Below are 115,343 nucleotides of genomic sequence, written 5' to 3' on the forward strand. Positions count from 1 at the left end.
CCGGGCTATGCAAATTTCCCCTTATGTTTCAGCACTTTAGCTTCCAGGTAAAAAATGATCTCCTCGGCAATATTCTTTGCCTGGTCGCCAACGCGCTCAAGCTTCCGGATGATTGACAGCATCCACAGCGCCTGGGAGTAGTCCCCGGGATGATCTTTCAGGTGGTTTTCCAGCACTTTATGGGTGGACCTGTTGACATTATCCAGGAATTCGTCCTTTTTAAAGACGCTGCGCGCCAGGATGGTATCTTCCTTTTCGAAGGCGTCCTGCGTATCCACGAGCATATTGACGGCCTCTTCGTACATGGGCAGAATGCGGGTGATCCTGAGCATATCTTCGGAGAAAGGAACGTCTGCTTCCATGACGTATTTGGCGATGCCTTCCGCGATGTCGCCGATGCGTTCGAGATTGCTGTTGATCTTCAATACGGCCAGCAGGAAACGCAGGTCGATGGCCACGGGGCAGAAGAGGGCGAAGATATTCTCGCAGTCGCGGTCGATCTTAAGTTCGCTGCCGTTGACCCTTTTCTCCTTCAAAACGACTTCGCGGGCAAGATCTTTATCAAAAGTGAGGAAGGCCTGCCGCGCCTTGCTCAACTGCGAATTCACCAGGGTCCACATGTTGATGGCTTCCGCCTTCAGCATTTGTAATTCGGTTTCAATTTGTGCCATGACTTTAGATAAATGATAGATATATAAAGGTAATCAACTAAAGCGACCCGTGATATAGTTCTGGGTGCGATTGTCTTTGGGGTTGGTGAACATGATCTTTGTTTCGTCGTATTCCACCAGTTCGCCCATATAGAAAAAGGCCGTCTTGTCGCTGACGCGGGCCGCCTGCTGCATGTTGTGGGTGACGATGACGAGGGTATAGTTCGCCTTCAGCTCGTGGAACAGCTCTTCCACCGTCGAGGTGGAGATGGGGTCCAGGGCGGAAGTCGGCTCGTCGAAGAGGATCATCTCTGGCTCCATGGCCACGGTGCGGGCGATGCATAGCCGCTGTTGCTGGCCACCGGAGAGAAAGGAACCTTTTTTATTCAGTGAATCCTTTACTTCTTTCCACAAGGCAACCTTGGTGAGCGATCGCTCGACGATGCCGTCGCGTTCGCCCTTTGGCAGTTTGATACCATTGAGCTTATATCCGGCAATGACATTGTCATAGATGCTGAGGTTGGGAAAGGGATTGGGACGCTGGAACACCATACCGATCTTGAGGCGGACGAAGATGGGGTGCATCTGGTAAACGTCTTCGTCATTGAGCTTCATTTCCCCGTTGGAGGTGGCGCCGGGGATCAGTTCGTGCATGCGGTTGATGCAGCGCAGATAGGTCGTTTTCCCACAGCCGGAAGGGCCCATCACGGCAATGATGTGGTTGCGGGGGATATCGATATTAACATTCTTAACGACGTGATTGGTGCCAAACGAAGCGTTGAAGTTCCTGCTCTTTAGAATTGTACTTTCCATTTTCTTGTTATGACCTTGGTAAAGATGTTTAGGAATAAGACCCAGACCAGCAGGATCAGGGAAGCGCCCCACGCCAGATTAAGCCAGTCCTGGTAAGGGCTGGTGGCATAGTTGAAGATCAGCAACGGAAGGCTTTGCATGGGTTTGCCTATATTGACCGACAGATAGGGATTACCGAATGCGGTAAACAGCAGGGGGGCTGTTTCACCGGTGATGCGGGCGACAGAAAGCATGATGCCTGAGAGGATGCCGCTGATGCCCACCGGTATGATGACCTTGAACATGACCCGGTGGAAGGGCATGCCCAGCGCCAGCGCCGCTTCTCTCAGGGAATCCGGCAGGAGTTTGAGCGTCTCCTCCGTCGAGCGGACTATGATAGGTAACATCATGATGGCCAGGGCCACGCTGCCGGACAAGGCGGAGAATCCGCCTCTATGATGGATAAACCCTATATCCCAGGGTCGCACCAGCCAGAAATAAGCGACGATGCCGATGACGATGGAGGGTACGCCCTGCAAAATATCAGTTGATAACCGGCACCAGTAAGCCAGGCGGCCCTTACGGTGCTCGCTGAGATAGACGCCGGCCAGGATGCCGATGGGCACCGCGATGACCGCGGCGACGAGAATGATGATAATGCTTCCGACAAGCGCGTTGGCGATGCCGCCGCCGGATTCACCAACCGGTTTGGGTATATTCACCAGGAAGTGCCAGTTGATCTTGGTAATCCCCGCCCTGATGATATAAAAAAGAATAGCCAGCAGCGGGACGATACACGCGAAGGCCAGCAAATACACGAGGCTCTGGAAGCCATAGCTCTTACCCAACCGGTATTTTACATATTTTCCATCCATACATTAATCGTTGGTGAAGCGGTCGATAATTTTCTTTCCTATGAGGTTGATCACCACGGTGACCAGGAAGAGTACCAGGCCGAGTTCGATGAGCGCCGACAGATATACCGGTTTGTCCGCCTCCGTAAATTCGTTGGCGATGACGCTGGCCATGGTATTACCCGGGGCAAAAATGTTTTTGGGGATGAGGCTGGTGTTGCCGATGACCATGGTGACGGCCATCGTCTCGCCCAGGGCGCGGCCCAGGGAAAGGAGGATGCCTGCGAATAGCCCCGACTTGGTGTAGGGCAGAACAACTGTGCGGATCACTTCCCAGCGGGTGGCGCCAAGGGCATAGGCCGCTTCTTTCAAATGGGAGGGGACGAGGCTGATCATGCTACGGCCAAGGGAGGCGGCGTAGGGAATGATCATCACTGCGAGGATGAGCGATGAGCTGAAAATACCGACACCAACCGGTTCGACCCCGATGGCTGACTCGAACTTACGCACATAGGGCACCAATACTTCCAGGGCCCAGAAACCGTAAATAACCGACGGAACGGCGGCAATGAGCTCAACCGCATTCTTCAGGAAATCCGGGAGCCAGCCTTTGGGATGATATTCCCCCAAAAAGATGGCCACCGAAACGGAGAACGGGACAGAGATGATGAGTGCCAGGAAGGACGTAAGCAGGGTCCCAAGCAGGAAGGGCCAGGCGCCGTAAATGTCCTGAACAGGATCCCATACCTTGCTCCACAGATATTTGGGCCCCAGGGTCGAGATCGACAGCCTGGACTGCCAGGCAAGGGTCAACATGATGCCCAGCACCAGGATGACCATTATCAACCCCATGATCGTGAGAGTATGTCTAAAAACATTTTCCGTGCGAATCTGCCGGAAAGACCGCTTCGTCCGCTTTTTTGCTTTTAAGATCGCTTCGGGCGAAGAATTAATTACCCGCAGCGGTATATCGCTGCGGGTAATCATTCCATTGTCTACAGATGTATCCATAAATTCAATTCAATTCCCAATTGTTCTACACTACTGTAAGATCGGCTTGCCATCATAGGTGATGGACTTCAGCACTGCATCTCCGGCGCTGACAGCAGCAGGAGAAAGCGGAGCATAAGTGAGCGCGCTGCTGAATTGCTGACCGTCGTGGATCATCCACTGGAGCAGCTTTACGAGTTTGGTAGCGCGGTCAAGCGAACGATCGGCATATTTCTGGTCTTTGTAGAGGAGCACCCAGGAGAAGCTGGAGATGGGGTAGCCATCGGCTGCTTCCGTGTTGGTCAGGGAAACCTTTGTATCGGCAGGGATCTGGATGTTAGCGGCTGCGGTTACGCTGGCGATGCTGGGGGTGATAAAGTTACCCGCCTTGTTCTGCACCTTGGCGTAAGGCATGTTGTTCTGAACCGCGTAGGCCAATTCTATATAACCAATAGCACCGGGAGTTTGTTTGATCAAGCCGGCAACACCTTCGTTACCCTTGCCACCGAGACCGATGGGCCAATTGATGGAAGAGCCTTTGCCAGGCGATTTGCTCCAATCTTCGCTGACCTTGGAAAGGTAAGTGGTGAAGATATTGGTAGTACCGCTGCCATCGCTGCGGTGAGCGATAACGATGGGCGTAGCAGGCAGCTTGGCGCTCTTGTTAACGGCAGCGATCTTCGGGTCGTTCCATTTCGTGATCTTACCCAGGAAGATATCAGCCAGTACAGCGGGGGTCAGCAGCAGGGTGTCCTTTACTTCGGACAGGTTGTAGCTGAGCACCACTGCACCTTCCGTAACAGGGATGTGTACAACCGGAGCGCTGACAGCGGAATCCTGCTTGCTATTCATCGGGGCGTCGGAAGCGCCGAAGTCGACCGTCTTGGCAGTGAGCTGCGAGATACCCGCGCCGGAACCAACGGACTGATAGTTGATCTTCAGGTTGCCCGTCTTGCTGTACTCCGAGAATTGCTTGGAGAACAAGGGGTTATCGAAAGAACTTCCCGCACCGAGAAGGGTGTTGTCGTCGCTGGAGGCACTAGCCGTGCTGTCCTTGCCGCTGGTGCTGCCGCCATCGCCGCCGCAGGATACCAGGCTGATGCTGAAGAGGGCGAAAAAGGCGCCGGCGACCAGGGAACGCTTGATTTTAAAGGAATGTAATTTCATGGTTATATATCTTATGGAAGTTGAGATTACAACTGGGTATAGTTATTCTTGTAGTTCTTGCCGAATACAAAGAAGAAGGTAAGCCTGAAGACAACGTCTTGATCAGCCGATGTACCGGCGGCCTGCTGAGAGGAATAATGCACCAGCCAAACGTTCGGTTCGAAATGGATGTCTTTATAAGGCATGAAGTCCAGACCTGCCGTAAAGAACGTTTCCTTTGCGGTGTTATCGGTGGTGGCGGTAGCCGTGGTGGGGGCGCCGGTGCTCGGGCTGTAGGTCATGTGGTAGCCAGTCGACAAATAACCACTGGGAGAGTTGAGGCCACCATAAGTCGTATACTTGGTGTTGTCTATGTTCGTATTGGGGTTATAGAGATCGACCCGGGCAAACCAGCGGAGCTTGTTGGTGACGATATCGCCATGGGCGAAGAAGGCCAACCCTGTTGAATTGGTGGCAATGGTATCTGCGCCGCCGCCGATCTTGCTGGCCTTGGTATCAGCTGCCATATTGTTGATAAAGCCTTCAACACCAATCGTGATGGGTTGCGAGCTCCAGGCTGCGAAGGCCTTGAACATCTGCCGGTCGTGATGCCAGCCGGGCTGCCAGTTGAGTCTTTGATAGTCGGTGTAGAGATCGATGATGAGGTGCTTGTTGGCGAACATGCCCCAGATATCACCATACCACCATTTGAAGCTGTTGGTGGCCGGTTTGTCGCTGGTGCCGTTAGCCATCAATACATTGTAACCAAAGTTCTTTGTGGCGGGGTCGAATACGCCATTCAAACCGATGCCGAGATCGTAGGACGGGGTCCTGCGGATATCGGAAACGGTGCGCTCGATGGAACGGTAGTTCCAAACTTTTTCTGTCAGCATGGCGAAGGAAGGAGTAAACTGCTCACCCACGACGAGGTCCGTTCCTTTCCAGATGTTTTTCACCTTAACGTTCATCAGTTTGATAAAGAAGGTTTCTTTACCATTGCCCAGCAGATCGCCGCTGTTGCCGGTTGTAGTCGTACCGGGCGGGTTACCTGCGGGGAAGTTGTCCTCAGCGGCCAACAGTAATTCCGCGGAGAATTTCTTGTTGAAATTGTAATCATACCCGAGATAGATCCGGCGGAAAGCTAATTGATTTCTGCTTTGCGGAATACCGGTGTACTGGTTGGTACCGCCACGGTTGAGGGAATCACTGTGCGATTTATAATAATAATCGCCAAATGTATACCCCCACAGACGCCCAGCCTTGGGAGTTCCCGCGCTGAAAGCGGAATCATTGTTGACAAATACCTGGGCCTGGGAGGCGATGGTTAAAAAGAAGAAGACAACGATAAATAAGAGTTGTTTTGCGTTTCGTTTCATAAAAGTCTTGGTTCGTTAAGTATTGTTATGGCGTAGTAATTGGCACCATTAGAACTCGCTGCAAAACAATGCTTAAGCGATGACCCGAATGTTACGGGAATGTTACCTTAATGTTAACACTTTACAAAAAGCAATAAGGTCTACAAAAAAATGTCGTTTTGAAGGTTGTTTGTAAAGGGGTTACGAAGATAAATAAAATGTAATTCAAATTCTGAACGCATTTTTTTGCGAAGGGTTGGCTGGGGATCGAGGTGGCAATATTAAGAAATTATTACCAAACGGGATTCTTAGGGTAGCCGCTGACTTAAGGGCTAACTTGTCAGTCATTTTTTCATTTTATGAAGGGTTTCAACGCATTTGTTCAATTATTTCTACCCAAGGATAAGGTCTTTTACTCCCTTTTCGAGGAAGTGGCGGATAGTGTGGCAAAAATGGGGTCATTATTAAAGGAGGTGGTCGGCGAGCCGGATTTTGACAAGCGGGCAGCCCTTATTTCCCAGTTGGAAACGCAGGAACACGTGAACGATGACCTCACCCACCGCATCTTTACAGAATTGGGCCGTAATTTCATCACTCCTTTTGACCGGGAAGATATTCACTATTTAGCCAGCAGTCTCGACGACATCTGCGACTATATATATGCCGCGGCGAAGAAGATAAATTTTTACAAGGTGAACCCCAATGACCCGGGTATCCAGAAGATGGCCGATCTTATCGAACAGGGGTCCCGGCAGATCCGCAGCGCGGTGAAAGAGTTGCGGAATATGCGGGATATGCGGACCATTACGGATGCGCTGGTGCGGGTGAACAGTATCGAGAACCAGGCGGATGACATTTTCGACATGAGCATCGAGCGGCTGTTTGAAACAGAGCCCGATGCAAAAGAGGTGATAAAAAAGCGAGACATTTACCAGGTGATGGAGATCGTAACCGACAAATGCGAGGATGCGACCAATGTGATCGAATCTATTATTATTAAATACGCCTGACCCAAGGCGGAAGCCGTCCCTGGAAGCCCATAACCCATGATCCTTCTCTTTACTATCATCGCCCTTGCTCTGATTTTCGACTATATCAATGGTTTTCATGATGCCGCACTCTCGATTGCCACCATTGTTTCGACGAAGGTGCTGACGCCCTTCCAGGCGGTGTTATGGGCGGCGATCTTCAATTTTGCAGCCTATTTCCTTTTTTCAAATTTTATCGGGGAGTACAAGATCGCGGGGACGGTTGCGCATTTTGTCAACCGCGACTTTATTACGCTGCCGGTGATCCTCTCGGGGCTGATCGCCGCCATCACCTGGAATCTCTTCACCTGGTGGTTTGGTATTCCCTCCAGCTCTTCTCATACTCTCCTTGGTGGATTTGTAGGAGCGGCCCTGGCGCATGCGGGGGGATGGGCCGTTCATGGTGAGCATGTGATCGACTATGGCAGCGTCATCCCGACCTTCCTTTTTATCGTGTTTGCGCCGCTGATCGGGATGTTTGTTGCGCTTGTCATCACCATCCTGGTGATCAATCTTTTCCAGCGGAGTAATCCCTATAAGGCGGATGGCTGGTTCAGGCGGATGCAGCTGGTCTCTTCGGCGCTGCTCAGCCTCGGGCATGGCGGCAACGACGCACAAAAAGTGCTGGGGATCATTGCGGCGGCGATGGCAGCCCATGGCGATGTGGACAACATAAAACATATCCCTGACTGGGTGCCGGTGGCCTGTTTTTCGGTGATCGCCCTTGGCACAATGAGCGGGGGCTGGCGCATCGCAAAGACCATGGGCAAGAGGATCACCAAGACGAGTCCGATGGAAGGGGTCTGTGCCGAACTGGCGGGTGCTACCACCCTGGCGCTGACCCAATACTTAGGTATCCCGGTGAGCACGACGCATACGATCACCGGATCTATCGTCGGTGTCGGGGCGACGAAGCGGATGTCGGCCGTCCGCTGGGGAGTGACCATCAATCTCATCTGGGCCTGGGTGCTCACCATCCCCGTCAGCGCCCTGCTGGCCGCCCTGGTCTACTGGATCGTGCGACTCTTCCTCTGAGAGCGGCAGCTCCCATGAGGCCCGGAATTTTATCCATTCTTTAATGCAGGGAGGCGGGCAAACCCGGATTTTAGTAGTAGATTCGCACCTGCCTTATGTTACGGCGATTACATAAAATGCTGTTTTACACGACTATCTTAATCGTGTACGGCATTTTCTTTTCCGTGGAGTCCTTTTATAATTTCGAGGGACACTCCGATGCCAGGACTATTCTTGCTCATTCCCTCTTATCCCAGCAGCCCGCCGCCAGCCGGCAGGCAATGGCGGTGAGAACTTCGCCGCAGCCTTATCCTTTCTCTCATAATCTACGGCTTAACAAAAGATATCACGAAGAGAACTTTCCACCCTGTCCGGTATATCAGGTAGCTGCGCCGGTGTGTTATATCACGCCGCGAGCGCTTGGCAGTGATGTAGTCGCCCGGCTGCCTTTTATTACCCGCTTTCATTTCCAGCTTCGAGGCCCGCCCTTTGCCATTTGATCTTTCAATCACTATCTTTTTTCACTTATAATTCATTGTAACGTATGGCTACTTTCTGTATAGGAAAGTCCTGCGGGGCGCTCGGCCTGATCCTGCTGATGCCCACGCTTTCTTTATTTGCCCAACAAAAGTATACCCTTTCTCAATTTGCAGACAGTGCGCAAAAGCACCTGCCGGTGCTGATGCAGAAAAAGGCGCTGGTCGAATCGGCCAAGGCGGGCGTCACCGACGCAAGGCATGCTTTCCTGCCTACTTCGTATCTGGGTGATGAGCTGACGGCAGGCACCGACAATTCCATCCCCGGCTCTTACATTTCTTTCGGCATCATTCCTTCCAGCAGCAGCGGGGTGCGTTCTTCCAACATCTACCAGTCCGCCATCGGCAACATCGGGTTCTTCTACAACCAGTACGAGCTGCTGGATTTCGGGTTGAAAAAGGCCACCGTCCGGAATGCGGAGGCTTTTGCCCGGCTAAGCCAGGCAGACCTCGACCGGGAGACCTACCTGGTGAAATGGCAGGTGAGCAAACTGTATCTCGAGCTGCTAAAGGGGCTTTTCCAATTATCCATCGACCGGGAGAACGTCACCCGGTATGAGACGATCTATAAAGTGATCCAGGCGGTGACGCTCAGCGGTATCAAGCCCGGCGCGGATTCGGCGCTGGCGATGGCCGAGTTGTCCAAGACGCGGATCACGTTCAACCAGACGTTTGGCCAGGTGAGGGAGCTGCAACAGCAGATAAGTTTTCTCACGGGCATCACGGCCGACGCCGTCCGCATCGATACGTCGAAGACCACCAGCTATATGGCGGTGCTGGATGCCATCGGCAACCTAAGAGACAGCACCATGGCCCTTAATCCCCTGATCGATTATTTCAACAAGGAAAAGGACCTCTACGAGCAACGGGTAAATCTTGTCCGGAAGAGCTTTCTTCCGCGCGTGCTGCTCAACGGGGTCGGCTGGGCGAGGGGCTCGAGCATCGAGTATACCAACAATTACAAGTCTTCGGCCGTCTCAGGCCTGGGTTATCAGCGATTCAATTACCTGGCCGGTCTTACGCTGGAGTACGACCTGTTCAATATTGTTCACCGCAAGGACAAGGAGCGTATCGCCGCCGGCAATGCAGAGGCCAGCGCCTATGGCCTGCAGCAGGAACAACTGTCGCTGCAGAACGTAGACAACAAAGCCCTGGAAGGTATCCGTACCGCCACCGGCAACCTTGTCGAGATCCCGGTGCAGATCGGTGCCGCACAGGCGGCGTATGACCAGAAGACCGCGCAATACAAGGCGGGGATCATCAACCTGGTCGATCTCACGAATGCATCCTTTGTCCTCTACCGAAGCCAGTCGGATTATGTCCAGACCCTGAGTGACTGGTTGCTGGCCAACCTGGATAAATATTCGGCCGAGGGGCATCTGGATCAATTCATTCAATCTATTAAATAGTATTATAATGGTACGAACAGCTTTAAAAAGGCCAATCACCATCCTGGTTTTGTTCATGGGCCTTTTGTTGTTCTCTGTCCTGGCGGTCCGTACGATTCCTATAGATATCTTCCCCAAGCTGAACCTGCCCACCATCTATGTCATCGAGCAATATGGTGGGATGTCGGCGCAGCAGATGGAAGGTTTCTTCGCTACGCGGATGCAGGACCAATTCCTCTATGTCAACGGGATCAAGACCATCGAGAGCAAGAATATCCAGGGCCTTTCCCTCATCAAGCTCACCTTTTACGAGAACACGGATATGGCCGAGGCCTCGGCCCAGGTGGCCCTGCAGGTGAACCGCACCATGGCATTTTTTCCGCCGGGCGCCCTGCCGCCACAGGTGGTGCGTTTCGATGCCTCTTCCCTGCCGGTGGGAGAGCTCGTCTTCAGCAGCAAGACCAAGCCGCTGAAGGACATTTTCGACCTGGCCCTTACCCGGGTGCGGCCGCTGTTCGCAACGGTGCCGGGGTTGTCGGCTCCACCGCCCTTTGGTTCCAATGCCCGGTCGGTGCTGATCAATGTCGACCCCGCCAAACTGCGGATGTACAATCTCTCGGCGGACGAGGTGGTGGATGCCATTACCAAGAACAATGCGATAACTCCTTCCGGCAACTTGCGGGTGGACAGTACGATGTATGTCACTTCGATCAACTCCCTGGAAACAAAGGTGCAGCATTTTGAAGATATTCCTATAAGAAGCAACGGGACTTCCTCCGTCATATACGTCCGCGATGTGGCCTCGGTGGCCGACGGCGCCGACATCACAGTGGACTATGCGCTGGTGAACGGCAAGCGTAGCGTATATATCCCCGTGGTGAAAACGGCGGACGCCTCCACCTGGGAGGTGGTGCAGGCCCTGCGCAAACGCATCCCGGAAATGAAGAGCCTCCTGCCGGAAGACATCGATATCAGTTATGAGTTCGACCAGTCCGTCTTCGTTATCAATTCGGCGAAGAGCCTGATGACGGAAGGTATCCTGGGCGCCGTGTTGACGGGCCTCATGGTGTTGCTCTTCCTGCGCGACTGGCGAAGCAGCCTGGTGGTGATCATCACGATACCGGTGTCGGTGATGGGGGCAGTATTCTTCCTCAAACTGGCGGGTCAGACCGTCAATATCATGACCCTCAGCGGGCTGGCGCTGGCCATCGGCATCCTGGTCGACCAGGCGACGGTGACCATCGAGAATATCCACCAGCACCTCGAGATGGGCGTTGCCAAGAAGAAGGCCATTCTGGATGCGTGTTCGGAGATCTCTTTCCCCCTCCTGCTGATATTGCTCTGTATCCTGGCGGTGTTTGCCCCTGCCTTTGTCATGAACGGGGTGCCCAGGGCGATGTTCCTGCCGCTTTCGCTCTCCATCGCCTTTGCCATGATGGTCAGCTTTATTGCGGCCCAGACCCTTGTTCCCGTGGTCAGCGTCTGGCTGTTGAAGGCGGAAATGTTTCAGCGCCATCACCCGCACAAAGAGGAAAAAGGTTTCTTCCAGCGTATCAAGACCGGATTGTCCTCACGGTTGACGAAATGGATGCCCCGGCGAAAGCTGATCGTCCCTATCTATCTTGTCCTGGCTTTTGGCGCGGCGGGTGTTTGTTATACCATTATCGGGAAAGACTTGCTGCCCAAGACCAATAACGGCCAGCTGCAGTTGCGCGTCCGGGAGCCGGATGGCACGCGGCTGGAAGTGACCGAAAAAGTGACGCAAGGCGTCCTCAATATCATCGACTCCACCGTCGATCACCAGATAGCCATTTCTTCCGCTTACGTGGGACTGGTGCCCAGCAACTTTGGCACCAGCAATCTCTATATTTTCAATAGCGGTACGCACGAGTCGGTGATCCAGGTGAACCTGGATGAAAAGTATAAGGTGAAGATGGAAGACCTGAAGGAGACCCTGCGAAAGAACATCCTGCGAAACTATCCCGACGTCCGGCTTTCTTTCGAACCCATCGAACTGACGGAAAAGATCATGGCGCAGGGCGCATCTACACCCATCGAAGTGCGGGTAGCCGGGAAGAACATGGACGATATCGAGTCTTATGCGGCAAGGCTGGTGGATACGCTGAAGACCGTCTCTTTCCTGCGGGATGTCCAGATAGCGCAGCCACTTCATCTTCCCACGGTGAACATCAACGTGGACAGGAACAAATTAGCGCTGATGGGGCTGTCGATAGACAATATATCCAAGAGCATCACCGATGTGACGTCTTCGAGCCGATATACCAACAAGAACCTGTGGCTGGACGAACGGGCGGCCTATACCTACCAGAGCCAGGTGCAGGTTCCTGAATACATCATGAACTCCATGCAACAGCTGGCATCGGTATCCCTTGTTCCGGGACAGATGCGGCCAGTGCTGTCCGATGTGGCCGGCTTCCGCATCGACACGGTGCCGGGAGAATATGACCGGGCCGGTCCCCGCCGGTATGTGACCGTCAGCGCCAACATTTACAAGAAAGACCTGGGCGCTGCCACTGCCGCAGTGCAGAAGTCGATTAGGAAGCTCGGCGCCCCGCCGACCGGTCTTGTGGCCGAGATAAAGGGGATGTCCTCTTTGTTGACGGAGACGTTGGATTCGCTGCAGACGGGTCTGCTGGCGGCCATTGTCGTTATTCTTTTGCTGCTGGCGGCCAACTATCAATCTTTCGGCCTGTCCATTTCGGTGCTGGCGACGGTGCCGGCCGTGCTGCTTGGCGCAATGCTGCTGCTGCTGGCCACCGGAGCTACGCTGAACCTGCAATCCTATATGGGCATCATCATGTCCACGGGTGTATCGGTGGCCAATGCTATTCTTATCGTCACCAATGCGGAGAAGCTGCGGCTGGAATACCGGGACCCCTATAAAGCGGCGGTGATGGCGGCCAGTATCCGGCTCCGGCCGATACTCATGACCTCGCTGGCGATGATAGCCGGGATGATCCCCATGGCCAGCGGGCTGGGCGAAGCCGGCGACCAGTCGGCGCCCCTCGGGCGCGCCGTCATCGGCGGACTGGCTGCCTCGACTTTTGCCGCCCTGTACATGGTGCCGCTGGTATACGGCTGGATCCGCCAGAAGTCCTCCTTTGAAACTGTTTCCTTATTACCGGAAGATGCAACTCCCGGAGAAAACCCCGGACATTCTCCCGAACATTCTAAATAAAAACAACTTATGAATAAGGCGATCATTATAATCTCATTTCTCGCGACGCTGACTATCTATGGCTGCTCGGGCGATTCGGCTGCTGAAAAGAAGGATCCCCCTCTCCTTGTTGCGACCCATTACGAATTAGCGACGGCGGACCGGCAGAGCGTCGAACAGGTGTACAAATTGCCTGCGCAACTTGCCGCTTACCAGGAAGTAAGCATCTTCCCCAAAGTGAATGGTTATGTGAAGACCGTCCAGGTGGACATCGGCTCCCATGTGGCAGCGGGGCAACTTCTGATGGAGCTGGAAGCGCCCGAGCTAGAGCAGGCCACTGCGCAGGCGAAGGAGAAATACTTCCAGGCAACGGCGGACTATACCATCAGCCGGGAGAACTATGAGCGCCTGAAGCAAGCTGCCCAAACGCCCGGGGCCATTTCCCCGATGGACCTTGCTACGGCCAAATCGAAGACGGGAGCGGACAGCGCCCTCAGCAATGCGGCAAAGGCCAACTGGCAACAACAGCAGGTGATGATGGGCTACCTGAAGGTGATGGCGCCTTTCAAAGGGGTGATCACGCAGCGTAATGTGCATCCCGGCGCCCTGGTCAGCGCCGAAGCCAAGGATGGCAAACCGATGCTCGAGCTGAAGGAGGTAGATCATCTGCGGTTGCAGGTATCCATCCCCGAGACCATGGCCGGCACACTGCGGAACAACGACACCATTTCCTTCTATCTCAGCGCCTTCCCGGGCAAGCGTTTCTTTGGGCATATCGCCCGAAAATCCATGAACATCAATCTGCAATACCGGTCGGAGCCTGTTGAGCTGGACGTGTATAACCCCGATGAAGCGTTGACGCCGGGGATGTACGCCGATGTGCTGTTCGACAGCAAGGGGAATCCCCATGCGTTGTCCGTGCCTAAGACGGCGGTAGTAACGTCCACCGAAAGAAAGTATGTGATCGCTGTCCGCAACGGCAAGGCGGTACGGGTAGATGTGTCGACGGGTAATGAAAGCAGCAACCGGGTCGAGGTATTGGGCCAGCTGGCGGCGGGCGAACAGGTGGTCGCCAATGCGAATGACGAAATAAAAGAAGGCAGCACCCTAAAATAACCCTATTATGATAAGAGCAGCCTTAAAAAGGCCAATCACCGTACTGGTGCTGTTCATCGGGTTAATGCTGTTCTCGGTGATGGCCGTACGGAGCATATCTATCGATATTTTTCCGCGGCTGAACCTTCCTACCATCTATGTCATCGAGCAGTATGGAGGGATGTCGGCGCAGCAGATGGAGGGCTTCTTTGCGACGCGGATGCAGGACCAATTCCTCTATGTCAACGGGATCAAGACCATCGAGAGCCGGAATATCCAGGGCCTTTCCCTCATCAAATTGACGTTTTACGAGAATACGAACATGGCCGAAGCTTCGGCCCAGGTAGCGTTGCAGGTGAACCGCACCATGGCCTTCTTTCCGCCGGGCGCCCTGCCGCCCCAGGTGGTACGTTTCGATGCCTCTTCCCTGCCGGTGGGAGAGCTCGTCTTCAGTAGCAAGACGAGGCCGCTGAAGGACATTTTCGACCTGGCCATCACGCGGGTGCGGCCGTTGTTCGCAACGGTGCCGGGGTTGTCGGCCCCGCCGCCCTTTGGTTCCAATGCCCGGTCGGTGCTGATCAATGTCGATCCCGCCAAGCTGCGGATGTACAATCTGTCGGCGGACGAGGTGGTGGAGGCCATTACTAAAAACAATGCGATCACTCCATCGGGTAATATCCGCTTGGACAGCATGATGCTTGTGAGCAGTATCAATTCGCTGGAGGATAAAGTTCAACATTTCGGCGACATCCCTATCCGCAGCAACGGGGCAACGTCGATCTATATAAAAGACGTGGCTTCCGTAGCCGACGGCGCCGACATCACAGTGGACTATGCGCTGGTCAACGGCAAGCGTAGTGTATATATCCCCGTGGTGAAAACGGCGGATGCCTCCACGTGGGAGGTGGTGCAGGCCCTGCGCAAACGCATCCCGGAGATGAAGAGCCTGTTGCCGGAGGATGTGGATATCACCTATGCCTTTGACCAGTCGGTATTCGTTATCAATGCGGCAAAGAGCCTGATGTCGGAAGGCATCCTGGGTGCAGTGCTGACCGGATTGACGGTATTGCTCTTTCTGCGCGACTGGCGAAGCAGCCTGGTGGTGATCATCACGATACCGGTGTCGGTGTTGGGCGCGGTATTCTTCCTCAAACTGGCGGGTCAGACCATCAATATCATGACCCTTAGCGGGCTGGCGCTGGCCATCGGCATCCTGGTGGACGAGGCGACGGTGACTATCGAGAACATCCACCAGCACCTGGAGATGGGTGCCCCGAAGAAGAAGGCGATATTGGATGCCTGCAACGAGATCTCTTTTCCCAAGCTGTTGATACTGCTTTGTATCCTTGCGGTTTTTGCTCCTTCCTTTATCATGACGGGCGTGCCCAAGGCTATGTTCCTGCCGCTGTCGCTGGCTATCGCTTTTGCCATGATCTGTTCGTATACCTCGGCGCAGACCCTGGTTCCGGTGATATCCAACTGGATATTGAAGGCGGAGATGTATCAGCGGCATGGGGCGGCATCGGTGGCGGGGCATGGGGCGCCGGAGGATGGTCATAAGGAAGACGGGTTTTTCGCGGTGCTGAAGACCGGGTTGGTAAGCCGCCTGGAAAAGTCGATGCCGCGAAGACGGCGCATCGTGTCCATCTATCTGTTGCTGGCGCTGGGTGCGGCCATCACCTGCTTTATGATCATCGGTAAAGACCTTCTGCCCAGGACCAACAACGGCCAGCTGCAGTTGCGGCTGAGAGAACCCGATGGTACGCGGCTGGAGGTAACCGAGCGGATGACCAAGTCTGTGCTGAACCTTATCGACTCCGTCACCGGGGGGAAAGTAGCCATCTCTTCGGCCTTTGTGGGGCTGGTACCCAGCAGCTTTGGAACCAGCAATCTTTACATTTTCAACAGCGGGACGCATGAGTCGGTGATCCAGATAAACCTGGACGAGCACTACAAGGGGAGGATCGACGAGCTGAAAGAGAAGCTGCGCGGGGAGATCAAGCGGGAGTATCCCGAGCTGCAACTTTCCTTCGAACCGATAGAGCTGACGGAAAAGATCATGGCCCAGGGCGCCTCGACGCCTATCGAGGTGCGGGTGGCAGGAAAGAATATGGATGACATCAAGGCTTATGCGCAAAAGCTGGTGACCGCCCTGAAAGGTGTCTCCTTTCTACGGGACGTGCAGATCTCGCAGCCGCTGAACCTTCCCACCATCCTGATCTCTGTCGACCGCAACAAGCTTTCCCTGATGGGGCTTTCGATCAACAACGTCGCCAAGAGTATCACCGATGTGACATCCTCCAGCCGGTATACCAACAAAAACCTGTGGCTTGACGACAGGGTCGCTTATACTTACCAGACGCAGGTTCAGGTTCCGGAATACCTCATGAACACCGTGCATCAATTGCAGTCGGTGACCTTGGTGCATGGACAGGCCAGGCCGCTGCTGTCTGATGTGGCAAGCATCGCCATCGACACGCTTACGGGCGAATACGACAGGGCCGGTCCCCGCCGGTATGTGACCGTGAGCGCTAACATGTACAAGAAAGACCTGGGCGCGGCGACCCAGGCTGTCGAAAAGGCTATTTCGGAGTTGGGCGCAGTGCCGGGCGGGCCAGTGATCGAAGTAAAGGGTATGTCCTCGCTTCTCACGGAAACGCTGGATTCGCTGCAGAAGGGGCTGTTGGCGGCCATTGTGGTGATCTTGTTGTTGCTGGCGGCCAATTACCAGTCCTTCGGCCTGGCCATTTCCGTATTGGCAACGGTGCCGGCCGTTCTGCTGGGCGCCATGCTGATGCTGCTGGCTACGGGAGCGACACTCAACCTTCAGTCGTATATGGGAATTATCATGTCGACAGGTGTGTCGGTGGCCAATGCCCTGCTGATCGTCACCAATGCCGAAAAGCTGCGATTAGAAATGAAAGATCCCTTTAAGGCGGCGATCACCAGTGCGAGTATCCGGCTGCGGCCCATCATGATGACGAGTATCGCGATGATCGTCGGGATGATCCCCATGGCGAGCGGGCTGGGAGAGGCCGGTGATCAATCCGCACCGCTGGGGCGTGCCGTCATCGGCGGGCTTGCGGCATCGACGCTGGCCGCGCTGACGATCGTACCGCTGGTATATGGATGGATACAGCAAAAGCGGCATTTCCAGTCGGCTTCGCTGTTGCCGGAAGATGAATAAGATTATCTTTACGGCACCATGACTGTACTTGTCTTTAGCGGAATACTTTTCGCCGGGGCGCTGGCGGCGGGGCTGCTGGGTTCGCTGACCGGCCTTGGCGGAGGTGTCGTGCTCATCCCCTTGCTGACCCTGGTTTTTAAGGTGGACATCCATTATGCGATAGGAACCTCGCTGATCAGCGTGATCGCCACTTCTTCGGGTGCGGCGGCGGCTTATGTAAAGGAGGGGATCACCAATATCCGGCTGGGCATGTTTCTCGAGCTGGCCACTACTGCGGGCGCCATCGGGGGAGCCTTCCTGGCCGGTTATTTGCCGACATCCGTTATTGCGATCGTTTTCGGCGTCATCCTCATCCTTTCGGCATCGCTTTCCTTTGCCCGGCCGGCGGACCCTGTCACGACAGGGGAAGACAGCGTCCTGTCCCGTAAATTGCGGCTGAACAGCAGCTATCCGACACCGGAGGGAGAGAAACACTATTTCGTGAAGAATGTAGTGGGCGGGTTTGCCATGATGAATATAGCAGGCGTCATCTCCGGGTTGCTGGGCATCGGGTCGGGCGCGCTGAAGGTGATCGCCATGGACAATATCATGCGCATCCCCTTCAAAGTATCCACTACAACGAGCAACTTCATGATCGGGGTGACGGCAGCGGCCAGCGTCGGCATCTATCTGAAGCGGGGATATATCGATCCGGGTCTATCCATGCCCGTTATGCTGGGGGTGCTTGGCGGGGCTTTTCTCGGCTCGAGGATGCTGACGAGGGCGAAGACGGCGAGTCTGAAGATATTGTTTGCCTTTGTGATCCTGGTGCTGGCGGCGGAAATGATCTATAACGGAATCAACCATTCAATCTGAGATAATGCTGACGAAGGTACGCGATGCAGACCTGGAAAAAGTTATTGGGAATTTGTTACGGTATGGGGTACTTGCTTCGTCCGTTGTGGTGCTGGCCGGCGGCATCGTGTACCTTATCCGGCATGGCGGGCAGACGCCGCAATACCATGTGTTCAAGGGCGAGCCGGAGAAGATGCGTAATCCCGTGCTGATGTGGAAGGCGATGTTACATGGCGAGGGGAGGCCGCTGATACAGCTGGGGCTCCTCATCCTGGTGGCTACGCCCATTGCCCGCATCGCGTTCTCCGTCGTTGGTTACCTGTTGGAAAAAGATTACCTGTATGCCGTGTTAACGGTCATTGTATTGTTGGTGATCGTCCTCAACTTCTGATGACGGACGGGGCCGCCAGCGTCTCAGACGACTACTCTTCTTCGCCTTCTTCTTCGACGTATTCCTCCGTTTCGACAGTCTGTGCCTGGTAGAGGCTTTCCAATTGTTCGGCCGTCTCTTCGTCTACTTCTTCAACCAGTTTGAAAATGGGTTCGTCCTGGTATTTGAAGAAATCCTCTGCCGCTGGTAAATAGCTGCGCAGCAGGACTGTTTCTTTCGTCTGGAGGATCAAGGATACAAGTTCGATATCAGAATCGGCGTCCACTTGTATCAGATAATACGTGTTTGGCTTTAACTCTCCGAAGCTGGCCATAGTGATGAGATTTTGTCAGCAAGAGTAACAAAAAAACCGGCCGCTTGTTGCGGCCGGCCAGAAAAGAATGTTTATGCCAACATTATTTTTTTACAGTCGCTTTTGCGGCCTTCTTAGCCGGCTTTGCTGCTGTATCTTTTTGACGTTTTTGCTTTTTGTTCATTTTCCGCAGATCGCGGCTGATCAATTTGCTAACCTCCTTGACACGCGTTGCCAGTTTCTTTTCGCCTAATTCCTGTTTATAATCGGCCAGGGCACCTGCCAGCTTCTCCCCGATCTCCTTGCGAACCTGTTTTTTATTCGGGGTCGTAGGAGACACAGAATCTTGTTGAGTCATACGAATAATGTTTTTTGGTAATAATATGATAACATAAAATTAATATTAAAATGCGTATCGACAATGTTAAGTTTTTTCCGCCTTTCCTGACATCTCCTGACATAAGGCTGACACTGACCGGTGGTTACTTTGGTTAAAACTATTCTTTATGTCACCGATCAAATCACTGTTAAAAGAACTGGACCAGGAAGCCCAGACCACCCGCAAGATGCTCGAACGCGTGCCGACCGCCTATTTCAGCTGGAGGCCTCATCAAAAGAGCATGAGTATTAAACAGTTAGCTACACATATCGCCGAACTGCCAACCTGGGTGACGATGGCCGTGACCACGGATGGGCTTGATTTCGCCTGCAATCCTTACAAACAGGAAGAAGTGACCAATACGGAAGACCTGCTGGATTATTTTGAAAGAAGCCTGGAAGACGGCCGGGCACACCTGGCAGCCACCCGGCTAGAGACGCTGGACGAAACCTGGACACTGCGTAATGGCGACGATATCTATCATGTAGCCACAAAGGGCGAGATCGTCCGGTTGGCATATTGCCAGATAGTGCATCACCGGGCGCAGCTGGGTGTATTCCTCCGGCTGTTGGATATCCCTATTCCCGGCAGCTACGGGCCCAGTGCGGACGAGCATGAAGTCCAGGAAGCCGTTGCATAAGGTCGGGGAAGGCGCGGGCTTCGGAGGCAGGCTGGCGACGGTCTGCCTTCATCACCATCGCCTCACCTGCATCAGCGACCAGGGGGTGACGACCTGACTCCGCGTACGGTAGCTGATGAATTCCCCGGTGAGCTGGCTGATATGGAAATTGGGAAAGGAATGTATAGGCAGGACACGATATCCGCGGTGAGTGAGCGTGTCGGCAAAGGACGATGGGGCGAAGACGAGGGCGCTGTCGGGGGGGATGGCTCCGGGGCTTGCGGCGGGACTTGCGGCGATGGGGAGGCGGGAAGCCAGACTGTCGATGGGGATACGCTCGACGGGATGCGGGCAATCGAACTCGAAGGAATAGTCTACCGGGGCTTCCTGCAGCAGGTAGCAGGGCGTGGATCCCTGCACCGGCAGCGTCGCCGTATACTCACCCGCTACAGTGCCCGCCTGGTATTGGAGGATGGCGGGATAGAGAATAAAATTGATAAAGAAAAACACCAGCATAGCCATCGAGAAGCTGCGGGCGATGGGCCCAGGTAGCGACGGGCCGCGAAAGAACAGGAAGGTGAGAAAAGCGAGAACAACGATGATTCCCATCAGCAGGGGCCAGTATGGGAAATGAAAAAACCAGCACAGCAGCAGCAACAGCACAGGCAGCAGAACGGCTATGCTATTTTGGATGATACCGATGGTCTTTTGCGTCAAGCGGCGACGGATATTTTGCAGGTAGCCGGCGGTGAGGATAGCAAAGAAGGGGAATAGAATATTCAGGTAATGCGGAAGCTGGAAGCGGGACAGCGAGAAGACGATGAAGCTGCCGAGAGCTGCGCCGAGACAGATCATGTCCCCCGGGACACCGCGGCGGTGGAGTCCTGTGGCATCGACGCTGCGGCGGATCTTTTGTACAATAGCCGCATACAGCAGCAGGCTCCAGGGAAGAAAGGCCCACAAGAGCGTATGGAAATAAAAGAAGGGGTCGCCGGCGCCTTTGATGGGCCCTGTATTGAAGAAGCGGCCGAACTGGCTATCCCAGAAGAAGAAGCGAATGCCCGACACGCCGGTGCGACCGAATACGAGTTTTTCGGGATGGAGGTCGAATTGTACGTACAGGCAGTATAATTCGGGAAGGGTGAAGAGGGCGGTGAGGATAATGGCGATGTACCAGCGGGGATGACGAAACTGTCCCCATTCCTTACCCGCAATCCAGTCGAGGATGAAGCCCCCGCCGATGGTGATCACCACAAAGGGGCCCTTTGTCATACAGGCGCAGCCGGCCAACAGCGAGCCGGCGAGGAGATGGAGTCCGGGCTTTGCGCGGGAAGCCCGATAAAAATGATAGACCGAGCCGATGATCAGCCCCGTGAGATAGGGTTCGGCGCGGACATCGTTGTTGGAAATAACAAGGTGGGCGGCCGACACATAGATGAGTACGGACAATTGGGCGACGGTCTTCCCGTAGAGCGAGAGAGCCAGCTTCCAGGTATACCAGGCGCCCAGGGCCCAGAAGAGCAGCGCGGGAAATTTATAGGCAAAGGAATTCGTACCAAGCACCTTAAAGCTGATGGCCGCCATCCAGAAGGGAAAATGCGGTTTGTCCAGCCAGTCCCGCCCTTCGACGCGGAGGTTGACAAAGTCGCCGGTGCGGGCCATCGTCTTTGCTATAGTAGCGTACAACGAGCCGTCGGGTTCGAGGATGGGAATGATGAGACCGCCGGCATTTACGATGATGGCAAGGATTAAAAGCGGGATAAACCATTTTTGCAGCCAGGTCTCCCATTCGGCGTGATTGTGTTCTACTATCAAGTGGGTCGGTGCGATTTGCGCCAAATATAGGATGTTTTCTGCTGCCGCAGGAGGAAGGTAGCCCGGGCCGTTAGTGTATAGGGGCGATGGCGGAGATATAATATAATAATATTAATTAATAATGCGTTAATAAATCCGTAAACCTGCGATCATCCCCATAGCCTAATTTTGGCAAACCCATTAAAATGAAAGGTATCGTATCTTCCCTGGCAGCAGTGTTTCTATTCCTCTCTGCTGTGGCTCAGCCTCCTGCCCGGACAAAACACCTCTTTATCGTTACCATTGACGGATTCCGGTGGCAGGAAGTCTTTACGGGCGCGGATCCTTTGTTGGTGGCCAATCCCGAATATGTCCGGGATACCACGCTTACCAAGGAGATGTATTGGGACAGTACGGCTGAATTGCGCCGGCAGAAATTGTTGCCCTTCTTTTGGGGGGCCCTTGCGGCAAACGGGCGGCTATATGGCAACCGGCTTTGGGGCAATAAGGTGAATGTCCGCAACTTCTATAAGATCTCCTATCCCGGCTACAACGAGATCTTTACGGGTCATACAGATGCGATAGAAAGTCCCAACATCCCCATCAATAACAAGCACGTCAATGTGCTGGAATATCTCAACGGCAGCCCGGCCTTTCACGGGAAAGTCGCCGTCTTTACTTCCTGGAATGTGTTTCCCTTTATCCTTAACGAGGATCGTAGCCATCTGCCGGTGAACAGCGGGTACGAGCGGTTGAATGAAATTGCAGCCGGTGACAATGTAGCCGGGCTCATCGACAGTGTGCAATCGACCATGCCCCATAGCAAGACCCGGCACGATTATCTTACTTTTTGCACGGCCCGGGAATATATCCACCTCCACCACCCTTCCGTCCTCTTTTTGGGTTTTGGCGAGACGGACGAATGTGCGCACGCCGGCCGGTATGATCTCTATCTGCAACAGGCTGCCGACATCGACCGGATGATCGCCGACCTGTGGTATGAGATCCAGACCGATCCTTATTATAAGGACAGCACTACCCTTCTTATCACTACCGATCATGGCCGGGGCTGGAAGCCCAACAAGTGGACCACCCATGGTTTTTGGGCCGAGGGCTCAGGAGACATCTGGATGGCGGTGTTAGGGCCTGATATCCAGGCAGAAGGCGAGATCCGCAAGAGAGGGCAGGTGTATCAGAAGCAGCTGGCGGCCACCATGGCTTCGTTGTTGGGTGACCCTGTCGCTCCGGGCCATCCACCGGGTAAGGCCATCTTTATCCCTGCTGCGCGACCTGCGGCCGACCTGGCTGGTGCCCAAATACGATGATTTTGGTTGATTAGTGCTATTTTCGCCCAGTTTCAAAATCCTTCTTATCTTTCCAAGATTTTCAAAACCCGATAATAGCGCTATGAAAGGAATTATTCTCGCAGGAGGAAGTGGTACACGTCTACATCCGATTACCTATGCTATCAGTAAGCAGATCATGCCGGTGTATGATAAGCCGATGATCTATTACCCGCTGTCAACCTTGATGCTGGCGGGGATAAAGGATATCCTGATCATTTCCACGCCACACGATCTGCCCTTGTTTAAAAAACTTTTCGGGGACGGGTCGCAATTGGGATTGTCTTTCTCTTATGCGGAACAGCCCCTGCCCAATGGGCTGGCACAGGCTTTTGTCATCGGCCGCGACTTTATCGGCAAGGATTCTGTGGCGCTGGTGCTAGGTGATAATATCTTTTACGGGGCGGGGCTTGGCAAGCAGCTGGAGAAGAATACGCAGCCGGACGGTGGTATTGTCTATGCCTACCAGGTGAGTGATCCCGAGCGGTATGGGGTCGTGGAATTCGACGCCGACAACAAAGCCATTTCCATCGAAGAGAAGCCGGCGAAGCCCAAAAGCAACTACGCCGTACCGGGGCTCTATTTCTATGATAATTCCGTTGTAGATATTGCCGCCCAGCTGAAGCCTTCAGCCCGCGGAGAATATGAGATCACCGATGTGAACAAAGAGTACCTGCGCCGGCAAAAGCTCACCGTATCCATTCTCGACCGGGGGACGGCATGGCTGGATACGGGAACCTTCGATTCCCTGATGCAGGCATCGCAATTCGTACAGGTGATAGAACAACGGCAGGGCATCAAGATCGCCTGTATCGAGGAGATCGCTTACCGGAAAAAATTCATCACCAAGGAGCAGGTGGAGAAGATAGCCCAGCCCTTGCTGAAAAGCGGGTATGGCCAATACCTGATAAATGTTATTAATTCATAATTAAATAAACTAGTCTTTTTGCCATTATGGAGAAGATCCTTGTCACCGGCGGATGCGGCTACATAGGCTCACACACCATCGTAGACCTGCTAGCTAACGGATTCGAAGTAGTTTGTGTCGATAACAATGTACGTTCTTCCCCCCGCATACTCGAAGGGGTGGAAAAGATCTCGGGGAAGAAGGTGAAGAATTACAAGGTGGACCTTTGCAATTATGATGACACCTATGCGATCTTCCAGGAGAACGAGAATATCGCCGGGATCATTCATTTTGCCGCCTATAAGGCAGTGGGGGAATCCGTCGAGCAACCCCTGATGTATTTCGAGAACAACCTGCTCTCGCTGATCAACCTGCTGAAATGTGCGCAGGAGTTCGAGGTCCCGCATTTTGTCTTTTCTTCTTCCTGTACGGTATATGGCAACCCGGACGAGATACCGGTGACGGAGCAGACGCCGCCGAAGCCCGCCGAGTCGCCCTATGGCTATACCAAGCAGATGGGCGAGCAGATCATCAACGAGTTTTGCAAGTCCGCGCCAAAAACGCGCAGCATTCTCCTGCGGTATTTCAATCCCGTCGGCGCCCATCCGAGCATCCTCATCGGCGAGATGCCGATAGGCAGGCCTGCCAATCTTGTCCCCGCCATTACCCAAACGGCGATAGGGAAGCTGCCCCAGATGACGGTGTTCGGCGACGATTATCCGACACGGGACGGAAGCTGTATCCGCGACTTCATCCATGTCAGCGATATCGCTCATGCCCATACCCTGGCGTTGCAATACATGATCGATAAGAAGAACACGAAGCCTGCGGAGGTGTTCAATCTCGGCACTGGCAATGGGGTGACGGTGCTCGAGGCTATCAAGGCTTTTGAAAAAGTAAGCGGCGTCGCGTTAAACTACCAGATCGGTCCGCGCCGTCCCGGTGACGTGATTGCCATCTACGCCAATAATGATCTGGCACGGAAGCAATTGGGGTGGACGACGGAATACGATCTCGAGGATATGATGTCCACGGCCTGGAAATGGGAGCAGAAGCTAAAAACCGACGAGAAATTCTACAACGGGAAGTTTTCCAAGTTCAACTAGGGATACCTTGAAAACTGGAAGTTTCTCCTTTACTTTGTAAGGATTAAAATCAAACGAAGGACTTAAAAACAAACGACAATGTTGAAAGATATTCAAGTAACGGGACAGAAAGATACACGCAGCGGATTTGGAGATGGAATTGCAGAGGCGGCACGCAAAAACCCTAATATCGTAGCCCTCACCGCCGACCTGGCCGGCTCGATGAAGTTGCAGACCTTTATCAAGGAATTTCCGGAGCGTTTTGTACAATGCGGGATTGCAGAAGCCAATATGATCGGCATCGCCGCGGGATTGACCATCGGCGGCCATATACCTTATACGACCACTTTCGCCAACTTCTCCACCGGCCGGGTATACGACCAGATCCGTCAGTCGGTCGCCTATTCGGGGAAGAACGTAAAGATCTGCGCATCCCATGCGGGTGTGACGCTGGGTGAAGATGGCGCCACCCACCAGATTCTGGAAGATATCGGCCTGATGAAAATGTTACCCGGAATGACGGTGATCGTCCCCTGTGACTATGCACAGACAAAGGCAGCGACGATGGCGATCGCCGATTACCAGGGGCCTGTATACCTGCGTTTTGGCCGGCCTGTATGGCCGATCTTTACGACCGCGATGCCTTTTGAGATCGGCAAGGCCCAGGTTCTGTCCGAAGGGTCGGACGTCTCCATCTTTGCCTGTGGCCACCTGGTGTGGAAGGCGATCGAAGCCGGCAGGATACTGGAAGAAAAGGGCATCTCTGTGGAAGTGATCAACCTCCACACGATAAAGCCGCTGGATACGGCCGCTATCCTGAAGTCCGTACAAAAGACAAGGTGTGCAGTGACGGCCGAAGAACATAATATCATTGGAGGATTGGGTGACGCTGTCGCGCAGACCGTTGCCAAGAACTTCCCTACTCCCATCGAATACGTCGGAACGAAGGATACCTTCGGAGAAAGCGGTACACCAGAAGAATTGTTAAAGAAATATGGCCTGGATACGCCCGATATAGTCGCTGCTGCTGAAAAGGTAATTGCAAGAAAAAACAAATAGTATAGTGACCATCCAAGACACCGAGCTGCTTTTGCAATTCCGGGATCCTGAGACGAAAGAGCGGGCGTTTACCGCCATAATCAGGAAGTATCAGGAGAAGCTGTATTGGCATATCCGGCGGATGGTAGTGGAACATGAGGACGCGAACGACGTATTGCAAAATGTATTCATACGTGTTTGGAACGGCCTGGAGAACTTCCGGGAAGACAGTCAGCTATATACCTGGCTTTATCGGATAGCTACCAACGAATGCCTCAGCTATCTCGAACAGCAGAAGCGGAAGTCCGCTTTGTCCCTGGATGAGATGGAGGGTGGGCTGAGCAATAAGGTCGTCGCGGACAAGCATTTCGACCCTAACAAACTGGAGTGGAAACTGCAGTTGGCAATCCAGCAACTTCCTGAAAAACAAAGAGTTGTATTTACCTTACGATATTATGACGAGATGCCCTACGAGGAGATGAGCCGGGTTCTGGACACTTCCGAGGGGGCATTGAAGGCTTCCTATCATCATGCGGTCAAAAAAATAGAGGATTACATTCTTAATCATTAAACTTTGGTTAATAGAAGGGGTCTGAAAATAGATGAGTGGAATGAATGACATATCGAATGAATTGAGGTCGCTGAGTGAGCATGTCGCCTCCATCAGCCGCGAGACCCCTTACCGGGTTGCAGATGACTATTTTGCAGACTTTGCCGCCCGAGTGCTTATCCGGATCAAAACCCAACATAAACCAGTGACATTCAATGTCCCTGAAGGCTATTTCGAGGGATTTGCCCAGAGTGTCCTGGCCCGTATCAAGGCCGGGGCCGGCAAGGATTCGGGTAGTACTACTATCCCAGGGCGAGAGGATAGCCCGGCAGTGAGCGTGGAAGAAGAATTAGCGACCCTTTCCCCCCTTTTGGCGGGGGTACGGGGGATTCAGCCTTACCGTATCCCGGATGGGTATTTTCAGGAGCTTTCCCCCATTTTGACCGTAGCAAGAGATTTGAACCCCTATACTGTACCGGAGGAATATTTTCACCAGCTGCCGGCTGAAATAGAAGCGAAGCTGCCGGAGCCGCAGGTGAAAAAGAAGCAAGGGAAAGTCATTGCCCTTGGTGGCCGCAGGGCCAATTGGTTGAAATATTCGGTGGCTGCCGTCGTAGCAGGGCTGATCCTTACGGTCGGCTGGCTGCGTTTGCACGTCTCCGGGGGAACCGATAAAGGTGCTCCCGCCGACGTCGTCGCCGGTATGCTGCCAAAGGCCAGCGATGAGGAGCTTCAGCGTTACCTGGACGACCAGGATACTACGCTGGCGCAGCCTGTCAACAACCTGGCCACCGCAATGGATTTCAGCGAAGGTGATCTGAAGAATTTACTCGGGGATGTATCCGACGGAGAACTGAAGCAATATATGGAGGAGCATGGAGGGGCCAATGACCTTGCAACGAATTAGCAGTAACAATGAAAAAATTATTTTCCGTTTTGGTGATCCTCTGCTGGCTGACCCTACCGGCATTTTCTCAGGGCCAGCAGCAACAGCCCGGTCCTGGACCAGGGGTCCTCGAGACCATGAAGATCGGCTACATCACCCAACGGCTTAATCTTACCCCCCAGGAAGCGGAAAAATTCTGGCCCATCTATAGACAGTACTCTGCGGAAAAGCGGCAGGCTTACGCCCAATACCGCAATGATAACAATGAGATAGGGCTGGAAGAGAATTTACTTAATATCAAGAAAAAATACAGCGTGGAATTTGTCAAGGCGATCCCGCCGCCTAAGATCAACTCCTTCTGGCGCGTGGAGATCGACTTCAATGAGTTTGTGCGGAAAGAATGGCAGCGCAGGCAACAACAGCAGAAGCGCTTCCCGCCGCCGGGGAGATAAGCGGTGACGAGCGAAGTAGGGCAATAGACCCCAACATTTCCCTAATTCGCCGAAAATTATTTACCAAAGATGCTTGAATAACGATATTTGAACTTGGTGTTTTTCATAGGTTAGCAACGGCCGGCTCTTTCCAGGGCAGGCCTTTTTTTATGGGGCCCGGGCCCCAGGCTCAGAATGCCCGCCACGTCGGGGTTTTCACGTCATGATAAAACAGGAAGGTCCAGCCTTCCCGCTGTCCCTGGTCCCACCACTGTTGTCGCAGCTGCATCGCTTTCTTCCCGTCATAATCGTATTTCGCTACAAACCGGCTTTTCATTTGTTGCAACTGCGGGGCGACGTCGCCGCCGAAGAAGGCCGTTTCGCCGCCATCGACGATCCAGAAGACCTGGTGCCAGGGGCAGTGTGCGCCCGTTATCTCATATTTAATATAGCCGTCGATGATACCGTCGCCGTCGAGGAAGACGACGCGAGGGGAGTCTCTAAGGCATTCGAGCTCATCGGGGATATAAGACGTTGGACCCTTTTCAAAGGCATATTCTAATTCCCGGCGTTGAATATAATAAGTGGCGTTGGGAAAAGAGAGCGGGCGGATACCGCGACCGGTGCAGTCACCGCTGATGCCGCCGGCATGGTCTTTATGCAAATGGCTCATCAGCACCTTGGTCACACTGGCCGGGTCGATGCCGGCATTCCGCAGGTTGTAGTGCAATTGCAGCATACCGTCCTTTTCGAAGCCAAGTCCGGTGTCGAGAACCAGGATATCTTCGGTGGTGATGATGGCAAATGGCTGTACTTCTACAAGGAGGCTGCCAGTGGGCCGCTGCTGGAGATCGTCTTTCTCCAGGTCGAAGGGAACGAATTTTTTGGTCTTGTCTATGGTAAAGGCCCCTTCGGATAATGGAATGATCTGCATGGTGTGCAAAGATAGGGTCTTTGTAGCGATGATAGCCCTTTGTCGCGGGATGCGCCATCGCGGGGGCGGGGCTTAACGCAATACCATCTGGCGATCGGCATCGAGCCTCACCAGGATGAAGAGCATGATGCTGAACGTGATGAGGGAAGTACCGCCATAGCTGATAAAGGGCAGGGTGATGCCGATGACGGGAGCGAGTCCTATCGTCATACAGATATTGATAATGATGTGGAAGAAAAGCACGCTGGCTACGCCATAGGCATAACACCGGCTGAATACGCTTCGCTGTCGTTCGGCGATGGTGACGATGCGCATCAGCAACACAATATAGATGCCCAGGAAGAGGACGCTGCCGATGAAGCCAAAGCCTTCGCCGATGGTGCAGAAGATGAAATCCGTCTTCTGTTCGGGCACGAAGTCATAGCGCGTTTGCGTGCCCTTGAGCAGGCCCTTGCCGATGACGCCGCCGCTGCCGATGGCGATCTTGCTCTGCTTGACATTATAGTTGTCATTCCCTTTATGCGTGCTTTTCCGCTGCTCGTTCTCCAGTGCGGCTTCGGCGGCCTGGTCTTTGGGGACATAGTCCTTCCCGATGGCGTCATAGATGCGCTTCACCTGGTAGGGTTGAAAGACGTGGTCGAAGGCAAAGGGGACGACGAAGCGCTGCACGCCTACGCAGATGAACCAGATGCCGGCGATGAGGAAGAGGATACTGCGGTTGCGTTTGATGGCTTTGCGGAGGAAGAAGATCGCAGCAAGCGCGATACCGGTGAGGGTCAGCGCCAGGGTGTTAGGCTCTACCAGGAGAGTGGCGACGACAAGCACCGCAAAGGAAAAGCCGATGATGAGCACCGAAGGGGGAAGGCCTTCGCGGAACATGACGAGGAAGAAGGAAAAATACACCAGGGAGAGTCCCATTTCATGCTGCATGATGCTGAACATGGCGGGAACCAGGGCGATGACGGTGGCGATGAGTTGCGAGCGCGGCTTTGTAAAATTGGTCTCCACGCGTGAAAGGTATTTTGCCAGCGCCAGGTTTACAAACAGTTTACAAATGTCGGCCGGCTGTATCTGGAAGGCATTGCCAAACCGGATGATCGATTCAGTACCCTTAACGCGCGAGTGAAAAGGAAAGACCAGCAGCAACAGGAAAATGCCAAGGGCATAGCCCAGGTTGGCCGTCGCCGTAAAGAATTTGCTGTCGGTGAGCAGAATGAATATCCCGAGGATGCCGGACAGGATAAAGAACAGCAGCTGCCGGCTATAGTCGGTCTTTAGCGAGATAAAACCCTGCGCGACATTATCGCCGTCATGGTAGGAGGCGGCGAAGATGCTCGTGATGCCGATGGCACAGAGAGTGAACCAGATCCAGACCAGGGACCAGTCGACGCCTTTTGAGATGGTGGGATTGCGTTGGTTCAGTGCCATGAGCTTACAGGATTATGGAGTCGAGTCTTTTTGTTTTACGGAATCAGCGTTGCCGGCCGGTTTTCGGGCGGACAGGTTCACCCCGGAATCTTTCCGTGGTGTCCTTGGGGTATGCGGTTTTGCCGCGGGGTCTGTACTATCGCGTTTGGTTCTTGTATTGGCCGCTGCGGTCTTTATCGTCGAATCCAGGCCGATGGTAGCGGCTGCCATTTGCGCCTTTTGTTTGGCCAGCCGTTCGGCCAGGGCGCTCTTGTACGGCGATGGCTTTTGCAGCTGGAGCATCAGTGGGCTCCTGGACCCATCGGATGTATCCAGCATCATATAACGGAAGGATGGGGTCTGGTATTTGGTCCAGCGCGTGCTGTCACCGCTTTGGCGGGCCCAGTCGGCGGCACGCGAGGAATCGGCCTTAAACTGCAAGCGAACAAGATAGCGGGGCATGAGGTTGCGTTTGGTAATGTCATCCAGCAGTGCCAGCCGGGAAGTGGCGATGGTGTCGCGAAGGTATTTCTCCACGAGCAGGGAGGCGATGGGCGCTGCCTGGTCGCCGCCATAACCACCATTTTCGACAATGACGGCGACGGCGATCTTCGGGTTGTCGCGGGGTGCGAAACAGACAAACCAGGAGTGCGATTTGAGCTTGACGATCTTTCCGTCGATGACGCGCTTGTTCTCCGCCGTACCGGTCTTGGAACAAATGTCGATGCCCGGGATGCGCGCTGGCCGGCCCGTACCGATCTCCGTTACATCCTGCATCCCGCTATGTACCACTTCGTAGTCCGCGTCAGAGATATGAGAGACGGGTTCATGCTTCTGGTGAAAGCGACCGAGGAGCGTATCGTCTTCCGGGGCGCCTTCGATGCTCCGCACGAAGTGTGGAGTATAATAGTACCCCTTATTGGCGACAATGCACATCGCATTGGCCATCTGTAGCGGTGTCACCTCCAGTTTGTCCTGGCCGATGCCCATAGTGGCCATGCTACAGGAGTTCCACAGGTGATTGTATTCCTTGTCGTAGGCCGAGGTGTCGGGAATATTGCCACCGTCCTCGCTGGGGATGTCGACTCCCAACCGGTGGCCGAGGCCGAAGGCGTTGACATATTCCTTCCACTTCATCAGACCGCGGCGGACGCTATGGAATTCGGGGTCGTCCAATTCCAGGCGGAAGGTATTACAGAAAAAGGAGTTGCAGGAATGGGCGATGGCAAGGCGCAGATTGGCGGCATGGCCGGCCCAATGCTCCTCGCATTTGATGGGTTTGCTGCAGGCCAGGTATACGCCATGACAATCGTAGCCGCTGGCCGGGGTGATCACCCCTTCATCGAGGCCGATGAGCGCCCCGATGGGCTTATAGGTAGAACCGGACTGATACTGTCCTTTGATGGCGCGGTTGAAAAGCGGCCGGGACTCATCCAGTACGAGCCGGGCGTAGTTGTTTTGTTTATCGGGACCTGTCAGGGCATTGGGGTCATAACTCGGTCCCGAGACCATGGCCAGGATGCCGCCGGTGGAAGGTTCGATGGCGACAACGGCGCCGGTCTTGCCATAAAGGAGGCGTTCGGCCAGCTGCTGCAGCTCGATATCCAGGTAGGTATGCAGGTTCTTCCCGGCGACGGCGGGGGTATCGAGATTCTTATCCGCGTAGCGGCCCACGAGTCTGTTCTTGTTATCCTTTATCCAGAATTCGATGCCACGTTGGCCCATGAGCGCTTTCTCATAGTATTGTTCGAGGCCGCTACGACCAACATAGTCACCCAATTGGTAGAAGTTGTTGCTGCGGCGCAGGATAGCAGAGTCTACTTCCCCGACATAGCCCATAATATGCGCGGCGGCATTGTAAGGATAGACGCGGACGGGGCGCTCCTGCAGGTTGAAACCGGGGAATTTCCAGATGTTCTCTTCCATGCGCGCGTACATCTCGGGTGGCAGCAGGCCCTGGAAGGTAGTGGGTCGGAAGGGTCCGTTCTTCACCCGGGCGTCGACGATGCGGCGGTGAAATTCGGCGGTGTCGATGCCTACCAACTGACAGAAATAGGTGGTGTCGATGTTCTTTACCTGAGACGGGGTGACCATGAGGTCGTAAAGAATGGTATTGTTGAGGATGGCGCGGCCTTTCCGGTCGTAGATGATCCCACGGGTAGGATAAACGCTTTTCCGGAAAAGGGCGTTTTCCTGGGCCTGCTGTTTATATTTTTTGGAAACGATCTGCAGGTGGAACAACTGGGCGAAAATGATCAGGAACATTCCGGCGAAAATGAGCCGGATTATATTGCTACGCGATTGATTAAATACAGGCATATTGGTTTGCTACCCGAAGTTACGATATCCACAGGATTAACGCGAAAGAAACTCAGATCGTATTGGTCCGGAATTTTTGTTTCCGGAAGAACAACATTTCGGTGAGCAGAACCAATAACAGGCTGACGGCAGTGGATGCAAACACCTTGCCGATGAAGTACATCACGCTACCAAAGTTGAGCCATTCCAGCAGCACGAGATAGGTATGGTGTAACAGCGTCAGCACGATAACATAGGTGGCGTAGGGAGCCCAGCCCATACTTACGATGGAGGGAGAGATATAGTTCTTATCGGCGCCTTCCTGGGAGATGAGGACGCTGATGACAAAGGGCCGGACATATGCGATGAGCGTGCAGGCGGCGGCGTGGAGACCGGGCGTTTTTGTAAAGTAGTCGAGACAGAGGCCGAAAAAGAAACCAACGAAGGTGAGCGACATCCGCGACAAGCTAAACGGCAGCCAGAGGATATAGAGATAGTAGAGATAGGGGGTTACAAACCGGTGGAGGGGCGGCATCTTGAAAAGGATAAACACCTGTACCAGGATGAAGAGGATGAAGCGGATGGTATTTTTCAGCAGTTCGCTCATTGTATCTTTTTGCGGGTCGAATCTTCCAACATTTTTTGCTCCTCATATTGAAGGTTGTCAATGACATACACATATTCAATATTGCCGAAATTGGTAGCCGCCCTCACTTTCAGCGTATAGAAGCTGGACGAGTTGTCGGGTACGATCTCGGCGACGGTGCCGATCATCAGGTTTGCGGGAAAGGTGGATGTTAGCTGGGTGGTGAGGACCGTATCCCCTTTTTCGACTTTGGCGCTTTTGGGAATACCCTTCATGATGACGTAGAGGGGGCTGAGTCCATCCCATCCTATTGTCCCGGTTTCGTTGCTGTGTTTTAGTTTGGCCACATACTTGAACTGGTAGTGGAGCATACTCTGGACGGTGGCGAAGTTCTTGCTGACGTTGACGACGGACCCTACGATGCCCTGGGGACCGGTGACGCCCATATTGGGGCGGACGCCCTGATCAAAGCCGCGGTGGATGGTGAGGTAGTTGTCCTGCAGGGAAGTGGTGTTGCCGACGACTTTCGCCTCCATGATCTTATACTTGATGATGGAGGTGGAGTCTACCCTGATGGTATCGTGGATCAGCCGGGTTAACGAGTCGGGGGCCTCATAGTTCTCTTTCAACTGCTGGCGCAGCCGGGCGTTCTCCTGGACAAGGGATTCGTTGGTCTTCTTTAGCTGGAAATAATATTCGATGTTGTTGTAGCGCTCGTTGATGCGGCCGGTGATCTCGGTGCTGACGTTGAGGAAGGCGGCCTGGTGGAACTTATTGAAGCGAAAGAGAAAGGATAGGGCGATGATCTGCAACACCAGGAAGAAGAGGAAGTTGAAATGCCTTCTGATGAAGAGAAAAACGTTACGCATCGGTTCAAATCATTTATCTCATTACGAACGGATACCGATCATAATTCTTTAAGGCAATTCCAGTACCCCTTACCACGCTTTTCAATGGGTCGTCGGCTATATGCACGGGTAGTTTTATTTTTTGGCTAAGCCGTTTGTCCAATCCCCGCAGCAAGGCGCCCCCACCGGTGAGGTAAAGACCGCGGCGATAGATGTCGCCGGCCAGTTCGGGCGGGGTCGTTTCCAGGGCTTTGAGGATAGCCTCTTCGATCTTGAAGATACTCTTGTCGAGGGCTTCGGCTATTTCCTGATAGGAGACCATGATCTGTTTAGGGATACCGGTGACAAGGTCGCGGCCGTTGACCGGGATGTCGTCCGGGGGATTGTCGAGATCTTTCAAGGCGGCGCCGATCTGGATCTTTATCTGCTCTGCCGTACGCTCACCGATGAGCAGGGAGTGATACCGGCGGAGCGCTTCCATGATGTCGGCGGTAAATTCGTCACCTGCGATGCGGATGGACTGGTCACAGACGATGCCGGCGAGGGCGATGACGGTGATACCCGTGGTACCACCACCTATGTCGATGATCATGTTACCGACGGGTTCTTCGACATCGATGCCGATGCCGAGGGCGGCAGCCATGGGTTCGTGGATAAGATAGACCTCTTTCGCGCCCGCTTGTTCGGCGCTGTCGCGGACGGCTCTTTTCTCCACTTCCGTAATGCTGGAAGGGATACAGATCATCATCCGCCAACTTGGGGGAAAGAGGGGTTTCTTGGGATAGATCATTTTGATCATCTCCCGTATCATGAGTTCGGCCGCGTTGAAGTCGGCGATAACCCCGTCTTTGAGGGGACGAACTGTACGGATACTTTCGTGGGTTTTTTCGTGCATCATCAGGGCGCGTTTGCCTACGGCCAGCACGTTTTTAGGGTTATTTCGGTCGAGGGCAACGATACTCGGCTCATTCACCACTATTTCGTCGTTATGTATAATCAGGGTATTGGCGGTACCCAAGTCCATCGCTATTTCTTGTGTAAGGAAATTGAATAAACCCATTTTAAAAGGTCGAGATTTTTATGATATTAGGATATTGCCAGCAAAATTGAAGGAAATAATCTGAATCACCAAGGCGAAAGCCTTGATTCGATGGATTATTTTCCCCATATGTTGCGATTAATCCAGAAACGATAAAATCACCGGCATCGTATCCGCGAGGGGTATAAATTGTGTGTACATGCATTCTACGCTACGAGCCGCCTTCGGCGTCTCTAACCGGGGCTAATGTCTGGCCTTCGGCCGAGCCGCTTCCAGCGGCTCCGGTTGCGTGAGTAGGCCGGCTCCTTTTAAGCGCCAGCGAATCCGAGTTGCCGCTGCATGTCTGGCGGGAGTGTGGGTAGCCTTTTCCGTTGAAGCAGGAAGCTGGTGAGGGCGGCTATCTCCCGGAAGAGGTGATGGCGATCGAGGGCGGCGGACAGGTAGTCTTTGCCGGTGCTGCCTCCTGTGCCGATGCGGCTGCCGATGGTGCGATGGACCATGCTCATGTGACGATAGCGCCAGGTGCTGAGCTGTTCGTCTATCTCCAGCAGTTGATGCAACACCTGGAAGGGTAGTTGCAGCAAGGGATAGCCGCGATAAAGCATGATGAAGAGCGCCGAGCGGCAGGCGGCAGCGGAAAGGCTCCGGGCCGCATCCTGTTCAAAGAACACGGCGTCGAATTTTTGGAGGTTGCCTTTTTCGCCTTCCGCCAGGCTTGTCTCGTACCGGTGGCGATAGTCTGACCAGAAGTGATTGGCGGCTGCTTCATCAAAGAAGGGCATCCGCTCGAGCCAGGCGTCTACCAGTTGCAGCAGGGACGGGGCCTGTTCGGCTGCCAGTATCCTGTCCACCTCTTCGGGCCGAAGTTGGGAGAGGTAGTACTTCTGGCCATATCGGTGTTCGTATTTCAAGCCTAGTCTGGCTTCCAGGAGCTTGAACTGTACACTCTGGAAGCCGGAAGCCGGCCTCAGCAGGTCGCGGAAATCCTGGAAGTCCATAGGGTTCATGGTCTCCATGATATCGATCTGGTGTACCAGCACCTTGAGGATGGTCGCACAGCGGGAAAGTCGGTGGACGATGGTCTGGAGTTCGGGTGAATTATCGTTCAGCGCCGGCTGCCCGAAGATGCCGATGATGGAATCAGTTTCATAGAGCAGTTGGCGAAACCATAGTTCGTAGGCCTGATGAATGACGATGAAAAGCATTTCGTCATGGGCATGCATGCCCTGCCGGTCGCTTTCGAGTTGCTGAGCGTCGAGGATCTTGTCGAGTTGGAGGTAATCGCTATAATGCATGTTTCGCAATCGTTTTTTGGGTTGGCCGCGGCGGGGCTACAAGAATTCGTACCCTATATCCCGGCGATAATAGATGCCGTCGTAATAGATGTTTTCCAGTACATCCCTGGACTTGTCGACGGCTTCATAGACAGTTTCGGCAAAGGAGGTGATGCACAATACCCGGCCGCCATTGGTCAGGATCGCATCATTTTCGGTACGGGTGCCGGCATGAAAGACGAGGCTGTCGCCGTCCTCCGGGAGCAGCTGGTCGAGCCCGCTGATGGGCAGCCCCTTCTGGTAAGAACCGGGATAGCCACCGCTGACCGCTACGATGGTACAGGCCGTCCGTTCGTCCTGGCTGATGGTCAGCGTATCGAGGGTTTGCGACCCAACCGCCAGGAAGAGCTCTACGAGGTCGTTCTTTAGCCGGGGCATGACGACTTCTGTCTCGGGGTCGCCCATGCGGCAATTGTACTCGATGACATAAGGATCATCGCCAACCTTTATGACCCCGATGAAGATAAACCCCCTATAGTCGATGTTTTCTTCCGCCAGGCCTTTTATTGTCGGAATGATGATGCGGTCGGTTACTTTTCCCATGAACTCTTCGCCGGCAAAGGGTACGGGACTAACTGCGCCCATCCCGCCGGTGTTGGGGCCGGTATCCCCTTCCCCCACGCGCTTGTAATCCTTTGCTTCGGGCAGGGTGAGGAAATGTTTTCCATCCGTCAACACGAAGACCGAAAGCTCTATGCCCGAAAGGAATTCTTCCACCACCACTTTGTTACTGGCTTCCCCGAATTTGTTGCCCTGGAGCATGAGTTCGAATTCCGCCACGGCCTCGATGGTGCTCTGACAGATGACGACGCCTTTTCCTGCCGCCAGGCCGTCGGCCTTCAACACCACCGGGAGGGAATGCTGTTGCAGATAGGTGATGCCTTCGGCATAGTTGTCGACGCTGAATTCTCCGTAGGCGGCGGTCGGGATGCCATGTCTTGCCATGAATTTCTTGGAAAAAGCCTTGCTGCCTTCCAGTTGGGCGCCTTTGGCGGACGGACCGATCACCGGTATTTTCCGCAGGGCGGCATCGCCCGCAAAGAAGTCGACGATGCCCTTTACCAGCGGCTCTTCGGGGCCGACGACCACCATTCCGATGTCCTCGCGGAGGCAAAACTTCTTTATTCCTTCAAAATCCAGGGGGGAAAGGTCAATATTTATACCGCAGCGGGCAGTACCGGCATTGCCCGGCGCGACATAGAGGCGAGTGCATTGGCTACTTTGCACCAGTTTCCAGGCCAGCGCGTGTTCGCGGCCTCCAGAGCCTAATAATAATATATGCATAGCGGACCCGAAATTCGAATTTCGTGCGCATATTTCAGTACTTTAGGTGCTAATTTTTTAATTGCATGAGTTTAACAACCGCTCCCAAACCCAGACATCCGAAGGGCCTCTATGTACTTTTTTTGACGGAAATGTGGGAGCGTTTTGCCTACTATCTACTCGCGGGAATCCTCTTTCTTTACTTACTGGACAATAAAACGGGCGGCAAAGGCCTGGACGAGAAGCATGCCGCAGACATCACCGGGACTTTTCTTGCTCTCATCTGGCTGCCCATGTTCATCGGCGGGATGATCGCCGACCGCTATCTGGGCTATATCCGGTCGGTCTTTATCGGCGGGACCTTCCTGGCGGCGGGCTATTTCGGGCTGATCTTTCCCGGGGATGTCGCGCTGTATATCTCTCTGGGGCTGATCGTTATCGGCAACGGCTTCTTCAAACCCAACATCAGCACTCTGCTGGGCAATATCTATAATAAAGAGGAACTAAAACCGCTAAAGGACAACGCCTATAATATTTTCTACATGGGCATCAACACGGGCTCGCTGCTCTGCAATTTTGCCGCCGCCTACCTGCGCAACAAATACGGCTGGGGGTATGCTTTTGGCGCAGCCGGCGTCGGGATGGTGATCGGCCTGATAAACCTGGCCGCTAACCTAAAGCATGTCAAGGCAGGAGATGTCCGTAAACCGCCGCAGAAAGAGGATATGACGCTGGGCCAGATCTGCCTGTATGTATTTGTGCCCGGAATCGTCGCCGCCATCATCGGCTATACCCTTCCGGGCCTGCTGTTTCATACCACCCTGATGGGAACGCCGGCCAGCGATGCCTTTGTCTTTGCCTGTATCCCCATCATCGGGTTTTTTATTTCCATCTGGGTAAAGGCCAGAAAGGAGGACAAGCGGGGCATCGGCGCCCTGCTCTATATCTTCGCGGTGTCCGTCATCTTCTGGTCGTTATACTACCAAAACTTCACCGCCTACACCCTTTGGACCGAGCAGCATACCGACCGGACCATCACCTCCCCGGTGATGGAGAAGGGCGCCGACTGGATGGGGCTTTTGCAGCAGGTAAATACCACCCCCCGCCCCGTGGATTCCCTCGATGCCCATATGGTAGCCATCCGGGATGCGCATGGTGAAATAATAAAGACCCAGGGGCCCGACCCTTATTTTCATAATATTCCGCGGAGTGACTGGCCGCCATCCGGCCAGAACGTTAAACTAGCCAACGCCGAACTGTTCCAGTCCATCGGACCCTTTTTTATCGTGACCCTCACCCCCCTGCTGGTGGCCCTCTTTACTTTCCTGCGGCGACGGGGCAAGGAGCCGACAACCCCGGCCAAATTCGGCATCGCGCTATTCCTCTCAGGCCTTTCCTCCCTTGTGATGTTCTTTGCCGTGTTGTCGGTGGCTTCCATCTATCAACAGAAGGTATCCCCCGGCTGGCTTTGGGGAACGTATTTTGTCATCACCGCCGCGGAGGTCTTTTTGAGTCCCATGGGATTGTCGCTGGTGTCCAAATTAGCGCCGCACCGGCTTACCGCCTTGTTGATGGGCGGCTGGTTCCTTACCATGTCACTCGGCAGCAAGGTCGCGGGGCTGATGACCAGCAGCTGGGATAAATTCCCCGACAAAAGAGTGTTTTTCCTCATCTGGTTTGTAGCGGGTGTCGTCGGCTCGGTGCTGATCTTTAGCCGCATCCGGAGTCTGAATGGTATTGTCCGCGAGAAAACGGGGGAGGCCTGATCGCGGAAATCAACTAAACCAAAACCAACAGCATGTCTGAAAAGAAATTCAAGCCTTTTGTCAGCCCGGAGACGGAGATGAAAGAGTTTACGTTCAAGGCCTTGTTGATGGGCAGTGTCTTTGGCATCGCCTTTGGCGCCGCGACGGTCTATCTTGCGTTGAATGCCGGGCTCACCGTATCGGCTTCCATTCCCATCGCCGTAATGGCTATCACCATCGGCCGGCGGCTTTTCAAAACGACTATTCTCGAGAACAACATCATCCAGACGACGGGCAGCGCCAGCGAGAGCATCGCAGCTGGTGTAGTGTTTACCCTGCCGGGGTTCTTCTTCCTTTCTACAGCGGAGGCGGGCGACTTCTTTAATTACGGTGTCATTTTCATCCTGGCCATCTTCGGGGGCATGCTGGGCACCCTGCTGATGATCCCGCTGCGCCGCAGCCTCATCGTAAAAGAACATGAGACCCTGCCTTATCCGGAAGGTACGGCCTGCGCTTCGGTGCTGAAGGCGGGAGAAAAAGGCGGGGACTTTGCCCGGTCGGCTTTTCAGGGACTTGGCTTTGCCTTTGTCTATGCAGTGTTGCAGAAGATGTTTAAGGTAATCGCCGAAACACCGGTTTTCGACACGGTGAAAAGCAAGACCTATAATAAGATATTCCCTTCTGCCCAGATATCCGCCAACATCACCCCGGAATATATGGGTGTGGGTTATATCATCGGGCCGCGGATAGCCGGGGTGCTGTTTGCCGGCAGTGTATTGAGCTGGCTTGTCTTTCATCCGCTGGTTGCTTCGCTGATAGACCCCGCCACGATCGCCCAGCAGCAGGTGAAACTTGGCTTTCTTAAGAGTATGGATACAGCAGGCGGCTATGGCGGCTGGGACCCCGTAACCAAGACCTTTGCCGACCCGGCTTCGGCCATCTACCGGGCCTATGTGCGGCTCATCGGCGCCGGAGCGGTAGCCATGGGGGGGCTTATCACGCTGATAAAGACTATCCCGACGATCGTAGCTTCCTTCAGGGAAAGCATCGGTTCGGTAAAGAATGCAGGCCCGGATGGACGGCTTCGGACGGAGCGCGACCTGAGTCTCAAGGTAGTGGGGCTTGGCAGCCTGGGTCTTGTCGTCCTCATCGGCTGTCTGACGATTATTCCCGGTGATTCCTTTTTTCAACGGCTGCTCATCGGGGTGCTGATCCTGTTGTTCGGAGCCTTCTTCGTGACGGTAGCCTCCCGCATCGTAGGCCTCATCGGTTCTTCCAACAGCCCGGTGTCGGGCATGACCATCGCCACCGTAATGGGAACCTGTCTTATCTTTCTTGCCGTGGGCTGGAGTGGAAAGGTGTATGAACCAATGGCGCTGGTGGTCGGCGGCATGGTTTGTATCGCTGCCTCCAATGCCGGGGGCACCTCCCAGGACCTGAAAACGGGTTACCTGGTAGGGGCGACGCCAAGATATCAGCAGCTGGCGCTGTTCATCGGCGTCATCGTGTCTGCCCTTGCCGTTGGCTTTACTATCAAGATACTGGATATTCCCAGTCCCGAGTTGCTTGCCAAGGGTATTCATCATAAGATAGGCAGCGTATTCAATGCCCCGCAGGCTACGCTGATGGCCACGCTGATCAGGGGTATCTTATCCAAGAACCTGGACTGGAACTTCGTGCTGGCGGGCGCTGCACTGGCCCTTGTGATGGAGCTTTGCGGGGTTCGGGCGCTATCCTTTGCTATCGGCGTCTATCTGCCGTTCTCCACCACCTTTCCCATTTTCCTCGGGGGCATGATCCGCGGCCTTGTGGACAAGGTAAAGCAGAAAAGGGGCACGGTCATCAAGGGAGGGGAGGAAGACCTGGAAAAAGGGAATCTGTTTGCGACCGGATTGGTGGCGGGTGGCGCGCTGATGGGGGTGATCTTTGCCTTTCTGAGCGTACCGCAGTCAGTTGTTGCCTTTATGAGCAGGCTAAGCCTGGAAAAGGTGATGTCGGCGGGACTGGGAGTAACTGGTTATTACCTGCTGGGCTTCGCCTTCTTCGCGGTGATGGGCTTTGCGCTCTACCGCGCGGGTGTTTCGAAGCAAAAGATGGAATTATAGATCTCTGATAGAGACTACATAAACGACGCGGAAGCCGCCGCTGGCGAGATCACCCACGATCTGGCGTTTGCCGGTATCCACGAATTTAAGGCCGACCGCGGTATTGACGGTTGGCCGTTGATAAGAGGAGGGAAGGTTGAGGGGGATCACATTTTCTCCCGTGCCATCGACGTGGATGTAGTACCCGAGCCCGTCGACTTCGGGGCGGGCGCCGTATAGGACATGGGCCCTGGTCTCGCTGAGAGTGGTATCATTTGTCTTTTTACAGCCTGGCTGGAGGGCGATGAGGATGATCAGCAGGAGGGGAGGTAATTTTTTCATGGAAGTCAGTTGTGCTAACACCCCAATGACACAAAAAAGGAGACTACTGTTGCATAGAAAATGTTAAACCGTGGGAATCAGTTCATTTTAAAAGGCACGATCATCTCGAAGATGGGGATATTTACTTCGAAGGACTTTTTATTGTTGAGATTTTCCATGGTATACGAGCCGTACATTTTGCCCATTTCGGTGCGCAGGTTACAGCCGCTGACATATTGATACCGTTCGCCCGGCTGGAGGATGGGCTGAACGCCGACTACTCCTTCTCCTTCTACTTCCCGGTAGCTGCCGTTGCTGTCGAAGATGTGCCAATGGCGGCGGTGCAGTTTCACTGAGAAGTTATTATGGTTTTCGATGGTGATGCGATAGGCAAACATGTATTCGCCGGATATGGGGTTAGAGTAATCCGGCTGGTAAAAGGTCTCGACGCTCACTTCCATTCCTTCTGAGATCTTGTTTGCCATCAACCAAGTTTTTTCTAAAGTTAATCAAAATGGGGCAAAAACTAACCTAATTTTGCCGCTTGGCCGTCGGGCACCTTGGTCCGTTATTTTTTCGGGAGATGCACTGTCGGAAAAGTAGCGCATCTCCCGAAAATGGCTAATGTCTGGTCTTCGGCCAACGGACCCTTGGTCCGTTAAGGTGCCGGGGACCGCCGGTTAGAAAATACAAAAATTTGAAATATGAAGATCGCAGTCGCAAAAGGAGATGGAATAGGCCCGGAGATCATGGATGCCGTACTCCGGATTTTCGATGCCGCCAAGGTTCCGTTGGAATACACTTTCGTCGATATGGGTAAGTGGGTATTTGACAAAGGGTTTTCGAATGGTATGACCCCCGAAGCAAAACATACGATCGAAGATCTGGGTATTTTGTTCAAGGGTCCGATGGAGACCCCGAAAGGGAAGGGGGTAAAAAGTGTCAATGTAACGGCCCGCAAGACCTGGAATACCTATGCGAACAAACGGGTCTTCCAGACACTGCATGGGGTGGACACCGTGTTCTCCAAGGCGGGGATACCCATCGACATCACCATTGTCCGGGAGAATATCGAAGACACCTATGGCGGCATCGAACACATGCTGACACAGGATGTGGCGCTTAGCCGGCGTTTCATCACGCGTCCCGGCAGTCTGCAGGTGATCAAATACGCTTTTGAGATGGCGAAGAAGAATGGCGCCCGGCGCATCACCTGCGGTCACAAGGCAAATATCATGAAACTGACAGACGGGCTTTTCCTGGAATGCTTCCAGGAGGTGGCCAAAGAATACCCCGAGTTGCGGTCGGATGATATCATCGTCGACGACCTGGCGATGAAACTCGTTGTGCGGCCGCAGGATTTCGACGTAGTGGTCCTCACCAATCTGCAGGGAGATATCATCTCCGACCTTTGTGCGGGACTGGTCGGGGGGCTTGGATTTGCGCCCTCCGCCAATATCGGGGATCACATCGCGATCTTCGAGGCCGTGCACGGGACAGCCCCGGACATCGCCGGGAAGAATATCGCCAATCCTACGGCCCTGCTGCTTAGCGGGATCTCGATGCTGCGCCATTTAGGGCTGATGGAGAATGCCGCCATCGTCGAAAACGCCCTGCTATATACGCTCGAACAGGGTGTGCATACCGGTGACTTCGGTGATAAGAACACGCCGGCATTGAATACAACTGCTTTTGCCGAAGTGATCATCGGCAATTTTGGCAAGACCCCGGAGCATATGGCAAGGCCGCTGCTACCGAACGCCCCGGTGACCCAAACAGCCTTCAAGCTCTCCCGTAATGAGATGATGGTCTCAGAAGAGACGCAGCAGGAGATCATCGTCGGCGTCGATATGTTTATCGAGAGCAGCGGGCAGCCGGAGTTTATCGCAAAGAAGTGCCAGCGGCATGCCGGGGTGAAATTCAATCTCATCAACATCAGCAACCGAGGTACGCAGGTATGGCCTACGGGTTCGGTGTATACCAATCTTGTCAACCAGTACAATGTACGATTCGAGAGCATCGACGGAAGTCCGTTGACGCAACAGGATGTGCTTGGGCTGTATGTCAGCCTTAGCGGCGACTTCCGCATCTGTTCGTCCGAACTGCTGAATATGTGGGGGGAAAGGAAGGGCTATTCGCTGGCGCAGGGGCAATAGACGCCGCGGCTCCTGCCGCTTCGGGTAACTGTGGTGTTTATAGCTGCAGCCCGCTGTTGCCGCGGTTGGACAGGTGCACGAGGATGATGACGCCGAAGAGGACGAAGAGGGCAAGCGTGATAAAATGGGGCTGGTGGCGGATGCGGGACAACGTCAGATGCGCCGGGTTGCGGAATAGCCCTTTGCGATGAGCCATTGGGTTATCTTGTCGCGCTGATCGCCCTGGATGATGATCTCGCCATCTTTTACCGAGCCGCCGGTGCCGCAATGGGTCTTCAGCTGCCGGCCCAGGTCTTCCAGGTCTTCTGTTGCACCGACAAATCCTTCGATAAGGGTAACTGCTTTGCCGGCGCGCTGGCGGGTATCCAGTCTTACTTTCAGCTTTTGTTGTTTGGGCGCCAGGGTCTCCTGAGGGACGCTTTCTTCCTCCATCCGGAAATCCGGGTCGGTGGAGTAGACGATGCCGTTGCTGCCTGCTTTTTTCTTGCTCATGGTTGTAGGTTTTATGTTTTGCACCTGCGGGCCTTTTTTTTTGCGCCTCCGGGCTTTGGGGAAAAATAGCCCTCGGCGCAAAAAGTCTAATGATGGCCCTTCGGGCAAAAGCCCTCAGGGCTTTTTGGGGATTATGCCGGTACGGCTTTCAGACTCATGTCAAGGCTTTTGGCCTGGTGGATGAGGGCGCCGACGCTTACATAGTCAACCCCGGTGCGGGCATAATCTTCGATATTGTTGAGGTTGATGCCGCCGCTGGCTTCGGTTTCGAAGCGTTGGCCGATGAGGGAAAGCGCTTCCGATAGCTGCCGGGGAGTGAAGTTGTCGAGCATGATACGGTCGACCTTGCCTATGGCCAACACCCTTTTTACTTCATTGAGGTTTCTTGTTTCCACCTCTATCTTCAAATGGGGCTTGTGCGCCTGGCGGTAGGCGCTTGCTTTTTCGATGGCCGCTTCCAGACTGCCGGCGTAGTCGATATGATTGTCCTTTAGCAGGATCATGTCATAGAGGCCAAAGCGATGGTTGATGCCGCCGCCGATGCGGACGGCGTCTTTCTCCAGGAGCCGGAAGTTGGGGGTGGTCTTCCGGGTATCGAGGACGCGAGTCTTATACCGCTGGAGGCGATCGACGTATTGGCGGGTGAGGGTGGCGATGCCGCTCATCCGCTGCATGCAGTTGAGGATAAGGCGCTCGCATTGCAGGATGGTATGGACGGTGGCTTCGGCGACAAAGGCTTCTTCACCATCCCGCATTACTTCGCCGTCCTGTTTGAAGGCGGTGAATTTGGCCGTGGGCTCTTTGAATTTCAGGATCTTTTCGGCTATCTCCATGCCGGCAAGGATGCCATCCTGTTTGATGTGGAGGACGGCTTTGCCCCGGGCGTCGGGCGGGATGCAGGATAAAGTGGTGTGGTCGCCGTCACCGATGTCTTCTTTCAGGCCGTTGCTGATGATGAATTGCAGTTGGTCGTCAAAAAAATTGGACATGGGGCAAAAATACAAAAAAGGCCCACAGGGTCTTTGCCCGAAGGGCCATCATTAGCCCTTTTGCGCCGAGGGCTATTTTTCGCCAAGGCCCGCAGGCGCAAAAGAAGGCCGGAGCATTTGGGTGCTCTGGCCTTGTAAAATGCTGCGCGGGAAGGCTTATTGCGTCTGGAACCGTAGCTCCTGCAGCAATTGCCTGTCGCCTTTCTGTTTGACAAAGAGGGTGGTGCGATAGTCACCGTTGCGGGTCTGCAGAACCCCTACACAGAATTCTGTACCGCCGCCATTGGAACTCCGGTGTTTGATCAGGAAGTTCTGTACACCATTGGTAGCGAAGAAGTCCCGGATGATCATTTCCGCCTGTATCTTGCTATAGGTATCAGTCTTTTCGGGAAGGGAGATATCGACACGGCTATCCAGATAACGGGATAGTTCGGTAGCATTTCCTACCCGAATAGCATTAGTTATTTCGTCAACCGTATACAGAGGGGGGCGGAGAGAAACCAGGACGAACGAGACCGTAAGCACCACCAACCCAACTATACTTTTCATGTTAAGGAGTATTAGTCGGTGTGCTTAATCCCAAAAATATGCCAAACTGCCAGTTGTGTGCTAAAATACTCCAATTGGGGTAGGCCGGGTCGGCCAGGAGGGTAAAAGAACCGGTGGATGAGCGGCCCGAACCCCCTATATTTGCAGCTCGAAGCACGTCATTTTTATGTCTAATACAAAGAAAGTCATTCTTGTAATCATGGATGGATGGGGCCTGGGACAGCGGCCCAACGCGGACGCCATCCGCCATGCCCGGGTACCTTTTGTCAGCTCTTTATATCAGCAATACCCCAATACGACCCTGGTGACCTATGGCGAAGAAGTAGGATTGCCAGAGGGTCAGATGGGCAATTCCGAGGTTGGCCACCTGAACCTTGGGGCCGGCCGCATCGTCAACCAGGAATTACAACGGATCAATGTTGCCGTCCGGGACGGGTCTTTTGCTCATAACCCGGTGTTACTGGACGCTATCCGGGGGGCAAATGCGGCAGGAAAGCCCCTGCATCTCCTTGGGCTAGTGAGCGATGGGGGGGTGCACAGCCATATCCGGCATGTGATGGCCATCGTTGACACCTGTCAGAAAGAGGGACTTAAGGAAGTATATATCCATGCATTCACCGATGGCCGGGATACCGACCCCAAGAGCGGTCTGGGATTCATCCGGGAATTGCAAAAACACCTTACGGCAACCATCGGCAAAATAGCCACGGTGAGCGGCCGCTATTATGCCATGGACCGGGACAAGCGCTGGGAGCGGGTGAAACTGGCCTATGACGCCCTTGTCAGGGGTGTCGGGGAAAAGGCGACCGATGCCCTGGCAGCGGTTGAGCAGTCGTATGCCGCCGGCGTAACCGATGAATTTATCAAGCCCACCGTCATCGCCGGCAGCGACCAGCAGCCGCTTGCTACCATCAAGGACGGGGACTACGCGCTTTGCTTCAATTTCCGGACAGACAGGTGCCGGGAGATTACTGAGGTACTGACACAAAAGGATATGCCCGACCAGGGAATGAAAAAGCTGTCCTTGCACTATACCACGATGACCCAGTATGACCAGAAGTTTACCGGTGTCAACGTGATCTTCGAGAATGACGATCTGAAGAACACATTAGGGGAGATCATCGAGGCTAATGGACTGAAGCAGATACGCATTGCGGAGACGGAGAAATACCCCCATGTCAGCTTTTTCTTCAGCGGGGGCCGGGAGGTTCCCTTTGAAGGCGAGAACCGGATCCTCATCGCTTCGCCCAAGGTGGCTACCTATGACCTGAAACCGGAGATGAGTGCGGTAGAGGTCACGGATGCCATCGTTCCGGAGATTCGCAATAAGACGGCGGATTTCATCTGTCTCAACTATGCCAATACGGATATGGTGGGTCATACGGGTGTCTGGGAGGCGGCGATCAAGGCGGCGGAGACGGTAGACAAGTGCGTGGAAAGGGTGGTCTCGGCGGCCCTTGACAGCGGTTATACGGTTTTCCTGACGGCCGACCATGGTAATGCCGACTATATGGTTAACGATGACGGTAGTCCCAATACCGCACATACGATGAACCCGGTGCCTTTCTTTATCATCGACAAGAGCTGGAAGGGGGGCATCCGCCCGGGCAAACTTGGCGACCTGGCGCCTACCATCCTGACAATGATGGGGTTACCGATTCCGAGCGAGATGACGGGAAAAATATTGATCTGACGCGGCCTGCGCGCGCGTAGGCCGGACGGCCCGACATAAGCGAAAAAAATGAGGGCAGCCTTAATTTTCCCCGAAAAAGGCGCCCTCATTTTTTTGTTAGTGCGCAGCTTTACCTCATGAAAATTGTCTAAATTACAGGGCAACCAACTGCGGTTAGTATGACCGAAGAAGCCATCCTACAAGGCTGTTTAAAAAATGAGGCGGCTGCCCAGCGCGAACTGTACAATCGGTACAGCCCGAAGATGCTGGCCGTCTGTTACCGGTTCGCCCACAATAGGGAAGACGCTGAAGATATGTTGCAGGAGGGGTTCATAAAAGTCTTCTCACAAATGCACACCTTTCAAAACAAGGGTGCATTCGAGGGTTGGATCAGGCGCATCATCGTTCATACCTGTATCAACAACCTGAAAAAAAACAAGCGGTTCAATGAGAGCCTGGACATTGTCCACGCACACGGAGTACAAGTGCGGGAGGAAAGTGTCCCCTCGATCGTACAGGCCAAACAGATAGTAGAATGTATCCGTATCCTGCCGATAGGTTATCGTACGGTTCTCAATCTCTATGCGATTGAAGGTTATTCGCACAAGGAGATCGCCGATATGCTGGACATTGAAGAGAGCACAAGTCGTTCACAATATACGAGAGCAAAGCAAATGTTGGAAGAGATCCTGATCCGGAAGAAGATCCTGACAAAGCCGAAAGAGAAATCCGATTGGATGGTCGCTATCCACTAATAAAAATCCATACCTATCGAAAACATGTCTAAAACTGATTGACAAATGAAGGAGAGTAGCTTCTATAGTGACGATTTTGAGCAACTGATCCGCGAAAAGACAGAGCAATACAAAATGTACCCTTCCGAAAAAGTCTGGAAGGGGGTTCACAATTCATTACATACTAAGAGAAGGTGGTTTATCGGGAGTATGGCATTGCTGGTGACGGGTATCCTCTTTTTGGCCGGCCGGGAATTGATAGCACCTTCCAGTCATGCTATCGCACTTCGCAAAGCTGCCAAGGGTTCGACAGCCGATTTCGCCACAAAGCCACCACTTGCCGAGAATATCCCAAACGCTCCACTGACGGCCTACCATTCCCCTGCTGCTGCAGTTGCTAACGTCCGGCGCAATGCCGCCGCGGGCAGCACCATCCTGGAAGACCAGGACCTCGCTTACAGGGGCATTTCTATTACGCTTAGCAATCCCGTTATAAATCCCTCCGATCTTTCCGAATGGCTGAGCCGGGTTCAACTACCCGATAGAGCCCCCGACCTGGCCGTAATTGCAGCCAGGACGCCGGCAACCGATGCAGGCAAGACGCCGGAGGATGTAACAAAACCGGGAGCAAGAACGGGTGGAGAAACAGCTTCCTTACGGGAATCGGGTGATGAATCCCGTGAGTCAATAGATGAAACGGGAGCCGATGGGCTCACCGCCCACGGTGTGCTGGAGAGTCTGAGTGCGCGGGGGACGGAAAGGGCCCGGAACAATGTCCGGGGGCGTGGTCACCTGGCAAGCAACAAGACCAATGGGAATGAAGTGACGGCCGATGGACGGTTATCCGACGCAGGCGCCGCCAAGGCATCGGCCAGCGCTATCGCCGAAGCGGAAGATCGTCAAAGAGTGAACTGGCTGCAGGACTATGCCATGAATATCCTGCCGGCGCCCAGCCGCAGGGGAAGGACGTATTTCCAATTCTCGCTTGCCCCCACCATCAATTACCGCGTCCTTAGCGGATTGGACCCTTCCTTTGAGAAGTTTGGTCCGACGCCGAACGGCTTTACCGTACAACCTGGTGACAGGATAAATCACTCCGCGGCTTTTGGATTCGAGTTTGGCGGCAGCATCCTTTACCGCCTTACGCGTAACCTTTCCGTCAAAGGAGGATTGCAATTCAATTTTGCCCGGTACATGATAACCGCATACAATAATTCCCAACTGGGTACGACCTACTCCTACTATGGTTATATGATGGATTCGATGACAAGGAGCGCCACTACCCAACAGGCAAGCAGTGCCGGCGGTTTTGGCCCTGTGACACAAGAAACCCTGAAGAACGACTACTATCAATTGTCTGCGCCCATCGGCTTTGAATTAAGGGTGCTTGGCAACGAGCGGCTGCAGTTCAACCTGGGCGCTACGGTGCAACCCAGCTATCTTCTCGGTACGAGCTCTTATATGCTGAGCTCTAATAAGACGTCCTGGGACAAAGAGCCCGACTTGTACAGGAAATGGAATGTCAACGGCGCGGTGGAAGCCTTCCTCTCCTATCGGGTGGGTAATCTTCGCTGGCAGATCGGGCCGGAGTTTCGCTATCAATTCTTTTCCAGCTATACTTCCCAATCGCAGTTCGCCGAAAATCTGAAGTCCTACGGGATAAAGATCGGTATCACGAAGATGCTGCCTTAAAGCTGCCCAACATGCTGGCGCAAAAGTGTATTTTTACAGCATGAAATATCTCGCCCTTCTTTGCCTTGCCGGCGCGGCTTTGTTCATTGCGTGTTCAAATCCAAATCGACCCGTCCCTTCGTCCCAGGGCGATTCACTTTCGAACTCCAACGATTCCAATACCACTAAAAATTCTTTCTTTCCCGTGGCCGACTACCTGGAGGCAGAGATATTGCATGTGGACTCCTCGTTGCTGGCGCTTCACCAATACACAACCCGCAACGGCCATACCGACTCGGCCTTTATCCAGGTTCCGGAATTCAACCGGCTTGCCTTGCAGTTTGTGCCCAGGGAGCTCGCGGACAGCAGCTTTCAAAAATATTTTACGGAATCCTCCTTTGCGGACAGAGCCACTAATTCCATAACCTTTACCTATTCCACCACCAATAAGGACCTGGGCCTGCAGCGGGTGGATGTCATGACCGTTGCCGGCCCCCGGGCCCAGCAGGTGAAAAGCATATACCTGGAAAAAAGCCGGATTGCCGGCGACAGCGTGATCTTGCAAAAGCTGTTCTGGCAGGCACAGCGAAGCTGCGAGATCGCCACCCTTATCCGGGTGAAAGGGGCATCGGTAAGCGAAGAACAGGTGAGGGTGGTTTGGGACAGTGCCCGGGAGGAAGAATAAGCATACCATGACAGCCGAACAATTTAGCCAGATTGCCTCTACGATACCCCTGAATCCGGGTATCTATAAGTATTTCGATGAGAACGACGAGCTACTCTATGTAGGAAAGGCCAAGAGTCTGCGTAAAAGGGTCAGCTCTTACTTCACCAAGACCTTTACTACCTATAAGACCCACGAGCTGGTGCATCGCATCCGGCGCATAGAATTTACCATCGTCGGTTCGGAACAGGACGCTTTCCTGTTGGAGAACTCCCTTATCAAACAGTTTCAGCCGAAGTTCAATATCAACCTGAAGGATGACAAGTCCTATCCATACATCGTCATCAAGAACGAGCCCTTTCCCAGAGTATTCCTCACCCGGCGAAAGATCCCTGACGGATCGGAATACCTCGGTCCTTTTACTTCGGTGGGCAGGGTACGGGAGCTGCTCGACTTTGTGAAGAGCAATATCCAGCTGCGCACCTGCCAGCTGAACCTCTCCGACACGCAGATAAAAAAAGGCAAGTATAAAGTATGTCTTGAATACCATTTGGGCAACTGTAAGGGTCCTTGCGAAGGATTGCAGACTGCCGGGGATTATGCGGAGGGGCTTGTGCAGCTGAGGAATATCCTCAAGGGCAACCTGGGTCCACTGATACAGCAATTCAAACGGGAAATGCGTACCCTGGCCGAGAAGATGGATTTTGAAAAGGCGGAGATCATCCGCAAAAAGATCGAGCACCTGGAGAATTATGAAGCCCGGTCGGTGATCGTCAGCAAGCATCTCAGCAATGCCGATGTCTTTACGATCGCGCGGGACGGCGATCTTGCCTATATCAATTATCTCATGGTGGAAACAGGCACCATTGTACAGACGCACACGACGCAGGTAGAGACCCATCTGGAAGAGTCCGATGCCGAGGTGCTGGCCTTTACTATCGCGCAGTTGCGGGAAACCTTCAACAGCCTGGCCCATGAGCTTATCCTTCCCTTCCCCATCGAATACCCCGAGGAAGGGATCGTGCAGACCATCCCTAAAGGCGGCGACAAAAAGAAGCTGATCGAGCTCTCCGAGAAGAATGTCCACTATTTCCGGGAGGAGTTACGCCGGAAGCAGCTGTTGCAATTGCAGGGCAAGACCCCGGACGAGCGCCGCCAGGTGTTGGTGCAGCTGATGGAAGACCTGCAACTATCGGAACTACCAGTGCACATCGAATGCTTTGATAATTCCAATTTCCAGGGCAGCTATCCCGTGTCGGCGATGGTCTGTTTCCGCGACGGGGTAGAGAGCAAGAAGGATTACCGGCATTTCAATGTGAAGACGGTGCAGGGAATCAATGACTTTGCGACGATGAAAGAGGTGGTGCACCGGCGGTACAAACGGCTGATGGAAGAGAAGCAGTCGTTGCCGCAGCTGGTGATCATCGATGGTGGCAAGGGTCAGCTTGGTGCGGCGATGGAAAGCATTACAGAGTTGGGGCTGACCGGAATGATGACGGTGGTGGGGCTTGCCAAGAATGAGGAAGAGATCTTTTTTCCGGGCGACAGTGAGTCTATCAAGCTTCCTTATAATAGCGACAGCCTCCATCTGGTACGTCGCATCCGCGATGAAGTGCATCGGTTTGGCATCACTTTCCACCGCAAGCAACGAAGCAGGGGAACTTTCACCAACGAGCTGGAGCAGATAGAAGGTATTGGAAAAAAAACGGCCGACCTGCTGTTGAAACGTTTCCGATCGGTGAATAAGATCAGGCAATTGGGGGAGGATGAACTCGCGGAAGTGGTCGGTCCGGTGAAGGCAAGACTTGTCCGGGAGCATTTTGCGGAGCCAGGGACGGCGGGGTCCGGGCCGGGGGACCCGGGGGTTCCCCCAGCAGAGGAGGCCGGGAATGAGCCTGTAAAGCCCTCCTAAAACGACCGTAAAGGACTCTATTTACACTTATAAAAGGTGGGACAAAGAACCATAAAAGGCAGGTTATGAGCTGTTAATGGTCCGTTGGGGGCAGACATAAAAAACGGCCGTAGGCCTGCGAACCCCGGGTTCGCGCCCGAATGGGCCATAAATGAAAAAAGGGGCCCGGATAGACATCCAGCCCCGTTTTTAAAATCCAATATCCTATGAAAAACCGTTGTAAAAGTAGTAAAAGAATTCTATTCAGCAATACCCAAATTTGGGTATTTTTAAAAAAAATATTTTGAATTAACTAATTAATTTATAGTTACTTATTGAGGGAATGAGGGAATAAAAAAAGGGCGCTGCAACATAGCAGCGCCCTTCTTATAAAGTGATATTGAGGTTTAGTACGACCAGAGGTCCTGTTCGTAGTTAAAGATCTTTTCTTTGATCTTCTCCCCTTCGAGCAGTTTGAGGATATTGTCCTTAATATACCCTTCGATGTACTGGTCACCGGGGTTGTCGATGGTCGACTTCACGATGCGGCCAGCGAACATCCGGCTTTCGAAGAGTTCTTCCCAGCTCATGCGGGCGCCATAGTTTTTGCCGTTGTAGGCTTCAAACTTGGCGAGCATGGGGCGAAGATCGGGATAGTATACCCAGAATACGGGGGCCACGGCTCTGACAGACCCGTCCGGCTGGAGGATGTCCTTCATGGGAGAGACGCCCAGGATACGGACATGGAGGCGGGAAGACTCCTTGTCGAATACCCATTCTTCCTTGAGCTGGTACCTGCTGATAGCATCGGGGTTGAAGTCTTCCTGGATGAGCGTATCGCGCATCAGGCCCTTCGAACCATCCGGGTCTTTATCCAGATCGGGAACCTGGATGACGTGCGGCTTGGCGACGAGATTTTCTGCAATTTGTTGGAAGGTGATGGGAGTGGTGAACCGGTCGTCTTCAAAGGCCGTGATCTGGCCACTCTTGATACCCACGAGCAGGATATTGATAAGACGCTGATTACCATTATCTTCCGTTGCCTTATAAACAAAGGGCAGGTTCATCTTTTCGTGCACATCGATCTCTTCCCATACCCGCTGGCGGTAGACGGCGTCATCCTCGCGGATGTGCTCGTAAGGCAGGGGGGTCCTGTCCTTTACCAGATTACGCTCGATGATGGCGTCGTTGCGAAGGCTTCTGCGGGGGGTATCGAGTTTGATATCCGCTTGCAGGATGGCGACAGGTTTTGTCGTGTCCTTGGCAGGAGCCACGGTGGCATCGGCCGGCTTGTTCCTGGTGGCGACCGTCTTTTTGGCGGGCTTCTTCTTCACGGTGCGCTTTTTAGTTTGCGCATCCACGTTACCGACCACAAGGAGTACGGCCATCGCCAGCATGCATAATCTGATAAGATTCTTTTTCATCTCTCTTTGTTTGTACTTATAGTTATTTCAGGTTGAATACCATGGGTGGCAGCGCACGAACACGGCCGTCCTTACCCATTACCCGAATATCGTCAAAGAAAATATTCGTTCCCGGAGTCGCTCTGGCGACGATGGCTGCGGCCTGGCCGGTCCACCGGGGGCCATCGTTGCTGGCTTCGGTGTACTGGGAGATGTTACCGCCAATGGCTGCCAACTTGTAGCCCACCACCCTGAAGGGAGAGATGAACTCCGAGTTGTCCAGCACGGCGCGCAGACCGCCATTTGCCTTGAATTCAGCGGAAGACATGGAGCCGCCATTCTTGGTACCTACAAAACCCGTGGGGTTGGGCAGGTATTTTATCCGCATCTCGAATTCGGTTCTTTTCCCTTCGGCTTCGACGATGATCTTGCCCATACCGGGGGTGGTGGGAACGGCAATCCATTCGTCACCGTCACCGTGGTGGATCTCGCCATTGCTGAAGCTTACATGCACCTTTTCCCGGCCTACACTACCGCCGGAAATCTTCAACGGGTTATCTTCCTTTACATACAGCACGTTCATTTTCTCGAGGAAGACAGAGGCGCCGGAGGGCTGGCCTACAGTATATTTTACGTCGTTTTCCGAGACACCGACGCTTCCATCGGGCTTGGTATATTCTATCTTTACGTGTATGTTGCCGGTGCTGCTGACTTTGGTCTTCAATTCGGCAGTACCATCCGCATTGACGGGATATTCGGTGCCATTCATGTAGATCTTGGGCTTGGCTGCTGCGCTGAAGGCGCCGATGCCGGCCTTTACGGAAAGCTCATCGCCAGGCATCAGGTAGGTAGCACTGGGGGAGATGAGGGGCTTGAACTGGTCGAATACGACTTTTACTTCACCTATCTGTTTGAACAGATAGTCGACCACCTGGGACTCGGAGTTCTTTACATCACTCTGGAATTTAGAGAGGATGGTAAGTGCGGCGATGGTCGGGGTCATGTGGAAGTAACGAATCGTCCAGTTGTGGGCGCTGTCGCTGCCGATGGCGGTGTTGCCGGACTCGGACGGCGGGATATGCGTATCAAGGGGCAAACTATGAGCGAAGGTCGCTTGCTGGTTCTTCAGATCTTCCAGCACTTTTTGTCCTTCGTTGGGGTATTTCGCCGGATCGAGTTCAGCCAGCAGGTCGTTACGGAATTGTTTCAGCCGCTCGTACAGCTTGGGGCCTTCGCCGTTCTTGTCCATCACACGAGTGGCAGCGTCGAGGTTACCGTCGGCAAACTCTGTTACTTTGCCCTCAGCGTTCTTTTTGGGAGAAGACTCCTCGATCAGCCTTTGCTTCAGCTGTTCGATGGAGGCCGAAAGCGCTGCCGACAGTTTCTGTACCTCCTGAGCGTGAGGCGCCCAGGTTTGCGCTTTGGCCATCGTTTTCGGATCCTTCATGTCTTCATTGAAGGCATCGTAAGTCATCTGGTTCTTTTGGTCGATGACCGTATTGGATTTTATTATGCTATTATTTACGGTCTTGAAGGCGTTCAACACTTCCACCGATACGTTCAGCGCCAGGAGCGCTGTCAGCACCAGGTACATCATGTTGATCATCTTCTGCCTGGGTTCTTTAGGTAATGACATGGGTCAGTAAATTATTAATACTGGTTATAATAGTTTTTCATTAGGTTCATGCGGGCCGGAAAAAACGGGCTCAGGCACAAAGGCTTTATTAAGCCTGGCGTCCTTGCATGGCGCTCAGCATGTTCCCATAGACATGGTTGAGGTTACCCAAATTCTTTGCGAGCAGAGCAATCTGTTCCTGTGTCTTTTTGGCGTCGGCTACGCTGCCTTGCATCGTCTCAGAAGCTTTCACCAGGTTACCATAGAAGCTGTTCATAGCTTTCAGGTGGTTGTTGGTGTCCTGCAGTTCCAATTCGTAGATGGCATTCAGCGAACCGAGGTTCTTGGTGAGTACCTGTACCTGAGAATGGAATTGCTTGGTGCTGTCTGCAGCGGCATTGAAGCTGGTGATCGTATTGGCAGCACTCTGGTATGCGCCTTTCATGCTATCCAGGGCGACTGCGGCTTCTTTTGTCTTGTTCGTATAGTCCGTAGTAGCAGCCAGTGCGCCAGAGACGTCGCTGATCTTTTCTACCGTGGTTCCGAATTTCTTGAAGCCGTCGCTCAGCTTGCTAAGGTTAGCCGGGGTGATGTCGGCTTCCTGCAACATCTTGTCCATTTTATCCAGTGCAGGGTTGCCGGAAGTACCGGTTGCCAGCTTGGGCAGTGCTTCTACCAGGGCGTGCATTTCACCTCCGGGAGGCGGAAGGAAGGCATAAACCAGGAAGATGAGGGCTTCCGTCAGCAGACCTGCAGTCAGGAAGAAGTCGGCCAGGGCCGTATGCAGAATCTTCTGCAGGGCGCCAAAGATTACGACGGCTGCACCAACGCACACGATGATATTGATAAGTCTTTCGGTAGATTTTGAAACTCCAGCGCTCATAGTGATTAATTTTTAATTGTTTGTAAAGGATTTTAAAGGGTTATGGAAAAAGAGTTCCTGTTGATTTTTTGTTAACTCTTAAATCAAAAACGTTTATTCTACGGATAATATTTTAGGCACCCTGAAAGATATCTGTGGATATCTCTTGTCCTGGTCTATCGACGACCCGTGATGGTCGGGGACAGATCGATGACGCAACGGAAACCGATATAAGACTTGGATGTATCCTGGTACTCATACGTACGAGCGCTGGTCTGCAGATACATGCCGACGTCTTTCCAGCTACCGCCGCGGATGACCTTGCGTTTCATACGGGGGGGATCACTGTCCTTGGCATTCCAGCGGATGTCGGGGTTCATGTCATGCTGGAAGTTCATAGCTCCTTCATAATAGAAGGAAGAGGTCCACTCAGCTACGTTGCCGGCCATGCAATACAGACCGAAGTCGTTTGGCCAGTAAGCATCGGCCCGTACGGTGTAGAAGCCACCGTCTTCGGGGTAGTTGCCGCGACCCGGTTTGAAGTTGGCGAGCAAGCAGCCTCTTTTATTTCTAAGGTAGTAGTTACCCCAGGGATACATCGACTGAGAACGACCGCCGCGTGCGGCGTATTCCCATTCGGCTTCGGTAGGCAGCCGGAAGTTGGATTCGGTAGCCATTTTCTTAGCCTCGAGGTGGGCGTTGAGGTATTGTGTACGCCATTCGCAGAAGACGGTAGCCTGGTTCCAGTTGACGCCTACGACAGGGTAGTTGCCGAAAGCGGGGTGGGAATAGTACCGTTTGGTCATGGGTTCGTTGTAGGCATAGCTGAAGTCACGGATCCATACCAGGGTGTCCGGATAGACAGGCACATCATGCTTCATGATGAACTGGCTGCGGGGCTTGCCTTCGTTGCCTTTGGCAGCAGCCTCTTTCAGATCGAACACTTCGGAATGGTATTTCAGCTTGTTGGGGTCGATCTCGATCTTGCCGAAGATGCGGTTATCGGGCGTAACGATCATGGCATTGAGCTTTTCGATCGTTGCCTTGTCACCCCACTTGATGGTAGCAGCTTTCTTCCAATCGATCTGGAAACGGCCGTCCACGTCCTTGCCATATTGCAATTGGATCGCGGCGGTAGAATCCCTCACCCAATTGGTGAACTGGCGGTACTCGTTGTTGGTGATCTCGGTAGCATCCATCCAGAAACCGCTGATAGAAGTCTGCCTGTTGCGGGAAGTAAAGGCGTAATTCATATCCTCGTCGCTGGGTCCCATGTGGAACGTTCCAGGTGGGATATACACCATGCCCGGAGGCTTTTGAAGGTTGTATGCACTTGCGGGAGCAACGCCATGCAGCTGCCCGTCATCGGGTAATCCTTTGCCGGATTTACCTCCTCCTAATTTACAGCCCGCCATTAAAAAAAGGGCGAAAAAGGCCGTCAAAATGGAAAGGTTTTTCATTTTCATAATATTAAAGGGTATTGGGCAAAAAAAGACTTTTGACAACATCTCGCTACAAGTTTAAAATTATTTTTTCGAAAGTCAAAGCCCAGACTGCCCCTACCCGGTCAGAAATGCCCTTCTGTGACCGGATGGCAGCTTCGCTTTGGCCTGGTTTCCAGATGCTAAGGTAATAAACGCGACCGGGGCCGGATTATTGTACATCTACCCGCTATAACTTATACACATTTTCAACGAGACGGATTGCTGTAGCCACTTCATTTACAGGGAGTTGGCAAGTGTACTCTTGGCACACGTAGATCAGGGGATCCTGGCCTGATGGCTTGTCCCGCAACAAGGGGAATTGGGTATTTTCCTCATGCGAAGACTGGAAAACCCGGTAAGGAATAAAGTGCGCTAAAAACTCCTTCCGGGCATTTTCCGGCTGCTGGCCGGTGATAACTACCTCCGGAATAGTATACGTAAGGCTCTGAAAGATGGTTGCCCAAACGCCAAAAGACCCGGGATAGCTGGTGACGGGCCGGCTGAGGGCGGCTGCCATGCGGCTTGCACGCCCTATCCATTCCCTTTCATCAAACACAATGCCCAGGTATAACAAATTAGATGCCATCAAGGCGTTTCCCGACGGCGTTGCGCCGTCATAAATCTCTCTTTTTCTCAGAAGGATGTCTTTCTGCCCGTCATGAGTATAAAAGAAGAACCCTGACTCCGGTTCACTGAAATGATCGATGACGAAGCGGAGGATGTCCCGGGCTTCCGTCAGACAGCCGGCATTCCCGGTTATCTCCTGGAGATGAATAAGGGCACTGATAAGGGTGGCATAGTCGTCGAGAAAAGCCGGAACCCTGGCCTCGCCCTTATAGGCGTGATAGTAAAAATGAATGCCTTCGCCTTTGAACTTTGCCCGCAGAAACGCCATGTTTGCAATGGCCATCTCCCGGTAGCGTTCGTCGCCAAGGGCGGCAAAGGCCTTCGAACAGGCGATGTTCATAAGAGTATTCCACCCCAACAATATCTTATCATCCAGGCTCGGCGGGATCCGGCCGGCCCGGTGCTGGAGCAGCCGGAGGCGGGCAGCTTCTACCCTTTGCCGCTCGCCAGGAGTAAGCCCGGGGCCTTCGGGGCGGGTGAGGATATTTTCTTCTTCCCAGTTGCCCTCGGGGGTAACCCCGTAAAAAGTATTGAAGAGGGTGCTGTCCTCACCAAGAATGGCATCGATCTCCGCCTTATCCCATATATAATATTTACCTTCTATCCCTTCGCTGTCTGCGTCCAGGGAGGAATAAAAACCGCCTTCGGGGCTGGATAAATCTCTGTGCACAAAGGCGATGGTCTGCCGGATCGCCTCTTCGTACAAGGGTTTTTGCGTCAGCTGAAAAGCTTCTGAAAGGGTGCTGACCAGCAAGGCATTATCATATAGCATTTTTTCAAAATGGGGAACCAGCCATTCCCTGTCGGTCGAGTACCGGGCAAAGCCGCCCCCCAGCTGATCGTAGATGCCGCCGCGAATCATCTTATCCAGGCTGAGGCAGGCCTGGTCGAGGGCGGCAGTGTCCCGGGTAAAATAATAATGATAGAGAAGAAACCGGATGGAGAAGGTCTGGGGAAATTTCGGCGCCCCGCCAAAGCCGCCTTCCTCCTTGTCCGCCGAAGCCAGCAGCTGATCCCTGATCTGCCGGAGGGTTTCCGGCTGGAAGATGCCCTGCTGGTTCGTCGCGTTGCCCGTCCCGTCGCCCTGGCCGCTGCCGGTGGGTTCCTTTTTCGGGTCGCCGATGCCAAAACCGCCCGCGGTGGCGACATGCCTGGTAAGGTTCTCGGCCTGTTGCTCGATTTCCGCCCGCCGGTCGAGAAAGGCAGTAGATACGCCTACCAGCACGTCCCGCCAGGAGCTGCGGTTGTATACCGCACGGGGCGGGAAATAGGTTCCGCCGTAAAAGGGCTTACCCTCCGGGGTGAGAAAAACGTTTAACGGCCAGCCGCCACTGCCAGTCATGGCCTGCACCGCATCCATATAGATATGATCGAGGTCGGGTCTTTCTTCCCGGTCGATCTTGATGTTGACAAACAAATCGTTCATGAGCTGGGCAGTGCCGGCGTCTTCAAAGCTTTCCCGTTCCATCACATGACACCAATGGCAGGCCGCATAGCCGATGCTGACCAGGATGGGCTTGTCCTCCCGGCGGGCTGTTTGCAATGCTTCTTCACCCCAGGGATACCAGTCCACCGGGTTGTGGGCGTGCTGTAACAAGTAAGGACTTGTCTCTTTTGCGAGACGATTCGGGCGTTGGGTGCTCATACTTCCTTGCGGCTGCTTTTTTGGCGGCGACGTACTACCTCAAAGGTGCTGCAAACTTCGGACCCTGTGTATTATTTTTTCTTGACGGTGACAGAAAGATATTTTTCCAGGGCAGAGACCATGGAAGGGGCCTGCGGCTGAGGAGCCTTGATGTCGAGGGTGAGTCCGGCCTCTTCTACGGCGCGGGAAGTATTGCTGCCGAAGGCGCCGATCTTGGTGCCGTTTTGTTTAAACTTCGGAAGATTGTCGAATAGACTTCTTACACCGCTGGGAGTAAAGAAACAGATGATATCGTATTCGCTCTGGTTGAGGATATCCTTTACATCATTGCTGATGGTGCGGTACATAAACGGTGTGGCAAAACCACAATTATTGTGCTTAAGCCAATTGACGATCTCATTATCCTGCTGGTTCTCCGAACAGGGATACAGGAATTTCTCATTCTCCTTGTGCTTGTTGATCACGTCGAACATGCTCTTGTTGAGTCCGTCCGCGCCGTAGAATACTTTGCGCTTGCGATAGAGAATGAATTTTTGCAGGTATAGCGCCACGGCTTCCGTGATGCAGAAATATTTTGTGTCCTGGGAGATGCTGATCTTCATTTCCTCACAGATGCGGAAGAAATGGTCTATGGCGTTGCGACTTGTGAAGATGACTGCCGTGTACTGAACGATATCTATTTTCTGCTTGCGGAAATCCTTTGCAGGAATAGGTTCAAGGCGGATAAAAGGATGAAAGGCAAGCTCGACGTCGTATTTTTTTGCCAACTCGAAATACGGCGACTTGTCTGTTTCAGGTCTGGGTTGTGTGATTAAAATCTTCTTTTTATCCCCGTTTTTAATCATGAGTTTCCCCTCTGGATTAGCAAAATTAATACACTTTTTCCAAATATGTCAATAACACCTTGTAAATCAATAGAAGGGGTGCTACCTCGAAGGCGCAAAGGTACAGAAAAAAATAAAACGGCGCTAGTTTAATTTCGCTTCTCACCGGCCGGTAGCCCGCAAGGGCCCTGTACGCCCACATTACGAAGACCATTGCCAATGAGATAGTTATAAAAATTTCGCGGACTTCCGGGCCCGAAAAAGTGATCAGGATCAAAAAGGGCAGTAAAAAAATTCCCAGCATTTTATTCACCAAAAAGACGACGAAAATATAGATGTCGGTGGCCCGGGAAATGGAAAAGACCCAGCCCACGAATTTCAGGACGACGAATTTTACCAGGTAGATAGTGGCGAGCGCCGCCATACAATATAGGTATAGCATCCAGAAACCGATGCCCTCGCCGATGCGGGAGTAACGGACCAGGTAGCAGGCATAGAGACCACCGCTGATGATAAACAGGATATTGAGCAGCAGGGAGGGTAGCGGGGTTTGCAACACTTGTTCTCTTATCTGTTGCTGACGGAGCGAGACCCGGAAGAACAGCGTCATCAGGTTGTTGAAATATTTCTCGAAGGAGATGCGGATCAGCGCGAAGTAGAACAGGATGCCGACGAGCAGGTAAAAAAGGCTATCCTTTGAGTTGGAGTGATGAAGCTCGTATATATCCACCACTGGCATACCGGTGAAATTGAAGAAGGGGTTTCTCGTCAGCACTTTTTGCCAGAAGGAGAGTTCGGGTGGCCCTTCCCGAACGACGGGGGCCGGTGGCGGCGGAGCCGAAGGTTTTACTGCCGCGGGAGTTGCTGTGGCCGTTGGAGTGACGGCCTTTGCGAGGGAATCTTTTTGGGCCGCAGCGATGGCGGCCTTTGTCGCGGCGGCGTTTGACACCGAGTCTTTTTGTGCCACGGCGATAGAGTCCCTTTTAGCAGCCAGCCGCACCAGGCGAAGGGAGTCCCGCCGGGCCTTGCGCACCCGGGCGAGAGAGTCGCGTCGCAACGAGTCGGCGGGGGAAAGATGGCGAGCAGAATCTGGCTGCCCTGCCGGTGGCCGTGTGGTATCGGTCTGCGCATCTGCCCGGGTTAGCATCAGAAGGCAGAAGAGAAGGAGGGAGCAGAGTCTGATCATATGGTTGCAAAAATAGGGTCCTGATTTAGAAAAAACTTACATATCCCAGGTGAATTTTCGAGTCGTGAAAATTGAATTGGGTGTCATTCCGTTTTCCCAGCGCATAGGATATATTGAAGATGCCGGCCTTTGTTTCAAAGGCCATCCCAAGCCCCGAACCAATGAACGTATTGTTGAGATTGTAGCCGGGAACAGTGTTCTTCGCCCATCCTACATCGACAAAGGAAAAGAGAAAGGAATTAAGCCCTACCAGATACCGGTATTCCAGTGTCCCGACCCCATACTGGGAGGCGAGAATGCTCGCCTCATCAAATCCCCGTAGTAACCGGTAGCCACCGATGAGGAAGAGTTCGTTGCGATAGGTGTTGGGGCTGCTGAATACGCCACCGTTGAAACCGAGCTTAAGCGTGGATGCCCGGCTCAGCGGGAAATAATGCGCGGCCGAAAGCCGGAGCAGGAATTCATAGGAATGGCGCTTTACCGTGTCGTAGAGCGAAGCGAAATTGAAGCTGGAATCATTGGGGTCTTTCAACTGGGCGATCAGCGCATTCTCTTTCACCGTTTTTGTCCCGACCGACCCCAGGAAGTTCAGCTCATTACCCTTGCGGGGATTAAAGCGATAGTTGGTGTTGTTGAAATCATAGGTCATCCCAAGGCTGACGGCATTGATGTCCGCTATTCGGGGCAGCTGATGAGAAGCGATGATCTCCAGCGTATCCACATTCAACAGGCTGGAGCTTGCTTCCTGGATGAAGACGGTTCCATTCTGATTGGAAGAGAGCGTGTACTGGGCGCCTGCCATGAGGTTGACATTGATATAGGATGAGTCCTGTTTGTAGAGGTCGAAGGTGGCGTTGAGGCCAAAGGGGGAATGAAAGAGGTAGGGCTGGTTGAACAACAAGTTGAGCCGGGGTGATCCGGGCTGTAATTGCTGCCAGTTGAGCCCGATGGTTTCGCCATTGCCCAAGGTGTTCTTGAGATTGATGGTCGCTTCGCCGGTGACGACGATCTTGTTGCCCAGGGTGGGATCGCTGCTGGGGAGGAAGCCTACGAGGGCATCGATCTGGCTGCTCTTTTTGGGTTTAAGATAGAAATTGAGCACCGAGCCTTCGGCCAGCATGGTCAGGCTCCAGGGCTGGGATTGCTGTACATAGGGTAGTTCGAGCATCTTTCGGCTGATGGCCTCCAGCCGCTCCTTGCGGTAGATGCTGCCATTGGGGATATTGAGATAGCGTTGCAGAAATTCGGTGGAGATCTTCGCCGTGCCATAGATGCGGATGCTATCGATCTTGTAAAGAGGTCCCTTATCGACCTTGAGGACAGCCGACACGCCGCTCATGTCACTGGAGTCGCGGAGGGTAACGCTATCGAGGCTGACTTTCGCAAAAGGATAGCCGTTGTTCTCCATGTAATCGAGCATCAGCTGCTGACGCGTCTGAAACTGCCGGAAGTCCAGCAGGCGGTGGGAGAAGGTACGGGGATTCCAGGAGGCGGCGGCCAACAGCGCAGGGTCTACTCCCCGCGTGTCGATATTGGCCCATCGCCAGGCATTACCCACATAGAGGCGAAGGCTCGCCGAAGCCGCGCCATAGTCTACGCTGTCTATCGAAGCCGTAAAATATCCCTTCCCTTGTAAGAGGGGAAGGAGATTGTACACGTATTCCGAACAGGCGTCGCGCGACCGGAAGCTGGTGGTGAGCCCCAGCTTTCCGTGGATGAATGCGGAATCTTTATCGACGGGTTGGATGTGCAGGACATATTGCGCCCAGCCGGCGAACGGGCAAAGTAAGATGATGAGCCATAAAAAAGTACGCCTTACCTTTGTCATTGATGGCGGGTATCTATCTTCATATTCCTTTTTGCAGGCAGGCCTGTCACTACTGCAATTTCCACTTTTCCACGTCTTTGAATCGTAAGAACGATTTTATTTCCGCTTTATTGAAAGAAATGGAAGTGAGGAGGGATTATCTCGGGGGGGAAACAGTAGAGACGGTGTATTTCGGCGGCGGCACTCCTTCCCTTCTGGAGACGGAGGAACTGCAAGTGCTGCTGCACAGCCTGCGCGCTTTTTTTACCATAGCTCCGGGGGCTGAGATAACCCTGGAAGCGAATCCTGATGATATCGACATCGATATTACGGCAGCAAGCCGGCTGCGGGCCTGGCGAGAGGCGGGGATCAACCGGCTGAGCATCGGCGTGCAGTCTTTTTTCGAAGAAGACCTCCGTTGGATGAACCGGGCACATGATGCCAGGCAAGCAATAGCCTGTATCCGGATGGCGCAGGAAGAAGGTTTCGACAATATGAGCATCGATCTCATTTATGGGGGTCCGACCCTGCCCGACAGCCATTGGCGGGAGAATGTGGAGCGGGCCATCGGGATGGGGATACCTCACCTGTCCTGTTATGCGTTGACGGTGGAGCCAAAGACGGCTCTCGATACGATGATCCGGCGTCACCAGAAGGCCGATATCAGGCCCGAAGACCAGGCCCGGCAATTTCTCTTGTTGATGGATTGGGCGGCCACCGCCGGTTACGAACATTATGAGATCTCGAATTTTTCCCTGCCGGGCCACCGGAGCCGGCACAATTCCGCCTATTGGCAGGGCAAGAACTATTTGGGTCTTGGCCCTTCCGCACATTCGTACAATGGGGTGTCGAGGGAGTGGAATGTGGCGAATAATGCCCGGTATATCGAGGCGCCCGGCCTTGTCGTCGAAAAAGAGGTGTTGACGCCGGTGCAGCAGCTGAATGAATATATCATGATCTCGATGCGGACGATGGAGGGGATCGATCTTGGGGTGTTGGCAGAGCGGTTCGGGGCCGGGCAGGCTTCAGTGTTGCGGGAGCGGGCGGAAAAATATGTCCGGGCGGGAAAGCTGAAGCTGGCGGGGGAAAGGTTACAATTGACAAAAGAAGGTAAACTACTGGCAGACGGGATAGCAGCAGATCTTTTCTTCTAGTGGTGCCGGTGGCGGCTCTTCAGGTATTCGATGCCCTGGGCTGCCGACAGGATGAGCACCATCGCGAGGATGGCCATTGTTCCAAAACCTGTGAAGGAGAGAGGCATATAGTTCGTTTTACTACTTATTAGACAAGATACGACTCAATTTGTTTAAATCCACTACCGGCTTTCACATTTTCCCACAGGATGTGGTAGATCATCCCGGCGATGGGCATTTCTGCCTTTATATCCTTGTTGATCAAATAGATACACTTGCTGGCATTATATCCTTCCGCTACCATATTCAGTTCAAGCTGGGCCGTTTTGACGGAATAACCCTTGCCGATCATATTCCCGAACGTCCTGTTGCGGCTGTAGAGGGAATAGCAGGTGACCAGCAGGTCGCCCAGGTAGACCGAAGCCGCATAATTGGCCCGCCGCCGGTGCGACACGGGATCCTCTCCTTCATGTACCCCTACGGCAATGTTCCGAATGCCTACTTTCCGCAGAAATCCCGCCATTTCATCGGCGCAGTTGGCGATGAGCACGCTGAGAAAATTGTCGCCGTATTCCAATCCGTGCGCAATGCCGGCGCCAAGGGCGTAGATATTCTTCAGGATGGCAGCATACTGCACTCCATAGACATCCTGGTTGATGATCGTATTGAGGTAGTCCGTCGTAAAATAAGACGCCAGTTGCTGGGTTGAGGTTTCATTCTCACCGGAAAAAGTAAGATAGGAGAGCTTTTCCGCCGCCACTTCTTCTGCATGGCAGGGTCCCATCACCGTATAATAATCTGCCAGGGGGAAATCGAATTCACGGGCAAGATATTCGTTCAACAGCAGGTTCTGTTCGGGGAGTATCCCTTTTATCGCCGACAGGATCTTCTTTCCCCGCAAGGCTTTTCTGTCCAGCCCTTCGAGGGTGGCCGCGGTGTAGGCCGAGGGGACGGCCATGACCAGGCAGTCGGAAGCATCGACGATATCGGCCGGCTTATCGCTCAATGTCAGCAGGTTGGTATCAAAATAGACGGAGGGAAGATAGTGCGGATTATGATGCCGGGCCTGGATATGACGGATGCTGGCTTCTTTCCTTATATACCAGCCGACAGGCTGGCGATTGTCTGTAAGAATCTTGGTCAACGCTGTCGCCCAGCTGCCACTACCTATCACCCCGAATCTTATATCCATCAATTAATTTTTCTTTTCTTCGAACAGTTTCTCTTTTGGCACCACTTTTACCCTTGTCCCACCCTTCAGGCTCTTGCTGACGACGCTGTAAGGCCCGGTGATGACTTCGTCTCCTTCCTTCACCCCGTTGGTGACTTCGATATAGTTGATGTCCTGGATATCGGTGCGCACCTTTACTTTCCGGACGGTGTCGCCGGGCTGGCGGAGAAAGACCACCTCGTCGAGGTCGTCGGAGGCAACGGTGCGCGTTTCGCTCTTGTTATCACTACCCGACTCATCCGAATTACCCAATACGGCATTGTCTGTATTCTTTTCCCGGACAGCAACCGCATTTATCGGTACGGAGAGGGCGTTGACATGCGTATTCGTCTGGATATCCGCGCTGGCGCTCATGCCCGGGCGGAAAGGGAAGCTTTTGGGTCTTTTGGGATCGATGAGGTCTTTATAGGAATCCGGGAACAGCCGGATGTGAACCTTATAATTGGTGACATCATTTGTCGACACAGTGGTGGTGGATGTACCACTCGATGTGGTAACGCTGCTGGCTATCTGCGTGACGATGCCTTTGAACTTACGGTTGTTGTAGGCGTCTACAGTGATAAGCGCCGAGTCCCCCAGCCGAATCTTGGGGATGTCGTTCTCCCCTACGTCGACGATGGCCTCGATCTTACTCATGTCGGCCACGCGCATCATTTCGGTGCCGGCCATCATGGAGTTGCCCACGACCCTCTCCCCTTTCTTTATGCTCAGCAGGGAGACGACCCCATCGATAGGCGAGATCACCGTCGACCGGCTCAGGTTCTTGGCGGCGACATCCAGGTTGTACCGGGCGCTGGTGGCGCCGGCTGAGTTACCCCTCACGGTTTGCTGCGCGGCCTGATAATTGGCTTGCGCCGTACGGTAATTGTTCTGAGCCGTCTCAAATTCGGCTAGGGAGACGACTTTTTCGTCGAGCAGCTGCTTTGTACGATCGAGGGTTCTTTTGGCCGTCTCCATCGAGGCCTGCAATCCCGGCAGCTGCTCTTGCACATTAGAAACGAGCGCCTGTTGCTGGCTCACCTGCGCTGCAGCCTGATCCCGCTGGTTGGTAAGGATATCCGCATATACCTTGGCCAGCATCTGACCCTTGTGTACACTGTCCCCTTCCTGCGTGACCCCAAGCGCTACCACTTCCCCCGAAACATCGGGGCTGATCTTTACTTCTTTTTCGGGGTATATCTTACCGCTGGCCGGCACCACTTCCGTGATGTTGCGGCGGATCACTTTTTCGGAGGATACCCTTACTCCCTCTTCCTTTCCAAATGCCCCGGCCTGTTTTAGCACGACGAGCAGCACGATGACGAGGACAAGAATTATAATGATGCGCAGGAGTTGCTTATTCATGAGGTTATTTATTTTGACAGTTTTACACCCAACCCCTTGTAGAATTCCAGCACCTTCATTTTGAAGACGTAGTCGAACTGGCTGTTCAGGAGGTTGATGCGGGCGTTGAAAAAATTGTTTTGTTGGGTTAGCAGGTCTACGGTATTGAGCATGCCGATATTGTATCTTTTTTGCGCGTAGTCATAACTTTTTTGGGTGGCCGCTACGGTGATCTTGTTGGCTTCGAACTTCTGCAGGGACGAGATAGCGGCTGTATAGGCCTGGTAGATATTCTGTTTTAGGGTGAGGTTATCCTGGTCGCGCGTCAGCTGCAGGTTCAGCAGGTTGAGTTTGGATTTGTCGTAGGCAGTACGCAATGTCCTGTTGTTGAGGATGGGGATATTGACGCTTATTCCTATAAACTGGTTGAAGGTTTGGTGCAGCTGGGAGAAATAAGGTTTGTTCTTTGTCGTATAGGTTGGGACATCCTCAACAAAGACACCGTTGGATCCCACCTGCCGGAAGTTGTATAAGGTGTCGGTGGTGATAGAGGGGGGCTTCGACAGGTCGTTCTCCGGGAAAGGGCTGATCCAGCTGGCCCCCAGGGAGCCTACGATGGAAAAGGTGGGATACATCGCGCCCTTGCTGGCATCGCGGTTCATCCGGGCGGAGACAATGTTCAGGGAATCCATTTTTTGCAGCGGCTGGTGTACCAGGGCCATGGCATAGACGGCATCGGGCTGCAGGTCGGCAAGCGACTCGACCGGGATATCCTCTACCGGTGGAGTATAGACGTCGAAGGGGGTAGCGGCATCCAGGCCCATATAGGCTTTCAATGTCAGGATATCCAGTTGGATGGTGCCCTTGGTGCTGACATAGGTGGCGCTGTCCTGAGCGACCTGGGACTCCAGCTCGGCGGCATTGAGCTCGGGCAGGGCGCCGGCATTCACCTGTTTGCGGGTGAGTGCTAATTGGTTCTGCGAGAGGTGCAATTGCAATTCCGCGGCCTGGGATGTGCCGATGGCCAGCAATACCGACAGGTAGGCATTGGCGACATTGAGGGTGATATCGTTCTTTGTCTTTTCCGAATTAGCCAGGGCCGCCTGCCAGGAATAGCGGCTTGCTTCGATGGCCTTGCGGATGCTGGAAAAATTGAAAGCTGTGACGCTTGATTGTAATTGCCAGTTGTTGAGCGTATAGGTCTGCGTACTCAGGGTATACGTGTTGGGGTTTTGGGTGTTACCCGATTTCACGCCGAACTGGGTACCGAGGCTGAGTATAGGTATCTGATTCCACTGGCTTTGCTCGAGCGTCAGCTTTGATAGACGTGCCTGGACATCGGCCTGTTTTACGGAAATATTGTTGGCGACCGCGTAATCGACGCAGCGCCGCAGGTCCCATTTGTCCTGGGCATGGCCGGCGACAGGCGGGAAGAGGCTCGATAAGGATAAGAATAATAGCAGCAACTTTTGGATACTCATGGCGACAAATTTATGGATTTCCGTCCGGTCGGGCCGTCCGGTTTGGGCAAATTTTACCACGCTGCCTGGAAAGCTTGTTCCAGATCGCGGATGAGATAATCCGGGTCTTCCAGGCCGGTGTAGAGGCGGAGCATCCGGTGTTCTTTTATATTGGGGTCGAATTCCGCTGCCGTAAGAGAAGCGCATTTGGGCAGGATCAGCGATTCGTGGCCACCCCAGCTCACGGCCATCATAATATGCTTTAAGGATTCACAAAAGGTGACGATCTCATCGTGGGCCCTGGCCCGGACATAGAAGCTCAATAACCCGCAGGCGCCCTGCATCTGCTGGCGGGCGAGCGCATACTGGGGAAAGGATTCGTCAAATGGAAAAAGGATGCCTTCCACCAGGGGATGGGCTTTTATCCAGGCGGCTACGGCTTGGGTCGACCTGGAGATGCGTTCGAGCCGGGTGGGCAGGGTTCGCAGACCCCGAATGAGGAGCCAGGCATTGAAGGGCTGGATCCCGCTGCCGGTGTTGAGGAATTCGCTATCGAAGATCTTTTTCATCATGGCGGCTGTGCCGGAAAGCACCCCGCCTACCGTATCGCTATGACCGCCAATGTATTTTGTCGCGGTCTGCATGGAAAGATCGATACCGAATCCGATAGGCCGCTGGTAGAGGGGCGAACAATAGCTGTTGTCGATCATCGTCACGATGCCTTCACTCCGGGCCAGTTCGGCCACCTGCTTCAGTGGCTGAAGCTTATAATCCCAGGAATTGGGGGATTCCAGATAGATGAGGGTCGTATTGGGGAGAATGGCCCGTTCGAAATGTTCGATCCTGGTGCCGTCGATATAGGTGGTGGTCACGCCAAAGCGGGGAAGGATGACGTCGAACATGCGCTGGGCCCAGGTGTAGGGTTTTTCCACTGCCACGACATGATCGCCGGCTTTTACATTGGCCAGGATGCCGGCGAAGATGGCCGAAGCGCCGCTGTTGAAGACAAGGGTTTCTTCCGCCCCGTCGAGGGCAGCCAGCTTTTGGCGAAGGATCTCCACGGTGGGATTGAGGCCGCGGCTGTAGAGATAGCCGCTGTGCTCATCCTCGAAGAGGGCCTTGAGCTCGTCCACCCGTTGGACCCTGAAATTACTGGTCTGGATTATGGGCGGCGCAATAGCGTTGAAGTACTGCTCCCTGGTTTCGCCCAGTTCGTTTATGATGTACGAGATGTCCATAATTATATCTTATGTCTGGCCGCCTGCCGGAAGGCCTCGGGCTTTCCAGGACTTCAGGATGAAATATAAAACAAAAAAACAAAGGAAGATAAAGACACAATACAAGGCCGATTTGGGGTCGTTGATGGCGATGCTGATCGTAACGCTGATATAGGCCAGGATAAAGAAGGCCGGTATAAACGGATAACCCTTCATCCGGTAGATATCGCGATCTTCGCCCATGCGCCGCCGGCGCAGGATAAAAAGGGTGGACGCCGAGAAGACAAAGGCGATGCTATCCAGGAAGATAGTATAATCGATGATCTTCTCCACGGTGCTTGAAAAGACAAGGGTGAGCACGATCGTGGCCGAAAAGGCGGTGAGACTCCAGATGATAACGCCGTGTTTCGGCGTCGTCTTTTTGAAAACGGCCGGAAGGATACCTTCTCCGCTCATGGCAAACATCACCCGGGGGTTGCTCATTACGGCGACGTTGACATAGGCGAGGACGGAAAGGAACATCAGACAACGCAGGATGGTGTCGCCCACGGGACCAAAGAGGTGCAGCATGAGTTGGGCGGCAATAGAGTCGGCTGACCGCAAGTGCTCAAACCCGATGACCTTTACATAAACGAAGTTGAGCGATAGGTAAAGCGCGATAATGATGGCGATGCCGATGCTGATGCCTCGTGGAATGGTTCGGCCGGGAGTCTGCACCTCGCCCCCGAAATTGATGGTCTGCTGATATCCACCATAGCTAAAAGAGACGGCTACAAGGGCAAAGCCCAGCATTTTTAGAAAATCCTTCGGCTGGCCGGCATCGGCGGCAGACATCTTTGCCGCCACCGGCAGGGGGTGGGTACCAAATACCGAGGCCAGCAGCAGCACGATCAGCAGCAGCTTGATCATGGTGAGGACATTCTGTACGCGGCTGCTCATCTTGAGGCCCAGGAGGTTCACCACATAGAAAACGCCCACCGCGGCAGCCGTCACGCCACCCCGAAAGATGCCGGGCACCTCACCGGTATAAAAGAATTGACCGATATATTCCGCCCCTATCACACCCACTGCGGCGGTGGAGCCCGCATTGGAGACCAGTTCGATGGCGTTGATGGAAAAAGCCAGCGAAGGATGATAGCCCAGGGAGAATATCTTATAATAGCCGCCGGTGACGGGGTATCGGGAGCCGATCTCGGCATAGGTGAGCGCACCGCAAAGCGCGATGAGACCGCCCAGGCCCCAGACGAGGAAGAAGATGGTGGGAGTGCCGGCCCTTGCAGCTGCTACCGCAGGGGTGCGAAAGATGCCCATGCCGATGACCAGGCTGACCACGATCATGCTGAGATCGAAGAGGTTCAACTGCTTTTTACTCATAAGTGATTAGGGGAAGATAACGATTATAAACTAACTTTGCCCTACCGTAAATCCTCCGAATGAATAAAACCTACTGCCTCCTGCTTATCATTTGCTGCTTCGACCTTTCCTTATCAGCTCAACAGAGTTCCCCATCCGGCTTTTTGATCGATTCGTCCGATGTCCGCCCCCTCAGCCAGGTGGTGGTAAAAGCCTATGAACAAAACCGGAAACTAACGGAAGTAGGGGCACCAGTGAGCATCATCAGCAAGGCGGCCCTCAACCGCTTTGGCAATATCAGCATCCTGCCGGCGCTGAACACCGCCCCGGGTATCCGGATGGAAGAGCGGTCGCCCGGCAGCTACCGGCTCAACATCCGGGGAAGCAGTCTGCGTTCACCGTTTGGCGTCAGGGATGTCAAGATCTATTGGAATGAGATTCCGCTTACGGATCCTGGCGGCAATACCTATCTGAATCAGCTGAGCTTCTACAATATCCAGTCGATGGAGATCATCAAGGGTACGGCGGGAAGCCTTTATGGCGCGGGCATCGGCGGTGCGGCGCTGATCAGCAGTATGCCCCTGGTGTGGGAGAAGGGCGTCAGCGCTGATTATACGGCCGGCAACTATGCCTATGATTTCAAACACCTGGCGACCAACAGCTACAACATTGATCTCCGCACAGGTGACAACGAACACCGCAACAACTTCGCCTATACCCATCAGACCAGCGACGGCTATCGCCAGCAGACGCAGATGCGAAGGGACATCGCTTCCTGGGAGACCCTGTTGAAGGCCAACGACAAACAGACGATTCACGCCTATATCCTCTACGGTGACCTCTACTACCAGACACCGGGCGGGCTCACCCTGGCGGAGTATACGAAGAAAGCAAGGATGGCACGGCCACCGGCGGGTGTTCAACCCGGAGCGATTCAGGCGAAGGCCGCCATCTTTCAAAAGAACTTCACGGCAGGCTTTAGCAACGAATATCATTTCAATACCCATTGGCAGAATACCAGCTCCGTCTATGGCGCCTATACCGATTTTACCAACCCGGGCATTCGTGTCTATGAATACCGGCAGGAGCCGCATTTCGGTGGCAGAACGGCCTTCCAGTACAAGACCGACCTGAGCATCGGCAACCTGCAATTCAACTTTGGCGGCGAGGCTCAGAAGGGCTTTTTCGAGACCAGGGACTACACCAATAAGCTGGGCGTGCAGGATGCGCTGCAAACGGATGATAAGCTGAACAACTACACCTGGTTCACCTTTGCCCAGGGCGACCTCCGGATGCGCGGTGGCTGGACCTTGACGGCGGGAGCCAGTTTCAACAAAACAGCGGTGGACATCACCCGCGTCTCCGTGTTGCCACCCGTGAAGCATAGCCTCCGATTTGATAACAAACTAGCCCCTCGTATCGCGTTGTTGAAAAGGATAACACCGGATATCTCTGTTTATGCCAGTGCATCCCGCGGCTTTTCCACGCCAACTGTGTCGGAGCTGGAGAAGAGTAATGGCGTCGTAGGACCCTCTTTGCAACCAGAGGATGGTATCGATTATGAGGTCGGCACTCGCGGCAACCTTCTCAATGGAAAGCTCTTTTTTGACGTCGACGCTTTCTTCTTTCATATCCGCAACGCCATCGTCCAGCGGATCGACTCTTTTGGCGTGAGCTATTCCGTCAATGCGGGCAACACCGATCAGCACGGGATCGAGACCCTTCTCGCCTATGAAATTATCGACGAGCCCCGGCGCTTCTTTACACATGTTCGGGTGTTTGTCAGCGACACCTGGCACGACTTCCATTACAACAGCTTTATCCAGGACACCTCCAACTTTTCCGGCCACCGGCTGCCCAGTGTGCCGCCGCAGCTGGCCGTGGTGGGATTGGATGTCGTGTTACAGGCGGGCGTCTACCTGAATATGACCTATACCTACTCCGACAGGGTAGCGTTGAATGACGCGAACACGGCCTATGCCGGCTCCTATTCCCTGGTGGGCGGCCGCGTCGGCTACAGGCGGATCCTAGGGAAGCTGAAGCTCGATGTCTATACGGCAGTCGACAATGCGGGCGATGTGAAATACAGCCTGGGCAATGACTTCAATGCGGCTGCGGGCCGGTATTATAATGTAGCGCCGGGGCGAAACTATTTTGCGGGCGTGTCAGTAAACTACGCGTTGTAAGATCGCGGCCCGTCCTTTGTCGGGCCGTTACTTCTTCTCTTCGGTTACTTCTTCTCTTCGAAGGAGTCCACGACGAGTCTGAGCTTTTTATCCGGCATATCATCTGCTTCCGCCAGGAAGCTGATCTTGCCGCCTTTGCCAGCGATGGTGATGGTAAGGTCGTGCGATTCATGTTCATCGGCGAGGGTTACTTTCAGTACCGTCTTTCCTTCTTTAAAGGGAGTCTTCCAGTCGCAGGTGTAGGATTTTACCGTTCCGGTCATCTTATGCTCTTCGGCCCCATCCGACGTGATATTGACCGTGAAGTTCGTTTTGTCAAATTCCAGTACGGATTTTTCGTCCACCGACCGGTCGAGGGAGCTGTCGGCTTTGAGGTGTTCGGTTTTGGAGGCGGTAAGAACGACTTTTTTGTCGCACTGGGCTTTGGTTGACAGGGAGGCGGCGCATAGGAGGATGGCGGCCATCAGTGTTTTTGTCATGGTTATAGTGCTTTGATTGTTAGATAATTATATAAATATATAACATTGCAAATTACCATGCAATACATAGTACTATGAGCGGGCGGATTTTTATATGGACGGCGGGCGCGAGGTGGCGTTGCGGGCTTGATGGGATGGGTGGGGCCGCTGGCGGGATGGAAGGTTGGGATGGTGGGATGGGCGCGCGGGGGGCTGCGGGCGCGGCGGGGGTGGATGCCGGGGCGGGAGCGGCAGGGGGGACCGGCGGCTGCGGGCGCGGCGCGGGGGGGGCGGATACCGGGGCGGGGGCTCGGGCGCAGCGCGGAGGTCGCGCGTGGTGGGGGTGGCCGGCGACAGCGGGCGCGCGGCGGCGGGGGGTGGCGGGGCCGTTATTTGATGATGCGGATGGCCGTCTGGTAGAAGTTATTGACCGAGCCGACTACCTCGTATTTGATGTAATAGCTGCGCACAAAATCACTCCAGGCGGCGAACTCGTGATTGGGAATATTGAATTCGTCGAACAGGAGGATATCGCCATTGCGCAGGAAGGGGGCCATCATCGTAAGGGCGAACAAGGTGGAAGAATAAAGATCGGCATCCAGGTGCAGTACTCTTGTCGCATCGGGGTTGTCGATATTGCGGCGATAGTTGTCGAGGAAATTATACACGGTATCCTGGAAGAGGCCCTTGATGAACGTTCCGCGGGAATCGTCCATAAACGGGATATCGTAGCTAAACGCACCTTTTTTAAAGAAGTGCCAGTCTTCGGGAAGGCCTTCAAACGTATCAAAACCATAGAAACGGGAGTCGGGGTGCTGGTTGGCCTTTACCCACCAGACGAATGATGTGCCGCCCGCGACGCCGAATTCCAGGTAATGGATCGGTTTTTTATCCAGGCCCTGGCTGCTGATCACATATTCATGCAGCTTAACCCGGTTGGTATAGGTGCGGAAGGGTTTATAAAAATCCGAAAAGGGGATCTTCCCGCTTTGCTTATTGACCCAGGAAGACAGCATGGAGAAATTATAGAGAAACTTGAAAATGAAACGAAAGGGCTTGAAAAGAATACCAATCCGGGAAACCAACAATAAATCCTTTACAAATGAATTGGCTTTTCGAATGAAACTCATATGAAATATAAAATTACCTTAATATTAAGGGGCTAAAGATAAATGGAAAAACCGTAGAATGCTATTAGCTCCCGGATTCTTTTATTACTTTGCGGTCACTTTTAAACAAACTTATGAAATATCTTAAACTCCTGACCGTGCCAGTGGTTCTTATTGCCCTTTCCTATGGCTGTCAAAAAACGACTTATGTTCCGCCGCCGCCCGCTCCTAAAGTAAATGCCGGCGCTAATCAAACCATAACGCTGCCCGTTGACTCCGTCAAGCTAAGCGGCAGCGCTTACGCCCCCACCAGGATCACTGGTTATTTGTGGAGTGAGGTTTCCGGACCGAACACCCCCACCATCGCCGATAACGGCAATGCGACGACCGAAGTCAATGGACTGGTTGCCGGTATCTATGTCTTCCAGCTGGAAGCGACGGACAGCGCGGGTGAGACCGGTGTCAATAGCGTGACCATCACCGTGAACCCTATCTCCAAAATCGTGCATACCGATACGCTGCATACTTCGTTCTCAGGGATGACCTGGCCCTACGAACTCACCTTCCTCAGCAACCCCGCTTCTCCTGCGGGTAATAACCGGGATATCGAGCTGCTGGCTGAGACCTGGACGATCAATGGTATCGAGGTATGGGGCAGATCGTTTATGAAATTCGACGTTTCCAGCCTTCCTGCAGGCACCACCCTCAAGTCGGCTACGCTGTACCTGTTCTCCGATTCTGTTCCCCGCAACGGCGATCTTATACACGCCAACTATGGTACGAACAACGATTTCTATATTCAAAAGGTGACAAGCACCTGGAATCTTGATTCTACCACCTGGAACAACCTCCCGTCAACGGATACCACCGGGGAAGCTTATGTTCCGCAGACCAACCTGCCTTTCCTCGACATCCAGGTTGATGTGACGCAGATCGCCAACAGCTGGCTCACCAATGCCAACTATGGCCTGGTGATGCGGTTGAAGACCGAAGTAATATACAACTCCCGGATATTCTGTACCAGCAACTATTCGAATCCCGCGAAACATCCTTACCTGGTTGTGACGTATTAATAAATTCATTTTGCTTTTTGCACGAGGCCGCCTTAACAGGCGGCCTCTTTTTATTTGGTGCGCGTTGTGGAGGCGTGTAGCTTTGTGCCGATGCCGGTTCCGCCGCGGGCGGACTAAAAGGGAAGTCCGGTGAAAATCCGGTGCTATACCCGTAGCTGTAAGTGCCATTGGGTGATCCAGCCCCACTCCTGACCACTGTCCCGGAAGCAGCCGGGACGGGAAGGTACGCTGGATCAGGCACGAGCCAGAAGACCTGCCGGCATCATATCATTAGCACCCCTTGCTTTCGGGTGAAAAGCGGGGTGGGTCTCTTTATAAAAGCGATATATTCCTATGTACAGTCAATCAGGAGGTAAGGGCTTCCTTTTCATTTCCTTCGTGGCCATGTTCATGGCCAGCGGCTGCGGCCACTCCGGGCAGTCCGGTTCCGGCGCGGCGGCGACAGAGCAGGGCGCGGCGGGGACAGAGCAGGACACAGCTGGAGCAAGCCAGGCCGCCGGCGGCGCTGTTCGTCCGGGCCATACGATCTTAAAATACGCGCATGGCTTTCGCATCGACGATCATGGTTCATATAGAGAAGTAAGCATCGTGAACCACAGCGCCGGAAAGACCGACACCCTGCACTATCTGCTGGTGGAAGAAGGCAGCAAGCCGCCGGCCGGCCGGCCGGGCGTACCGGTGATCACTACCCCGGTGAAAACGATGGCGGTAAGCTCTTCGGTGCACATCGCGATGGCGCAATTCGTGGGGGTAGCGGACAGGATCACTGGCGTCGGCAATCTCAACTACCTCTATTCCCCCATCGTAAGGGAAGGCATCCGGACGGGCAAGGTAAAGCAGATTGGCATCGAATCCAGCATCAACTATGAGCTGCTGGTCGCGATGCACCCCGGCGTCTTTATCATCATGAGCAATCCCGACGCGGCATTTGGCCAATACAAGACCCTCACCGATGCAGGTATCCCCGTTATTCCCGGTGCGGATTGGCTGGAGACGACGCCGCTGGGCCGGGCTGAATGGGTAAAGCTGATTGGCGCCCTCGTCGGCAGGGAAGACAGCGTTGCAAAGAAATTCGACAGCGTAGAGCGGGCTTATCTCGCCCTGGCTGCCATCGGCAGCAGCGCGAAGGTGAAGCCTTCTGTCATTACCGGGATACCTTACAATGGCGTTTGGTATACCCCGGCAGGAGAGAGCTATGTGGCGAAATATCTCCACGATGCCGGCGCCGACTATCACTGGGCGGATACCAAAGGCATCGGGAGCCTGGGGCTGAATATAGAAAGCGTCGTTCCCATCGCCCTCAAAGCCGACTACTGGCTGCAACCAGGAGATGCGGGCAGCCTGAAAGATATAACGGACAAGGACAATCGTTTTGGCAGCTTTCACTCCTTCGCCACCGGAAATGTCTACAATGATAACCGGCGGGTGAACGACCTGGGTTCGAACGACTATTGGGAGTCCGGAGCCGTCAACCCTCACCTTATCCTGGGCGACCTGATCCGTATCCTGCATCCCGGCGCCCTGCCCCAGGACACACTGTATTACTTCAAACAACTCAAATGACCGAAGGCTTGCGCAAATGGCGTTTTGCGGGGCTGGTGCTGCTGCTGTTCCTGGCCCTGTTGCTCGACCTCTCGGCCGGCTCGGTACGCATACCCCTGCGCGAGATGGTCCGCATCTTTTTCTCTTCTTCGGGCGGAAACGATACGTGGCGGTTCATCGTCGAGCAGATACGATTACCCAAGGCTTGTGCGGCGGTGATGGCCGGTTGCGGACTTTCGGTAGGAGGGCTCCAGATGCAGACGCTGTTCCGCAATCCGCTGGCTGACCCCGGCATCCTGGGGATCACGGCCGGTGCGAGTCTTGGAGTGGCCGCAGTGATGCTGGCCGGCGGAAGCATAGCTACCATCTATGCCATAAAGGAGCTGGGTGTCACGGGGAGCTGGTTGATCACGGTTGCGGCCTGTACAGGGGCGGGGCTGGTGATGTTGTTGGTGCTGGCGCTTTCGGCAAGGCTCCGGGACAATGTCGTGATGCTGATCATCGGGTTGATGCTTGGGAGCGTTACCCTCGCCATCACCAGCATCTGGCAATATTTCAGCAACCCGCAAGATGTAAAGGAGTATCTGCTCTGGACCTTTGGGTCGCTTGGCGGGGTGACGGGAATGCAATTGTTCATCCTGGCGGTGATGGTCCTTATCGGGCTGGCCGCTGCCTTTCTTTCCTCCAAGATGCTGGACGCGCTGCTGCTGGGAGAGAACTATGCCCGCAGCATGGGGCTGACGGTGCGCCGGGCCCGGCTTGTCATCATCTGCAGCACGAGCCTGCTGGCCGGTAGCATCACCGCCTTCTGCGGACCCATCGGGTTCATCGGGCTGGCCGTTCCGCACCTGGCGCGGGGGTTCTTCAATACCGCCAGTCACCGGATACTGATGCCAGCCTGCTGTCTCATCGGAACAATATTGCTGCTGCTCTGCGACAGCATCGCGCAGTGGCCGGGAAGCCAGACTGTGCTGCCGATAAATATCGTCACTTCACTGGTGGGCGCTCCGACAGTGATCTTCCTGCTGCTTCGTAAAAAGAATATAAACGCTTACCGATGAATACCGGCTCTCCCTTACTGGTCACCAGGAATCTACAGACCGGCTACCGCAGCGGGGGTAGGAAAATATCGGTGTCTGCCGAACTTCCGGAGCTGTCGGTGAGGGCGGGACGGCTTATTTGTCTGCTGGGTCCCAACGGTTCGGGTAAGTCGACTCTCCTGCGCACACTGGCCGGTCTTCAGCCGGCCCTGAGCGGCATTGTAGAGATCGGGGGAAAGTGGGGTCTTTCTTCCCCAGAACTGGCCCGGCAGGTGAGTCTTGTACTGACCGACCGGGTCGGCGGGAGTAATCTCGATGTGCGGGATCTTGTCGCCCTGGGCCGTTATCCCTGGTCGGGCTGGCTGGGAGTATTGACTGCGACGGACAAGGCAGCCATCGGGCGGGCGATCGAGGCGGCGGATATCGCATCCCTGCTGGACAGAAAAGTACATACCCTCAGCGATGGCGAGAGTCAAAAGGTGATGTTGGCGCGCGCCCTGGCACAGGACACGCCGATATTGATGCTGGATGAACCGACGGCGCACCTCGACCTCCCGAGTCGTATCCGGCTGATGCGTCTCCTGCACCAACTGGCACGGGAAATGAACAAGGGTATCCTGCTTTCCACCCATGAGCTGGACCTGGCCTTACAGGTTGCCGATGAGGTCTGGCTGCTGCAGTCAGCCGGTCCGTTGCACAAGGGCGTTCCGGAAGACCTTGTCCTCGAAGGCGTATTCGAAGCGGCGTTTGCAAAGGAGGATGTCACCTTCGACCGGACGACGGGGGTGTTCCGCATCCATCCTGAAGGGGCGCGGGCCATCGGGCTGGCCGGCAGCGGCATCATCGCATTCTGGACCCGCCGGGCCTTGCAGCGCGAGGGGTTCACTGTTGTCACCGAAGAAGCCGCAGCCTCCGCAGGCGTAATAATAAAAATAGAGGAGCAACAGGGGGCGCCGGTCTGGGTGATGCAGGCCGGCGAACGATTAACATCCATTGCCCAACTGCTAGAGACCCTGAACCATCGCCACCTCTCTTAGTTTCTGTACATGCGTAGCATAATAATTGAGCATGTACCAGGCCGCGATCTCATCGCTGGTGGTTATCCAGATATCTTTTTGCCGGGAAATATAGGCTATCGCTTGTTCGAGGTATTTGAGCCGGAAGGGTTGCCCGGTGACAAAGGGATGGATGCCAATGGCCATGACACGGGCGGCTTTTCGCGCATCCCTGTGAAGTACCTCAAATTGATCGATGATCATCTGTCCGAACTCGGGACCGGTGAGTCCACGCTGGAGGAATAGAGGCAGATCGTTTATCTCGAGCGAATAAGGAACGGAAATGATCTCACCGGCCACGGTTTTTAACGGATAGGGCTGGTCATCATTTATCCAGTCCAGGACATAGGTGAGGCCTTCGTCCGCAAGCAGATCGATCGTCTCATAGGTTTCACTTAGTCCCAGGGGACCGAGCCAGCCTTTACAGGCCTTTCCGGTGGCCAGTTGTATCGTGGAGAGAACGTCCCGCAGATAGCCGCGCTCTTCTTCGGGCCTCAGCTGGGGTTGTTTGCTGCCGGCGAACATCGAATTGTTCTTGCCATGCGCCACCCAGTTCCAGTTGCGCCGGTTGCCCTCTTCGATGATGCGCGGGTAGTATTTGCAGACATCGGCATTTAACAACACACTCGGCCGCACCCCATATTTATCAAGGAGATCCATGATGCGCCAGATACCGACCCGGTTGCCGTATTCGCGCCAGCCTTCATTGAGGGGATCGGGATCCCTTCCCGCCGTTTTTTCCAGGATGCTGATGGAGGTTTTCCCGGATTCATAGTGTTCGATGTTGAGGCCAATGTAGACGGCCAATCGTTTGCCCCCGGGCCATTCAATATCGGGGCGATCGATGATCGGCCAGTACTCGTAGAAGTGGTCTTGTGTCATACTCCATTCTGTACCTCAATTTCCGTACCCGCCAACCGGCGAGCGATCGTTGTTTGGGCGGATAGGGTAAAACCCGTATTTTCGCGCCGTTCGTGGTTGACGCACTGCGTCATTAAAAGGGAAGTCCGGTGGAAATCCGGCGCTATCCCCGTAGCTGTAAATGTCCATTCGCCCGCCGGCGCCGGCGGGCTGCAACTTTCCAGGCATTCTTCAAACCACTGTCCGCATTCTGCGGACGGGAAGGTAGGCCGGAGAGGACATAAGCCAGAAGACCTGCCAACGAAGGATCAGTATTCATTCATGGCTTTCGGGTGAAAAGCGAGGATGGCAAAATGCCAAGGGGCAAATCATCTCTCCAATCGATTCTTTTTCCGAAGGCTCATTAAAAATTTTTGGTTAATGAGCAAGAAAAATCTTTTCTTTTTGGCGCTGCTGGCCGGCGGCCAGGCAGCATTCGCCCAAACGTCCCGGGACACTACCGGGAAACAATTAGACCAGGTAGTCGTGACGGCTACCAAATACCCCGTCAAACAGGCGCTCACCGGGAAGGTGCTGGATGTCATCACGCGGGAGCAACTGGAGAAAAGCGGTGGCAAGCAATTGACGGAGATCCTGAACACACAGGCGGGTGTCGTCGTCTTAGGCGCGCAGAACACGCCCGGCACGAACCAGGATATCTACCTGCAGGGCGCCGACGCCGGCAAGACGCTGATCCTGATCGACGGCATTCCGGCCTATGATCCTTCGGGGGTGACAACGGCATTCGACCTCAACCTGATCAATACTGACGAGGTTGAACGGATCGAGATCCTGAAAGGCAGCCAGTCCACGCTGTATGGCAGCGATGCCGTAGCCGGGGTCATCAACATCATTACCAAAAAGGGTGGCGGTAAGCCCATCAATGCATCGGTCAGCGGGGCCGGGGGCAGCTATGGCACGTTCAAAGGTTCGGGCGGCATCGATGGCCAACTGGGCAATACAGCTTACAATGTCCAGTATACCCATTTTCAGAGCAAAGGCGTTTCGGCAGCCTACGACACGACGGGCAAGGGCAATTTCGGCCGCAACGGCTTCAACGAGAACATCGTCCTTGCCAATATCAGCCAGCGGGTGAGCCGGAACTTCGGGCTTCGCGGCAATTTCCAGTACAGCCAATATACCAACAGCCTGGATTACGGCGCTTACACGGATGACAAGCACGACACCGGGCATAGCAAGAGCACCCAGGTGGGCATCGGCGGGGATTATGCGCTGGGGGCGGCTGTCCTGCATTTCAATTACAACTACAATACCGTCACCCGTAGCTACCTGGATGATTCTTCCATGCTGATCAGCCAGGGCGGATCGTATTCCTGGAGCCAGTTTACGGGCCGTTCGCATTACGCAGAACTGTACGGTAATCTCGCCGTATCCGATCACCTGGATGTCCTTGCGGGTGTCGATTATCGCAACCAGCGGCTAGACGAGTCGACCCTCTACATCTACCAGGACTATACCAACCCGGCATTGGAGGACGTCTCTGCGGGCAAACTAAGCCCCGACAGCTCGAAGGTGAGACAATTTGCCGCATATGCATCGCTGTTGTTGAAGAACCTGCGCGGCTTCAACCTGGACATCGGCGGCCGCTATAACAGTTTTTCGCGGTACGGGAATGTCTTCACCTACTCCATCAACCCTTCTTATGTGATCAACCGCCGGGTGAAGATCTTTGCCGATGTTTCCTCGGGCTTCTCGGCGCCCACACTCTATCAGCTATACTCGCCCTATCGCAACCCTTCCGGCAATCTCAACCCCGAGAAGACGGTAAGCGTCGAGAGCGGCATCCAGTATAGTGTTTCGCGGTTGAACCTGCGTGCGCTGTATTTCCGCCGCCATACAAAGGATAATATCGTCTTCTATACCGATGCCAGCTTCAACAGCTATTATATCAACCTCAACAAACAGGATGATCATGGTTTCGAGGTAGAGGCCAGCGGGAATGCAGGCCCATGGACATTTACAGCCAATTATACCTATACAGCGGGACAGGTCACAACGCCAGTGAACGGAAAGGACAGCACCTTTAATAACCTGTATCTGCGGCCCAAGAACCTTGTCAACGCCAGCATCGGATTCCATGCCACAAAACAATTGTATCTGTCCGCAGCCCTTCGGACGGTGGGCAGCCGGATAGCGGACATTTATTCCGGAACACGCGGGCAGCAGGATTCCTTTGCCTATTATACATTGGATGGCTATGCCGAATACCAGCTTTTCCGCTGGCTGAAGCTGTTTGGTGACGCGAAGAACATTACCGACCAGAAGTACTTCGATATCCCCGGCTATACGAGCCTTGGGTTTAATTTCATGGCGGGAATCAGCGTACATTTATAATATTATGTCAGAAGCTATCACGAAGAAGCGTGCAAAAATGATCTTTATCACCGGCGGGGCGCGTAGCGGCAAGAGCCGCTACGCGCAGGAGCTGGCGCTGCAGCAGAGCAATACCCCCATCTATGTCGCCACGGCACGCATCTGGGATGCCGACTTCCGGCAAAGGGTAGACCGTCACCGGCATGACCGGGATGAGCGTTGGTCCCTGCTGGAAGAAGAGAAATTCCTTTCCCGTCTCTCCCTCGCGGGAAAGACAGCGGTGATCGACTGTGTCACGCTATGGATCACGAATTTCTTTGCCGATCTGCGTGCCGACATCGACGCCTGCCTGGCCGCCTGTGAGCAGGAGATCGAAGGGCTGTTACAGCAGGACGCCGTGCTGTTGGTGATCAGCAACGAGATAGGCATGGGGATGCATGCGGATACGGAGGCAGGGAGGAAATTCACCGATCTGCAGGGTTGGGTAAATCAATCCCTTGCGGCGAAGGCGGATGAAGTTATCTTTATGGTCAGCGGGATACCGCTAAAGATAAAATAAGCAACAGTATGCCAACAGGAATACAGACGACGCTGGGTGAGCAGCTGCAACACCTCGTCGACAACAAAACAAAACCACTGGGTGCGCTGGGAAGGCTGGAAGAGATAGCTCTACGGATAGGGCTTATCCAAGGCACGACACATCCGCAGCTGAACCGGCCCTATATCGTCGTCTTTGCCGGCGATCATGGTATTGCCGCCACGGGGCTTGTGAATCCCTATCCCCAGTCCGTAACGGCGCAGATGGTGTTGAACTTCGTCACCGGCGGGGCGGCCATCAATGTCTTTTGCCGGCAGCATCACCTCGGGCTCGCCGTGGTTGATGCCGGGATCAACTTCGACTTCGAGACCGGGCTATTCCCCGGAAAACTCATCTCGCAGAAGATAGGGTATGGAACGCGCAATTATCTCGAGACCGAAGCGATGAGTGCCGATGAGCTGACAAGGGCCCTCGAAGCAGGCAAACAGGTGGTGACCGATCTGTATGCCGGGGGCACCAACTGCATCGGCTTTGGCGAGATGGGCATCGGCAATACGTCGTCCGCTGCGCTGATCATGAGCTATATCACCGGTATTCCCGTGGAAGATTGTGTGGGTCGGGGCACGGGTGTGAATGATGAGCAGCTGCAATTGAAAAAAGAGACGCTGCGGCGGGTGTACGACCGCTATTTGCCTGCTGTAACGGCGGCGGGTGGCGATGTTCGGGTCATCCTGCAGTGTGTCGGCGGGTTCGAGATCGCCATGATGACCGGCGCGTATCTGAAGGCGGCCGAATTAAAGATGATCATCCTTGTCGACGGCTTTATCACTACTGCCGCCCTGTTGCTGGCGAAGCAGCTCAATCCCGCCGTAGTGGACTGTTGTTTCTTTTCGCATACCAGCGGGGAGCATGGTCATGTCGCGATGCTGGACTACCTGGGCGCCCGGCCGTTGTTGAGCCTGGGGATGCGCCTTGGGGAAGGGACGGGCGCAGCGATGGCTTATCCGCTGTTGCAATCCGCTGTCCTGTTCCTGCGGGAGATGGCGTCTTTCGAATCGGCGGGAGTGAGTAAAGCGGAATAATGAGCAGGGAGTTTTGATCAATAAAAGGCGGACGGATGAACAAAGAATGGAAAGTATTTTTATCGGCCATCCAGTTTCTGACACGAATAAGAGTTCCGGCGGGTATCGACCACCGGGCGGAATATCTGCGGCAGGCGCCAAAGTATTTCCCGGTTGTCGGCTGGATCGTCGGGGCAGCCAGCGCCCTTTTCTTCCTGCTCTTTACCCGGTATATCTCGACAGATGCCGGCATCCTCGCCTCGATGGTCACCAGTCTGCTGGTGACGGGGGCCCTTCATGAGGATGGCTTTGCTGATGTCTGTGATGGATTTGGCGGAGGATGGACGAAGGAGAAGATCTTACAGATCATGAAGGACAGCCGCGTCGGCGCCTTTGGCGTCATCGGGCTGATCATGCTCTTTGGCAGCAAATATCTGTTGTTGAAAGAGCTGCCGGCCTTCCTCCCGGAGGCGGGGCAGACGTCGCGGCTTATCTTTTATCACTATCGTTATTTTATTCTTGCGCTTATTGCGGCACATAGCGTCAGCCGGCTGATGGCCGTGCTGGTGATGCAGGCGGGCACCTATGTTAGTGACCCCAGCCAAAGCAAGTCCATTTCGATGACGAGCCAGCGGCTTTCGGCCGGGAGCATAGGCCTTGCTATCCTGTTTGCGCTGGCGCCCTTTGCGCTTTTACCCTGGCCCTATCTGCTCACCGTCATACCCGCCCTTTATGTCACCAGTGCCTTGTACCAGTATTTCTATCGCTGGATCGGCGGATATACGGGGGATTGTCTTGGCGCCGTTCAACAGGTGACGGAAATCGTTATTTACCTCGGATTTGTGGTTGTTTGGCGGTATTTTTAGGGCGGCGGCCGCCGCCAAAGGAGGCCGCCAGACATCAGCGCTATGCGGGACATCTATCTAATACGACATACGACCCCCGACGTCGCCAAAGGCATTTGCTACGGCCAGACGGATCTCGGGGTAACTTCGAGCTTTGAGGAAGAGACGGAAGTTATCCGCGGATGCCTGCCGACGACCGTGAGTACCGTATATAGCAGTCCGTTACAGCGTTGTTCGCTATTGGCGGAGCGGCTTTTTCCCGGCGGCCAGTTGCTCTTGCGGGAGCATTTGATGGAGATCGATTGCGGCCAGTGGGAGATGAAGGCCTGGGATCAGCTGCCAAAGGAGGAGGTGGACCCGTGGATGGCGGATTTTGTGAACATCCGGATTCCCGGCGGGGAGAGTTATCTCGATCTGCATGGGCGGGTGGGCCGGTGTTGGGAAGAGATTGTAGCGGCGGCGCGTGTTTTGCCGGGCGGGCCGGAGGCTGGTGCGGGCGGACGCAGTGGGGCTATTGCCGTGGTGGCCCATGGCGGCGTGATCCGAAGTATTCTTGCGGGCATGACGGGCACGCCGCTGATCGACAGCTTTAAAGCATTCTCCTTACATTATGGATGCGTGATCAGGGTCCGGCGGGAAGAGGACGGCCTGGTGCATACCATCCTGTCGAACCCGGCTCCGGCGGAGAAAGAGCAGCACAAACCCAGCAGTTTTTATACAAGATCGAGCCTATGAAACTGAATTTCGACTTCAATCAATTGCTCACGGTGACCTTCACCTTATTTGCCGTCATCGATATCATCGGCAGTATTCCGCTGTTACATGCCTTGAAGAAGAAGCTCGGCGGGCTGCATGAAGGTAAGGCAACCCTAATATCGGGCGCTCTCATGGTGCTGTTTCTCTTCGGCGGGGAGCAGTTTCTGCGGATATTGGGTGTAGATCAACGGTCGTTTGCGGTAGGCGGCTCCATCGTGATCTTTATCCTTGGGCTGGAGATGGTGTTGGGAATAGAACTCTTTAAAAGCGAGCCGGATTCGAAGGCCAGTGTCGTCGTGCCGATAGCTTTCCCGCTGATAGCCGGGTCGGGTACGCTGACGACCATTATGTCGCTAAAGGCCAACTATGAGACGACGACGGTGTTGCTGGGGATCATCGTCAATCTGATCTTTATCTTCATTGTTCTCAAGTCGATGGACTTCATTGAAAGGATGCTTGGGCCCGCGGGAATGATCGCCATCCGAAAATTTTTTGGGGTGATCCTGCTGGCGATAGCGGTTAAGATATTCAGTACTAATCTGCGGGGATTGTTGAAATAATTGCATAATTTTGCCCTCCCTCGGCCGGTCCCCCCGGTTTTGGGGGATTGGTCCTGTAGTACAATGGATAGTATAAGGGTCTCCGAAGCCCTGGATTCCAGTTCGATTCTGGACGGGACCACACTAAAACTTCATAATTTATTGATTATGAGGTTTTTTATTATAGGGGTACAACAAAAGGGTACAACATTTTTGAAGCATTCTACCTTTGCCGAGTAAAAAAGGCCACTACGCAAATTTTGGGGTTTCATCTTCTTTGATTTGAAGCATTTTCTCAACGATGTCTGGCCCATAGGGGGACTGAACCGCTTCCTCTTTGATCAAATCTTTACCATTTTTAGAAACGGAATAAGTGTGTGTAAGTACATAATTCCCATTCATAAATTTCAATTCTGGGTACTGTGGTAATTCGATTCCACCTTTTGCATGAATCAGAATTGAGTTGATGTGGGTTTGAGATCCATCAAATTCAAGATTGAATTGAACTTCAATGCTACCTTCAGGATAATCAAGTTGTATTCTGCGATGACTCATAAAATTTTCTTTGTACTAAGTAAATATTCAAATTACTAATTGATTTTGTTCCAAGAATGAGTTCCTCCCGAAGGACAATTTAAGCTACTTGGGGTGGCTGAAGCTTTAACTAACGTCGAGCAGTTTTTACATTGATAGCTATGAGATCCTACTTGTCCTAAATTCGACCAACTATGAGTCCCTTTAGATGGACAATTCAAACTGCTTGGAGTCGAATTCCCTTGAACAAGCGTCTTACATTTTCTGCATTGGTAATTATTCATAATAATTGACTTTTATAATTTAATCTACTTCTTTTCGGGTTTAATTACGTTCAATTCGAATTTTTCTTTCGCCTAGGACGCTTGTAAATACTGGATTTTAAAAAAAGGCGCCAAGAAGACCAAAATATTTTTCGAAAGGACTTGCTCAAAATAAAAACGCGTATTACCTTTGCGTTGCCTTTGAAGGTAAACGATAAGGAACCGTTAGAAAGCCTTCTCCTTCTGCGAAGATACCGCATAACAAACTCCCCGTTTAACACTGCTAAGACGAGACTTTGCCAGGTCTTTTTCTAAAACTCACAATTACTTTTGTTATGAAAGCTATCAAATTAAAGAAAGATGGTACCCCCGATTTGCGTCAATTCCCTAAAGCTGTGAGGGACATGATCAAGGCTGAACAATCCAGAAAGGCAACGAATGAAATGGATCTTATTAGGCAAATATTAGAGAAGGACTCCATTACGATGGACGATCTGAATAGGATGAAGCAGGTCGGGACGCACTCCGTCTTCCAGGTAAAGGTTAATGCAGCTTAATTAGCTGACCCCTATATCATTAATGCCCCGACTATTTGTCGGGGTTTTTTACTTATATCCAATGGAATAGTTGAGCACTTGGGATAAACAAATTTTAGTAGCATTATCTGTAATACTCGTCTCTTATGCGGTATAGTCAACAACATTCCATAATAACCTTCCTAAGGCTATTTTTAAAAATGGCTGGAACAATAGCGCAAGCATAATAAATGTTATTCTCCCGATTTCTGAGCCTTTTTTGTATGCTTCAATTGCCAACAACGTAAAGCCCGCCAGGGCGAAAAAAGGAACTATCTGGTAAAATCCGTAGGGCATTTTTGCAAGACAAACAAAAAACAAAACAGAAAGCAAAAGTTTAATTGCCTTATAAATCATATCATTTTTAGTTTCTTTTTTCGTCAGGATCATTACAATTCTATCCAATCGAATACCCTAATAGTATCTCCATTGCCTTAAAAAAGAATTGTCTGTTACATAAGTTGAGTAAAGGTATTACGTCTTCGTTTCCCGATTTAAAGAAGAAAAGGGTCCTTTCAAAGTTCTTGTGTTGTATTCTTAATTCGTTACCCTTCGTGTACATTCTCTTTATCTCATTAAAATTATAAGTGAACTGTTCGCTTTTGCCTTTAATGAAAGTGATTTTGCCAATTCCTAGCTTGATGTATTCTTGGTATTTGTTTTTCTCATGGGAATATAAACTGAAAGTAATATACCCTTGCATTTGTAGCATTTGCTCTAGGCGATCTAACAAATATACAGTCCAATATTTTTCTGAGGTCCTATAGAAATTAAGTAGAGATGGTTGCAGCTTAACGTCAGTCTTTTTGTTGTACTGGCCATCCCCGGTGTAAATTACTTTTCCAGATCGTCTGTCTAGCCAAACGTAAAGATAGTCCGTATGTTGATACACGTAGTTTCGAAGATGATCGATTTGATAAACGTAAACGTCCGTTACATCGTTAAAATTTACTTCATACGATACGTCAATGTTTTCTCTTGAGTCTTCACAACCAAACTCAGCAAATCCATTAACACCAACAAACAAGTTTGAATGCTTAAACTTATTTCCTTTATCCTTAATCCAAATCATTAAAATAGAGGGTGCCGCAAACCAAATTCCGATCCAGATGGGGTCAGAAAGTCTACCAATGAAGAAAATGGCAGTGCCAATTAGTAGTCCATATGCAATGCCTACAAGAATACGTTTAGTTTTTTGAATGGTTGACAGGGGTTGGGTGCCCTTGATTAAATCAGAAAAGCCGCATATGAGTTTGCCGACTCTTTGCGGAAGTCTGAAAAACTCTAGTTGATCGGATAGTTTGTCTCCCCCAAAATTATATATCGGATTAAATTGCGGGGTCTCTTGCAATTCTCTGTCATAAGAGGAATAAAATTGCTTGTATGGATCATATCTGAATTTTTCCTCGTCTCGCCTCTCCTTTTCAGATTTTTGCTGATTCTCAGAGCGCTCATTTTTTTTGTTCTCTTGCTTCTTCTGCTCGGTATATTGGGTGTTATCGTTTGAGCCATTATTTCCGAATTGCTGTCGATAAATTGTATCGAATTGATCACGCTTTTCTGGGTCAATTAGATTATCATACGCATCTTTTATTTCTAAGAATTTTTTTAAGTAGTATGGGTCACTAAAATTTTTGTCCGGATGGTATTTAATAGCATTTAAGCGATATGCTTTTTTGATTTGCTCCTCCGTGGCATTAAGTTCAATGCCTAGAATTTCGTAGTAATTAATAGTCATTGGTAAGGGGTTAAGAAAATTATTATTCCTTCTTTGTCCAGGAGACAAAAACATAATTAACACTGAGTAGGCAACCTGATAGCATCAAAAATTCTAAGAATGTCCAAAACCCAAAGGAAGGGAAGGAGTCCCATAGTGCTTTACCTCCTAGACAGACGTTAGCAAAAAAGAGTATTGTCGAAAAAATTAGGATAAAATTATTTTCAGGAAATCTATGGAAAATGTATTCCCTAATTAGCACTGCGATTAATCCAAAAACATAGAATAACAGGGATACGATAGCCGTGCCACCCAAAAAGATGGTTAATAATTTTCCAATTAGACTGAAGCTGTTAAATAGGTTTAGCAATTGAAAGACCACCTTATCCAGAAGAAGAAGTAGTAAATAATCTATAATAAGAGCAAAGAGTAAGAGGCAAATTGCAAAGCCAATCGTTGAAAACATTTTTTTCATATGATAATTAAAAGAGGTTTAGTATGAGAATGTCATAATATATAGGTTTTTGCTTTCATATGCAACCTCAAGCGCCCGAAATTTGAATAAATAAAGCCACCCACTAGGATGGCTTAAATAAAAGGTTAATTCAAGGCATTCTGCCTAAGATTACCGAATGTGGTTAGAATGTAGGTCAGTTCATCGATCATATTGAAATAGCCAGGGTAACCGGCATTACGAGACACCTTGCTTTAATTGAGAATGCCGGTTTTCTACCCCTGCCGGTAAAAGGGGTACGAGCGGATGATTAAGGAGCGTGATAATGAAATTTAAAAATTGAAGAATAAGAAATAACTTAATATCAAATAAGTAATATCAATGCTTACCAAGAGGCAAGTACTATCCGCCGTTAAAAACATGCCAGATACCTTTGATACCGTGCAACTGTTCGATAGGATTCTGCTAATAAATAAAGTTGAAGAAGGAAGGCGGCAATTGAAAGCTGGAAAAGGGCTAACTACTGAGGAAGCTAAGAAAAAGCTGAAGAAATGGCTAAAGTAGTTTGGTCACCTCGGGCAATTAAAGATATTACTGAGATAGCAGAATACATTGCAAAGGACTCGTTGCAATATGCAAAAGCACAAGTCCGTCTATTTCTTGAAGAGGGCGAAGGTCTGCAACACCATCCATTCCGGGGCCGCGTGGTGCCAGAAATAGGACTTACAAATATTCGACAAGTCTTGTGTGGTCTACAGCGTTTCGCCTTCCCATCAATTACTTTAGTACTTCTTTCAACTTACTTTCCAGGTTGTCGCCCCGCAGCTCTTCGGCGATGATCTTGCCCTGCGGATCGATGAGTACATTATAAGGAATGCCTTCGAACCCGAAGGTCTTGACGGCATCACTTTGCCAGTATTTGAGATCGCTGACGTGTGTCCAGCTTAACTGGTCTTCCCGGATAGCCTGCTGCCAGGCGTCCTTTTCCTTGTCAAGGGATACACCCAGAATAGCGAAGTTCTTGCCTTTAAACTCGCTATAGGCCTTCACGACGTTGGGGTTCTCGGCCCGGCAAGGAGCACACCATGATGCCCAGAAGTCGACGAGAAGGTATTTCCCTTTAAATGAAGCAAGGGAGACGATCTTACCGCTGGCGTCGGGAAGGGCGAGGTCGGGAGCCTGTTTGCCGACCCAACTGGTCGCCTGATCTTTGTATTGCTGCTGGTTCATTTGGGCTACCTGCCGGTCGTAGTTCTGTTTTATCCCTTTGAGCGCATCGCTGTTGGGGTATTTCTGCAACTGATCGGCCAGGGAAGACTCAAAATCCGATTTGGAGAAGCTGGTCATGGACATGCTCAGGGCAATGGCGCCGATGGTGGGGTTGTTGCTGGTGTTTAGCACCTGTTTCAGATAGGTGTTGAGGTCGTCGATCGTCTTGTTTTTTTCGGCGGCGGTTGCGAGCAGCAGGGTGTCGGGCGCACTGGCCGCTTTTAGGCTATCGAACTGGGCCATGGTCTTCTCCACTTCGTAACTCTTTTTCCCGAAAATATCGATCAGGCCTTTCAGCTGATTGCTGGCGCCGGAGTTGCTGATGGTATAAAAGTCGTTCCTATTGTTGAAGTCAAGGCTGATCCTGACTTCGGACACGTCGTTGATAAGCGGTACGGAGATGATATTGTTGCCAAACACCACTTCGAAGAGCTGCTGATTCGACTTATCCGATGTAAGCCCGGAGAGGCTGAAGCTGCCATTGCTGACGGGCAGCTTTGCGGAATCGAGGATGACAGGGGCCTGATCTTTCCCATACCCCACTTCCATCAAATATACTTTTGAGATGGGGCCTTCAACGGAAGTGAGCTTATCGGCATTCTTGAAGGTGCCGGATACGGAGAAAGTTCCTTTTTTCTTGGACTGACACGATGTTATCAGGAGCAGGGTGGCCGCGGAGACCGCCCACAAGATTCTTTTCATCCGGACATAATGTCTTTTCAATGGTTGGATGGAGCCTCGCAGTTCATGGCCCTCGGTGTCGCAAATTATTATGCTCGGGTTCATAGCCTTAATTTTCCAGTTTTTCCAGTAATAATTGATTGGTCAGCTTTGGATCTGCCTTTCCTTTGGACAGTTTTTTTACTTCGCCTACAAAGAGGCCGATGAGACCTTTTTTTCCTTTCTTGTATTCCGAGACCTTGTCGGGCATCCCGGCCAGGGCCTGTTCGATCCAGGCAGCGATCTCCGATGTATCCGAACTCTGTATCAGGTTGAGCGCGGTGGCGATCTCCAGGGCGTCGCGATGGGGTTCACTCATCAGTACGGGGAAGATGCGTTCGGCCGCAATGGAAAAGCTGAGTCCTCCTTCTTCCACCAGGCGGATGAGGCGCGCCAGCGATTCCGGCCGGACGGGCAAATCCTTCCAATCCATGCTTTTCTCGTTGAGGCCTGACCGTACGGGGCCCAACAGCCAGTTAGCCGCCGCCTTGTAATTGGTCGTATGAGTGATCAACTGCTCAAAATAAGCGGCGCTGTCCCTGTCATCACAAATGACACGCGCATCATATTCGGGCAATTGCAATTCCCGGGTATATTTCTGCACCAGTTGCTCGGGCAGCGGGGGGATCGACGCTTTTATCGACTCAAGAAAGGCATCCGTTACCTGGAAAGGCGGCAGATCGGGATCGGTAAAATAGCGGTAGTCGTTGGCTTCCTCTTTTGTCCGGAGTGCAAATGTAGTGCCCTCGGCGGCATCGAAGCTCCTGGTCTGCTGCTGGACAGTCTGCCCTGTCGCCACCAACTCGATGAGTCGCCGGCTTTCGATCTCTATGGCCCGCCGGACATTGCGGATGGAGTTTAAATTCTTCACCTCTACCTTGGTGCCCAACCGGGTCTCCCCTTTCAGGCGGACGGATATGTTGGCGTCGCAGCGCATGCTCCCTTCCTCCATATTCCCGTCACAGATGTCCAGGTAGCGGAGGGTCTTCCGCAGTTCGGTAAGATAGGCATAGGCTTCATCGCCGCTGCGGAGATCGGGTTCGGTGACGATCTCGATAAGGGGCACCCCTGCCCTGTTGAGATCGATGGCGGTAGCATCAGGGATAACGTCGTGGATGCTTTTGCCGGCGTCTTCTTCCAGGTGTATCCGGTTGAGGCGGATATCGCGTTCGCCTGCGGTGGTCCGGATACGGACCCATCCTCCTTTGCACACCGGGGTGGTGTGCTGGGATGTTTGATAACCTTTTGGGAGATCGGGATAGAAATAGTTCTTGCGCGCAAAATAATTATTCCGTTCTATCTCACAATGACAGGTGAGGCCCATTTTGATGGCGAATTCCACTGCTTTCCCGTTTAGCCGGGGCAGTGAGCCCGGCAGACCCAGGGTGATGGGGCTGACGTGGGTATTGGGCTCGCCGCCGAAGGCGGCGGAGTCTCCACAGAACAATTTGGTACGGGTAAGCAATTGGGCATGTACTTCCAGCCCTATTACTATCTCGTATGCATCATAGTTGATTGTCATGTAAATACACTGGCTCCTGGCGTTGCCAGGAGCCAGTAAAGCTACGACAAAAATTAAAGATCGGCCGTCCGGAGTTTCCTGGGGGTCTTCACTTCTACCTCCATGGGTTTACCATCCCGGAGCAGGTTTACCTTAACAGTGGATTTTGTCTTGTCCTCCTTGCTCGCCCTGGCCATTTCGGCCAAGGTCGTGGCGCTGTTCACCTCTTTGCCGTCAAACCGGGTGATGATGTCACCTTCCTTGATACCGGCTTTCGCCGCAGCGGATTCATCATCGACATCCAGCACCTTTACTCCTTTGCCGTCTTCCGTATCCTGTGCATGGATGCCCAGCCGGAGCTGGTTGTCGCTAAAGTTGAAATTGTAGCCTCGCGGCATCACTTTGTAGAACTGGCGAAAATCGGGGTTGTTGCCGAAATCAAAGTTGCGTCCGTCCATCCCATACAGCTTAAAGGCGTCGGCATTCGATTTCCCGAGTTCGGCCGTTACCTTCTGCTCTTTTCCATCCCGCTGGAAGGTGATGGCTACCTTATCGCCTGGTTTGTAGGTGTGGATGGTTTCCGAAAGCGCCGAGGGACCGTCGATGGTCTTGGCATCGACTTTCGTAATGAGATCGCCCTCTTTTAGTCCGGCTTTGTCGGCTGCGCTACCCTCTGATACCTCGCCGACCTTCGCCCCGGCGGGACCGTTCTCCGGTTTTTGTGTGGTCACACCCAGGAAAGCGTGATTGGGTAGGGTCTTTGTCTTCCCGTTATAGCTCCAGGCGCCGCTGCGGTTGCGGAAGGGATTCATAGCGATAGCGCCGTCGTCGCCATAGAGTAGCATATCTCCATCTCCCATGGTCTTGAATTTCCGCTTTGTGATGGTGAGGTTGTCATCCTTGTATTCCGAGGACGGCTTGCCGTTGATGAATACTTCCCCGTTCTTTATCTCGATGGTCACTTTGGAATCCTTATCCCCCTTATGCCTGATGGTGATCTCTTCCAACGTGTGGCTGCGACCGGGAGTAGTGTCGTTATCCTCCCTCTCCGTGGAAAGGTTGTCCTGGGCAAAGCCCGAGGTGTGCAACAACAGGGCCAGGGCGGCTAATCCTGTTATCTTTAGAAGCTGTTTGTTCATCACAACTGGTTTTTAAGTGTAAGGAATGGTTGTCTGATTTTGTCTACGTCGATTTTCGTAGATCAAATATAGGGGGATTTCCGGAAATACGAAAGTTTTCGGAAATGTTAAAATTAGGTGGACTTACTTTTATTAAAAAGGTAGTTTGCTACAATTACTAGCAATCCGATTATATTAACTGAAGTTGTAGACAGTAATGTGATAAGCACTTTATCTGACAAAACGAGTTTGCCCATGCCTACCAGTATTAAAATGGAAATTACGGCCACTAACCAGAAAAAGACCATTATAAAAATTAGGATATTGTGCGTTTTTCGTGCAGTATTGTCCCCTTTAAGCTTATTTAGTTGGGCCTCTAATAGATCATTCTTGAGCTTGACCTTTCGAAATCCTTCCACTTGTTGGCGATCAAGGTCTTTTTCTTCCTCCACTACAATTTCATCCGTGCTTGAAATACTACCTTCGGTCAATTCCTGTTCAACAGAAATTGCCCGCTTTTCTGCAATAGAAGGCGTGTCTTTTGATCGAACCCTGGCCATTAAATTAATTGGATAGGAAGCCAGTGAAATATTGTCCTATTCTATCATTTTTGATCGGGATCGATTTGACATCAGGCTTAAATGCCTCGGCCCATGGAGACCCGGCCTTATGAGTCCAGGCGGACAATTGTACGGCCGAAAGATTTTTTGTTGCTTCCCAGGTATAGTCAATAGCATCGTGGGCCTCATAGGACAAATTCAGCAAAGCCGTCTCCAGGTCACTGACGTCGAAAATAAGTTCCAGGTCATTTATTTCTTCACTTCCATATAATTGGTAACGACGATAAATGGAAGGTATAACAGGGCCGTACTTCCAGGCTTCAAATTCTTCCTCAATTAATGGAGCCCCATACATGGCCAAATGATAGCCATGCGCGAAATAGACCATCTTCTGCAATTTCATTTGTGTAACAGGCTTCCCTTCTTTAATCCCTCTTTTTACAAACGCATAAGCTATCACCGCCGCAGAGTAAGGCATAAAAATAAATTTTCTTAAAGCAAAGATACTAATTCTTTTAGCTATTCAAGTGCTACAAATTAATACATTGGCCATTTGTCTGCAAAGTAACCCTAAAGCATTGATTATCTTTTCAATGGTTCAAGCAGATAGTCCAGGCCATTGATCTTGATCTCATACATAGTGGCCAGCAGCATTCCCAATTTGCCCTTTGGCCAGCCTTCGCGATGAAACCATTCCAGGTAGGACACAGGAAGGTTGCAAAGGAGCGTGTCCTTGTATTTGCCAAAGGGCATTTTCATGGTCACCAGGGGTTTGAGCAGCTCGGGATCGGGTTGTGGTGATTGCTCTTGCATGCTGGGATCATTTGGCTGCCAGCAAATTTCTCACTGCCGCGATCACTTCCGCCAGGTGGCTTGTATCCTGTCCACCGGCTGTGGCGAGGGTCTTTTGGCCACCGCCGCCGCCTTTGATAAGGGGAGCCACGTGCTGCTTGATGATAGCCGGGGCTTCGAGCTGACGCGTTGCAACTAATTGCTCATCGACCAGTAGGGCTACGGCGGCCTTGCCTTCGATGTTGGCGGCAAGAACGGCGAGGAAGAGAGGTGTATTGGGAAGCATGGCGAGTCCCGACTTCAGGTCGAAGCACAGCTTTTTGAGCGCGTCGACACTGCCGACTTCCACAACCTCGCCGATGAAGGCTACGCCGCCGACGGTTTGTACCTGGGTCAGAAGTTGCTGCCGCAGCTGGGCCAGCTGCTTTGCCTCGGCTTTTTCCAGTTTCTTTTTGAGTTCGGCGTTCTCGGCTACAAGGGTTTCCGCGGCCCTGGACAGTTCAGGTGGGTTTTTGAGGGCTTCCCGTACGGCCCGCAGTTGAATGAACTGCTCGCTGAGGAAGGCCTCGGCTGCAGGGCCACTCACCGCTTCGATGCGGCGTACACCGGCGGCGACGGCGCCTTCATGCCGGATCTTGAAGTAGCCAAGTTCCCCCGTAGCGCCGACATGGGTACCACCGCAAAGCTCTACTGAGTAGTCCGGATCGATGATCACTACCCGAACTACGTCCCCGTATTTTTCTCCAAAAAGGGCCATGGCCCCCAGCTTCAGCGCCTCGTCCTTTGGCATCTGCCGGATGACGACGGGAATGTTCTCCCTTATCTTCTCGTTGACGAGGGCCTCCACTGCGGAAAGCTCTTCCTCGGTGGTTTTTGCGAAGTGCGAGAAATCGAACCGCAGTTCGCCCGCGTTGACGAGCGAGCCTTTCTGCGCCACGTGCGTCCCCAATACCTTCCGCAGGGCGGCATGGAGCAGATGGGTGGCGGAGTGGTGCACTTCTGTCGCCTTTCTCTTCGACCTGTCGACGGTTGCGATGAGGGGAGCTTCGGGGTCGGAAGGCAGCTTATCCGTGAAATGGACGATGAGGTCGTGCTCCTTCCTGGTGTCGAGCACGGAGATCATCTCGCCATTGGAATGGAGGATACCGGTATCGCCTACCTGCCCGCCGCTTTCGGCATAGAAGGGGGTAGCTTCCAGCACCAGCTGCCAGGATTCTTTTCCCTTGGCCTTTATCTTCCGGTATTTCACGATCTGGGTATTTGTCTCCAGCATCTCATAGCCGACGAATTCGACGAGTGGATTGTCGACAAGCACCATCCAGTCTTCGGTATCAATGGCCGTGGCGGCGCGCGACCTGTCCTTTTGCTTTTGCATCTCTGCTTCGAAGCCAGGCTGGTCGACGGTGAAGCCGTTCTCCCGGGCGATGAGTCCTGTCAGGTCGATGGGAAACCCGTAGGTGTCATATAATTCGAAAGCCGCACTGCCCGGCAGGAGCTTAGCCGCTGACCCGCGGAGTGCGCTCATCAGATCGTCCATGCGGCGCAATCCCTTTTCCAGGGTGCGGAGGAAGGCTTCTTCCTCTTCCCTTACGACTTTGGCGACAAAATCGGCCTGCTGGTCGAGTTCAGGGAAGACGGTTTTGAACTGCGCCGCCAGGAGAGGAACCAGTTGGAAAAGCAGCGGCTTCTTGTAGTCCAGATAGGAATAATAGTACCGGACAGCCCGGCGAAGGATGCGGCGGATGACATAGCCGGCCTCGGTGTTAGAGGGCAGCTGGCCGTCGGCGATAGTAAAGCTGATGGCACGAAGGTGGTCGGCCAGTACGCGGAAGGCGACATCCTGAATGCCGTCGCCAGCCGAATATTTTTTGCCTACGATAGCTTCTACCCTGGCGATGGTGCCGGTGAAGAGATCGGTATCGTAATTCGAGTGTTTGCCTTGCATCACCCGGACCAGCCGTTCGAGGCCCATGCCGGTGTCCACATGTTTTGCCGGAAGGGGCTGGAGGCTGCCATCCTTTAGCCGGTTGAACTGGATAAAGACATTATTCCAGATCTCGATCACCTGCGGGTGGTCGTTATTGACAAGGGTGGCCCCGGCCACGGCGTCGCGTTCAGCGTCTGAGCGGCAGTCAACATGGATCTCGGTGCAGGGGCCACAGGGACCCGTATCACCCATTTCCCAGAAATTATCTTTTTTGCTGCCCAGGAGGATGCGTTTGGGAGCAATCCATTTCTTCCATTCTTCGTAAGCCTCGGTGTCACGGGGCAGCTTATTGGCCTCATCCCCTTCGAAAACGGTGACATACATCCGATCTTCAGGGATGTCATAGACGGCGGTGAGCAGTTCCCAGCTCCAGGCAATGGCTTCCTTCTTAAAATAACCCGCAGCAGGATTGGCGGGGTCGCCAAAGCTCCAGTTGCCCAGCATTTCGAACATGGTATGGTGATAGGTGTCGACGCCCACCTCTTCCAGGTCGTTGTGCTTGCCGCTGACCCGGAGACATTTCTGGGTATCGGCTACCCGAGCATGAGGGGATTTTTTGTTGCCAAGGAAATAATCTTTGAATTGGTTCATGCCCGCGTTGGTGAATTTCAACGTGGGGTCATTCTTCACGACTATGGGCGCAGACGGCACGATCGTATGTCCTTTCGACACGAAAAAATCCAGAAATTTTTTTCTTATTTCGGCACTGGTCATCATAAAACGGAATAATCTTTGGTTGTTATTTGGTTCGCACCAACTATATTTGTGCGCACAGTTTTAGCATAAAGCCGTGCAAAGGTACACCAAATCAGGCTGTTTTACCGTTGTACGCCATGAACGGTCTGGTCTGACCATGTGGCCATGAAGAAGATCAAGTATTATTATAATACCAATACCCTCCGCTATGAAAAGCTGGAGACTCCCCTGCGGGTGACCCTGTTGCGCGTGTTGGGGTTCCTGTCTGCGGCAATTGTCACCGCCCTGATTCTTGTTTCCCTCGCTTACAAATACTTTCCTTCGGCCAATGAGAAGCGGCTGATGCAGCGGAATGAAGCCCTGCAGGACAATTATTATACCCTCAACGAGAAGGTGAAGAAGATGCAGGACCAGATGGGCGAACTGGAGAAAAGGGACAATGACGTCTATCGCGCCATCTTCGAAGCCGCGCCTATCCCCGACAGTGCACGGGCAAAGCAGACCCAGCAGGAGCAGGAGATGAAGCTCGTCCAGGGCATGGACCAGGAGAACCTGTATACGTCCGTCGCCACCACCCTCAATCAGCTGACCGCCCGGATGGCCAACCAGACCAGGTCTTACCAGGAGATAGACGGTTTTATCAAGAACAAAGAGCAGCTGCTGGCCTGTACCCCGGCCATCCAGCCCGTCAGCAACAAAGACCTCAACCGCATCGCTTCCGGGTTCGGCTATCGCATCGACCCGGTGTATAAGACAACGAAATTCCATGCGGGTCTCGACTTTGCAGCCCCCCAGGGCACACCCATCTACGCCACAGCCAACGGAACGGTGGAAGTGGCCGCCAATACGGGCAACGGCTATGGCAACCATGTCGTCATCAACCATGGCTATGGGTATGGCACCCTTTATGGCCACATGTTTCGGATAAAAGTGAAGCCGGGACAAAAGGTGAAACGTGGGGAGATCATCGGCTGGGTAGGCAGTACGGGCAAGAGCACGGGTCCGCACTGTCACTACGAAGTTCACCGCAACGGCGACCCTGTGGATCCCGTCTTTTACTTCTACAACGATATTTCCCCCGAGCAGTATGACCGGCTGCTCAAACTTGCCGCGTCGAGCAATCAAAGTTTTGACTAATCCTCCGTATCTTCACAGTTGGAGTCCTCAAGAGCGCAATTTATCCCTTGCGTACCCTTGGCCTGGAACAACAGGAACGATTTTTGAGCCCCTAATTTGCTATGAGCAGCAAACTAACCCAAATAGCGCTGGATTTTGGCCAGGAGCCGCAATCCCAGCCTGTTTCACCTCCCGCGGGAAGTGGAGCGGGGGATAATGCGGCCCTTCCGTATCTGGCGGCAGGAGGAGTTGGGGTGCGAGTCAAGTCCTTTAAACAGCCAGCATCACCGCCTGCAGCGGCTCCGGAGCCTGAGACGCCAACACCTCCTGCTGCGTCCGTGATACCAGCGACACCGCCCATGATGCCGGTTACACCACCCATGATGCCGGTTACACCACCCATGATGCCGGTTACACCGCTGCAAGAGATACCCTCCCGGCCGGCGGTGAAAGTTGTCAATGGAGATCTTTTTGGAATGGCGGAGCCTGCAGCGATATTGCCGCCGGAGCCTGTGAAGCCGGTTGAAGTTGCACGCGATGAGATGGAGGAAGTGGTGGCCAAGGTTACGGAAGCGGCACCCGGTGCGGCAGTGGAAGCCCCGGTGGTGGCCGAACCAGTGGTGGAGGCTCCGGCCGAGCCAGTAGCGGAACCCCCGGTGGTTGTCGAACCCGTAGTGGAAGCTCCAACCGAGCCAGTAGTGGAGGCCCCCAGTCTGGAAGCTGAAGGCCCCGCAGAAGTCTTACCGCGGCGCCGCGCACCGGCAGGCAGGTCGGTACCGAAACAGGGTCCTTCCAAGCGAGGACGCAAATCCCTGAAAGAGGTGGCGGCCGAGGCCAGCCTGATCGAGATCCCCTCCGACGATGTGCTCTTCAGCAAACAGTATTACACGATGGGCGAGGTGTCGGAGATGTTTCATGTCAATCAATCCCTGCTCCGCTTCTGGGAGACGGAATTCGATATTCTCCAGCCGAAAAAAAATAAGAAGGGCGACCGCTATTTCCGCCCTACCGACATCAAGAATCTTCATCTCATCTATCACCTCCTGCGGCAAAAAAAATACACCATCGAAGGAGCGAAGGAATTCCTGAAAAAAAATAAGACAGCCGAAGAGCGCTTCGAGGTGATTCAGCGCCTGCAACAGATAAAAGCATTCCTATTGGAATGGAAGGCTCAGCTCTGAGCGGCATTTCCCCACTCTACCATAGACAATTTTTTTAGCATTATTTGCACATTAATTTAGTAATTTTATGGCTGTTTAATGCAGCTATATGAACCTTGAACGATATGAGCTTAAGGCGGAAAGTTCATTCATGCTTTTTGAATTTGTGAGCGAAGGTCCGAAAGGGAAAATTCCAAAACTGGTTGAATTTGGAGAAACCAATCTAAAGGGCCTGTATAATTTAGCCTTTGGCGATGTAGATACAGCAACAGGTATGATCAATGATTCTATCGTCTCTAACAATAATGATAGTGAAAAAGTATTGGCGACTGTAGTTGCCACCGTCTACGCATTTACCGACAAATACCCGGATGCATGGATTTACGCGACTGGCAGCACCAAATCCAGGACCCGTCTATATAGAATTGGATTAACAAAATACATTGTACAAATAGAGGAGGACTTTGATCTCTATGGTCAGAAAATGGAAGAGTGGGAGCTTTTCAAAAAAGGGGTGGAATACTCAGCGTTTCTTGTTAAGCGAAAAAATGTTTAAATTTGTTCATATGAAAATGAAGGGACTAAATAAAAGGAAATCTCCGGTGGTGCACATCGACAATTCCCTTGAAAAATACAAAGGGAAAGTCCTTTCCAAGGAAAAGTTGGATAAGGCAAACGATATGCTGAAAACTATCGGGCTCCCCAAGTCAAGGAAGCACACCTAGCCACGGTTAGCCGTTGTTGCTCTGAGCGGCGGGCCCGGGGGTCATTCCCGTAACACTGATAGTCGTGCTGGCGCCGGCGATGCTGTGACCCATTTCCTCCATCAGCCGCAAAATATCCAAATTCACCTGTTGTTTGATGGCATTGAATTCATCGAGCGCGATTGGCGCGGTGAAATAATCCACATTGACGAGAAAGGCGTTGCCCGAAATGTCGTTTAGAAAAACGGTGCTGTTCTCTACTTTATCCTTTATGAGGATCTTGCGGACACCGGCGATAAAGGCATCCAGCTGCCCGGCCGGGGTCGAAAGGCTAAGCTGAAGTCTTAGCTCCCCCTTTCGTTGTGTCCTCAGCGTGAGATTGTCGACGATGCTGTCTACCATTTGTTTGTTGGGAACGGTTACAAAGGTCTTCTGAAGGGTGCGGATACGGGTGCTGCGCAGGCCGATCTTCTCTACCGTTCCGGAAATATTGTTCACATTCAGCATATCACCGGCCTTGAACGGCTTATCGAAGAAGATGACAAAGGATGCGATGAGGTTTTCGATGCTTTCCTTTGCTGCCAGGGCGATGGCGGCGCCGGCAAGACCCAGACCGCCTACCACGGTGGACACATCGACGCCAAAAGCCGAATGGAGGATCATCAGGACGCCGATGATGCCCAGCACCGCCTTTAGAAAGTCGCGGATAAAGACGATCATCTGGACATCCCGTGGTGAGCCGTCGCTGCGGGCCTTCCGCCGCAACACCAGGGCTATGAAATCCACCAACCGCATCAACAGCCAGATAAAGCTTGCAATGATGATGACAATGCCGATGGCCTGGAAGATGGTCTTTGCCTTTACCTCGTAGATATCGAAGTTGAGTTCGGCGGGAAAATGCAGCTTTTCGATCGACGACATAGAAACAAAGACGACCAGGAAGGTGCCGATGGGACCGACGACAAGATCGAGAAAGGCCGACTTATCCAATCCCGAACCCATTCGCCGGATAAACCGGAAGATGAGCCGGGCGATGAGCCGGGCGATAACCCGTTTGAGCGCGATGACGAAGAGAATAGTGGCGGCGACGATGATGTAGCTTTCCAGCGAATTACCCAAGACGATGCTGTTCCAGAAATGATGCATGGTGCAAATATAGATAAATGGCGGGCGGGGGGCGGCGAAGCGGGGAGCGGGGGGCGTGGGGGGCGGCGCCGGCCGGAGGCGAAGCGGGGAGTGGGTTGCGTGAGAGCGGTGCCGGCTGGAGGCGAAGCGGGGGCGGGTGGTGCGGCGTGAGCGGCGCCTATTTTCGGCTATAGACCTCCAGGCCGGTGGTCTTCAGGACATAGATGATAGCGGGCGTTATCCGGATGCGGATAGCTCCGTTATAGGCTGTGGGAATGGGCTCTTCCTGCATGTTCAGCGTACCGGGTTGATAGCGGTAGAACTGATGGTCGTCGTGGCCGAGCATGTTCTTGTCGATGACATCGAAATCCTGCCAGCCGCGCAGATCGAGATGGGTTTTCAGGGTTCCATAGTGATCGAAGATATAAACGCCCTTCTGCGGATCGTAGAGATAGACGAGCCCGCCCTGGTCGCGGATGACGGCAGGGTCGGGGACGGAATCGAACAATTGCCGGAAGTCGGTGGTCTTGTCAACGAGAGAACCATCGTCGCCGATGCGTTTGAGGATGGCATCCAGCTCGTCAAACACCCATACATTGTTGTCATACGCCAGCCCGACGGCTTTTGCCTGCAGGATGTTCAGCTTCCGGAGATCGATGGTGTTGACGATGTTGAGAAAGCGATCCAGTTCGATGATGGTGGTGAATTCCCGGTAGTAGACAAGTATCTTCAGGGGATTGGTGGCATCGATGGATGCTACCCGGCCATATTGCGTCACGGCGTTGAAGACGGCGAGGGAGTCGCCCTGCGGACCCAGCTTTTTCAGCTGGTTGTCCTTGTTCAATACATAGATGTTCCCCAGGTTGTCGATGGTGAAGTCGACGATATCCTGGCGAAATGTTTGAGTCAGCCGGAATGCGGTCGTCGTGTCCGCAGAGGATTGTTGCGCCCGCGCTTGCTGGCCAGGAGCCAGGCCGCAAAAAAGGAGGGTTACCATGAATGGCGATAGAAAGTTGCCGAGATAGAAAGCGCGGTTCCTCATTTGCGAAAGATTTTGTCTGCCGTCCCAGGTGGCTCGCAGTCGAGCGTCAACTTCTCCCCGTCGAACACGGCATACGTATAATAACGTATCCAATCGCCCAGATTGATATACCGGCTGCCGGTATTGTCCAGTAAAAAGTCGATAGGCAGGTGACGGTGACCGAAAATAAAGTAATCGTACCGTTGTTTTTTTAACACTTCCCGGCAATAGAGGATCAGCCACTCCTTGTCCTCGCCGAGGAAGACAGCGTCCCCATTACCGGTGACGGCCCGGCTGCGTCGGCTAAGCCAGCCCGCCAGTCCCACCCCGATGGCCGGCGGCAGCAGACCAAAAAGCGCCTGACACACCGGGTTGCGGAAGACTTTCTTGATAAACTTATAGCCATGGTCGCCAGGCCCCAGGCCGTCGCCGTGACCGACAAAAAATTTCATCCCGTTGAAGACAAAGACCTTTGGCTCATGATAGACGGGGATATTCATCTCTTCTTCGAAGTAGCCTCTCATCCACATGTCGTGGTTGCCGATGAAGAAATGGATGGGGATGCCTGCATCCGTCAGCTCAGCCATTTTTCCCAGGATGCGGACATACCCTTTGGGTACGACCGTCCGGTATTCATACCAGAAATCGAAGAGGTCGCCGACGATGAAGATGACGGCAGCATCCCGGCGAATTTTTTCGAGGAAGTCGACGATACGCCGCTCACGAACCAGGCTGGCCGCATGGTCGGGTGCGCCAAGATGAAAGTCGGAGAGGAAGTATATTTTTTTTCCGGGAGGGATTTGCATGCGGCGAATTTACGTTGCGCCTTCGGTTTTAGCGAAAAATAACCTCCGGCGCAACGTGGCTAATGTCGGGCCTTCGGCCAGCGGGCCACAGGCCCGCTAGTGCCTATCCACCAGAAATAGATAAACCTGTTTGGGTCCATGCACACCGACGACCAGGGTCTTTTCGATATCGGCGGTACGGCTTGGGCCGGTCGCAAAACTTATCAGCGATGGCAGCTGATGCTGGTATTTTTCCTTTAGTCCAACCAGCCCATCCCGGATATCATAGACCAACTGATCGGTGTAAGCGATGCAGATGTGAATGGGGGCATATACGCTCACCGTACGGCCGCTGGGGCCGGCGCTGCTGAGGACGATGGTGCCTGTCCTGGCCACCAGCGCTTCACAGGTGGTGACCGCCGCGTCACAGTCTCCCAGCTCCACATCGGAAAAGCCGTCGAAGGCATGGGCTTTCAGCGTCGCCCGCAGCTTCTCCTCCCGGCAATAGAGTTTTTTCAGTCCCTGGCTGGCGATGAGGGCATTCAACTGGACTACCAGTTCGTCGCCGTCGACACAAAAGATAAACTTCCCCTGTAATCTCGCAAACTGTTCGGCGAACTCGATCTCGAGGTCCTGCGTGGGAGGTTGAAAGACGGAGGTATTTCCTTCGCTTTGCGGAAAAGGAATAGGCGTTGAGTCACTCAACGCCTGCCTTATCTTTTTCAGAATATTCTCTTTTGTCGAAGAGACGCTCATTATTTTACTTCTTCGGTTTGAGGAGGAACGACCACAGGGGTCGGCACTCCATTGTCATGCTCGGACACATCCAGCGCTCTTTTCTCTTCATAAGGACGCTTGCCGATGAGGAGTTCCACATCGCTCTGGAAGAGAACTTCGCGTTCGAGGAGGGCTTCCGCCAGCAGCTTCACTTCCCGTGTCTTTTCCACCAGCAGGTGCTTGGTGGCGTCGTAAGCCTTGTCGATGAGCTTCCGTACTTCTTCGTCGATGAGCCGGGACGTCTCTTCGGAATAGGGCTTGGTAAAGGAATTCTCCTGTTGAGGATCGTAGAAGCTGACATTGCCAACCTTGTCGTTCATCCCATAGACGGTGACCATGGAATAGGCGATCTTGGTTATCTGCTGGAGGTCGTTCTGGGCGCCCGTGGAGATCTTGCCAAAATTCAGCTCTTCGCTGGCGCGGCCACCGAGCGTCATACAGATCTGGTCAAACAGCTGATCAGTATTATAGAGATATTGTTCTTTTGGCGTATACTGGGCATAACCGAGTGCTGCTACGCCACGCGGTACGATGGTCACCTTTAACAATGGGTAGGCGTGCTCCAAATACCACCCGCAAATGGCATGGCCCGCTTCATGATAGGCAATGATGCGCTTCTCGTCGGGAGAGATGATCTTATTCTTCTTCTCCAGGCCGCCGATGACCCTGTCCACTGCATCCTGGAAGTCTTCCATCTCTACAGTCTCTTTCCCCTTGCGGGCGGCAATGAGCGCGGCTTCATTGCAGACGTTGGCGATGTCCGCGCCGGCGAAACCAGGCGTCTGTTCGGCCAACTTATGGATATCGAGCTTGCTGGAGATCTTTATCGGTTTAAGGTGAACCTTGAAGATGGCCTCGCGACCCTTGAGATCGGGTTTGTCGATCGAGATCTGCCGGTCGAAGCGGCCAGGCCGCAACAGGGCAGTATCGAGGACGTCAGGCCGATTGGTGGCAGCCAGGACGATGATGCCGCTGTCGCCGCCAAAACCGTCCATTTCCACGAGCAGCTGGTTGAGGGTGCTTTCCCTTTCGTCGTTGCTCATGATCGCATTCTTACCACGGGCGCGACCGATAGCGTCTATTTCGTCGATGAAGATGACGCAGGGGGCTTTTTCGCGCGCTTGTTTGAACAGGTCGCGAACGCGGCTGGCGCCGACGCCGACAAACAGTTCTACGAAGTCCGAGCCACTCATCGAGAAGAAGGGAACCTGTGCCTCACCGGCCATGGCTTTTGCCAGCAGGGTCTTACCCGTCCCCGGAGGGCCTACGAGCAGAGCGCCCTTGGGTATCTTTCCACCGAGGGCGGTGTACTTTTTTGGATTTTTGAGGAAATCTACGATCTCCATAACCTCCACCTTGGCTTCATCCAGGCCTGCTACGTCGCTGAAGGTGATGGTGACCTTTGTCCCTTTGTCAAAGAGGGTGGCCTTCGATTTGCCAATGTTGAAGATGCCTCCCGGACCACCCGTACCGGCCTGGCCGCCCATTTTACGCATGAGCATGACCCAGATGAGCACGATGATCAGCAATGGGAGCAGGAAATTCAGCAGAGGGCCGAACCATTCGCCTTCCGGCTTGGAGTTGATCGGAACTTCCAGGTTGGGGTGATCGGCAAAATATTTCCGCAAAATAGTCTCATATTCCTTTACGTCAGTGACGCGGAATTCGAACTGGGGACCATCCTTGCTCATGCCGCCGGGCCAGCTGTTCTGCTTGTTGTACTTGGAATAAAAAGCTTTGTTAAGGCTGTCTTTTTTTATGTATACCCGAACCAGGTTCTTGTTGGAGATGAGGTCGATCTTATCGACGTCACCCTGGGCCAGCATCACTTTCCGGAAATCCAGTTCCTCGGCCGGATGAGCATCCGGTGAGAACGAACCGAACAAGTTGAACCCGATGAGTACTGCTGCAATGATCCCCCATATCCAATATATGCTGAATTTCGGCCCCTTTCTCTGACCATTATCATCATCTCCCCTGGGTCTGAACCTTGGAAAGTTGTTTTTATCGTTCTGTTTCAAATCGTCTTGTGGCATTTTTGTAGTTGTCCGTGTTGTTTAGCGGTATTAATAATAAAACTTATACGGTGAAAAAGTTCAAAAAATTAGCTTGAAACGGCAAAATAACCTGTTAAATTGTCGGTTCAGTCCCCTTTCTATCCCTCATGAGTTTCCTGCGGAGCATCGCTCCACATGTCCTCCAATTTATAAAAACGGCGATTTTCCGGCAGCATCACGTGGACCACTACATTCACATAATCGATCAAAACCCACTGATAGGTTTGTCTGCCTTCGTGTTTATAGGGGAGCTCGTCACAATTCCTCTTCGCTTCCTCTTCCACCGAGTCCGCGATCGCCTTTACCTGGGTGGTGCTGGCGGCCTCGCAAATGATAAAAAAATCCGCTACTGCTTCCGGTATCTTTCTTAGGTCGAGAGAAATGATGTTTTCACCCTTTTTCTCCTGGATCGCTTTTATGATCGTCTTAAAAATCTTCGAATTCCTCGTTAATCGAACTACGCTGCTGCGCTTGCGGGTAGCTAAGATAGAAAGCTGTTCCAATAATCAAAACGTTTTTTGTGATAATCAAATTTTTATGAGAAACCGGGTATATTTTTACATCCTACCAAAAATAGGAATCTTTTGGCGATCGGTCACGCTTTTATTGAATTAGAATCAGTGGATAGCACCAACAACTATGCCATGGCCCGGGCCGTTGCGGGCGCTGCTCCGCACGGTACTCTCATCTTCGCGCACGACCAATGGGCCGGCAAAGGACAACGAGGTCGCGAGTGGTCGAGCAAGCCCGGTGAAAACATCATCCTCAGCGCTGTTTTAGAGCCAGTTGCGTTGCCCGTTTCGGCGACCTTTCGTCTCAGTGTCGCGGTAGCGTTGGCCTGCCACGACCTTTTCAGTCGATATGCGGGTGAAGCTACCACCATCAAGTGGCCCAACGACCTTTACTGGAATGACAGAAAGGCAGGGGGCATCCTCATCGAGAACCATTTCAAAGGCGACCGGTGGTTGTATGCCATCGCAGGAATGGGGATCAACATCAACCAGGTGGAATTTCCATCCACGGCCCGCAATCCCGTTTCCCTGCGACAGATAACGGGCAAGCCCTTCGATTCGTTGCAACTGGCCCGCGAGTTGGGCGTTTTTTTGGATGAACGGTATGCCGGGTTGGAGGCCGGTGACGCTGCCGTTCAATTGCAGCAATACAACCAGCACTTATATGGCCGCGGCCGCGAGGTTAGGTTGAAAAAGGACAATGCTGTTTTCAAGACCGTGGTGCAGGGTGTAACCGCCCAGGGCATGCTCCTGACCAAAGACGTGCTGGAGCGGGAATTTGCCTTTGGCGAGGTGGAATGGCTTATTTGAGCGGCCCGAGCGCTGCCCAGGCTGCAACCACCTCCTCAGCATGTGCCTTGTTCTTCGGCTTCAGGAATATTTTCCGGATCACCCCTTTCTCATCGATGAGGAAGGTGGTCCGATGGAGTCCCAGGTATTTGCGGCCATACAGCTGCTTCTCTCCCCATACGCCATACTTGTCGATGATCTTATGGTCCACATCGGCGATGAGCGGAAACGGCAGACTGAATTTTTTCGTGAATTTCTGATGGCTTTTCTCATCATTCGGGCTGACGCCGACGACCGAGAGGCCTTCTCGCTGCAATAGAGAAAAGTTATCGCGAAGATTACAGGCCTGTACTGTACAGGTGGGCGTATCGTCTTCGGGATAGAAATACAGCACCAGTCGCTTCCCTTTGTAATCGGAGAGGGAAACCTTGTTTCCGCCGGCATCCTTCCCGGTAAAGGCCGGGGCCTTGTCACCTTCCTGCAATAGAATCATGTTTAAATACGTTTGATCGTGACTGAAATATACATTAATTTGCCCGCTAACAGCAGCCGCACTATTCAATGACCAAACAGATCAACAAGTTATCCATTGTCATTCCGGCTTACAATGAAGGAAAGACCATCCATCTTATCCTCGACCGGATCAAGAACGTTATCTTATCCAATGGCATCGAAAAGGAAGTGATCGTAGTAAACGACTGTTCCACCGATGATACGGAGCAGGCCCTCCAAAGATACATCAGTACCAATCAAGCCCTGAACATCCAGTATTTCAAACACGAAAAGAACATGGGCAAGGGCGCCGCCCTCCATACGGGCATCGCGCGGGCCACGGGGGAGTTCCTCGTGATACAGGATGCCGACCTGGAGTATGATCCCGACGAGTACAACGATCTTCTCAAGCCCGTCCTGAAGGGTTCTGCCGATGTCGTATACGGCTCCCGCTTCATGGGTGGCTCGCCCCACCGCATCCTTTTCTTCTGGCATTCCATCGGCAACAAGTTTCTTACTTCGCTGAGCAATATGTTCACCAATCTGAACCTGACCGATATGGAGACTTGCTATAAGCTGTTCGACACAAAGATCATCCAGGGTTTAAAGCTCGAAGAGAAGCGATTCGGATTCGAGCCGGAGGTGACCAGCAAGATAGCCAAGCTGGAGAATATCCGCATCTACGAGGTCGGCATCTCTTACTATGGCCGTACCTATGCCGAGGGCAAAAAGATCGGAATGCGGGATGGTTTCCGGGCCTTGTATTGCATCCTGAAATATTCCCTCTTCAAATAGCTGCACTCAGCGGGTGAACCAGATCTCTTTGGTCGCCTCATTTCCCGCCACATCCTGTGCAGTGATGCGCAACAGATGTCTGCCGGCCGGGCATTTCTCGTCAAAGTAATAGATATAGGCGAGGCCCTTGTCATTGGTGAAACAAAGCCACTGGCCACCCTTACAGTCTGCCGGCGGGTCGAGTTCGGCCCTGAAGTTGCGGATGGCGCCGAGGTTGTCTTTTACGGAGACAACTATGCGGGTGGCCTTACTCAGGTCGGTCCCGTCCGGGGTTCCGGGCAAGGTGATGACGGGCGCTTCCTGGTCTTCCACCAACTGAAAGTTGCCGAACTGCCGCCAGCGGGCGGATGCCCAGCCTCCCTGCCACTGCGGGCGCTGTACGTCTTTTGAGGCGCCATTGAAACAGACCATTACGATGTTGTCGACAGGCACCGGTGTACTACTGGCAGCCTGCAAGCTGTCTTTTGCCGTAGAGGAGATGGGTCGCAGCCGCACCAGCACGGGGTCGAGCAACGGTATCCAGGGTTCGCCGATAGCCTGTACGGCAGAGACACCGCCGGGCAGGGATAAACCGGAGCCGGGGTAGCCGATCGTGGTGGCGCCGACGGTCACCGAGTCATAGAGACTTTTCTCGCCGAGGTAGAAGGCAAAGTCCGGTGTTTCGAGTCCATCGACCATCCCGACGTAGAATTTTTTACTCAGGGTATAGGCAGGTGGGGCGTAAGACGTGGAAGCTGTTGCAGTGATGTCCGTCGCCGGCTGGTATTGTACCCGAAACTGCAGCCGGGAGGTGTTGCCGTAGGTATCTTTTACTTCTATCCGGATGGTATGAAAGCGGCCGTCCTCGAGCGGGACAACCCCATCACCCGGATGATTGGCGGGCGAAGCATAGATGGTAGGAGCTGGATAGCCTGGCAAGATGAACAGTTGTTGCAAAAATGGCCCGCCCATTTCCCGGGTCTTATAATCGATGTGGGCATTTATGTTTCGCGTGTTGTCATAGCTGATGTTGTTCATCCGGAAGCCGACGACCGGTTCGCCATCGACATACAGGCCGGCCTCATAGATGCCGTTGGGATTGGCAGAGCCGCTTTGCGTATCGAAGGCTGACAACGCAAAGCTGATGCGGGTAGTGGGGACAATGAGCAGGGAAGGGGCAAGGGCCCAGGACGCGGTCGCGGGAAGGCAGTCGCACGATGGTACAGCCCCCCGGTGAATGGGTAAAATGTGCGGTGACTGTTCGTAGATGCCCTGGTTGCGATCGTACCAGGCCAGGCGCAGCAGGGTAGGCGGGGTGTTGTCAGGCACGGGCATGCCAAAGAGTAAGGGGTTGAGGTTGACGTCGCCGGCAGTACGGCGGATCTCGAAATGGAGATGAGGTCCCTGGGAGCCGCCGGTGTTGCCGCTGTAGGCAATAAAGTCGCCTTTCTTCACGGGGAAGAGGGTAGGCGGCAGCTCGAGGGATAGCTGCCAGGACTGACGGCGATATTGTTGGTCGTGCACATAGGCCGCCAATGCAGGAAAGAATTTATTGAGGTGGCCGTATACTGTGGTATATCCATTGGGATGACAGATATAGATCGCCTGGCCGAAGCCCGCGGGCTCCACGGATACCCGGGCGACATAACCATCGGCAGCGGCAAAGACGGGTAGGTTCTCCCGGGCCTGTGTGCGGATGTCCAATCCCATGTGGTAGTGATTGGGGCGCAGCTCGCCAAAGTTGGCGGCCAGCTTCATCGGGATGGCAAGAGGATCGCGGAAATAATTGTGGGGATAGGAAGCCTCTTGAAAGAAGGCTGATGTCTGACCCTCGGTCGAGCCGCTTCCAGCGGCACCTTGAGCAAAGCTTTGAAATGTACAACAACAACAGACCGCAACAAGAAGATACTTCATGATGTTAATACAGGATTAATAAGCAAATGTAGCTATTCCCATTGTGAGCCAATTCTTCCCAATTTGATGTCTTTAAAGCAGGATCTGTCGGCCCGGTGACAAATCCGCAGAGGGGATCTTAACGTATGTACCAATGGAAAAAGTGAAGCGTTTGTTAATAAGCTGTTACCAATCAGCAATTGAAACAGGCCATTCAAAAAATACTACGAAAAGGGTAGGTTTTTTTTAGATTTTGGTACAGCTTTTGGCTAAGTAGAGATGTCTATAGTAAGGAAGGGTTCACCATCAAAAAGTACAGTTATGAAAGGATTTAAAAACAAAATGGTCGTTTTTCTGGCAGTGACTGTCGGAGGAATGATAGGCGTTGTCAAAGGCGAAGAAGCAAAACAGAAATGGGTGTTCCGCATGAAAAGCAAGTACGAGAATCGGAGGCTGATGGCGGAGCGTAAATCTATTGCGCGGAAGGGCGGTGTGCTGCTCGATGATATCGAGTTGGCGTCATACCACAAAAACTGAGCGAGCTTACCTTGTAAATTGTTAGTTATACGAGAACCCCGGCGTCTGCCGGGGTTTTTCTTTTGGAACAACCCCCACTGATCCGTACCTTTGCGCAATTTATTTTTTCTACATGCCCAAAGACTCCTCCATTCGTTCAGTCCTGATCATCGGATCGGGTCCCATCATCATCGGTCAAGCCTGTGAATTCGATTATTCCGGTACTCAGGCCGCCCGCAGCCTGCGGGAAGAAGGGGTCGAAGTGATCCTCATCAACAGTAACCCGGCTACTATTATGACCGACCCGATGATGGCAGACAGGGTTTACCTGTTGCCACTGACGGTGGAGAGTATCGAGCAGATATTGGAAGAGAACAAGATAGACGCTGTCCTGCCGACCATGGGTGGTCAAACGGCCCTCAATCTGGCAAAAGAAGCCGAAGACCTCGGCATCTGGGAAAAATATGGGGTCCGGCTCATCGGTGTAGACATCAAAGCCATCGACAAAGCGGAAGACCGCGAGAAGTTCAGGCAGTGGATGATCGAACTGGGAGTACCCGTCGCCACGGCCAAGACGGCCAACTCCTTCCTCGAAGGAAAAGAGTTCGCCCAGGAGATTGGCTTTCCGCTGGTGATCCGGCCGTCCTTCACCCTCGGCGGCACCGGCGGCGGTTTTGTACACGACAAAGAAGACCTCGACGAAGCGCTGAACAGAGGTCTTCAGGCATCGCCGATCCACGAAGTGCTGGTGGAGCAGGCGGTACTCGGCTGGAAGGAGTTCGAGCTCGAGCTGCTGCGTGATGCCAATAATAATGTAGTCATCATCTGTACGGTGGAGAACTTCGACCCGATGGGTGTACACACGGGAGACTCCATCACCGTGGCGCCGGCCATGACGCTTAGCGACACGGCTTTTCAGCTGATGCGCAACACCGCGATCATGATGATGAGGGATCTGGGGAATTTTGCCGGCGGCTGCAATGTACAGTTCGCCCTCAACCCCAAGACGGAAGAGATCATCGCCATCGAGATCAACCCCCGGGTGAGCCGCAGCTCTGCCCTGGCCTCCAAGGCAACGGGTTATCCCATCGCAAAGATCGCCGCCAAGCTGGCCATCGGCTACTATCTCGACGAGCTGAAGAACCAGATCACCAAGACTACTTCCGCCTACTTTGAGCCCGTGCAGGATTATGTCATCGTGAAGATACCGCGTTGGAACTTCGACAAGTTCAAAGGCGCCAACGATACCCTGGGATTACAGATGAAAAGCGTCGGGGAAGTGATGGCCATCGGCAGAAGCTTTACCGAAGCCGTACAGAAGGCCTGTCAGAGCCTGGAGAATAATGCCGTGGGCCTGGGCTACTATGGAAAAAGCCTCATGCATGCCGAAGAGCTGCTGGAATATATCAAGACGCCGAAGTGGGACCGCATCTTCCGCATCAAGGATGCATTGATGGCGGGCATCTCCGTAGGGACCATCTCCAAGGCCACCAACGGCATCGACCGCTGGTTCCTCTATGAGATCCAGAAGATCGTCAACATGGAGAAAGAGCTGGCGAAGTATAACATAGAGACCCTTCCCCTGCCCTTGCTGTCGGAAGCCAAGAAGCTGGGATTCGGCGACGAGCAGATCGTCAAGATCATAGGTTCGGGGTCGGAGGAAAGCCTGTATGAAAAACGCGTTGCCGCCGGCATCACCCGCATCTTTAAAATGGTAGATACCTGCTCGGCTGAATTCGAGGCAAAGACTCCCTACTTCTACTCCACCTTCGAGGGTGGCCATGCCAATGAAAGCAAGGTCAGCGATAAAAAGAAGATCGTCGTCCTGGGCAGCGGTCCCAACCGCATCGGTCAGGGTATTGAATTCGACTATTGCTGTGTCCATGGGCTGCTCGCCATAAAGGAATGCGGCTATGAGGCCATCATGGTCAATTGCAACCCCGAGACGGTATCTACCGACTTCGACGTTGCCGACAAGCTTTATTTTGAACCCGTCTACTGGGAGCATCTCTGGGAGATAATCCAGCATGAGAAGCCCGAGGGTGTTATCGTGCAGCTGGGCGGCCAGACGGCCCTGAAATTAGCCGAAAGCCTTACAGCCAAAGGGATCAGGATCATCGGCACCTCTTTCGACAGCATGGACATCGCAGAGGACCGGGGCCGGTTCAGCGACATGCTGAAAGAACTGAGCATCCCCTACCCCGACTACGGGACGGCATATGATGTAGACGAAGCCGTGCAGGTGGCGAACCGGGTGGGATATCCTGTACTGGTGCGGCCCTCCTATGTACTGGGTGGCCAGCGGATGCGGATCGTGATAAATGATGATGAAGTTGAAAAGGCGGTGGTGAGCCTGTTGAAACATATTCCCGGTAACAAGATACTTATCGA

Annotated in this window: 106 protein-coding genes, 1 tRNA gene and 2 riboswitches (1 of these 109 running past the window's edge); of the genes, 49 read left to right on the plus strand and 58 right to left on the minus strand. The window is 53.1% G+C overall.

Translation table 11 applies throughout. The annotated features are described in order from the left end of the window. Window positions 1-5: 5 nt before the first annotated feature. Genes phoU through IEY39_RS17150 form a run of 6 tightly spaced genes read right to left on the minus strand, consistent with a single transcriptional unit; the run spans window position 6 to window position 5,808 of the window. Entirely contained in the window at window positions 6-671 is a 666-nt protein-coding gene (gene phoU, locus IEY39_RS17125) for a phosphate signaling complex protein PhoU (protein WP_188933714.1), read from the minus strand. A gap of 33 nt (window positions 672-704) precedes the next feature. Beyond that, a complete protein-coding gene (gene pstB, locus IEY39_RS17130; protein ID WP_188933716.1) occupies window positions 705-1,463 on the minus strand; it encodes a phosphate ABC transporter ATP-binding protein PstB in 759 nt (252 codons plus the stop codon). Next, a complete protein-coding gene (gene pstA / locus IEY39_RS17135; protein WP_188933718.1) occupies window positions 1,445-2,317 on the minus strand; it encodes a phosphate ABC transporter permease PstA in 873 nt (290 codons plus the stop codon). The genes pstB and pstA overlap by 19 nt, the downstream gene beginning before the upstream one ends. 3 nt (window positions 2,318-2,320) lie before the next feature. Further along, window positions 2,321-3,307, minus strand: a complete 987-nt coding sequence (pstC, locus tag IEY39_RS17140) for a phosphate ABC transporter permease subunit PstC (RefSeq protein ID WP_229688951.1) — start codon at window positions 3,305-3,307, stop codon at window positions 2,321-2,323. A 30-nt stretch (window positions 3,308-3,337) separates the two neighbouring features. Further along, a complete protein-coding gene (pstS, locus tag IEY39_RS17145) occupies window positions 3,338-4,453 on the minus strand; it encodes a phosphate ABC transporter substrate-binding protein PstS (RefSeq protein ID WP_188933720.1) in 1,116 nt (371 codons plus the stop codon). Between the two features lie 26 nt (window positions 4,454-4,479). Further along, window positions 4,480-5,808, minus strand: a complete 1,329-nt coding sequence (locus IEY39_RS17150) for a hypothetical protein (RefSeq protein WP_188933722.1) — start codon at window positions 5,806-5,808, stop codon at window positions 4,480-4,482. Between the two features lie 338 nt (window positions 5,809-6,146). Between IEY39_RS17150 and IEY39_RS17155 the strand changes: the two genes are divergently transcribed. The 9 genes from IEY39_RS17155 (at window position 6,147) to IEY39_RS17195 (ending at window position 18,438) form a co-directional block, all read left to right on the plus strand. Beyond that, window positions 6,147-6,797: a DUF47 domain-containing protein gene (locus tag IEY39_RS17155; RefSeq protein ID WP_188933724.1), complete on the plus strand. Its 651-nt coding sequence runs from the start codon at window positions 6,147-6,149 to the stop codon at window positions 6,795-6,797. Window positions 6,798-6,833: 36 nt separating this feature from the next. Next, window positions 6,834-7,850 carry an inorganic phosphate transporter gene (locus IEY39_RS17160; RefSeq protein ID WP_188933726.1) on the plus strand — a complete coding sequence of 339 codons (1,017 nt, stop codon included), beginning with the start codon at window positions 6,834-6,836 and terminating at the stop codon, window positions 7,848-7,850. A gap of 143 nt (window positions 7,851-7,993) precedes the next feature. Then, entirely contained in the window at window positions 7,994-8,329 is a 336-nt protein-coding gene (locus IEY39_RS17165; protein ID WP_229688952.1) for a hypothetical protein, read from the plus strand. A gap of 44 nt (window positions 8,330-8,373) precedes the next feature. Further along, a complete protein-coding gene (locus IEY39_RS17170; RefSeq protein ID WP_188933730.1) occupies window positions 8,374-9,774 on the plus strand; it encodes a TolC family protein in 1,401 nt (466 codons plus the stop codon). Window positions 9,775-9,781: 7 nt separating this feature from the next. After that, a complete protein-coding gene (locus IEY39_RS17175; protein ID WP_229688953.1) occupies window positions 9,782-12,952 on the plus strand; it encodes an efflux RND transporter permease subunit in 3,171 nt (1,056 codons plus the stop codon). Window positions 12,953-12,961: 9 nt separating this feature from the next. Then, window positions 12,962-14,047, plus strand: coding sequence for an efflux RND transporter periplasmic adaptor subunit (locus IEY39_RS17180; RefSeq protein ID WP_188933732.1), 1,086 nt, complete (start codon window positions 12,962-12,964; stop codon window positions 14,045-14,047). Window positions 14,048-14,054: 7 nt separating this feature from the next. Continuing rightward, complete coding sequence (locus IEY39_RS17185; protein ID WP_188933734.1) at window positions 14,055-17,213, plus strand: efflux RND transporter permease subunit; 3,159 nt, start codon at window positions 14,055-14,057, stop codon at window positions 17,211-17,213. Between the two features lie 18 nt (window positions 17,214-17,231). Next, complete coding sequence (locus IEY39_RS17190; RefSeq protein WP_188933736.1) at window positions 17,232-18,068, plus strand: sulfite exporter TauE/SafE family protein; 837 nt, start codon at window positions 17,232-17,234, stop codon at window positions 18,066-18,068. Between the two features lie 4 nt (window positions 18,069-18,072). Beyond that, window positions 18,073-18,438: a DUF1634 domain-containing protein gene (locus IEY39_RS17195; RefSeq protein WP_188933738.1), complete on the plus strand. Its 366-nt coding sequence runs from the start codon at window positions 18,073-18,075 to the stop codon at window positions 18,436-18,438. Between the two features lie 31 nt (window positions 18,439-18,469). On the opposite strand, the gene IEY39_RS17200 is transcribed toward IEY39_RS17195, so the two are convergent. Beyond that, the gene (locus IEY39_RS17200; RefSeq protein ID WP_188933740.1) at window positions 18,470-18,751 is read right to left on the minus strand and encodes a hypothetical protein; all 282 of its coding nucleotides are present in this window, start codon (window positions 18,749-18,751) and stop codon (window positions 18,470-18,472) included. An 82-nt stretch (window positions 18,752-18,833) separates the two neighbouring features. Further along, window positions 18,834-19,088: a hypothetical protein gene (locus IEY39_RS17205; RefSeq protein ID WP_188933742.1), complete on the minus strand. Its 255-nt coding sequence runs from the start codon at window positions 19,086-19,088 to the stop codon at window positions 18,834-18,836. 148 nt (window positions 19,089-19,236) lie between these two features. On the opposite strand from IEY39_RS17205, the gene IEY39_RS17210 reads away from it, so the two are divergent. Then, window positions 19,237-19,749: a DinB family protein gene (locus IEY39_RS17210; RefSeq protein WP_188933744.1), complete on the plus strand. Its 513-nt coding sequence runs from the start codon at window positions 19,237-19,239 to the stop codon at window positions 19,747-19,749. Window positions 19,750-19,800: 51 nt separating this feature from the next. On the opposite strand, the gene IEY39_RS17215 is transcribed toward IEY39_RS17210, so the two are convergent. Further along, on the minus strand, window positions 19,801-21,567 hold the full coding sequence (locus IEY39_RS17215; protein ID WP_229688954.1) for an ArnT family glycosyltransferase: 1,767 nt from the start codon (window positions 21,565-21,567) through the stop codon (window positions 19,801-19,803). Between the two features lie 161 nt (window positions 21,568-21,728). Here IEY39_RS17215 and IEY39_RS17220 point away from each other — a divergent pair, with 161 nt between their 5' ends. The 7 genes from IEY39_RS17220 to IEY39_RS17250 all read left to right on the plus strand — a co-directional run bounded on the left by IEY39_RS17220 (window position 21,729) and on the right by IEY39_RS17250 (window position 27,783). Beyond that, complete coding sequence (locus IEY39_RS17220) at window positions 21,729-22,847, plus strand: alkaline phosphatase family protein (RefSeq protein ID WP_188933746.1); 1,119 nt, start codon at window positions 21,729-21,731, stop codon at window positions 22,845-22,847. 82 nt (window positions 22,848-22,929) lie between these two features. Then, entirely contained in the window at window positions 22,930-23,793 is an 864-nt protein-coding gene (gene rfbA / locus IEY39_RS17225) for a glucose-1-phosphate thymidylyltransferase RfbA (RefSeq protein WP_188933748.1), read from the plus strand. 26 nt (window positions 23,794-23,819) lie between these two features. Continuing rightward, window positions 23,820-24,878 (plus strand): UDP-glucose 4-epimerase GalE, encoded by a 1,059-nt coding sequence (galE, locus tag IEY39_RS17230; RefSeq protein ID WP_188933750.1) that lies wholly within the window; start codon window positions 23,820-23,822, stop codon window positions 24,876-24,878. Window positions 24,879-24,956: 78 nt separating this feature from the next. Then, window positions 24,957-25,916 (plus strand): transketolase family protein, encoded by a 960-nt coding sequence (locus tag IEY39_RS17235; RefSeq protein ID WP_188933752.1) that lies wholly within the window; start codon window positions 24,957-24,959, stop codon window positions 25,914-25,916. A 4-nt stretch (window positions 25,917-25,920) separates the two neighbouring features. Then, the gene (locus tag IEY39_RS17240) at window positions 25,921-26,466 is read left to right on the plus strand and encodes an RNA polymerase sigma factor (protein WP_188933754.1); all 546 of its coding nucleotides are present in this window, start codon (window positions 25,921-25,923) and stop codon (window positions 26,464-26,466) included. A 40-nt stretch (window positions 26,467-26,506) separates the two neighbouring features. Continuing rightward, the gene (locus IEY39_RS17245) at window positions 26,507-27,352 is read left to right on the plus strand and encodes a hypothetical protein (protein WP_188933756.1); all 846 of its coding nucleotides are present in this window, start codon (window positions 26,507-26,509) and stop codon (window positions 27,350-27,352) included. Window positions 27,353-27,360: 8 nt separating this feature from the next. Beyond that, complete coding sequence (locus IEY39_RS17250; RefSeq protein ID WP_188933758.1) at window positions 27,361-27,783, plus strand: hypothetical protein; 423 nt, start codon at window positions 27,361-27,363, stop codon at window positions 27,781-27,783. A 169-nt stretch (window positions 27,784-27,952) separates the two neighbouring features. Here the strand turns inward: IEY39_RS17250 and IEY39_RS17255 are convergent, their stop codons facing one another. The 8 genes from IEY39_RS17255 to purD form a co-directional block, all read right to left on the minus strand. Then, the gene (locus tag IEY39_RS17255) at window positions 27,953-28,696 is read right to left on the minus strand and encodes an MBL fold metallo-hydrolase (RefSeq protein WP_188933760.1); all 744 of its coding nucleotides are present in this window, start codon (window positions 28,694-28,696) and stop codon (window positions 27,953-27,955) included. 72 nt (window positions 28,697-28,768) lie between these two features. Further along, on the minus strand, window positions 28,769-30,124 hold the full coding sequence (rodA, locus tag IEY39_RS17260) for a rod shape-determining protein RodA (RefSeq protein WP_229688955.1): 1,356 nt from the start codon (window positions 30,122-30,124) through the stop codon (window positions 28,769-28,771). Between the two features lie 12 nt (window positions 30,125-30,136). Then, on the minus strand, window positions 30,137-32,422 hold the full coding sequence (gene mrdA, locus IEY39_RS17265) for a penicillin-binding protein 2 (RefSeq protein ID WP_188933762.1): 2,286 nt from the start codon (window positions 32,420-32,422) through the stop codon (window positions 30,137-30,139). 52 nt (window positions 32,423-32,474) lie between these two features. Continuing rightward, window positions 32,475-33,008, minus strand: a complete 534-nt coding sequence (locus IEY39_RS17270) for a rod shape-determining protein MreD (protein WP_188933764.1) — start codon at window positions 33,006-33,008, stop codon at window positions 32,475-32,477. Beyond that, window positions 33,005-33,856: a rod shape-determining protein MreC gene (mreC, locus tag IEY39_RS17275; RefSeq protein ID WP_188933766.1), complete on the minus strand. Its 852-nt coding sequence runs from the start codon at window positions 33,854-33,856 to the stop codon at window positions 33,005-33,007. The genes IEY39_RS17270 and mreC overlap by 4 nt, the downstream gene beginning before the upstream one ends. Before the next feature lie 13 nt (window positions 33,857-33,869). After that, window positions 33,870-34,895 (minus strand): rod shape-determining protein, encoded by a 1,026-nt coding sequence (locus IEY39_RS17280; RefSeq protein WP_188933768.1) that lies wholly within the window; start codon window positions 34,893-34,895, stop codon window positions 33,870-33,872. A gap of 287 nt (window positions 34,896-35,182) precedes the next feature. Beyond that, entirely contained in the window at window positions 35,183-36,169 is a 987-nt protein-coding gene (locus IEY39_RS17285) for a tryptophan 2,3-dioxygenase (RefSeq protein ID WP_188933770.1), read from the minus strand. Between the two features lie 36 nt (window positions 36,170-36,205). Next, the gene (purD, locus tag IEY39_RS17290) at window positions 36,206-37,492 is read right to left on the minus strand and encodes a phosphoribosylamine--glycine ligase (protein ID WP_188933772.1); all 1,287 of its coding nucleotides are present in this window, start codon (window positions 37,490-37,492) and stop codon (window positions 36,206-36,208) included. A gap of 65 nt (window positions 37,493-37,557) precedes the next feature. Between purD and IEY39_RS17295 the strand changes: the two genes are divergently transcribed. After that, entirely contained in the window at window positions 37,558-39,237 is a 1,680-nt protein-coding gene (locus IEY39_RS17295; RefSeq protein WP_188933774.1) for a peptide MFS transporter, read from the plus strand. A 32-nt stretch (window positions 39,238-39,269) separates the two neighbouring features. Then, window positions 39,270-41,321, plus strand: coding sequence for an OPT family oligopeptide transporter (locus tag IEY39_RS17300; protein WP_188933776.1), 2,052 nt, complete (start codon window positions 39,270-39,272; stop codon window positions 41,319-41,321). On the opposite strand, the gene IEY39_RS17305 is transcribed toward IEY39_RS17300, so the two are convergent. Further along, on the minus strand, window positions 41,316-41,642 hold the full coding sequence (locus IEY39_RS17305; protein ID WP_188933778.1) for a hypothetical protein: 327 nt from the start codon (window positions 41,640-41,642) through the stop codon (window positions 41,316-41,318). The two genes, IEY39_RS17300 and IEY39_RS17305, sit on opposite strands and share 6 nt — an antisense overlap. 77 nt (window positions 41,643-41,719) lie before the next feature. After that, a complete protein-coding gene (gene apaG, locus IEY39_RS17310) occupies window positions 41,720-42,106 on the minus strand; it encodes a Co2+/Mg2+ efflux facilitator ApaG/CorD (RefSeq protein ID WP_188933780.1) in 387 nt (128 codons plus the stop codon). 219 nt (window positions 42,107-42,325) lie between these two features. Here apaG and IEY39_RS17315 point away from each other — a divergent pair, with 219 nt between their 5' ends. Further along, window positions 42,326-43,777, plus strand: coding sequence for an NADP-dependent isocitrate dehydrogenase (locus IEY39_RS17315; RefSeq protein WP_188933782.1), 1,452 nt, complete (start codon window positions 42,326-42,328; stop codon window positions 43,775-43,777). A 37-nt stretch (window positions 43,778-43,814) separates the two neighbouring features. Here the strand turns inward: IEY39_RS17315 and IEY39_RS17320 are convergent, their stop codons facing one another. From IEY39_RS17320 to IEY39_RS17335, 4 genes are all read right to left on the minus strand, one after another. Beyond that, a complete protein-coding gene (locus IEY39_RS17320; protein ID WP_188933784.1) occupies window positions 43,815-43,973 on the minus strand; it encodes a hypothetical protein in 159 nt (52 codons plus the stop codon). Next, on the minus strand, window positions 43,931-44,269 hold the full coding sequence (locus tag IEY39_RS17325; protein WP_188933786.1) for a translation initiation factor: 339 nt from the start codon (window positions 44,267-44,269) through the stop codon (window positions 43,931-43,933). Before IEY39_RS17325 ends, IEY39_RS17320 begins: the two co-directional genes overlap by 43 nt. A 131-nt stretch (window positions 44,270-44,400) precedes the next feature. After that, complete coding sequence (gene nadC, locus IEY39_RS17330) at window positions 44,401-45,258, minus strand: carboxylating nicotinate-nucleotide diphosphorylase (protein WP_188933788.1); 858 nt, start codon at window positions 45,256-45,258, stop codon at window positions 44,401-44,403. 156 nt (window positions 45,259-45,414) lie between these two features. Beyond that, window positions 45,415-45,807, minus strand: coding sequence for a DUF4783 domain-containing protein (locus tag IEY39_RS17335; protein ID WP_188933790.1), 393 nt, complete (start codon window positions 45,805-45,807; stop codon window positions 45,415-45,417). A 166-nt stretch (window positions 45,808-45,973) separates the two neighbouring features. Here IEY39_RS17335 and gpmI point away from each other — a divergent pair, with 166 nt between their 5' ends. The 5 genes from gpmI (at window position 45,974) to uvrC (ending at window position 52,460) form a co-directional block, all read left to right on the plus strand. Further along, window positions 45,974-47,500: a 2,3-bisphosphoglycerate-independent phosphoglycerate mutase gene (gpmI, locus tag IEY39_RS17340; protein WP_188933792.1), complete on the plus strand. Its 1,527-nt coding sequence runs from the start codon at window positions 45,974-45,976 to the stop codon at window positions 47,498-47,500. 158 nt (window positions 47,501-47,658) lie between these two features. Further along, the gene (locus IEY39_RS17345; RefSeq protein WP_188933794.1) at window positions 47,659-48,234 is read left to right on the plus strand and encodes an RNA polymerase sigma factor; all 576 of its coding nucleotides are present in this window, start codon (window positions 47,659-47,661) and stop codon (window positions 48,232-48,234) included. Between the two features lie 45 nt (window positions 48,235-48,279). Then, on the plus strand, window positions 48,280-49,905 hold the full coding sequence (locus tag IEY39_RS17350) for a porin family protein (RefSeq protein WP_188933796.1): 1,626 nt from the start codon (window positions 48,280-48,282) through the stop codon (window positions 49,903-49,905). A 40-nt stretch (window positions 49,906-49,945) separates the two neighbouring features. Further along, window positions 49,946-50,569 (plus strand): hypothetical protein, encoded by a 624-nt coding sequence (locus tag IEY39_RS17355; protein ID WP_188933798.1) that lies wholly within the window; start codon window positions 49,946-49,948, stop codon window positions 50,567-50,569. A 7-nt stretch (window positions 50,570-50,576) separates the two neighbouring features. Further along, window positions 50,577-52,460, plus strand: coding sequence for an excinuclease ABC subunit UvrC (uvrC, locus tag IEY39_RS17360; protein ID WP_188933800.1), 1,884 nt, complete (start codon window positions 50,577-50,579; stop codon window positions 52,458-52,460). A 386-nt stretch (window positions 52,461-52,846) separates the two neighbouring features. On the opposite strand, the gene porN is transcribed toward uvrC, so the two are convergent. The 8 genes from porN to IEY39_RS17400 all read right to left on the minus strand — a co-directional run bounded on the left by porN (window position 52,847) and on the right by IEY39_RS17400 (window position 63,913). Then, entirely contained in the window at window positions 52,847-53,863 is a 1,017-nt protein-coding gene (gene porN, locus IEY39_RS17365) for a type IX secretion system ring subunit PorN/GldN (protein WP_188933802.1), read from the minus strand. Between the two features lie 22 nt (window positions 53,864-53,885). After that, the gene (gene porM / locus IEY39_RS17370; RefSeq protein ID WP_188933803.1) at window positions 53,886-55,478 is read right to left on the minus strand and encodes a type IX secretion system motor protein PorM/GldM; all 1,593 of its coding nucleotides are present in this window, start codon (window positions 55,476-55,478) and stop codon (window positions 53,886-53,888) included. An 88-nt stretch (window positions 55,479-55,566) separates the two neighbouring features. Further along, the gene (gene porL / locus IEY39_RS17375; protein WP_188933805.1) at window positions 55,567-56,340 is read right to left on the minus strand and encodes a type IX secretion system motor protein PorL/GldL; all 774 of its coding nucleotides are present in this window, start codon (window positions 56,338-56,340) and stop codon (window positions 55,567-55,569) included. A gap of 155 nt (window positions 56,341-56,495) precedes the next feature. Continuing rightward, window positions 56,496-57,779, minus strand: coding sequence for a T9SS ring complex lipoprotein PorK/GldK (porK, locus tag IEY39_RS17380; protein ID WP_229688958.1), 1,284 nt, complete (start codon window positions 57,777-57,779; stop codon window positions 56,496-56,498). Between the two features lie 211 nt (window positions 57,780-57,990). After that, window positions 57,991-60,075: a thioredoxin domain-containing protein gene (locus tag IEY39_RS17385; RefSeq protein WP_188933813.1), complete on the minus strand. Its 2,085-nt coding sequence runs from the start codon at window positions 60,073-60,075 to the stop codon at window positions 57,991-57,993. A gap of 71 nt (window positions 60,076-60,146) precedes the next feature. After that, the gene (locus IEY39_RS17390; protein ID WP_188933815.1) at window positions 60,147-60,920 is read right to left on the minus strand and encodes a uroporphyrinogen-III synthase; all 774 of its coding nucleotides are present in this window, start codon (window positions 60,918-60,920) and stop codon (window positions 60,147-60,149) included. A 25-nt stretch (window positions 60,921-60,945) separates the two neighbouring features. Then, a complete protein-coding gene (locus IEY39_RS17395; RefSeq protein WP_188933817.1) occupies window positions 60,946-62,085 on the minus strand; it encodes a DUF4271 domain-containing protein in 1,140 nt (379 codons plus the stop codon). 25 nt (window positions 62,086-62,110) lie between these two features. Then, a complete protein-coding gene (locus IEY39_RS17400) occupies window positions 62,111-63,913 on the minus strand; it encodes a POTRA domain-containing protein (protein ID WP_188933819.1) in 1,803 nt (600 codons plus the stop codon). A gap of 2 nt (window positions 63,914-63,915) precedes the next feature. Between IEY39_RS17400 and hemW the strand changes: the two genes are divergently transcribed. Next, window positions 63,916-65,046, plus strand: coding sequence for a radical SAM family heme chaperone HemW (gene hemW / locus IEY39_RS17405; RefSeq protein ID WP_188933996.1), 1,131 nt, complete (start codon window positions 63,916-63,918; stop codon window positions 65,044-65,046). A 127-nt stretch (window positions 65,047-65,173) separates the two neighbouring features. On the opposite strand, the gene IEY39_RS17410 is transcribed toward hemW, so the two are convergent. The 5 genes from IEY39_RS17410 to IEY39_RS17430 are packed head-to-tail and all read right to left on the minus strand — an operon-like array spanning window position 65,174 to window position 71,630. Further along, window positions 65,174-66,217, minus strand: a complete 1,044-nt coding sequence (locus IEY39_RS17410) for an NAD(P)H-dependent glycerol-3-phosphate dehydrogenase (protein WP_188933821.1) — start codon at window positions 66,215-66,217, stop codon at window positions 65,174-65,176. A gap of 3 nt (window positions 66,218-66,220) precedes the next feature. Further along, window positions 66,221-67,600, minus strand: coding sequence for an efflux RND transporter periplasmic adaptor subunit (locus IEY39_RS17415; protein WP_188933823.1), 1,380 nt, complete (start codon window positions 67,598-67,600; stop codon window positions 66,221-66,223). 8 nt (window positions 67,601-67,608) lie between these two features. After that, window positions 67,609-69,060, minus strand: a complete 1,452-nt coding sequence (locus tag IEY39_RS17420) for a TolC family protein (protein WP_188933825.1) — start codon at window positions 69,058-69,060, stop codon at window positions 67,609-67,611. A 53-nt stretch (window positions 69,061-69,113) separates the two neighbouring features. Further along, window positions 69,114-70,277: a trans-sulfuration enzyme family protein gene (locus IEY39_RS17425; protein WP_188933827.1), complete on the minus strand. Its 1,164-nt coding sequence runs from the start codon at window positions 70,275-70,277 to the stop codon at window positions 69,114-69,116. Window positions 70,278-70,286: 9 nt separating this feature from the next. Beyond that, complete coding sequence (locus tag IEY39_RS17430) at window positions 70,287-71,630, minus strand: APC family permease (protein ID WP_188933829.1); 1,344 nt, start codon at window positions 71,628-71,630, stop codon at window positions 70,287-70,289. A gap of 59 nt (window positions 71,631-71,689) precedes the next feature. On the opposite strand from IEY39_RS17430, the gene IEY39_RS17435 reads away from it, so the two are divergent. Beyond that, a complete protein-coding gene (locus IEY39_RS17435; protein ID WP_188933831.1) occupies window positions 71,690-73,795 on the plus strand; it encodes a TonB-dependent receptor in 2,106 nt (701 codons plus the stop codon). 44 nt (window positions 73,796-73,839) lie between these two features. Here the strand turns inward: IEY39_RS17435 and IEY39_RS17440 are convergent, their stop codons facing one another. Together IEY39_RS17440 and IEY39_RS17445 are read right to left on the minus strand one after the other, a co-directional pair. Then, window positions 73,840-74,274, minus strand: coding sequence for a hypothetical protein (locus tag IEY39_RS17440; RefSeq protein ID WP_188933833.1), 435 nt, complete (start codon window positions 74,272-74,274; stop codon window positions 73,840-73,842). A 368-nt stretch (window positions 74,275-74,642) separates the two neighbouring features. Beyond that, a complete protein-coding gene (locus tag IEY39_RS17445) occupies window positions 74,643-75,383 on the minus strand; it encodes a class I SAM-dependent methyltransferase (RefSeq protein ID WP_229688960.1) in 741 nt (246 codons plus the stop codon). 113 nt (window positions 75,384-75,496) lie between these two features. Between IEY39_RS17445 and IEY39_RS17450 the strand changes: the two genes are divergently transcribed. From IEY39_RS17450 to IEY39_RS17465, 4 genes are all read left to right on the plus strand, one after another. Then, a complete protein-coding gene (locus IEY39_RS17450) occupies window positions 75,497-76,435 on the plus strand; it encodes a DNRLRE domain-containing protein (protein ID WP_188933837.1) in 939 nt (312 codons plus the stop codon). A 77-nt stretch (window positions 76,436-76,512) separates the two neighbouring features. Next, window positions 76,513-76,710: riboswitch (cobalamin riboswitch) on the plus strand. 58 nt (window positions 76,711-76,768) lie between these two features. Further along, window positions 76,769-77,998, plus strand: a complete 1,230-nt coding sequence (locus tag IEY39_RS17455) for an ABC transporter substrate-binding protein (protein ID WP_188933839.1) — start codon at window positions 76,769-76,771, stop codon at window positions 77,996-77,998. Then, window positions 77,995-79,038 (plus strand): iron chelate uptake ABC transporter family permease subunit, encoded by a 1,044-nt coding sequence (locus IEY39_RS17460; RefSeq protein WP_188933841.1) that lies wholly within the window; start codon window positions 77,995-77,997, stop codon window positions 79,036-79,038. Before IEY39_RS17455 ends, IEY39_RS17460 begins: the two co-directional genes overlap by 4 nt. Then, the gene (locus IEY39_RS17465; protein WP_188933843.1) at window positions 79,035-80,054 is read left to right on the plus strand and encodes an ABC transporter ATP-binding protein; all 1,020 of its coding nucleotides are present in this window, start codon (window positions 79,035-79,037) and stop codon (window positions 80,052-80,054) included. The genes IEY39_RS17460 and IEY39_RS17465 overlap by 4 nt, the downstream gene beginning before the upstream one ends. Here IEY39_RS17465 and IEY39_RS17470 read toward each other — a convergent pair. Then, on the minus strand, window positions 80,022-80,954 hold the full coding sequence (locus tag IEY39_RS17470; RefSeq protein WP_229688961.1) for a polysaccharide deacetylase family protein: 933 nt from the start codon (window positions 80,952-80,954) through the stop codon (window positions 80,022-80,024). The genes IEY39_RS17465 and IEY39_RS17470 overlap by 33 nt on opposite strands. A gap of 76 nt (window positions 80,955-81,030) precedes the next feature. After that, window positions 81,031-81,249: riboswitch (cobalamin riboswitch) on the plus strand. Window positions 81,250-81,353: 104 nt separating this feature from the next. Here IEY39_RS17470 and IEY39_RS17475 point away from each other — a divergent pair. The 7 genes from IEY39_RS17475 to IEY39_RS17505 all read left to right on the plus strand — a co-directional run bounded on the left by IEY39_RS17475 (window position 81,354) and on the right by IEY39_RS17505 (window position 87,187). After that, a complete protein-coding gene (locus tag IEY39_RS17475) occupies window positions 81,354-83,327 on the plus strand; it encodes a TonB-dependent receptor plug domain-containing protein (RefSeq protein WP_188933845.1) in 1,974 nt (657 codons plus the stop codon). Between the two features lie 4 nt (window positions 83,328-83,331). Then, window positions 83,332-83,865, plus strand: a complete 534-nt coding sequence (locus IEY39_RS17480; RefSeq protein ID WP_229688962.1) for a bifunctional adenosylcobinamide kinase/adenosylcobinamide-phosphate guanylyltransferase — start codon at window positions 83,332-83,334, stop codon at window positions 83,863-83,865. Window positions 83,866-83,873: 8 nt separating this feature from the next. Further along, window positions 83,874-84,926, plus strand: coding sequence for a nicotinate-nucleotide--dimethylbenzimidazole phosphoribosyltransferase (gene cobT, locus IEY39_RS17485; protein WP_188933847.1), 1,053 nt, complete (start codon window positions 83,874-83,876; stop codon window positions 84,924-84,926). A 35-nt stretch (window positions 84,927-84,961) separates the two neighbouring features. Next, on the plus strand, window positions 84,962-85,771 hold the full coding sequence (locus IEY39_RS17490; RefSeq protein ID WP_188933849.1) for an adenosylcobinamide-GDP ribazoletransferase: 810 nt from the start codon (window positions 84,962-84,964) through the stop codon (window positions 85,769-85,771). A gap of 42 nt (window positions 85,772-85,813) precedes the next feature. Continuing rightward, complete coding sequence (gene cobC / locus IEY39_RS17495; RefSeq protein ID WP_188933851.1) at window positions 85,814-86,485, plus strand: alpha-ribazole phosphatase family protein; 672 nt, start codon at window positions 85,814-85,816, stop codon at window positions 86,483-86,485. Further along, complete coding sequence (locus IEY39_RS17500) at window positions 86,482-87,066, plus strand: MarC family protein (protein WP_188933853.1); 585 nt, start codon at window positions 86,482-86,484, stop codon at window positions 87,064-87,066. The genes cobC and IEY39_RS17500 overlap by 4 nt, the downstream gene beginning before the upstream one ends. Before the next feature lie 49 nt (window positions 87,067-87,115). Further along, window positions 87,116-87,187: transfer RNA gene (locus IEY39_RS17505), tRNA-Arg, on the plus strand. Between the two features lie 107 nt (window positions 87,188-87,294). Here IEY39_RS17505 and IEY39_RS17510 read toward each other — a convergent pair. Further along, the gene (locus IEY39_RS17510) at window positions 87,295-87,600 is read right to left on the minus strand and encodes a hypothetical protein (protein WP_188933855.1); all 306 of its coding nucleotides are present in this window, start codon (window positions 87,598-87,600) and stop codon (window positions 87,295-87,297) included. Between the two features lie 577 nt (window positions 87,601-88,177). On the opposite strand from IEY39_RS17510, the gene IEY39_RS17515 reads away from it, so the two are divergent. Beyond that, the gene (locus IEY39_RS17515) at window positions 88,178-88,399 is read left to right on the plus strand and encodes a hypothetical protein (RefSeq protein WP_188933857.1); all 222 of its coding nucleotides are present in this window, start codon (window positions 88,178-88,180) and stop codon (window positions 88,397-88,399) included. Window positions 88,400-88,522: 123 nt separating this feature from the next. Here the strand turns inward: IEY39_RS17515 and IEY39_RS17520 are convergent, their stop codons facing one another. Together IEY39_RS17520 and IEY39_RS17525 are read right to left on the minus strand one after the other, a co-directional pair. Then, window positions 88,523-88,807 (minus strand): DUF6804 family protein, encoded by a 285-nt coding sequence (locus IEY39_RS17520; protein WP_229688963.1) that lies wholly within the window; start codon window positions 88,805-88,807, stop codon window positions 88,523-88,525. A 7-nt stretch (window positions 88,808-88,814) separates the two neighbouring features. Beyond that, a complete protein-coding gene (locus tag IEY39_RS17525; RefSeq protein ID WP_188933859.1) occupies window positions 88,815-90,155 on the minus strand; it encodes a J domain-containing protein in 1,341 nt (446 codons plus the stop codon). Window positions 90,156-91,008: 853 nt separating this feature from the next. Between IEY39_RS17525 and IEY39_RS29855 the strand changes: the two genes are divergently transcribed. Together IEY39_RS29855 and IEY39_RS30255 are read left to right on the plus strand one after the other, a co-directional pair. Further along, on the plus strand, window positions 91,009-91,152 hold the full coding sequence (locus IEY39_RS29855; protein ID WP_229688965.1) for a hypothetical protein: 144 nt from the start codon (window positions 91,009-91,011) through the stop codon (window positions 91,150-91,152). Continuing rightward, window positions 91,140-91,427, plus strand: coding sequence for a type II toxin-antitoxin system RelE/ParE family toxin (locus IEY39_RS30255; protein ID WP_188933861.1), 288 nt, complete (start codon window positions 91,140-91,142; stop codon window positions 91,425-91,427). Before IEY39_RS29855 ends, IEY39_RS30255 begins: the two co-directional genes overlap by 13 nt. On the opposite strand, the gene IEY39_RS17535 is transcribed toward IEY39_RS30255, so the two are convergent. The 7 genes from IEY39_RS17535 to alaS all read right to left on the minus strand — a co-directional run bounded on the left by IEY39_RS17535 (window position 91,366) and on the right by alaS (window position 99,252). Then, the gene (locus tag IEY39_RS17535) at window positions 91,366-92,643 is read right to left on the minus strand and encodes a TlpA family protein disulfide reductase (RefSeq protein WP_188933863.1); all 1,278 of its coding nucleotides are present in this window, start codon (window positions 92,641-92,643) and stop codon (window positions 91,366-91,368) included. The genes IEY39_RS30255 and IEY39_RS17535 overlap by 62 nt on opposite strands. 4 nt (window positions 92,644-92,647) lie before the next feature. Continuing rightward, window positions 92,648-94,099, minus strand: coding sequence for an Asp-tRNA(Asn)/Glu-tRNA(Gln) amidotransferase subunit GatB (gatB, locus tag IEY39_RS17540; RefSeq protein WP_188933865.1), 1,452 nt, complete (start codon window positions 94,097-94,099; stop codon window positions 92,648-92,650). A 53-nt stretch (window positions 94,100-94,152) separates the two neighbouring features. Next, complete coding sequence (locus tag IEY39_RS17545; RefSeq protein WP_188933867.1) at window positions 94,153-95,217, minus strand: PDZ domain-containing protein; 1,065 nt, start codon at window positions 95,215-95,217, stop codon at window positions 94,153-94,155. Between the two features lie 113 nt (window positions 95,218-95,330). Further along, window positions 95,331-95,756 carry a hypothetical protein gene (locus tag IEY39_RS17550; protein WP_188933869.1) on the minus strand — a complete coding sequence of 142 codons (426 nt, stop codon included), beginning with the start codon at window positions 95,754-95,756 and terminating at the stop codon, window positions 95,331-95,333. Between the two features lie 4 nt (window positions 95,757-95,760). Continuing rightward, window positions 95,761-96,234 carry a Panacea domain-containing protein gene (locus tag IEY39_RS17555; protein ID WP_188933871.1) on the minus strand — a complete coding sequence of 158 codons (474 nt, stop codon included), beginning with the start codon at window positions 96,232-96,234 and terminating at the stop codon, window positions 95,761-95,763. A gap of 104 nt (window positions 96,235-96,338) precedes the next feature. Continuing rightward, window positions 96,339-96,569 (minus strand): DUF3820 family protein, encoded by a 231-nt coding sequence (locus tag IEY39_RS17560; protein WP_188933873.1) that lies wholly within the window; start codon window positions 96,567-96,569, stop codon window positions 96,339-96,341. Window positions 96,570-96,576: 7 nt separating this feature from the next. Beyond that, a complete protein-coding gene (gene alaS / locus IEY39_RS17565; RefSeq protein ID WP_262892859.1) occupies window positions 96,577-99,252 on the minus strand; it encodes an alanine--tRNA ligase in 2,676 nt (891 codons plus the stop codon). A gap of 144 nt (window positions 99,253-99,396) precedes the next feature. On the opposite strand from alaS, the gene IEY39_RS17570 reads away from it, so the two are divergent. From IEY39_RS17570 to IEY39_RS17585, 4 genes are all read left to right on the plus strand, one after another. Then, the gene (locus tag IEY39_RS17570) at window positions 99,397-100,368 is read left to right on the plus strand and encodes a M23 family metallopeptidase (protein WP_188933875.1); all 972 of its coding nucleotides are present in this window, start codon (window positions 99,397-99,399) and stop codon (window positions 100,366-100,368) included. A 101-nt stretch (window positions 100,369-100,469) separates the two neighbouring features. Then, entirely contained in the window at window positions 100,470-101,528 is a 1,059-nt protein-coding gene (locus tag IEY39_RS29860) for a MerR family transcriptional regulator (protein WP_229688969.1), read from the plus strand. 88 nt (window positions 101,529-101,616) lie between these two features. Then, window positions 101,617-102,063 carry a DUF6934 family protein gene (locus IEY39_RS17580; RefSeq protein ID WP_188933877.1) on the plus strand — a complete coding sequence of 149 codons (447 nt, stop codon included), beginning with the start codon at window positions 101,617-101,619 and terminating at the stop codon, window positions 102,061-102,063. Between the two features lie 10 nt (window positions 102,064-102,073). After that, a complete protein-coding gene (locus IEY39_RS17585; protein ID WP_188933879.1) occupies window positions 102,074-102,232 on the plus strand; it encodes a hypothetical protein in 159 nt (52 codons plus the stop codon). Between the two features lie 6 nt (window positions 102,233-102,238). Here IEY39_RS17585 and IEY39_RS17590 read toward each other — a convergent pair whose 3' ends face one another. From IEY39_RS17590 to rsfS, 6 genes are all read right to left on the minus strand, one after another. Further along, window positions 102,239-103,357, minus strand: a complete 1,119-nt coding sequence (locus IEY39_RS17590; RefSeq protein ID WP_188933881.1) for a mechanosensitive ion channel family protein — start codon at window positions 103,355-103,357, stop codon at window positions 102,239-102,241. A gap of 157 nt (window positions 103,358-103,514) precedes the next feature. After that, on the minus strand, window positions 103,515-104,378 hold the full coding sequence (locus IEY39_RS17595; protein WP_188933883.1) for a hypothetical protein: 864 nt from the start codon (window positions 104,376-104,378) through the stop codon (window positions 103,515-103,517). After that, the gene (locus IEY39_RS17600) at window positions 104,375-105,163 is read right to left on the minus strand and encodes a UDP-2,3-diacylglucosamine diphosphatase (protein ID WP_188933885.1); all 789 of its coding nucleotides are present in this window, start codon (window positions 105,161-105,163) and stop codon (window positions 104,375-104,377) included. Before IEY39_RS17600 ends, IEY39_RS17595 begins: the two co-directional genes overlap by 4 nt. Window positions 105,164-105,259: 96 nt before the next feature. Further along, the gene (locus IEY39_RS17605) at window positions 105,260-105,898 is read right to left on the minus strand and encodes a LutC/YkgG family protein (protein WP_188933887.1); all 639 of its coding nucleotides are present in this window, start codon (window positions 105,896-105,898) and stop codon (window positions 105,260-105,262) included. Further along, window positions 105,898-107,955, minus strand: a complete 2,058-nt coding sequence (ftsH, locus tag IEY39_RS17610) for an ATP-dependent zinc metalloprotease FtsH (RefSeq protein ID WP_188933894.1) — start codon at window positions 107,953-107,955, stop codon at window positions 105,898-105,900. Before ftsH ends, IEY39_RS17605 begins: the two co-directional genes overlap by 1 nt. A 119-nt stretch (window positions 107,956-108,074) precedes the next feature. Then, the gene (gene rsfS, locus IEY39_RS17615; protein WP_188933901.1) at window positions 108,075-108,479 is read right to left on the minus strand and encodes a ribosome silencing factor; all 405 of its coding nucleotides are present in this window, start codon (window positions 108,477-108,479) and stop codon (window positions 108,075-108,077) included. An 81-nt stretch (window positions 108,480-108,560) separates the two neighbouring features. Between rsfS and IEY39_RS17620 the strand changes: the two genes are divergently transcribed. Next, window positions 108,561-109,298, plus strand: coding sequence for a biotin--[acetyl-CoA-carboxylase] ligase (locus IEY39_RS17620; protein ID WP_229688970.1), 738 nt, complete (start codon window positions 108,561-108,563; stop codon window positions 109,296-109,298). Here IEY39_RS17620 and bcp read toward each other — a convergent pair. Continuing rightward, entirely contained in the window at window positions 109,291-109,770 is a 480-nt protein-coding gene (bcp, locus tag IEY39_RS17625) for a thioredoxin-dependent thiol peroxidase (RefSeq protein ID WP_188933903.1), read from the minus strand. The genes IEY39_RS17620 and bcp overlap by 8 nt on opposite strands. Before the next feature lie 68 nt (window positions 109,771-109,838). Between bcp and IEY39_RS17630 the strand changes: the two genes are divergently transcribed. After that, complete coding sequence (locus tag IEY39_RS17630; protein ID WP_188933905.1) at window positions 109,839-110,564, plus strand: glycosyltransferase family 2 protein; 726 nt, start codon at window positions 109,839-109,841, stop codon at window positions 110,562-110,564. Between the two features lie 6 nt (window positions 110,565-110,570). Here IEY39_RS17630 and IEY39_RS17635 read toward each other — a convergent pair whose 3' ends face one another. Together IEY39_RS17635 and IEY39_RS30260 are read right to left on the minus strand one after the other, a co-directional pair. Continuing rightward, window positions 110,571-112,457: a M23 family metallopeptidase gene (locus IEY39_RS17635; RefSeq protein ID WP_188933907.1), complete on the minus strand. Its 1,887-nt coding sequence runs from the start codon at window positions 112,455-112,457 to the stop codon at window positions 110,571-110,573. Window positions 112,458-112,472: 15 nt separating this feature from the next. Then, window positions 112,473-112,520 (minus strand): KxYKxGKxW signal peptide domain-containing protein, encoded by a 48-nt coding sequence (locus IEY39_RS30260; protein WP_188934007.1) that lies wholly within the window; start codon window positions 112,518-112,520, stop codon window positions 112,473-112,475. 237 nt (window positions 112,521-112,757) lie between these two features. Between IEY39_RS30260 and IEY39_RS17645 the strand changes: the two genes are divergently transcribed. Continuing rightward, entirely contained in the window at window positions 112,758-112,973 is a 216-nt protein-coding gene (locus IEY39_RS17645; protein ID WP_188933909.1) for a hypothetical protein, read from the plus strand. Between the two features lie 112 nt (window positions 112,974-113,085). After that, window positions 113,086-115,343 carry the 5' portion of a carbamoyl-phosphate synthase large subunit gene (gene carB / locus IEY39_RS17650; RefSeq protein WP_188933914.1) on the plus strand. The gene runs 568 nt beyond the window's last position, so only the first 2,258 of its 2,826 coding nucleotides appear in the window; the start codon lies at window positions 113,086-113,088; the stop codon falls past the right edge of the window.

The organism is Puia dinghuensis, from assembly GCF_014642875.1.
Lineage (GTDB): Bacteria > Bacteroidota > Bacteroidia > Chitinophagales > Chitinophagaceae > Puia > Puia dinghuensis.

Excerpts from the sequence above, each read along its gene's own strand:
- galE (WP_188933750.1), top strand. The coding sequence starts at position 23,820 with ATGGAGAAGATCCTTGTCACCGGCGGATGCGGCTACATAGGCTCACAC.
- IEY39_RS17155 (WP_188933724.1), top strand. The coding sequence starts at position 6,147 with ATGAAGGGTTTCAACGCATTTGTTCAATTATTTCTACCCAAGGATAAG.
- ftsH (WP_188933894.1), bottom strand. The coding sequence starts at position 107,955 with ATGCCACAAGACGATTTGAAACAGAACGATAAAAACAACTTTCCAAGG.
- IEY39_RS17605 (WP_188933887.1), bottom strand. The coding sequence starts at position 105,898 with ATGAGCGTCTCTTCGACAAAAGAGAATATTCTGAAAAAGATAAGGCAG.
- IEY39_RS17320 (WP_188933784.1), bottom strand. The coding sequence starts at position 43,973 with ATGGCTCATCGCAAAGGGCTATTCCGCAACCCGGCGCATCTGACGTTG.
- rodA (WP_229688955.1), bottom strand. The coding sequence starts at position 30,124 with ATGGCACTGAACCAACGCAATCCCACCATCTCAAAAGGCGTCGACTGG.
- IEY39_RS17445 (WP_229688960.1), bottom strand. The coding sequence starts at position 75,383 with ATGAGTTTCATTCGAAAAGCCAATTCATTTGTAAAGGATTTATTGTTG.
- IEY39_RS17515 (WP_188933857.1), top strand. The coding sequence starts at position 88,178 with ATGAAAGCTATCAAATTAAAGAAAGATGGTACCCCCGATTTGCGTCAA.
- IEY39_RS17170 (WP_188933730.1), top strand. The coding sequence starts at position 8,374 with ATGGCTACTTTCTGTATAGGAAAGTCCTGCGGGGCGCTCGGCCTGATC.
- IEY39_RS29855 (WP_229688965.1), top strand. The coding sequence starts at position 91,009 with ATGCCAGATACCTTTGATACCGTGCAACTGTTCGATAGGATTCTGCTA.
- IEY39_RS17430 (WP_188933829.1), bottom strand. The coding sequence starts at position 71,630 with ATGAGTAAAAAGCAGTTGAACCTCTTCGATCTCAGCATGATCGTGGTC.
- rfbA (WP_188933748.1), top strand. The coding sequence starts at position 22,930 with ATGAAAGGAATTATTCTCGCAGGAGGAAGTGGTACACGTCTACATCCG.
- gatB (WP_188933865.1), bottom strand. The coding sequence starts at position 94,099 with ATGACAATCAACTATGATGCATACGAGATAGTAATAGGGCTGGAAGTA.
- IEY39_RS17550 (WP_188933869.1), bottom strand. The coding sequence starts at position 95,756 with ATGGCCAGGGTTCGATCAAAAGACACGCCTTCTATTGCAGAAAAGCGG.
- bcp (WP_188933903.1), bottom strand. The coding sequence starts at position 109,770 with ATGATTCTATTGCAGGAAGGTGACAAGGCCCCGGCCTTTACCGGGAAG.
- nadC (WP_188933788.1), bottom strand. The coding sequence starts at position 45,258 with ATGTCCAATTTTTTTGACGACCAACTGCAATTCATCATCAGCAACGGC.
- IEY39_RS17510 (WP_188933855.1), bottom strand. The coding sequence starts at position 87,600 with ATGAGTCATCGCAGAATACAACTTGATTATCCTGAAGGTAGCATTGAA.
- IEY39_RS17475 (WP_188933845.1), top strand. The coding sequence starts at position 81,354 with ATGAGCAAGAAAAATCTTTTCTTTTTGGCGCTGCTGGCCGGCGGCCAG.
- IEY39_RS17190 (WP_188933736.1), top strand. The coding sequence starts at position 17,232 with ATGACTGTACTTGTCTTTAGCGGAATACTTTTCGCCGGGGCGCTGGCG.
- IEY39_RS17450 (WP_188933837.1), top strand. The coding sequence starts at position 75,497 with ATGAAATATCTTAAACTCCTGACCGTGCCAGTGGTTCTTATTGCCCTT.
- IEY39_RS17220 (WP_188933746.1), top strand. The coding sequence starts at position 21,729 with ATGAAAGGTATCGTATCTTCCCTGGCAGCAGTGTTTCTATTCCTCTCT.
- IEY39_RS17570 (WP_188933875.1), top strand. The coding sequence starts at position 99,397 with ATGAAGAAGATCAAGTATTATTATAATACCAATACCCTCCGCTATGAA.
- IEY39_RS17390 (WP_188933815.1), bottom strand. The coding sequence starts at position 60,920 with ATGATTAAAAACGGGGATAAAAAGAAGATTTTAATCACACAACCCAGA.
- IEY39_RS17305 (WP_188933778.1), bottom strand. The coding sequence starts at position 41,642 with ATGAAAAAATTACCTCCCCTCCTGCTGATCATCCTCATCGCCCTCCAG.
- IEY39_RS29860 (WP_229688969.1), top strand. The coding sequence starts at position 100,470 with ATGAGCAGCAAACTAACCCAAATAGCGCTGGATTTTGGCCAGGAGCCG.
- IEY39_RS17545 (WP_188933867.1), bottom strand. The coding sequence starts at position 95,217 with ATGAACAAACAGCTTCTAAAGATAACAGGATTAGCCGCCCTGGCCCTG.
- apaG (WP_188933780.1), bottom strand. The coding sequence starts at position 42,106 with ATGGCAAACAAGATCTCAGAAGGAATGGAAGTGAGCGTCGAGACCTTT.
- IEY39_RS17455 (WP_188933839.1), top strand. The coding sequence starts at position 76,769 with ATGTACAGTCAATCAGGAGGTAAGGGCTTCCTTTTCATTTCCTTCGTG.
- pstS (WP_188933720.1), bottom strand. The coding sequence starts at position 4,453 with ATGAAATTACATTCCTTTAAAATCAAGCGTTCCCTGGTCGCCGGCGCC.
- uvrC (WP_188933800.1), top strand. The coding sequence starts at position 50,577 with ATGACAGCCGAACAATTTAGCCAGATTGCCTCTACGATACCCCTGAAT.
- IEY39_RS17585 (WP_188933879.1), top strand. The coding sequence starts at position 102,074 with ATGAAAATGAAGGGACTAAATAAAAGGAAATCTCCGGTGGTGCACATC.
- IEY39_RS30255 (WP_188933861.1), top strand. The coding sequence starts at position 91,140 with ATGGCTAAAGTAGTTTGGTCACCTCGGGCAATTAAAGATATTACTGAG.
- IEY39_RS17335 (WP_188933790.1), bottom strand. The coding sequence starts at position 45,807 with ATGAAAAGTATAGTTGGGTTGGTGGTGCTTACGGTCTCGTTCGTCCTG.
- IEY39_RS17645 (WP_188933909.1), top strand. The coding sequence starts at position 112,758 with ATGAAAGGATTTAAAAACAAAATGGTCGTTTTTCTGGCAGTGACTGTC.
- IEY39_RS17415 (WP_188933823.1), bottom strand. The coding sequence starts at position 67,600 with ATGAATAAGCAACTCCTGCGCATCATTATAATTCTTGTCCTCGTCATC.
- phoU (WP_188933714.1), bottom strand. The coding sequence starts at position 671 with ATGGCACAAATTGAAACCGAATTACAAATGCTGAAGGCGGAAGCCATC.
- IEY39_RS17520 (WP_229688963.1), bottom strand. The coding sequence starts at position 88,807 with ATGATCCTGACGAAAAAAGAAACTAAAAATGATATGATTTATAAGGCA.
- IEY39_RS17350 (WP_188933796.1), top strand. The coding sequence starts at position 48,280 with ATGAAGGAGAGTAGCTTCTATAGTGACGATTTTGAGCAACTGATCCGC.
- purD (WP_188933772.1), bottom strand. The coding sequence starts at position 37,492 with ATGCATATATTATTATTAGGCTCTGGAGGCCGCGAACACGCGCTGGCC.
- IEY39_RS17500 (WP_188933853.1), top strand. The coding sequence starts at position 86,482 with ATGAAACTGAATTTCGACTTCAATCAATTGCTCACGGTGACCTTCACC.
- mreC (WP_188933766.1), bottom strand. The coding sequence starts at position 33,856 with ATGCGTAACGTTTTTCTCTTCATCAGAAGGCATTTCAACTTCCTCTTC.
- porL (WP_188933805.1), bottom strand. The coding sequence starts at position 56,340 with ATGAGCGCTGGAGTTTCAAAATCTACCGAAAGACTTATCAATATCATC.
- IEY39_RS17295 (WP_188933774.1), top strand. The coding sequence starts at position 37,558 with ATGAGTTTAACAACCGCTCCCAAACCCAGACATCCGAAGGGCCTCTAT.
- IEY39_RS17600 (WP_188933885.1), bottom strand. The coding sequence starts at position 105,163 with ATGCAAATCCCTCCCGGAAAAAAAATATACTTCCTCTCCGACTTTCAT.
- pstC (WP_229688951.1), bottom strand. The coding sequence starts at position 3,307 with ATGGATACATCTGTAGACAATGGAATGATTACCCGCAGCGATATACCG.
- pstB (WP_188933716.1), bottom strand. The coding sequence starts at position 1,463 with ATGGAAAGTACAATTCTAAAGAGCAGGAACTTCAACGCTTCGTTTGGC.
- IEY39_RS17525 (WP_188933859.1), bottom strand. The coding sequence starts at position 90,155 with ATGACTATTAATTACTACGAAATTCTAGGCATTGAACTTAATGCCACG.
- IEY39_RS17210 (WP_188933744.1), top strand. The coding sequence starts at position 19,237 with ATGTCACCGATCAAATCACTGTTAAAAGAACTGGACCAGGAAGCCCAG.
- porN (WP_188933802.1), bottom strand. The coding sequence starts at position 53,863 with ATGAAAAAGAATCTTATCAGATTATGCATGCTGGCGATGGCCGTACTC.
- IEY39_RS17435 (WP_188933831.1), top strand. The coding sequence starts at position 71,690 with ATGAATAAAACCTACTGCCTCCTGCTTATCATTTGCTGCTTCGACCTT.
- IEY39_RS17255 (WP_188933760.1), bottom strand. The coding sequence starts at position 28,696 with ATGCAGATCATTCCATTATCCGAAGGGGCCTTTACCATAGACAAGACC.
- gpmI (WP_188933792.1), top strand. The coding sequence starts at position 45,974 with ATGTCTAATACAAAGAAAGTCATTCTTGTAATCATGGATGGATGGGGC.
- IEY39_RS17535 (WP_188933863.1), bottom strand. The coding sequence starts at position 92,643 with ATGAACCCGAGCATAATAATTTGCGACACCGAGGGCCATGAACTGCGA.
- IEY39_RS17325 (WP_188933786.1), bottom strand. The coding sequence starts at position 44,269 with ATGAGCAAGAAAAAAGCAGGCAGCAACGGCATCGTCTACTCCACCGAC.
- IEY39_RS17200 (WP_188933740.1), bottom strand. The coding sequence starts at position 18,751 with ATGGCCAGCTTCGGAGAGTTAAAGCCAAACACGTATTATCTGATACAA.
- IEY39_RS17465 (WP_188933843.1), top strand. The coding sequence starts at position 79,035 with ATGAATACCGGCTCTCCCTTACTGGTCACCAGGAATCTACAGACCGGC.
- IEY39_RS17480 (WP_229688962.1), top strand. The coding sequence starts at position 83,332 with ATGTCAGAAGCTATCACGAAGAAGCGTGCAAAAATGATCTTTATCACC.
- IEY39_RS17150 (WP_188933722.1), bottom strand. The coding sequence starts at position 5,808 with ATGAAACGAAACGCAAAACAACTCTTATTTATCGTTGTCTTCTTCTTT.
- IEY39_RS17355 (WP_188933798.1), top strand. The coding sequence starts at position 49,946 with ATGAAATATCTCGCCCTTCTTTGCCTTGCCGGCGCGGCTTTGTTCATT.
- IEY39_RS17400 (WP_188933819.1), bottom strand. The coding sequence starts at position 63,913 with ATGACAAAGGTAAGGCGTACTTTTTTATGGCTCATCATCTTACTTTGC.
- pstA (WP_188933718.1), bottom strand. The coding sequence starts at position 2,317 with ATGGATGGAAAATATGTAAAATACCGGTTGGGTAAGAGCTATGGCTTC.
- IEY39_RS17420 (WP_188933825.1), bottom strand. The coding sequence starts at position 69,060 with ATGAGTATCCAAAAGTTGCTGCTATTATTCTTATCCTTATCGAGCCTC.
- IEY39_RS17385 (WP_188933813.1), bottom strand. The coding sequence starts at position 60,075 with ATGAGCACCCAACGCCCGAATCGTCTCGCAAAAGAGACAAGTCCTTAC.
- IEY39_RS17580 (WP_188933877.1), top strand. The coding sequence starts at position 101,617 with ATGAACCTTGAACGATATGAGCTTAAGGCGGAAAGTTCATTCATGCTT.
- IEY39_RS17160 (WP_188933726.1), top strand. The coding sequence starts at position 6,834 with ATGATCCTTCTCTTTACTATCATCGCCCTTGCTCTGATTTTCGACTAT.
- IEY39_RS17345 (WP_188933794.1), top strand. The coding sequence starts at position 47,659 with ATGACCGAAGAAGCCATCCTACAAGGCTGTTTAAAAAATGAGGCGGCT.
- IEY39_RS17175 (WP_229688953.1), top strand. The coding sequence starts at position 9,782 with ATGGTACGAACAGCTTTAAAAAGGCCAATCACCATCCTGGTTTTGTTC.
- IEY39_RS17395 (WP_188933817.1), bottom strand. The coding sequence starts at position 62,085 with ATGATCAGACTCTGCTCCCTCCTTCTCTTCTGCCTTCTGATGCTAACC.
- IEY39_RS17490 (WP_188933849.1), top strand. The coding sequence starts at position 84,962 with ATGAACAAAGAATGGAAAGTATTTTTATCGGCCATCCAGTTTCTGACA.
- IEY39_RS17205 (WP_188933742.1), bottom strand. The coding sequence starts at position 19,088 with ATGACTCAACAAGATTCTGTGTCTCCTACGACCCCGAATAAAAAACAG.
- IEY39_RS17235 (WP_188933752.1), top strand. The coding sequence starts at position 24,957 with ATGTTGAAAGATATTCAAGTAACGGGACAGAAAGATACACGCAGCGGA.
- IEY39_RS17555 (WP_188933871.1), bottom strand. The coding sequence starts at position 96,234 with ATGCCTTACTCTGCGGCGGTGATAGCTTATGCGTTTGTAAAAAGAGGG.
- cobT (WP_188933847.1), top strand. The coding sequence starts at position 83,874 with ATGCCAACAGGAATACAGACGACGCTGGGTGAGCAGCTGCAACACCTC.
- hemW (WP_188933996.1), top strand. The coding sequence starts at position 63,916 with ATGGCGGGTATCTATCTTCATATTCCTTTTTGCAGGCAGGCCTGTCAC.
- IEY39_RS17590 (WP_188933881.1), bottom strand. The coding sequence starts at position 103,357 with ATGCATCATTTCTGGAACAGCATCGTCTTGGGTAATTCGCTGGAAAGC.
- IEY39_RS17270 (WP_188933764.1), bottom strand. The coding sequence starts at position 33,008 with ATGAGCGAACTGCTGAAAAATACCATCCGCTTCATCCTCTTCATCCTG.
- IEY39_RS17425 (WP_188933827.1), bottom strand. The coding sequence starts at position 70,277 with ATGGACATCTCGTACATCATAAACGAACTGGGCGAAACCAGGGAGCAG.
- IEY39_RS17315 (WP_188933782.1), top strand. The coding sequence starts at position 42,326 with ATGAAGATCGCAGTCGCAAAAGGAGATGGAATAGGCCCGGAGATCATG.
- IEY39_RS17300 (WP_188933776.1), top strand. The coding sequence starts at position 39,270 with ATGTCTGAAAAGAAATTCAAGCCTTTTGTCAGCCCGGAGACGGAGATG.
- IEY39_RS17440 (WP_188933833.1), bottom strand. The coding sequence starts at position 74,274 with ATGACAAAAACACTGATGGCCGCCATCCTCCTATGCGCCGCCTCCCTG.
- IEY39_RS17245 (WP_188933756.1), top strand. The coding sequence starts at position 26,507 with ATGAATGACATATCGAATGAATTGAGGTCGCTGAGTGAGCATGTCGCC.
- IEY39_RS17250 (WP_188933758.1), top strand. The coding sequence starts at position 27,361 with ATGAAAAAATTATTTTCCGTTTTGGTGATCCTCTGCTGGCTGACCCTA.
- mrdA (WP_188933762.1), bottom strand. The coding sequence starts at position 32,422 with ATGCCTGTATTTAATCAATCGCGTAGCAATATAATCCGGCTCATTTTC.
- cobC (WP_188933851.1), top strand. The coding sequence starts at position 85,814 with ATGCGGGACATCTATCTAATACGACATACGACCCCCGACGTCGCCAAA.
- IEY39_RS17180 (WP_188933732.1), top strand. The coding sequence starts at position 12,962 with ATGAATAAGGCGATCATTATAATCTCATTTCTCGCGACGCTGACTATC.
- IEY39_RS17285 (WP_188933770.1), bottom strand. The coding sequence starts at position 36,169 with ATGCATTATAGCGATTACCTCCAACTCGACAAGATCCTCGACGCTCAG.
- IEY39_RS17595 (WP_188933883.1), bottom strand. The coding sequence starts at position 104,378 with ATGAGGAACCGCGCTTTCTATCTCGGCAACTTTCTATCGCCATTCATG.
- IEY39_RS17410 (WP_188933821.1), bottom strand. The coding sequence starts at position 66,217 with ATGGATATAAGATTCGGGGTGATAGGTAGTGGCAGCTGGGCGACAGCG.
- alaS (WP_262892859.1), bottom strand. The coding sequence starts at position 99,252 with ATGATGACCAGTGCCGAAATAAGAAAAAAATTTCTGGATTTTTTCGTG.
- porK (WP_229688958.1), bottom strand. The coding sequence starts at position 57,779 with ATGAAAAACCTTTCCATTTTGACGGCCTTTTTCGCCCTTTTTTTAATG.
- IEY39_RS17185 (WP_188933734.1), top strand. The coding sequence starts at position 14,055 with ATGATAAGAGCAGCCTTAAAAAGGCCAATCACCGTACTGGTGCTGTTC.
- IEY39_RS17560 (WP_188933873.1), bottom strand. The coding sequence starts at position 96,569 with ATGCAAGAGCAATCACCACAACCCGATCCCGAGCTGCTCAAACCCCTG.
- IEY39_RS17460 (WP_188933841.1), top strand. The coding sequence starts at position 77,995 with ATGACCGAAGGCTTGCGCAAATGGCGTTTTGCGGGGCTGGTGCTGCTG.
- IEY39_RS17630 (WP_188933905.1), top strand. The coding sequence starts at position 109,839 with ATGACCAAACAGATCAACAAGTTATCCATTGTCATTCCGGCTTACAAT.
- IEY39_RS17195 (WP_188933738.1), top strand. The coding sequence starts at position 18,073 with ATGCTGACGAAGGTACGCGATGCAGACCTGGAAAAAGTTATTGGGAAT.
- porM (WP_188933803.1), bottom strand. The coding sequence starts at position 55,478 with ATGTCATTACCTAAAGAACCCAGGCAGAAGATGATCAACATGATGTAC.
- IEY39_RS17470 (WP_229688961.1), bottom strand. The coding sequence starts at position 80,954 with ATGACACAAGACCACTTCTACGAGTACTGGCCGATCATCGATCGCCCC.
- IEY39_RS17635 (WP_188933907.1), bottom strand. The coding sequence starts at position 112,457 with ATGAAGTATCTTCTTGTTGCGGTCTGTTGTTGTTGTACATTTCAAAGC.
- IEY39_RS17280 (WP_188933768.1), bottom strand. The coding sequence starts at position 34,895 with ATGGGTTTATTCAATTTCCTTACACAAGAAATAGCGATGGACTTGGGT.